We start from the raw sequence: 99,916 nt of genomic DNA, 5'->3' as shown, positions 1-99,916 counted from the left end.
AAGCATCGCCCCGATCGGCGATGATCCCCTCGTCAGCCTGCCAACCCTCGCAGTCTGATCTGCCCGGCCCAAGCCGGCAACCGTGGTGGCCCTTCGCGAGCTACACCACGCCAAGGGACACGACCTTCGGGTGTCACGCGACGTAGATGATATCGCGCGGTCTCGAAGCTGCCGGGAATGCGATAGATCATGTCCATTGTCATCTGATTGCGCGAGATCAAGCCTTTTGCAATGCGACTTCTCAAACGATCGATTTCAACTCAAGATCGTTATGAACATCTTCGAAGGGCTGGACCGTTCCGGGTCTGTATCCGGACTCGTACTGCGCTCGTGCCAAGCGAGGACGAGACGGAGGAGAGGGTGGCATCAGGGATGGGGGCGACCGCATCTGGGGCGCCCCCGCCTTTGCAGCTACGTCGTCACGCCCGCTTCATCCGCGCCACCTCCGCCTGCGCGTCCGGCAGCCCCTGCACCAGTTCCAGCGCCTGGCGCTCGAAGAGGTTGCGGTAGATGCCGCCGGGCTTGGCGACGAGGGTGGCGTGGGTGCCTTCTTCCGCGATGCGGCTGCGGTCGAAGACGAGGAGCCGGTCGAGTGCCCGAACGGTGGACAGGCGGTGCGCGACGACGATGGCCGTGCGCCCCTCCATCAGCGCCGCCATGGAGCGCTGGATCACCGTTTCCGATTCCGAATCGAGGCTCGACGTCGCCTCGTCCAGGATCAGGATCGGCGCGTCCGCCAGGAACGCTCGCGCGATCGCCACGCGCTGGCGCTCGCCCCCCGAGAGCTTCACGCCCCGTTCGCCGACGAGCGTGCCATAGCCCCGCGGCAGGCGCGCGATGAACTCGTGCGCCCCGGCCCGCTCGGCCGCCCGCTCGATCTCGGCCATCGATGCACCGGGCCGCGCATAGGCGATGTTCTCGGCGAGCGAGCGGTGGAACAGGATCGGCTCCTGCTGCACGATCGCGATCTGCGAGCGGAGCGACGCCTGGGTGACGCCGGCGATGTCCTGCCCGTCGATCAGGATGCGCCCGCCCGTCACGTCGTAGAGCCGCTGGATGAGCTTGACGAAGGTCGTCTTGCCCGAGCCGGAATGGCCGACGAGCCCGACGCGCTCGCCCGCCGGGATCTCCAGCGACAGGTCGTGGTAGAGCGGCGTCGCGTGCCGCCCGTACTGGAACGACACCCGGTCGAAGACGATGCCGCCGCGAGCGATCGCGATCGGCTTCGCGCCCGGCCGATCCTCGACGCCGACCGGCGCCGCCTCCATCTCGACCAGCTCCTCCATGTCGTTGATCGAGCGCTGGAGGTTGCGCAGGTGCATGCCCATCTCGCGCAGGTAGCCCTGCAGGACGAAGAAGGTGGTCAGCACGAAGGCGACGTCGCCCGCGCTCGCCTGTCCCTCCAGCCAGAGGTGCAGCGCCAGCGCCAGGATGGCGACGCGGAGCGCCAGCAGCATCAGCCCCTGCGTCGTGCCGTTGACGTTGCCGCGCTGCCAGGTGCGAAGCGTGCGCGCGCGCCACTTGTCCATCACGCGGTCGAGCCGTGCCTCCTCGCGCGTTTCCGCGCCGAAGGCCTTCACGACGGCGTTGCACGAGACGGCATCGGCCAGCGAGCCGCCGAGCTTCGTGTCCCAGCCGTTGGCGAGGCTCGCCGCCGGCGCGACGTAGCGCAGCGACAGGACAGCCACGACGCCGAGATAGGCGAGCGAGCCCACCGCGATCAGCAGGCCCATCGAGGGCCAGTACCAGCCGAGCAGCAGCGTCGAGCCGATGAGCATGACCGCCGAGAGCAGGAGCGCGACCAGCAGCGTGTCGTTGAGGAGGTCGAGCGCCCACATGCCGCGCGTGACCTTGCGCACCGTCGAGCCGGCGAAGCTGTTGGCGTGCCAGTCCGTCGAGAAGCGCTGGACGCGCCCGAAGGCGCTGCGCACCACCTCGCCCATCATGCGAAGCGTGAAGTAGATGACGCCGGTGAAGACGGCATGGCGTAGGATCACCGCGATGAGCGCCAGCCCCGCCATCGCCGCGAAGGCGGTGAAGGCTTGGGCTTTCGCCGCCTCGTCGATCACGCCGGCGCTCGCCGCAGAAGCGACGGCGTCGACGAGCCGGCCGGCGAAGAGCGGCGTCAGCACTTCGGCCAGCGTCGCGAGCACCATGCCGCCGGCGATGCCGGAGGCGAGCAGCGCCTGCCGCCGCCAGAGGCCGAAGGAATAGCGGAGCACGGCGCGGAAGGCGCCGGCCTTGTGGGAACGTTGGGTCATTAACGACATGAACGCCGCGGCTTTCCTGCGGCGCATCTCCGAACGGCACGCCGCGAGCCACGCGACGAGTCGCGGGCAATCAGGCGGACGGTGCGATCACGAAAGGGAGCGAACGATGCCGGGCCAAGACGGCGCGGCGCATCGATGGGGTGATGTCAGGCCCCGACGCCGGCCCGCGGGGAGTCGGCAAAGAACATCGCAGCGACGAACATGGATGTCATGTGCCCTCCCGAGTCCGGAGTATCGTAGAGGTTGCCTTGGTAAACGAAGAAGAACGGCCTGCCAAGAGCGCATGCGGCATTTTCGCGCGCGATGAACGCGAAAGTTGCGCGGCGGGGACGGTGGCGGGTCGGTTCCCTTCTCCCGCTGGCGGGAGAAGGTCCCGGCAGGGGGATGAGGGTGGCTCATCACGCCAGCGTCGCGAGTCGTTTGCTGGCCGCTTGCGCGGCCGACACCCTCACCTGCCTCGCTGCGCTCGGCACCCTCTCCCGCAAGCGGGCGAGGGGAACAGCGCCTCTTTCGGCATCGTAGCGATGCAGCAGCCTACCCGTCGAACTTGCCGGACTTCGGGAAGCCCTTCGGCACCAGCCGACCCGCCTCCGCGCGGTTGCCGCGCCATTCGGTCAGTTCGTCCGCGCCGCGCGTGAACGCGCGCCCGGCGGTGTCGCGCCACGTCAGGCCGTCGCTCATCGCGAAGACGCGGGCGTCGGAAACGCCGCCGTCCTTGTAGCGCTGGAGGCGCACGCCCTTGCCCCGCGCCATCTCGGCGACCTGAGCGAGCGGGAAGACAAGCATCTTGCGGTTCTCGCCGACCGTCGCGATCGAGTCGGCCCCCATCGGCGCGGGCACCGCGAGAACCAGCCGAACGGGATCGGCGACGTTCATCATCTGCTTGCCCTTGCGAGTGCCGGCCAGCATCTCGGCTTCCTTCACGAGGAAGCCCGAGCCGTCGCTGGCGACGAGCAGCCGCCGCCCCGCCGGATCGGCGACGAAGCCCGTCACGATGTCCTGGTTGTCCTCCAGCTCGAAGGCGAGGCGGATCGGCTCACCCTGCCCGCGCCCGCTCGGCAGCTTGTCGGCGCCGAGCGTATAGGCACGCCCGCCCGAGGACAGGAACAGGATCTTGTCCGTCGTCATGGCGTGGAAGGCGAGGCCGAGCGCGTCGCCCTCGCGGAAGGTCAGCCCCGCGAATTCGGCGAGGTGCCCCTTCATCGCGCGCAGGAATCCCTTCTTGGACAGCACCACCGTCACCGGCTCGCGCTCGATCAGCGCTTCGGCGATGTCGTCGAGGTTGCGCGCGGGCGCGTCGGAGAACAGCGTGCGTCGGCGCCCGAGCGCGGTCTTCTTCGAGAAGGCCTCGCGCACGCTGCGGATCTCGCCCGCGACAGCCTGCCACTGCCGCTCGTCGGAGCCGAGCAGCGCTTCCTTCTCCGCCTTCTCCGCCGTCAGCGCGTCGAACTCGCGCCGCAGCTCCATCTCCTCGAGCTTGCGCAGCGAGCGCAGGCGAAGGTTCAGGACGGCTTCGGCCTGGACGTCGGTGAGCGTGAAGACCCGCATCAGCTCGGCCTTCGGCTCGTCCTCCTCGCGGATGATCCGGATGACCTCGTCGATGTTGAGGAAGACGGTGATGTAGCCGGCCAGGATCTCCAGCCGCCGGTCGATGGCCGCCAGCCGATGCCGGGTGCGGCGCTGGAGCACCTCGCGCTGGTGCGCCAGCCATTCGACCAGCACCTCCTTCAGCGAGAGGACGTTCGGCACCTTGCCGCCGGAGAGCACGTTCATGTTCAGCGGCACGCGAGACTCGAGGTCGGTGGTGCGGAACATCGACTCCATCAGGAGTTCGGGGTCGACGGTGCGGCTCTTGGGCTCCAGGACGATGCGCACGTCCTCGGCCGATTCATCGCGGATGTCGGCGAGGAGCGGCAGCTTCTTGGCCGTCAGGAGCTCGGCGATCTTCTCGATCAGCTTCGACTTCTGCACCTGGTAGGGGATCTCGGTGACGACGACGACCCAGGTTCCCCGCCCTTGATCCTCCTTCTCCCATCGCGCGCGCACGCGGAACGAGCCGCGCCCCGTCGCGTAGGCCTCGCGGATGATCGCACGGCTGTCGACGACGACGCCCCCGGTCGGAAAGTCCGGCCCCTGGACGAAGCGGAGCAGCCCGTCGAGGTCGGTGTCCGGCGCCTCGATGAGCTTGAGCGCGGCGTCGCAGATCTCGGCCGCGTTGTGCGGCGGGATCGAGGTCGCCATGCCGACGGCGATGCCGGACGAGCCGTTGGCGAGAAGGTTCGGGAAGGCGCCGGGAAGGACGACCGGCTCCTCCTCCTCCTCGTTGTAGGTCGGCTTGAAGTCGACCGCGTCCTCGTCGATGCCGCGCAGCAGCAGCGTCGCCACGTCGGTCATGCGCGCTTCGGTGTAGCGCATGGCCGCGGCCGGATCGCCGTCGATATTGCCGAAATTCCCCTGCCCGTCGACGATCGGGTAGCGGATGGCGAAGTCCTGCGCGAGGCGCACCAGCGCGTCGTAGATCGAGGCGTCGCCGTGCGGGTGGAACTTGCCCATCACGTCGCCGACGATGCGGGCGCACTTCTTGTAGCCCTCGCCCGGGTCGAGCTTGAGCACCCGCATGGCGTGGACGATGCGCCGGTGGACCGGCTTCAGCCCGTCGCGCACGTCCGGCAGCGCGCGGCCCATGATGGTGGACAGCGCATAGGCGAGGTAGCGCTCCTCGAGCGCCGCCTTGAGGTCGATCTGTTCGATGTGGCCGCCGTCGGACGGCGGATCGCTGGTCTTTGACATGCCCTCCTTGTAAGCGCCGAAGCTTGCCGGAACAAGACCAGAACATGGCACTGGGCGCACCTGGGCTGGCCGCGACGTTGGGGAAGCGGCGCAAGACGTTCCAAGATCTGGAAGCTTGCGGAATTCGGATAACCATCGGGTGAGCCGCGGAACGGCCTGCCTTGAAGCGTCGGTTGAAGTCGCGTAAGCCGCGGGTCCTTCGTTGCGCCGGTGCAACACCGAGCGCTCCGTCGGACCGTGCAAGACACCATGCGCCGTGGCGCATCCCGAAAGGTTTTAGTTGATGCTTGCCAAGACGTCCTATGCCGCCCTCACCGGCTTCCTGCTCCTCGGCGCCTCGCCGGTCTGGGCCCAGAACATCGACAGCCAGGAGGAAGCCACCGCCTTCGCGGAGCGCTTGAAGGCCGTTGCAGCCGAGCAGGGAATTCCCATCGCCTTCGACGGCGCCACGATCTCGGGCGCCGACGTCACGCTGACGGGCTTCCGCTTCGACCAGCCCGCCGCCGACCCGGCCGCTGCGCAGCAGAAGATCGACGTGACGTTCAAGGAAGTCAGCGGCTCCACCGAGGAAGGCTGGCGCGCCGAGTCCGTGCCCTTCGCCGACATCGACGAGACCACCGACGGCACCCGTGGCCAGGTCAAGGGCATGGCGATCACCGGCCTCGAGCTCGCCGGCACGCAGCCGAGCGATCCGGTTCCCGAGGTCAAGAAGCTCTCGCCGCTCTTCTTCGAGTCCGCCGCGATCCAGAGCGTCAACATCGAGGAAGGCGGCAAGCCGGTCTTCTCGCTGAGCGACGCCAAGATCGACAACACGATCAACGACGACGGCAGCTTCTCCTCGGCCTTCAACTTCGGCACCTTCAACGCCGACTTCGCCTCCGCCCCGGCGGACGAGGAAGGCATCAAGACGCTGCGCGAGATCGGCTACGAGAAGCTCGCGGGGTCGATCTCCGGCCAGGCCGACTGGAACCCGCAGACAGGCGTCCTGTCGCTCGACCCGTTCGACATCAACGTCGCGGATGCCGGCAATCTCAGCTTCACCTACGCCATTTCCGGCTACACGCCGGCCTTCATCGAGTCGATGAAGCAGACCCAGGCGCAGATGGCCGCCAATCCGCAGGACAACTCGGCCGCGGGCATGGCGATGATGGGCCTCATCTCGCAGCTCTACCTCGACTCCGCTGTCCTCTCCTTCGAGGATGCGTCGCTCACGAATAAGCTCCTCGATTACTTCGCCAAGCAGAACGACGCCGATCGGGCGACCTTCGTCGCGCAGCTCGGCCAGATGGTTCCGGCCATGCTCGCCTCGCTGAACAATCCGGAGTTCCAGACCAAGGTGGAGACCGCCGTGTCCACCTTCCTCCAGGATCCGAAGAGCCTGCGGATCGCGATCGAGCCGGCGAACCCGGTTCCGGCGACGCAGATCATCGGCGCGGCCATGGGCGCTCCGCAGACGCTGCCGAACGTCCTGCAGCTCGACGTGACCGCCAACCAAGCCGGCGGCAACTGACGCAACGTTCGTCCCGAGCGAAAGATCTTGCGGCGGGCCGATCGGCCCGCCGTTTTCGTAACGGGCCAATAAGGTTCGTCTGCCTATCCTTCGAGCCGTCCCATCGTTGACGACGGCTATGCCTTCCGCCCGCTTCCGATTAACAGGTCCCGCTCTCGCGATCCTCGGCACGCTGCTGGCGGGCACCTGCGCCATGCCCTTCGTCGGCTCGGCGACGATCGACGCCGAGTCCGTGCGGCGCGAGGAACTGCTGGTGCGGCGGAACATCGTCCTGTGGATCGACGAGGTAGAGAACGGCCTGAAGCCCTATTCCATCTCCGACGAGGCGATCGAGCGGATCGACAACGCGTTCGACGCCGACTGGGTGAAGATGAACCTCGCCTCGTCGATCTTCGCGGGGACGCAGAACCGCCTGGTCGCCGTCCTCGACGGCGACGAGAGGCTCCTGGCCTACGAAGTCGCCGAGCGAAACGCCAACGACTCGCTGTTCCAGCGCCGCTCCGAGATGATCCTCAATCGGGCCCGCCTCCTTGTGCGCTCCGCCAGGATCTTCGAGCGATCCCGCCCGGCGACGATCGCGCCCGACAAGATCGCCGAAAGCACGATCATCATGGTGGACGGCATCGCCATCCTCCTGACCGCGACGATCATCCAGCCGGACTTTCGAGACAGCCTGCCAAAAGGGCCGCGCGCGCCGGTCCTGATCACCGGCCGGCCCATAGAGGGCGGCATCGTCGAAGCCTTCAGCACCCGCTTCCTTCTGCGCAACGCCGTTCTCCAATGGGTGTCCTCGGCCACCGACGAGGCGGTGACGGAGATGGAGACAAGCGGCCTCGCCCATGCCGAGATCGCCTCGGACGGCTTTTCCGAACTCCATATCGTCTGGGAGCCCTTCCAGCCCGGCCGCACCATGCTGGAAAAGGCGATGCCGCTGATGGTGGTCAGCATTCTGGCCTTCCTGCTCAGCGCCCTGTTTCTCCTGAACATCACCCGCCGCGCGACCGACGCGCTGCTGACGAGCGAGGCGCAGCTCCGCCACGCCGCCGCCCATGACGTCCTGACCGGCCTGAAGAACCGGCGCACCTTCGAGGAAACGCTCGCCCGCCTTGCCGCGCGCGGGCCACTCACGCTCGCCTGCTTCGACCTCGACGGCTTCAAGCCGATCAATGACCGCTACGGCCACGCGGCCGGTGACGCGGTGCTGCAGACCGTCGCCGAGCGCTTGCAGCGGGCTTGCCGCCCCGGCCTCGACGAGGCGTTCCGCCTCGGCGGCGACGAGTTCGCGCTGCTGCTGCCGGGACTTGTGACGATGGACGCCCGGAGCACCTGTCGCTCCATCTCGTCGGATCTCGCTGCCCCGATCACCCTGCCGGAAGGCACGGTTCAGGTCGGCGCATCGGTCGGCTTCGCGACGGTGGAGGGTCCAGAGAGCCTGCGCACGGCACTTCTGCGGGCCGATGCCGCCCTCTACCGCGCCAAGTCGCAGCGACGGGTGGCGATCGAAACGGCGGATGCCTGCGTCGAAGACGAGGCGACCGGCCGGCCGGACGTCGCGGCGTGACGCTGCCCGCCGAGCACCCGCTGATCCTCACGCTGCGCTTCGACGAGGCGAGCTTCGGGCGCTTCGACGCGATGCGCCGCCGGCACTTCCCGCCGGAGCGCAACCACATCCCCGCGCACCTGACGCTGTTCCACGCCCTGCCCGGCCATGCCGAGCCGGAGATCGTCCGGACGCTCGCCGAGATCACCGGGCGGACGGCAACCCTGCCCCTGGCGGTGCGCAAGCTGCGCTTCCTCGGCTACGGCTCGGCCTTCGTCGTCGACTCGGCCCCGCTCGCGACACTGCGCCGCGAGCTCGCGGACCGCTTCGCACCGATGCTCGGACGGCAGGACGCGGCCGGCTTCAACCCGCACGTCACGATCCAGAACAAGGCGCCGGCGAAGGAGGCGAAGACCCTCTTCGCCGAGCTTCAGGCCGGCTTCACGCCCTTCGAGGCGCAAGGCACCGGTCTTCTCCTCTGGCGCTATCTCGGCGGCCCGTGGGACGCGGCGGGCGAGTTCGCCTTCGCCGCCCCCTGATGGTCAGGCCTTGGGCGCCTGCGGCGCGACGCGGATGCCGAGGTCCTTCAGCTGCGCGGGCGTCGCCTCCGACGGCGCGTTCATCAGGAGGTCGGCGGCCTGCTGGTTCATCGGGAACATCGTGATCTCGCGCAGGTTCTTCACCCCGCACAGGAGCATCACGATGCGGTCGATGCCCGCCGCCATGCCGCCATGCGGCGGCGCGCCGTACTGGAAGGCGCGGTAGAGCCCGCCGAAGCGCTCCTCGACGTCGCTCGCTGCGTAGCCCGCGATCTCGAAGGCCTTGACCATGACTTCCGGCAGCTGGTTGCGGATGCCGCCGGACGCGATCTCGAAGCCGTTGCAGACGATGTCGTACTGGAACGCCTTGATCGTCAGGGGCTCCTTCCCCTCCAGCGACTCCATCCCGCCCTGCGGCATGGAGAAGGGGTTGTGGGCGAAGTCGACCTTCTTGTTGTCCTCGTCCCATTCGTAGAACGGGAAGTCGATGATCCAGGCCAGTTCGAAGCGCTCGCGATCGACGAGGTTCAGCTCCTCGCCGACGCGGGTGCGCGCGGCGCCCGCGAAGGCCGCGAACTTCTCCGGCTTGCCCGCCACGAAGAAGCAGGCGTCGCCGGCGGCAAGGCCGAGCTGCGTGCGCACGGCCTCGGTGCGCTCCTCGCCGATGTTCTTGGCGAGCGGGCCGGCACCTTCGATCTTGCCGCCCTCCTCGCGCCAGAAGATGTAGCCGAGGCCCGGCTGGCCCTCACCCTGCGCCCAGGAATTCATCCGGTCGCAGAAGGCGCGCGAGCCGCCCGTCTTGGCCGGGATCGCCCAGACCTCGACGCTCGGGTCGTTGGCGATCATGTTGGCGAAGACCTTGAAGCCCGAGCCCGCGAAGTGCTCGGTCACGGCCTGCATCTCGATCGGGTTGCGCAGGTCCGGCTTGTCGGAGCCGTACTTGCGGATCGCCTCGGCATAGGGAATGCGGCGGAAGCTCTGCGAGACCGGCTTGCCGTCGGCGAACTCCTCGAAGATGCCGCGGATTACCGGCTCCATCGTCTGGAACACGTCCTCCTGCTCGACGAAGCTCATCTCCAGGTCGAGCTGGTAGAACTCGCCGGGCAGGCGGTCGGCGCGCGGATCCTCGTCGCGGAAGCAGGGCGCGATCTGGAAGTAGCGGTCGAAGCCGCTCATCATGATCAGCTGCTTGTACTGCTGCGGCGCCTGCGGCAGCGCGTAGAACTTGCCCTGGTGGAGGCGGCTCGGCACGAGGAAGTCGCGGGCGCCCTCGGGCGACGACGCCGTCAGGATCGGGGTGGAAAACTCGGTGAAGCCCGACTCGCCCATGCGCCGGCGCATGGCCGCGATGATCTGGGTACGCTTGACGATGTTGCGGTGCAGCGTGTCGCGGCGAAGGTCCAGGAAGCGGTACTTGAGCCGCACGTCCTCGGGATAGTCCGGCTCGCCGAAGACCGGCAGCGGCAATTCCTTGGCCTTCGACAGCACCTCGATCTCGCGCGCGAAGAGCTCGATCTCGCCGGTCGGCAGCTTGGCGTTGACGGTCTCGGGCGCGCGCGCCTTCACCTCGCCGTCGACGCGGATCACCCACTCGCCGCGCACGGCCTCGGCGGTCGCGAAGGCCGGCGAATCCGGGTCCACCACGATCTGGGTGATGCCGTAATGGTCGCGCAGGTCGATGAAGAGCAGGCCGCCATGGTCGCGCACGCGATGGACCCAGCCCGAGAGGCGGACGTTCGCGCCGACGTCCTCCTTCCGGAGGGCCGCGCAGGTGTGGCTGCGATAGCGGTGCATGGGCAGAAACTTTCCGAGTCGTCGTTGGCTTGGTGCGGGGCGTGCGCGGGCGCCCGCGAGGGCCCCGGCGAGGCGGCGCGACAAGCGCATGGGGTGTCGGCCGTGTCAAGTTCGCGCGGCGGCGGCGTCCCGCTGCGGAAATGCGAGATGTCGCACATTGCGCCAAACGATGCCGGCCCTACACTGAACCGCCATGAACCTCGTCACGACCACGGACGCGCTCGCCTCCGCCTGCCAAACCTTCGCCCGGGCGCCCTTCGTCACGGTCGACACCGAATTCATCCGCGAGACGACCTTCTGGCCGGAGCTCTGCCTCGTCCAGGTCGCCTCGGACGACCTCGCCGTGCTCGTCGATCCGCTCGCTCCCGGCATCTCGCTGAAGCCCTTCTTCGACCTCATGGCCGATCCCGCCGTGATGAAGGTCTTCCACGCCGCGCGCCAGGACATCGAGATCGTCTACAAGCTCGGCGGCCTCATCCCGGCGCCGCTCTTCGACACGCAGGTCGCCGCCATGGTGTGCGGCTTCGGCGAGTCGATCGCCTACGACCAGCTCGTCGCGCGGACCACAGCCGGGCGCATCGACAAGACCAGCCGCTTCACCGACTGGCGCCGACGCCCGCTGTCGCCCGAACAGCTGGAATACGCCCTCGCCGACGTGACCTATCTGCGCGACGTCTACCGTGCGCTGACGAAGCAGATCGAACGCGAAGGGCGGCAGGACTGGCTGGCCGATGAGATGGCCGTCCTGTCCGACCCCGCGACCTACGATCTCCATCCCGACGACGCCTGGAAGCGGCTGAAGCTGAGGGTCCGCAAGCCCATCGAGCTGCAGATCCTCAAGGAGATCGCCGCGTGGCGCGAGCGCGAGGCGCGCGAGCGCGACCTGCCGCGCGGCCGCATCCTGAAGGACGACGCGCTCTACGAGATCGCCCAGCAGGCGCCGAAGGACGAGCAGGCGCTCGGTCGCCTCCGCACGATCCCGAAGGGCTTCGAGCGCTCGGCGACGGGGCGCGAAATCCTCGCGGCGGTCGCCCGGGCCAACGTCGTCCCGCGCGCCGACCTGCCGCCCGTGCCGCGATCGCCGCAGCTGCCGGAGGGCACGGCGGCGGCGGTCGAGTTCCTGCGCGTCCTTCTCAAGATCGTCGCGGAGGAGAAGGGCGTTGCCGCCCGGCTGATCGGCTCGGCGGACGACCTGGAGCAGCTTGCCTGGAAGGGCGAGAATGCCGAGGTGCAGCTCCTGTCCGGCTGGCGGCGCGAGATCTTCGGAGAGCGCGCGCTGGCGCTCCTGGCCGGACAGTCCGCCCTCGTCTTCCGCAACAACCGAGTGGAAGCCATCGAGCTTTAGTTCAACTTTACAATACATCGACGGCTTTAACGTTCCGGCAACCTTTTCGGGAACATCTCGCCCGCCTGGGTTAGTTTGGCGCCGAACGAGTTGAACGCCGGAGTGCCCATGCAGACCGCCATCGTGACGCCGAGCTACAGCGGCGACTTCGATCGATGCCGCTTGCTCTGCGAGAGCATCGACCGGCGCGTCGTCGGCTTCTCCACGCACTACGTCGTCGTGGAAAAGAAGGACCTCTCGCGCTTCGCGCCGCTCGCCGGTCCGCGGCGGCAGATCGTCGACGAGCGCTCCGTTCTCCCCTCCTGGCTCGTGGCGGTGCCCGATCCCTTGAGCTTGGGGCGCAGGCGCATCTGGCTCTCGGTCAAGGGCCCGCCCCTGCGCGGCTGGCACGTCCAGCAGATGCGCAAGATCGCGATGGCCGCGATGCTCTCCGACGACGGTGTCCTGTTCTGCGACTCGGACACGGTCTTCGTGCGGGAAACCGACCTCGCCGTCCTCTGGAGCAACGGCCGCTTCACCTTCTATCGCCAGGAGAACGGCATCGCGCCGGACAAGGCCGAGCATCTCGGCTGGTCGGCGCGTGCGGCGGGTCTGCTCGGCATCGGCTCGGCTCCGGTCTCGCGGGTCGACTACGTAGCCCAGGCCGTCGGCTGGCGCACCGACACGGCGCGCGACATGCTCGCCCGGATCGAGACCGTCGCGTCGCGCTCCTGGGCCGCGGCCCTCGCCTCGGACCGCCGCTTTTCCGAATATCTGATCTACGGTCGCTTCGTGGACGAGGTGGAGAACCGACCGGATCGCCACGCTCCGACCGAAACGTCGATCTGCAACAGCTGCTGGTCCGAGGACGCGCTGGCCCGCAGAGGTCTCGCCTCCTTCTTCGCCCAGGCGACGGCTCGCCAGCCGGCCGTCGGCATCCAGTCCTTCATCAACGCGGATCTCGGCCTGATCCGCGAGGCCGCCGGTCTGGCGTGACGCCTCAGCCGGCTCGCCCGGCCCGGCAGCGAGCAAAGGCCCGCTCCGCCGCGCGGTTGGCGAGCAGGGCCGCGAAGGCGTCGCCCTGGATCTGTTGCAGCAGCTCGTAGCGTCGGCGCCCGGTTTCAAAGGCGTAGCGCTGGCAGGTGTCACCCTCTCGCACGGCCGGCGGGCGCGCGCGGAAGTCGAAGCCTTCGGGCGGGCGCTGCGCGGAGCAGGCCGACAGCGTGGCGGTCGCGAAAACGGCGAGGAACATCGGACGCATCATGGTCGTCGCGCAACGCACAACGGTGCCGTCGGTTTCGCGCCTATCGTCGGATCAGGCCTTCCGCCACGATCCCGGAATTTTATCCTTCTCGGCGAGCCGTCGTTCGGGGTATCCAGGCACGGTACTCCGCTTCTCTCGCGGAAGTGTTAGGACCTGCCCCAACGGATAAGTCCGCGTTGCAGACTCGGCGGTAAGATCGTCCACCATGAGCGTCATCCAACATCGGTTCCGTCTGCACGTCGTCCTGCCCATCGCCTTGTTGGTGGCCGGCCTGATCGTCGGGGTGATGCTGTTCCTGCTCGTGCTGGCGCATCGGCAGACCGACGACGCCGTCGCCAACCAGCGCGCGCTGGCCGACGGCATGCTTCGCATCCGCCTCGCCGAGCTGGAGAAGCTCGCTCAGGATTATTCCTACTGGGACGAGGCCTACGACAATCTCTTCGTGCGACCGAATGCGAACTGGGCCGCCGCCAACATCGGTCCCGGCCTGCGCCAGTCCTATGGCGTCGACATGAGCTTCGTCGTCGCGCCGAACGGTCGGTCGACCTATCGCATGGTGGACGGCGTGCCGTCCGATCTGGAACCGACCCAGATCTTGAAGGGCGGGCTCGAACAGCTTCTTGCGGATCGTGCAAAGGCCGGTCCGGACTCGGTGCGCTCCGGGCTCCTTGTCGCCGACGGGGCGCCGGTCCTCGTTTCCGTCGCGCCGCTGCGCCCCTTCACACGACCGGACGACGGCGATCCGGCGTCCCGGCACGTTCTGCTTCTCGCCGATCGACTGGACGACGCGCAGATCGCCCACTTCTCCGAGATCTACCGCCTGCCCGGCCTGCGGATCGCCTCGACGGCCGAGCAGGCCGGCCAGGCCTCGATCGAGATGCGGACCTTGGACGGCAAGGCCTCGGCCCATCTTGCCTGGATCGGCGACGATCCCGGCGGCAAGATGCTGCGCGACATCCTGCCCCTCGTCCTCGCCGTGCTCGTCGCCTTCGCGGTGTTCTCGATCATGGTGCTGCGCCAGGCCGAGCGATCGGCGCACAAGCTCGAAATCAGCGAGCGGCGCGCCTCGCACGACGGTCTCACCGGCCTTCGCAACCGCTCCGCCCTTCTCGATCAGCTCGAATCGGCAAAGACCTGGCCGGCCATCCGCCTGGGCTACGCCCTGCTCTACGTCGACCTCGACGGCTTCAAGCTGATCAACGATACCCACGGCCACGGCATGGGCGACGACGTTCTGCGGATCGCGGGGCGTCGTCTCGAAGCCGCCGTGCCGCCCGGCGGGCGGGCCTACCGGCTGGGTGGCGACGAGTTCGCGGTGATCGTTCCGGGACGCCCGAACCTGGCGGAGGTCCGATCCGCGGGCCTGAAGATGATCGAGGTTCTGTCCGCGCCCATGGACCTCGGAGGCGTCGAGGTGCAGATCGGCGCAACGGTCGGCGTCGCTCTCGCCACCTCGGCCGGAGCGGATGTTCTCGAGACCCTGCGCAACGCCGATCAGGCTCTTTACGTCGGCAAGCGCTCGATGAAGGGCACGGTCCGCTTCCACGTCGAGGTGGCCGACCGCCCCTCCAGCCTCGTCTCCTGAGCCGCGGCGGACAGGAAGCCTCCAGCCAACGACTTCGAAGCCGACGCGCCGACGGCGCGGCTTGAAGGCCGTTCGTAAGTCGGCCATATCTAGAGTGCTGCGGGCGATCGTGTTCCGTCGGCACCCGTCAGCTTCCCCTCGACGATCCCGGCTCTTCTGTTTGCGCGGGCCGATGCCGCTCTGCGACATGCCAGGGTCAGGGAAGCCCTTTATTCGTTTTCCGAGGAACCGCTTAGCACCGGGGAGGAGATTCGCTTCGACATGGGCAGCAAGACCTACAAGCAGTTCGGTGCCGTGCCGTACCGGCGAACCGAAACGGGCGAACTCGAGGTCTTGTTGATCACGTCGCGCGAGACCGGTCGGTGGGTGATCCCCAAGGGATGGCCGATGCGCGGGCGCGCGCCCCAGAAGGCCGCCGCCATCGAAGCCTATGAGGAGGCCGGCGCGCTCGGCAAGCCGTCCAAAGCGGCCCTGGGCACCTATTCCTACGGCAAGCGCACCAAGACGGAGACCAAGCCGTGCGAGGTCACGGTTTATCCGCTCTTCGTCGAGAAGCTCGTCGACCGCTGGCCGGAGAGCGACGAGCGCCGCCGCGAGTGGTTCGACCCGGCCGCGGCTGCGGAACGGGTCGACGAGCCGGAGCTGCGCTCGATCTTTCTCAACCTCGACAGCGCTCTTTGAGGCGCAGCGGCCGAGGGCCGCTCCTCAGCGGACGTAACCCCATCCGTTGAGGCGCATCTGGCCGGGCGAGGCGCCGGCCGCGGTCACGACGAGCCGCTCGCCGTCCCCGTTCACGAAGTTGAAGCGGCATGTGCCGAGCCCCGGCCCCGAGCACAGTTCGGTTTCCGGATAGATCGCGCATTCGTCGCGCCCGACGCAGCGCTGCGCGGCAGTCGCCGCCGGATAGGGCTGCCCCTCCCAGCCGCCGAATGCGAGCACGGCGCGCGCCTCCGAATAGGGCATGCCGCGCCGGAGGTTGTCGACCGCATAGGACGGGCTCGACGTGTCGGGGGCAGCATCGCTCCCGTCCGTCTGGCAGCCGCCGAGGGCCGCCAGCGCGGCAAGAAGAAGAAAACGCAGACGCATGGTTCGCTCGGACCTTTCGCAGTGCGGGGCGCGCCCCCGATCCCGGCCTGCGCGCAGATACCTACTTTGAGGCGGTTTTGCGCCGCGCCGGAGAGATGGTCCGGCCGGATCGCCGCGATGGGCGTCGACCTCAGTCCGTCAGGCCGGCCGCACGCCGAAGGGCGGCGTTGATCCGGTCCTGCCAGCCGGGGCCGTCCTCCTGGAAGTGATGAAGAACGTCCTGATCGATCTTCAGCTTCACTTCTTCCTTCGTGCCCGGAACCGAGACAGGCTTGGCTTCGGCGGGCTTCGCGGCAACGGGGGCGCGCGGCTTGAAGACGGCCTCGGCCGCGTCGAAGGGATTGATGGGTCGGCGGGCCATGTGTCCTCGTTCTGCCTGTCAGTTGCGGGTGGAGCGCGCAGCTTCGGCGGAGGCCTCGCGGATCGCGGCCGCTTCCTCTCCCGCCTCCCGGTCGATGGTCTCGACCAGCCCGAGCAGGATCTGCGCGGTGGCGCGCTTGCCGTAGAGCTCGACATGCCCGGCGAGCCCTACCGCCAACAAGCTTTCGAAGACGTTCTTGGCTGGAGCGCCGGCGTCCATCAGGTCGCGGGCGGCTTTCTGCCAAGCTTCGGAAAGCTTCGCGCGAAGATCGGCGTCGTTCGGGTCCATTCCCCAGGCTCTATCCCATTGCGGATCGCTTGTCGCGGCTCGATCCAGGCCGCCGCCGGGTCCTTTCGCCCATCCGCGCGTCAGGCTTGCGCCGGCTCCTCCTCCGCCATGCGGCCGGCGAGGTCGTGGAGCGAGGCGCGCAGCTCCTGCAGCTCCTCCTTCGAAAGGCCTGCGCGGCAGCGCAGGGCATCGCGTCCGACGACCGCGGCCGCTTCCAGCGACCGCCCCTTCTCCGTCGCCGAAACGAGGATGAGGCGCCGGTCGCTCTCGTCCCGGCGGCGCGCGATCAGTCCGGCGCGCTCCAACTGGTCGGCCATCGGCGTCACCGCGCTCGGCCCCAGCTTCAAACGCTCGGCGATTCGGCGCGTCGGGACCTCCCCCTCCTGCCAAAGCACCATCATGACGAGATATTGAGGATAGGTGAGGTTCAACTCGCTCAAAAACGGCCGATAGGCCCGTGTCACGGCGTTGGTCGCTGCGTAAAGTGCGAAACACAGCTGGTCGTCGAGACGCACTGTCGCTTCTGAGTCGCTTGCCACCGGAGCCCTCGCCATGCTTTGGTTCACCCCTGAATGATCCATAATTGAAGCTTTGGATCAAGCGCCTCGAATTTCGGTGAGCAGTCTCTGCCGAGGCAAACGCGTTCGCGCACAGTGTTTGGAGTGCAGGAGTGGCGTTTCCAATTCACGACGGATCGGCGGCAGCGAGCGCGCTCCCTCCTCTCGACGCGGTTTCCCGTTCCATCCTACAGCTGCTGGCGAACGGCGAAAGCTATGACGAGGCCGCGTGCATCCTTGGACTCGAGCGCGACGCGGTCGACCATTCGATGTCCGCGCTGCGCCGCCGACTCTGCGCGACGACCGACGAGCACGCCGTTGCCATCGGCCTTCGCCTGAGGTTGATCGACTAAAGGTTGATCCGCCAAGGCGTCTCGACTGTGAGCTGCCGCCGTCCATCTTCGCCCCTGCAGCACGATAATCGGCGTGCCGATAAGACATCCTGCCTCACTCGGGCACGGGAAGTCACGCCAGCCTCCCGCGATCAGGTCACGCCCACAAAATTTATAGTAGTATGGTAGCCCGGCTTATGTAGGGTCAGCCGGGATGGAGGGCGATTCATGGCGCAGCCGCTTGAAAGTCCGGATGGGTCCCTGTCACCTCAGATGCGCCGTTGCTTCAGCCTTCTGGCGGAAGGCCGAACGATCGGTCAGATCGCCGCCGAGCTCTACTTGAGCGAGCGAGGCGTGATCGATCTCATCGAGGATGCACGCGCGACCCTGTCGGCCCGCAACCGGGTCCACGCCGTCAACATCGCGATCCGCAAGGGCCTGATCTGACGCCACCCTTCCCCGGCCGGCACGACGCCTTCAGCCTTCAGTACGTGCTGTCCTGAGCCGGACGGCTCGCCATCAGCTCCTCGGCCATGGCATGGCGCAGCGCTTCGCTGGTCGCCAGTTCGCTGCGCAGCCGGGTCACTTCGTCGCCGGCCAAGGGCTCGACGGAGATCGTATCGGACTGGAACGGCATCTCCACGGGCAGTGAGGCCAGCGCCTGCTCCCATGTCAGCCCGTTGCGCCGCAGGATCTCGCTGGCATGCGCTGCGGCGCTGGCACGCTCCCCGTCGCTGTCGGACGCGAGAAGGCCGGCGATCTTGATCAATCTGGCATGTTCGTCAGGGGTCACCCGCACCTCCGAGCCGCGCGTCGCTTCTCCCCGTAACCCAGGCCGCGTCGACCGGCAAACGCTATGGAATGAGCGAACGACGGACGATGCCGCGCCGACTGCGCTTTAACTCCTTGATTTCCCACGCGCTCATCGATGCCGCGCCGTCCCGCAAGGCGCGGAGGATCACCTTCCCGATGGCTGCGGCCCGGCTCATCCCCGCAAATACGGCGTCGTCCTCAACCACCTCAGCCAGATCTCGATCGCCGAGCAGTGCGCCCTGGCGCCCTGGCTGTTCATCCCGCTCGGCGCACTCCGTCCTCAGGCCCCCACCGATCAACGGGCCAAGAAGCGCGCGCCGCGCTTCCGCCATCGCTCACGCCGCGGCCAACCATTCGCCGAAGTGGCCGGGATCACGGCCCGTCGAATCGGAAGCTGGCATTTGCGACCGGGCCGCCGTCGCGGCTGGCGTCGACGCACTGGTAGAGGCTCCAGTAGAACAGCGTGTTGATCGTGTGCTCGGCATCGACGGACTCGATGCAGGCCGCCTGGACGGCCTCCGGGACGCTCGACCAATCCTGCCTCAAGGCGTCGTAGTAGTCCTGCGCGACGCTCACGCAGCGCCCGGCCTCGACGGCTTCGTCGAAGCTATAGGTCGCGGCGTCATAGGCCGCCTGACTGCGGCATTCCTCCGTCGGATCGCGCTGGGGAAGCTCCACCGCGTGCGCGGCCCCTCCGAGGCCGAGGAGCAAGGCGGCGGCGACGAGACGGGCGGCAAGCATCGGCGATCGATCCTCGAACGGACAAGGCGGGTCCCCGATACTAACCCCTGCCCTTCTTCGGCTTCCTTAAATCGAAGCCGCCGCCCGGCCAGCCAACAAGCTGCCGTCCAACTTTTCCGTGCCGCCCCCATTTTCCCGCTGGACAAGCCGCGATCGGGCCTCTAGAACCCCGCTTGTCGACGGGCGATGGCCAGCCGACGCAGCGCCGAAGGCGTTCCGGGTGATTAGCTCAGTTGGTAGAGCAGCTGACTCTTAATCAGCGGGTCGTAGGTTCGATCCCTACATCACCCACCATTCCAAACCGCTGAGACATACTACTCCCGGCTCCACCGACGTGCTGACGTGCCGTCCAGCGGTTTCCGATCCTACCCTGCGATTTTTAACTCCCGTTCTGTTCTGTCCGCGGCCCGCTCTCCATCCGGCGTCTCCCGGAGGCCTAGCTGACGGGACTCACCATTCCGCAAATCGAACTGCTGAGCGCCGCCGTCGGGGACGGTGTCGAGGTCAGCGGCCGGTCGCGCCCGACCTGCGATCTCATTCGCTGCGGCTGCGCCATCTGGTCAATTTACCCACCAGGACATGGCTTCCTTCAGCCCAGCGAGAAGGGCCGAGCTGAGATCGATCGTCTTGCGCGCGGCAAGTGGAGGGCTGGCTGAAGGCCAAGCTCACCAGGAAGCCGTTGAAGCAGCACGCCGAAGCCATTGACCTCCTGGAAAAGGCTGTGCCGACGGATGACGAGCGTCATTTCACCCTCGACAATTGGCCGGAGCGCGCTGAGCAGATCAACTCAGCGCCCGACGCCTTCTTTAGGCCGATAAGCTTCGCCGACAGCGTCGCGATCGCGGTGGGAACCGGGCGCATCATCGATCTGTGCGCCGGCATCGGGTCGCCCGAACTGGCCGTGCCGATGCACACCGCATGGTGGAGGGACAGGCTGGAAGACGAGTCCGCACCTTCGACGATTGATCGTAGATGGGACGGACTCGTTGCGTTCGAAGCTGCGCGTGGACTGAGAGACTATCTCACCTCAGGTGAATCATGCGGTCCGCCCGAAGTCCAAAGACATGCCGGAAACATCAGCCGCTCATGCGCTCGAAGCCGGCATCGTCGTTGCCGCTGTCGAGGTCGAGCGCGACGCCGCGGGCGGGCGCCGCCGGGCGGCGCGCCGGCTGGAAGCCGCTCACCCGCGCCTGAAGCGCGCGAACGTCCTGGCGGGCCGGGGCGGCAGAGGAAGCCGGAGCCGGCGCCGCGGCACGCGGCGTCTGCGGCCGGGTCGCAACCGCGGCCGGCGTCTCCGTGTCGATCCGGAAGAAGCCGGCGCGCTCGTTGAGGGCCTCGGCCTCGGCCGACAGCTCGCCCGCCGTCGCGGTCATCTCGTTGGCGGCGCCCGCGTTGGCTTGCGTCACCTGATCGAGCTGCTGGATGGCCTGGTTGATCTGCTCGATGCCGATCGACTGCTCGCGGCAGGCCGCCGAGATCTCGCCCACCAGCTCGGCCGTGCGGCGAATGTCGGGAACGAGCCGCTGCAGCATCTCGCCCGCTTCCTCCGACACCTGCAGCGTCGACACCGACAGCTCGCCGATCTCGGCCGCCGCCTGTTGGCTGCGCTCGGCGAGCTTCCTCACTTCCGAAGCGACCACCGCGAAGCCCTTGCCGTGAGAGCCGGCGCGGGCGGCCTCGATCGCGGCGTTCAGCGCCAGGAGATCGGTCTGGCGGGCGATCTCCTGCACCACGGTGATCTTCTCGGCGATAGTGCGCATGGCTTCCACCGACTGGGCGACGGCGGTGCCGGTCTTCTCGGCGTTGACGTTGGCCTGGGCGGCGATCTTCTCGGTCTGGGCGGCGTTGTCGGCGTTCTGGCGAACGTTCGCCGTCATCTCCTCGACGGCGGCCGAGGCCTGCTCGGAAGCCGCCGCCTGCTCGGTCGAGCCGGAGGAGAGCTGCTCGGCCGTCTGCGCCGACAGGGCCGAACCGGACGCCACTTGGCCAGCGGAGCCCAGGACGCCCCCCACGATCTCCGACAGCTTGGCGCTCATCCGGTTCATGGCGCGCTCCAAATCGCCCAGCTCGTCGCGGCCCCTGGCGTCCACCGTCCGCGTCAGGTCGCCCGAGCCGATGGTTTCGGCGAGGTCGAGCGAGCGCCGCAGGCCCCGGACCAGCGAGAACGCCATCCAAATCGCCGCCGCCGCGCCCAGGATCACCGCCGCGATGCCGAAGCCGATCAGCAGCGCGCGCGTGGACAGGAAGGCCTCGTTATTGCCCGTCGCGACGGTTTCCGCCGCGGCCTTCTCCGCCTCTGCGAAGCGGATCAGCTCGCCCTTGATGCTCGTGGAGAGCGGCATGATGTCGTTCTGGACGATCTGCGCGGCGCGGAACGTCGAATTGGCGAGTCCGTGATCGAGATACTGCTCCGCGGGCGGCTTGAGCTCGCTCCACAGGCGCTGGACACGGCCGAGGGCGGGCGGCTCCACTTTCGCGATCACGAGAGCTTTCGCCAGACGGTCGAGTTTGCCGTCGACGGAGGCGACTGCGCCCTTCGCGCGCTCGGCGAGCTGCTGAAGCTCCGCCTCGTCGGTCTCGTTCAGGGCGCGTGTCAGAATGCGTCGGTAGCCGGGGATGTCGGCCCGCAGCTGGCCGGCGATCGTGACCGTGGTCTCGGGCCCGCCGAGAAGCACGATCTCGTCGCGCAGGCTGCCGATCGAGAGTTCGAGGCGGTCGCCGATCGGCTGGATGGACTGCCTGTTCAGCTCGCCGGCCCGGGTTTCCTCGTTGCGCGCGGCGAGCTCGACGGCTTGGCGCGTCAGCGTGTCGAAGCGCTGGAGGTCCGCCTTGAGGGCGTCGATGTCGGCATGCGCCACGGGCGTGCCGCTGGCGCGGTAGGCGTCGATCCGCTCGATCACGGTGCCGAAGATGCGATCGTAGTTCTCGCGTTCCGACGCGATCCGACCGTCGTCAGACGACATGATGGCGTTGCTCGCCGCCTGCTGCGCTTCGGCGACGTTGCTGCGCAGGTCGGTGAGGACGGCGCTGCGGCCGAAGGGGCCGCCGATGAAGGCATTCATGCGCTCGTTGCCTTCGGACAGCTTCTGGATGCCGAGGTAACCGATGGCGGAGGTGAGGACGAGAACGGCTCCGAACGAGCCGATGAGACGGGTGCTGATGCGCATGGCTTGAGTCGCCGGTTCCTGCTGTGTCAGTTCTGGGCGCGCTTGGCGGCGAGGGCGGCCGCGTCGCCGGAGCGCACGAGGCTGAAGGGGATCCAATTGAGCGTGTCGACGCTCTTGCCGGCTGCCATCTGGCGCGCCAGCTCGAGGCCGAGGGCGCCCTGCGCCTTGCCGTCCTGGAGCACGGACAGGCTGAGGTCGCCGGCCACCATGGCGGCCAGCGCGTCGTCGGTCGCGTCGATGCCCGCGACGATCGGCTTGATGCCGGCTTCCTTCGCCGCCTGGATCGCACCGAGCGCCATCTCGTCGTTGTTGGCGATCACCGCGTCCGGCTTCAGCCCGCCGTCGAGGAAGGCCTCAAGAAGGGCCTTGCCCTCGGCGCGATCCCAGTTGGCGCTCTGTTCTTCCAGGATCTCGATGCCGCGGCAGTCCGGCCGCGAGAAGACCTCGTGAACGTCCAGCGTGCGCATCCGGGCCGCGGGATGGTTCAACTCGCCGATCATGATCACGGCCGTGCCGCGGCCGCCCATCAGGCGGCAGGTCTCCTCGGCCTGAAGCGTGCCGGATTCGACCTCGTTCGAGCCGACATAGACGACCTGGCCGCCGAGCACCTCGTCGCTTGGCATGTGGTTGACGAAGACGAGCGGAACGTCGGCGGCGCGAGCGAGGCGGGCGATCTCGACTTCGGCCTTGGAGTCGCCGCCCAGGACGACCAAGCTCGCCACCCCGTCCTTGATGAGCTGGCGCACGTTCTCGACCTGCAGGCCGGGATCGTTCTGCGCATCGGTCTTGGCGAGCTTCAGGCCGGCCGCGGCCGCCGCCGCCTCGACACTGCCGCCGATCACGGCGCGGAACGGATCGTCGGTTCTGGGCATGGCGAGCCCGATCGTCTGGGCGCTCGCATGGGTCATCAGGGCTGCTTGCAGAACAAGCACGGCGAGAAGGCGCGACACGGGAGCTCCGATCATCGTGGAGGCGGCGGCGAGCCGGTCTCGGCCGGGGCTTCGCCTTTAGGAAGGGAAAGTCGTTTGTCGAGCAACTTGTCGCGTTTGACTTGCGCAGAGCTTGTAACCGGAACTTATGAAACCCCGGTGCTTCGTGTGCGCCAGCGCCCCTTCGCGGCAGCCTCGGTCACCACTGTCCTGGACGCTTCGCCATGCGGATGATCAGCGTTGATCTCCACTGCCGATGTCGGAGCCGATCGGCCGTTCCGGATCCTGTGCGATCATCGACTGCCGTACGAGAGAAGCTCTCGCGATCTGTGCGAGGACAAACTTCCGAGTGTTGCAGGTCACCGAAGAGCACGATCGGCTCGTTGCCCTTCGCGGCAATCCGCATTGCGTCGTTTGCAGGCGCAGCCGAACCAATGCGTATGCGGCTAGCGATCAGGCGCCGAAGCGGGCCCAGGGCGCGGCGCGGCGGAGGGCGAGCGGCAGGATCTCGGGCTCGATGCGACGGATCTGGCCGGGCGGGAGGGCCGCGGCGGGAAAGGCTGAGGACTGGGCGACGTGCTCCGCGGCGGCCGGGCGGACATGCGCCTCCTCGGCCGGCGCGCTCGCATCCGCGTCGAGGAAGTGGATGCCGGCGAACATGCCGCGGCGGTAGACCAGCTTGGCGAAGTGGACGGTCTTCTCCTCGCCGATCCGGATGTTGAACTCGCGCGGCAGATGCACGGCCTCGTCCAGCGTCAGGAGCGCGCCCGTCGCCGAAATGTTTCGCACGATGCAGTCGAAGGTGGAGAAGTTGTTGTTGAACAGGATCTTGGCGCGCTTGAGCGTGCGGAAACGCTGCGCCACGCGGCGCTCGGAATCGTCGGCGGCGTCTGAGCCTTCGGGAGAATGCAGAGTCTGAGCCGACATGGCCCGGCCCTCCGTTGTCAGTTCCGGCTCGCCGATTAGATGCGGAGGACATTAAAAGGGCGTGAATCCTGTCGCAGCAACGAAACGGGGCGCCGCAAGGGCGCCCCGTCGTTCGTCGCGATCTGCCGTCAGGCTTAGTTGCGGGCCTTGTCGACCAACGCGTTCGACTTGATCCAGGGCATCATGCCGCGCAGCTTCTCGCCGACCTGTTCGATCTGGTGGGCGTCGTTGTTGCGGCGGATGCCCTTGAAGCGGGCCATGCCGGAGCGGTACTCCTGCATCCACTCCGAGGTGAACTTGCCGGTCTGGATGTCCTTGAGGACGCGGCGCATCTCGGCCTTGGTCTCGTCCGTGATGATGCGCGGGCCGGTGACGTACTCGCCCCATTCGGCCGTGTTCGAGATCGAGTAGTTCATGTTGGCGATGCCGCCCTCGTAGATGAGGTCGACGATCAGCTTCACCTCGTGGAGGCACTCGAAATAGGCCATCTCCGGGGCGTAGCCGGCCTCGACCAGCGTCTCGAAGCCGGCGCGGATCAGCTCGACCAGGCCGCCGCAGAGCACGACCTGCTCGCCGAAGAGGTCGGTCTCGCACTCTTCCTTGAAGTTCGTCTCGATGATGCCCGAGCGGCCGCCGCCGACGCCGCAGGCGTAGGAGAGCGCCAGCTCCAGCGCGTTGCCGGAGGCGTCGCGATGGACGGCCACGAGGCAGGGCACGCCGCCGCCCTTCTGGTACTCGCCGCGCACCGTGTGGCCCGGGCCCTTCGGCGCGATCATGACGACGTCCACCGTGTCCTTCGGCTCGATCAGGCCGAAGTGGACGTTGAGGCCGTGGGCGAAGGCGATGGCCGCGCCGTCGCGAATGTTGGGCGCGATCTCTTGCTTGTAGATGTCGGCCTGGAGCTCGTCCGGCGTCGCCATCATCAGGAGGTCGGATTCCTTCGCCGCGTCGGCGACGGAGAGCACCTTGAAGCCGTCGGCCTCGGCCTTCTTGATCGTCGGCGAGCCCGCGCGCAGCGCGATCACGACGTTGGCGGCGCCGGAGTCCTTGAGGTTCAGCGCGTGGGCGCGGCCCTGGCTGCCGTAGCCGACGATGGCGACCTTCTTGGACTTGATGAGGTTCAGATCGGCGTCGCGATCGTAGTAAACACGCATGGATTTCCTCCGTTGGTTTAACTGTCACCGCCGGCCGGGCGGTCTTGCCCGGCGGCGAAGAGGGTGAAGAACTGTCGAGTCGCGCGGCCCGCATCCCGCTCGATCTCGGTCGGGCTCAGCGAGAGCGGATCGCCGAGCAGGAGGCGGATCTGCACGTCGCGCACCACGAGGCCGAAGAAGGAGCGCGCCGCCGTGTCCGCATCGCCGGCGTCGAAATCGAGGATGCCCGCCACGCGGCCTGCTTCCAGCATCGGCACCAGCCGCGCTTCCATGGCGAGCGGACCGTTGTTGAGGACGATCGCGCCGAGGTCGGCCGCGCGGTCCGTGCCGGCATGGGCGACGGCCAGGCGGTTCAACGCCACGGATGTCTGGCCGCCGAGAACGGTCAGCCATTCCACGGCGAAGCGGTGGAGGCTCGCCTCGAGCGCGTCGCGGGTGGCACGCCCCTCGGGAAGCGGCGTGCCTCGGACGCGCGAGGCCTGATGGCGCACCGTCGCGGTCAGCAGCCCGGCGCGGTCGCCGAACCACTTGTAGATCGTTTCCTTCGAGCAGCTCGCGGCGCTCGCGAGCGAGGTCATGGTCAGCGGGCGGCCTTCGACGATGAGACGCAACGCGGCGTCGAGCACGTCGCGCTGACGCTCCGTCCACTCCCCTGCGCCGCTTTCCACCGCCGACATCCAGCCCCCGGAACAACCGTACCGTACGTTACGGTACGGCTCTCTAGCCGGCTTCGCCGCCGCTCGCAAGCCCCCTGTCGAAGCGACCTATGCCCGTGCGTGGCCGAGGGCGCGCCGGAAGCGACGCACCGTTTCCGCCATGCCGTATTCCAGCGCGTCGGCGGTCAGCCCGTGGCCGATCGACACCTCGGCGAGACCGGGAATATGCCGGACGAGCAGCGGCAGGTTGGCGACCGTCAGATCGTGCCCGGCATTGACGCCGAGGCCGAGCCCGGCCGCAGCGGCGGCCGTTTCGCCAAGCCACGCGGCCTCGCGCTCTGCCCCCGCCGGATCGTCGAAGAAGCCGGCATAGGGACCGGTGTAGAGCTCGATGCGGTCGGCACCCGTCGCTGCTGCCGCCGGCATCGTCTCGGGAAGGGCGTCGGCGAAGAGGCTGACGCGCACGCCCTCTCCCTTCAGCCGCGCGACCACGGGCTTCAGGAGGTCGCCATGCGCGGCAAAGTCCCACCCGTGGTCGGAGGTCGCCTGCGCCGGGTCGTCCGGCACCAGCGTCACCTGTTCCGGCCTCACGGACAAAGCGAGGTCGATGAAGTCGTCGCTCGGATAGCCTTCGATGTTGAACTCGGCCTGCGGGAATTCCGAGTCGATCAGCGCGCGGATCTCCGGCAGGTCGGAGAAGCGGATATGCCGCTGGTCGGGCCGCGGATGGACCGTCAGCCCGTGCGCGCCGGCCGCGAGCGCTTGGCGACCGAGGTCGGTGACGCTCGGCCAGGGCAGATCCCGGCGGTTGCGCAGCATGGCGATGGCGTTGAGATTGACGGACAGTTCGGCGGGCATGGTGGCTCGGCTCCTTTCCGCGTCGGGACCCGATTCGGGACCGCGGCGCCCTTTTAGGCCGATCCGGTCGCCCCGTCAGCGCCCAACTCGCGGCCTCGGCCTTTGGGCGTGTTGACGGAGCCGGTTCCAAGTGTTCCCCTCCCTCCCGATTGGCGGGCACCGATCACGGATCTCGGGAGGATCTTCGTTTATGGGTGGTTCCAAGTTCATTCCGCTCGTCGTGGCGGGCTTCGTCGGCCTGCTGATCGGCTGGCTCATGGGGCCGGACATCGACGACGCGCAGGAGGAGCTGAGCCAGCGCATCGACGCGCTGCAGGGCCCGATCGGCGACGTGTCGACGCGCGTCCAGGCGGTTGAAGGCCAGGTGGCGCAGCTCGCCGCGTCCCCGCCAACCGATCCCGCGGCCGCCGTCCAGCCGCTCGTCGCGCAGGCCACCACCGACCTCGTCGCGCGTCTCGACGCTTTGAACGCCAAGGTCGACGCACAGGCCGGCGCGATGGCGCAGGGGCTCGCCCCGCTCCAGCAATCGGTGGCTGAGCTCGTCACTCGTCCGGCCTCCGCCGGCGGCGCCTTCGAGAGCCTGGCCGGCACCATCGGACCGGGCGGCGCGATCCTTCTCGCCGGCCAGGGGGCCGTGTTCGGCTCGGCTCGCATCCAGCTCGACTCCGTCGAGGGGTCCGGCGCCACGGTGTCGGTCTCGGGCGGCCAGCCGAGCCCGCTGGCCTCCGGCGCGTCCGTCGAGGTCGGCCCGGGCTGCTCGGTGACCCTCGCCGGCGTCGCGGGCCCGGCGGCCTTCCTGAAGCCGGAGGGTTGCGGCGCGTCCGATTCGGCTGCCGCACCGGCGCCCGCCGCCCCGGCCGCTCCGGCGCCTCAGCAGCAGGCGGCGGCTCCGGCCGCTCCAGCCGCTGCCGCGCCCCCCACGGCGGGCGGCGCGACCGCCAGCCTGTCGACCGGTCAGAGCGCGACCTTCGGCTCGACGAGCGTCTTCCTGTCGGGCGTGCGCGACGGCACCGCGACGTTGTTCACGCAGGACGGCGGCCGCAAGCCCGTCGCCGTCGGCCAGTCGCTGGACGTCGGCAACGGCTGCACGGTGACCGTCCAGAGCATCGAGGGCAGCACGGCGACGCTCGCCGCGTCCGGCTGCGACGGCGCCGCGCCCGCCGGCGGATCTGAACAGGCCGCTCCGGCTCCGGCGCCTGCTGCCGCTGCCCCGGCCCCCGCCCCGGCCGCTCCGGCAATCTCTCCCGCCCCTGCTGCGGCGGCGGCTCCCGCGGCCAGCGGCGAAGGCCAGACCGTTCCCGTCGGCGGGACCGCACGGTTCGGCGAATCCAGCGTGTTCCTGTCCGGCCTCATCGACGGCGGCGCCACGCTGTTCTTGCCCGGCGGCAGCCGCCAGTCCGTCCAGACCGGCGGCACGATCGACGCCAACGGATGCACCGTCACGCTCGTCGCCGTCGGCGAAGGCACGGCGACCCTGCAGGGCTGCGGCGACACCGCCGCAGCGTCCGCGGCTCCGGCTCCGGCGCCCGCTCCGGCAGCGGCAGCGGTCGCGGCGCCTGCAGCCGCTCCGGCGCCTGCACCGGCCCCGGCCCCGGCCCCTGCCCCGGCCGCCGCCCCGCAACCGGCCGCGGCGCCTGCTGCCGGTGCTCCCGCCGCGCCTGCCGGCGGCGGCGACACGGCGCAGCTCACCACGGGCCAGACCGCCACCTTCGGTGCCGCGCGGATCTTCGTGTCCGCCATCACCGACAGCGGCGCGACGCTCTACGTGGTGGGGCAAGGTCCGCAGACGGTCCAGCCCGGCGCTTCGGTGGATGCCGGCAACGGCTGCACCGTCACCCTGTCGAGCGTCGAGAACCGCACGGCGACGCTTCAGGCGAGCGGCTGCGCCGCCTGACCAAACGCAACATCCTCCCGGATGAACAGCGAGCGGCGGGGCCTTTCGTCCCGCCGCTTCCGCGTCGCCTCAGCGCACCACAGTCAGCCGCTCGGCGGCGCGGGTGATCGCCGTGTAGAGCCAGCGCTCCCGGCTGTCCTTGAAGGCGAAGCTCTCGTCGAAGAGCACGACGTCGTTCCACTGCGATCCCTGCGCCTTGTGGACGGTCAGGGCGTAGCCGTAGTCGAAGTCGTCGTAGCGCCGCTTCGTCGCCCAGGGCACTTCGGCGTCCGGATCCTCGAAGGCGGATTTGAGGAGCTTGATCTTCGCCGCGCCCTGATCGACGTCGTCCTCGTCGGGCTTCACGATGAGGTTGATCCCCGGCTTCACCGTTTCCGGCGAGGCCGTCATCGCCTTCCACAGGGAGCCGTTGAGGAGCCCCTTCGTCGGATCGTTGCGCAGGCACACCAGCTTGTCGCCGCTCTGCGGCAGCGCGCCCTGGAAGCCCTTCAGCTCGCGCAGGCGCGCATTGTAGCGCCGCCGCGTGCGGTTGGTGCCGACCAGCACCTGGTCGGCCGCCAGCACGCGCTCCGAGTCGATCTCGCGCCGGTCGATGACGTTCGCCTGTCCCCAGTCGCCGCGCTCCAGCGCCCTGCCCTCGCGCGCCTTCATCGCGAGTTCGAGGATCGGGTTGTCGCGCGCCTGCCGGTGGATCTCGGTCAAGAGGAAATCTGGCTCGGCCTCGGTGAAGAAGCCGCCGCCCGAGACCGGCGGCAGCTGGCCGGGATCGCCCAGAACGAGGATCGGCGTGCCGAAGGACAAGAGGTCGCGCCCCAGCGCCTCGTCCACCATCGAGCACTCGTCGACGACGACGAGCTTGGCCTTTGCGATCGGGCTCTGGCGGTTCAGCGAGAAGGTCGGCGACACGCGCGTCGTGCCGCCCGCCTCGTCCTCGACGGTCTCCTCGCCGCGCGGCCGGTAGATCAGCGAGTGGAGCGTGCGCGCGGTTTTCGCGCCTTTCGTGCGCAGCACCTGCGCCGCCTTGCCGGTGAAGGCGGCGAACTGCACGGCCCCGTCGATTCCTTCCGCGAAGTGCTTCGCCAGCGTCGTCTTGCCCGTGCCGGCATAGCCGAACAAGCGGAAGATCGGCTGATCGTCGCGCTTCAGCCACTCGGCCACGGCCAAGAGCGCGTCATCCTGCTGGGGCGAGAACTTCATCGGTCAGGCTATGTCCGTCTGGGCGAAATCGTCGCCCTTGTAGAGGAGGGGCAGGCCGTTCTGCTTGGCCAGCGCGTAGGAATAGCAATCGCCCATGTTCAGTCTCGCCGGATGCCCAGAGCCCTTGCCATAGGCGGCGTGCGCGGCGGCAAGCCCCGGCAGGAGCCCGCCATCGACCGCCAGCACCTCGACTTCGGCGAAGGATACGAAGCGTTCGACGATGCGGCGGGCCTCGTCGACTTGCATCATGCGGGACAAGCCCGAAACCGCCTCGAACAGGCTGACGACGGAACTCGTCCGTCGCGGCGCCGCTTCGATCCTGGCCGCCAGATCCTCGGCGTCCGGCTCACCGGCCAGGATCGCCACGATGGCGGAAGCGTCGATGAACATCAGCCGTCCGCCTGCCCCCAGAGCTCGTCGTAGAAGGCCTTGTCCGGCATCCCTTCGGCCTTGCGCGCTCGCGCAACTTCGTCGACCAGCGGCTTCAACCGCTCCCGCAGCGATAGTCTTTTCCGCTCGCGCGCCAACTCGTTCTCCACTGCGACACGCACCGCCTCGGTCAAGCCAATCCCGCGCCTCGACGCCAATTCGCGAACCAGAGCATCCGTTTCTTCATCACGGATGTGCAAGGCCATGACGCGTCTCCGTGTAGACACTAGGAGCATAGCATCTACACGGATGGAACACAACGGGAACGAATATCACCCGAGCAGCGGCACGATCGAGGCGACCAGCAGCAGCCCCATGACCACGTTGAAAATCCGCAGCCGGGTCTGGTCGGCTAGGAAGCGGCGGAGCGCGATGCCGAAGCCGGTCCAGACGGACACGCTCGGCAGGTTCACCGCCGTGAACACCAGCGCCACGATCACCACCGACAGCATCGGCTGCGCTGCCGAGACGTAGGCACCCATCGCAACGAGCGCCATGGCCCAGGCCTTCGGGTTCACCCACTGGAACGCCGCGGCTTGGAGGAAGGTCATCGGATGGCCGTTCCCCTCGCTCGTCCCGATCCCGCGCGCCGTCGCGACCTTCCAGGCGAGGTAAAGGAGATAGGCGCCGCTCGCGACCTTGAGGGCGAGCGACAGCGCGGGAAAGGCGTGCAGCAACGCTCCGAGCCCAAAGCCGACGGCGAGCAGCAGCACGCAGAAGCCGCCCGCGATGCCCAGCATGTGCGGGATCGTCCGGCGGAAGCCGAAGTTCACGCCCGAGGCCATCAGCATCAGGTTGTTCGGTCCCGGCGTCACCGACGAAGCGAAGGCGAAGCCGACGAGCGCGAGAAAGACGTCGAGGCTCAGCATGGCGCCCGTCCCTCCGTTCTCACATCGGCGCAGCGCCGCGCGCGAGTGCGGCGACGCCCGTCCGGCAGATTTCGACGAGGCCGAGCGGCGTCATGATCGACACGAACTTGTCGATCTTCGACGGCCGGCCGGTCAGCTCGAAGACGAAATGGTCCGTCGAGGAGTCGATGACCTTGGCCCGGAAGACGTCGGCGATGCGCAGCGCCTCGACGCGCTTCTCGCCCTCGCCCGCCACCTTGACGATGGCGAGCTCGCGCTCGATCGGACCCGTCTCGCCGTCGTCGCCGGCCTGCCGCGTCAGGTCCACCACGCGGTGCACGGGCACGATCCGGTCGAGCTGGCTCTTGAGCTGCTCCAGGACGTGGTGCGTGCCGCGGGTCACGACGGTGATGCGCGACAGGTGCTTCTCGTGCTCGGTTTCCGAGACCGTCAGGCTCTCGATGTTGTAGCCGCGCCCCGAGAACATGCCGATGACGCGGGCGAGCACGCCCGGCTCGTTGTCCACGAGGATCGAGAGCGTGCGCGCCTCGCTGCGGTCCTTCTCGGGCGCGATGAAGTAGGCGGAGGCCGGGGGCTGGATGGGCTTGTTCATGGTTTCCGGGAGGCTGACTGGATAGGCGAGCGGTCTGCCCGCGACGGGGATGCGGATCGAAGAGCTTGTTCCGAAAGCGCGAGAGCGCGGCGACGGGATGTCGCCGCGCTCTTCGCTCGCGTCACACCAGCGCCTTGCCCTTGGCGTCGATGGCGGTGGCGACCGCCTCGTCCGTCGCCTCGTCGGGCAGCAGGATCTCGTTGTGCGCCTTGCCGCTCGGGATCATCGGGAAGCAGTTGGCGAGGTTCGCGACGCGGCAATCGAAGAGCACCGGGCGGCGGACCGCGATCATCTCCTCGATGGCGCCGTCGAGATCGCCCGGCTTCTCGCAGCGGATGCCGACGCCGCCATAGGCCTCGGCGAGCTTGACGAAGTCCGGCAGCGCCTCGGTGTAGGAGTGCGACAGGCGGTTGCCGTGCAGCAGCTGCTGCCACTGGCGCACCATGCCCATGTACTGGTTGTTCAGGATGAAGATCTTCACCGGCGCGTCGTGCTGCACCGCCGTCGACATCTCCTGCATGTTCATCAGCACCGAGGCGTCGCCGGCGATGCAGACGCAGAGCGCGTCCGGATGGGCGATCTGCGCGCCGATCGTCGCCGGCAGGCCGTAGCCCATGGTGCCGAGGCCGCCGGAGGTCAGCCAGCGGTTCGGCGCCTCGAAGCCGTAGAACTGCGCCGCCCACATCTGGTGCTGGCCGACTTCGGTCGAGACGTAGGTCTCGCGGCCCTTGGTCAGCTCGTAGAGCCGCTGCACCGCATATTGCGGCATGATCACGTCCTGGCTCGGCCGGTAGGCGAGACAGTCGCGCGCGCGCCAGCCGTCGATCGTGCGCCACCAATCCGTCAGCGCGGCCTTGTCGACGAAGGCGTCGCTCTCGCGCCACGCCTTGACCATGTCCGCCAGCACCCGCCCGACATCGCCGACGATGCCGAGGTCGACGCGCACGTTCTTGTTGATCGAGGACGGGTCGATGTCGATGTGGATCTTCTTCGAGCCCGGCGAGAAGGCGTCGAGCCGGCCCGTGATGCGGTCGTCGAAGCGGGCGCCGACGCACAGCATGACATCGCAGCCGTGCATGGCGAGGTTCGCCTCGTAGGTCCCGTGCATGCCGAGCATGCCGAGCCAGTTGTCGCCGCTCGCGGGGTATGCGCCGAGGCCCATCAGGGTCGAGGTGATCGGCGCGCCGGTGAGCGCGACGAGCTCGCGCAGGAGCTGCACCGCCTCAGGCCCCGAATTGATGACGCCGCCGCCGGAATAGATGACCGGCCGCTTGGCCGAGGCGAGCAGTTCCACCGCCGCGCGGATGCGGCCGGGGTCGCCGTCGAGCTTCGGGCGGTAGCTCTCGTGCGTCTGGTTGGGCGGGGGCGGCGAATAGATGCCGGTCGCGAACTGGATGTCCTTGGGCACATCGACGAGCACCGGGCCGGGCCGGCCGGTGGTGGCGACGTGGAAGGCCTCGTGCAGGATGCGGGCGAGGTCGTTGACGTCCTTCACCAGCCAGTTGTGCTTGGTGCAGGGCCGCGTGATGCCGACCGTGTCGCATTCCTGGAACGCGTCGGAGCCGATCAGCGTCGAGGGCACCTGGCCGGAGATGCAGACGAGCGGGATGGAGTCCATCAGCGCGTCCTGCAGCGGCGTGACGGCGTTCGTCGCGCCGGGTCCGGAGGTGACGAGCATGACGCCGACCTTGCCCGTCGAGCGGGCGTAGCCTTCGGCGGCGTGGCCCGCGCCCTGCTCGTGGCGCACCAGGATGTGGCGCACGGCGTCCTGCTGGAACAGCTCGTCGTAGATCGGCAGCACCGCGCCGCCAGGATAGCCGAAGATGTCCGTGACGCCGTTGTCCTTCAGCGCCTGGACGACCATCTCGGCGCCCGTCATTTCCCGCAATCCGGCGTCGATGCCCATGGTGATCTCCCGTTCCAATCTCGTTCTCGGTCTTCTTGTGAGGGCCCTCGGGATCGGTTCGTGACGGTCGCGGGGGCGGTGCGGGCAACAAAAAAGGGCCTCGTCGGGCCCTTCGGTTCTAGCGCACACGTGGCATCGGCCGGACGGTCCTCAGACCGTCTCGCGTGTGCGCCCCGCTACTACAATAAGCTTCGTCGTCATCATGCCCGCACCTCTACGCCGGCAAAATCCGCGCGTCAACAAGGGTGCGCGTCAGGCGTTTTCGACGTCGATGCGCCGATAGCGCGCCTGGGCGAGGCCGAAGACGCCGAAGGCGACAAGCCCGATCCCCATCAAGGCGAGCAGAACGTGCCCGTAGGGCCAGCCGAGGACGGCGGAGAGCGCGTCCTCCGTTCCCGGCGTCGCGTCGGCGGACAGGCTCGACGCCCCGCCGTAGAGCAGCCAGGCGAGAACGGCGAAGACGAGCCCGCGGGCGACGAGGCCCGCCTGGCAGGTCCAGCGAAGCCAGGGCAGCGTCGACGCCGGCAACACCATGTACTTGTCGAAGCTCGCCCCGAACCCGCGCACGGCGTAGACGATGCCGACGACGAGAAGCAGCGCGGCCACCGCATAGGTCAGCCACAGGCCGAAGCCGGCCTCGAAGGCCATCTTGACCAGGCTTTCATGCGGCTTCTCGCCGGTCGAAGCGGCAAGGCCAAGGGCGAGGCGCCCGGTCGACAGGGCGAGCGCGGCATAGATCGCGGCGCTGAGGATCGAGGCGATGCGAATGACCCAGCCCTTCGCCCCCGAGCCGCGCCGATCGGGATCCATGACGCCGTAGACGATGCGCCAGATGGCGAACCCCGCGAGCGAGGCCGTCAGCGCCCACAGGAGAACGACGCCGAACTGCGCGCCGACAACCGTGCGGATCGCGCCCTCCGTGCCGATCGGCTCGCCGCTCGCCACGGCCGCCCGCAGCGCGAAGCCGCCGATGATGAAGTAGACGACCGCGCGGCCGAGATAGCCGAGACGCGCCAGCGCCTCGATGCGGCTTCCATGCGCCCGCACCATGTCCTTGCCGGCTTCCGTCGTGCTCGTCGCCATGGCCGGTTCGGCTCCCCAGCTGTCGTCCCGCGGAGCAATATGCGTCGCGCGTCGAGCACGGCAACGCTCGGCCGGTCGGCTCGCCCGAGCCGGCTCACGCGCAGACGCGGTCGCGCCCCTGCGTCTTCGCCCGGTAGAGCATCACGTCGGCGCGCTTGAGCACGCCCTCGGCCTCCTCCTGCGCGCCCGCCAGCGCGACCCCGACCGAGGCGGTCACCCTCAAGCGGATGTTGCCCTTGTGGACGACGATCCGTCCGATCGCCGCGCGGATGCGGTCGGCGAAGAGATAAAGAGAGGCCTCCGGCATGTTGGGGACGACGATCGCGAACTCCTCGCCGCCGAGCCTGGCGACCACGTCGTGCTCGCGCGTCCACTCCGCGAGGCACCGGCCCACGCTGCGCAGGACCTCGTCGCCCATGTCGTGGCCGTGGGTGTCGTTGATCGCCTTGAAGTGGTCGAGGTCGAGGACGAGCAGGCCGATCGGACGGCGGATCTGACGGAACTCGATCAGGAACTGCTTGAGCGCCTCGTCGAAATAGCGCCGGTTCTTCAGGCCGGTGAGCGGATCGGTATGGGCAGCCTCTTCGAAGAGGCGCGAGCGCTGGCTCAGCTCGCCGGTCAAGGAATGCAGCCGCCCGCGCTCCCGGCGAATCCGGCGCACCCTCGGCAGCACGACCGTGAGGCCGACGAGGATCGCCGCCCCTTGCACGGCGGCCGCGCAAGCGAAGAGAACGTCCGACCAGGGATGGTCCACATCGACAGCCCAGCCACCCAGCTGGGCCCAGGCCGCGAGCGCGAGCGCGGTCGACACCGCGCAAGCGCCAAGGCAGCCCACCAGCGTGGATTCGGCGATGCTGAACTTCATATCGGACCACGCGGTGCTGGGGACGGCCGGACCACGGGTAGGTGATAGGCCTTACTTCCCTATGGACACAATCTGTCGAATTCAGCTTAAAATTGAGCAACTGAAATAAGTGCGGATGAGTCGTCGACGCGGCGCCATTGCGCGTCGAACTGGTTCCTGAACCACGTTTCCTGGCGCTTGGCGTATGCGCGGCTGCGGGTCTTGGCCGCCTGCGACGCCGCGGCCAGGCTCGTCTCGCCGCGAAGCGCGGCGGCGAGCTCCGAAACACCGATGGCCTTGCCCGCCGTACCTGTCGTCGCGCCCGGCCGTCGAAGAAAAGCCTCCACTTCGCCGAGGGCGCCCTCCTCGATCATCGCGTCGAAGCGCCGGCCAATGGCCTCGCGCAGAGCCTCGCGCGGCGGGGCGATGACGAAGCGCTCGACGCTCGCCCCGTCGAGGAGCGATGGTCCCCGGCGCCGCTGCAGGCGCGACAAGGGAACGCCCGCCGCCTCGCCGATTTCCAGCGCACGCACGATGCGCTGCCCGTCGGTCGGCTGGATGCGCGCCGCGCTGTCCGGATCGCTGGCGGCGAGGCGGGCGTGGAGCGATGCGGCCCCCTCGGCCGTCAGGGCCTCCCGCCAGCGCGCCCGGACCTCGTCCGGCACGGCCGGCATCTCGTCGAGGCCACCGAGAATCGCGCTGAAGTAGAGGCCGGTGCCGCCGACCACGATCGGCAGGCGCTCCTCGCTCCAGGCGGCGGCGAGAACCGGCTCGACCGCTCGCAGCCACATGCCGGACGAGTAGGTCTGCGCGGGGTCGACGTGCCCGTAGAGGCGGTGGGGAGCGCACACCTCGTCCTCGGCGGACGGCCGCGCGGTGACGATGCGCAGGCCGTCATAGACCTGCATGGAGTCGGCGTTGACGACGACGCCGTTGCGGGCTTCGGCCAGGGCGAGCGCCGCGCCCGACTTGCCGCTCGCGGTCGGCCCCGCTATCAGGATCGCCCGCCGCCTGCCCGTCATTCCAGACCTCTCCTCGCCAAGGTGCACGCCATGTTCGTCGCAACGCTGATCGCCTCGCCGCGCGGCGACGGGCTCCCGCCGGATGCGCCGCGCGCGGCCGCCAAGATCCTCGGCGCCGATGCCTCCGCCGACTGGCTCGATCCGGGCTTCGCCTGCGACCTGTTCCTCGACGCCGAACCCGGTCCCGAGGCCCGTGCGACGCTGGCCGCCCTCGCCGCCGACGGGCGCTTCGACGCCGTGGTGCAGGAGCGGGCCGGCCGGCGCAAGAGGCTGCTCCTCGCCGACATGGATTCCACCATGATCGAGCAGGAATGCATCGACGAGCTCGCCGCCGAGCTCGGCCTGAAGGAAGCGGTCGCCGCGATCACCGCGCGCGCCATGAACGGCGAGATCGCCTTCGAGCCGGCGCTGCGCGAGCGCGTCGCGCTCCTCAAGGATCTGCCGATCGACACGATCGACCGCGTCATCGAGACCCGCATCACTCACGCCTCGGGCGGCGCCGCGCTCGTCGCCACCATGTCGGCGGCCGGCGCGCGCTGCGCCCTCGTGTCCGGCGGGTTCACGCTCTTCACCGGGCCGGTCGCCGCCGCCCTCGGATTTCACGAGAACCGCGCCAACACGCTTTTGTCCGAGAACGGCCTCCTGATCGGCCGCGTCGCCGAGCCGATTCTCGGTGCCGAGGCCAAGGTCGAGGCCCTTCTCGACATCTCCGCCGGCCTCGGGCTCACGCCCGCCGACGCGATCGCCGTCGGCGACGGCGCCAACGACCTGCCGATGATCCTGAAGGCGGGCACCGGCATCGCCCTTCACGCCAAGCCCGCCGTCGCGGCCAAGGCGCCGCACCGCATCGACCACGGCGACCTCACCGCGCTGCTCTTCGTGCAGGGCTACAAGCGCGACGCGTTCGCGGCGGGCTGATCCTCGGGAAAACCGGGGACAGCCCCGCCGCGGCCGAGGTGCCCCTACTCCAGCGGCAGCACCACGAAGCGCAGATCGCCGGTCGCCGAGGACAGGAGCAGCAGCGCGTTCTTGCGGCCGGCCGCCTTCAGCTCGTCGATCTTTTCGCGAACCTCCTGCGCGCTCGACACCGGCTCCTGCGCGACCTCGGTCAGGCGGGTTCCCGCCTCGATGCCCTTCTCCGCTGCGGCCGAGGCCGGGGCGACTTCCGTCACCACCACCCCTTCCGCGTTCTCGGCGAGCGAGAAGCGCGTGCGCAGAGCGTCGGAGATGTCCTCGATGCTCATGCCGAGGAGGCGCACGCCCTCCTCCTCGCTCGGCGCGCCCGGCTCCGGCGTCGCGGCGGCGCCGGCTTCCGCCGTCTGCTTCTCGCCGTCCTCCAGGCGCCCGAGGGTGATCTCCACCGTCACTTCGACCGGCGGCGCGTCGTCCGCCGATTCCTTGCGCAGGATGGTGATCGGCACGCGCTTGCCGACCGGCGTTTCCGCGACGATCAGCGGCAGGTCGCGCGAGGTCGCCACCTCGCGCCCGTCGAAGCTCGTGATGACGTCGCCGACCTTGATCTCGCCCGTGTCCGCCGGGCCGCCCTCGATGACGCCCATGACCACGGCGCCCTTCGTGTCGGGCAGGCGCAGGCCGCGGGCGATGTCGTCCGTCACCGCCTGCAGGCGGATGCCGAGCCAGCCGCGCCGTGTCTCGCCGAATTCGCGCAGCTGATCGACGACGTTCTTGGCGAGCAGCGCGGGGATCGAGAAGCCGATGCCGATCGAGCCGCCCGTCGGCGAGACGATCGCCGTGTTGATGCCGATGACCTTGCCGTCCATGTTGAACAGCGGTCCGCCGGAATTGCCGCGGTTGATGGCGGCGTCGGTCTGGATGAAGTTGTCGTAGGGGCCCGCATTGATGTTGCGGTCCCGCGCCGAGACGATGCCGAGCGACACCGAGCCCCCGAAGCCGAACGGGTTGCCGATCGCCATCACCCAGTCGCCGATGCGGATGTTCTCCGAGTCGCCGAACTCGACGAAGTCCAGCGGCTTTTCCGGCTCGACCTTGAGAACCGCGACGTCGGTCTTCGGATCGACGCCGACCAGCGTCGCCTCGAGGCTCGATCCGTCCGAGAAGTTGACGGTGATCTCGTCGGCGTCGGCGATGACGTGGTTGTTGGTGACGATGATGCCGGCGGGGTCGATCACGAAGCCGGAGCCCATGCCGTCGAGCCGGCGGCCCTGGGCACCGTTCTCGCCGCTGAAGAGGTCGTCGAAATAATCCTGCAGCGGCGACTCGTCGGGCGAGCGCTCGCCCGGCTCGGCCCGCTGCTCGGGCTCGGCGCCCGGCTCGGCCGGGCCGCCCTCCGGCGCGGGCGACGCCTGCGGCGCGTCGTCCTCGTCCGTGGTGCCTTCGTCCTGATCCTGCGCGCGCGGGCCGCGGCCGGCGGCCTCGACGTCCTGCGACGTCGAGATGTTGACCACGGCCGGCAGAAGGTCCTCGGCGAGATCGGCCACCGAGCCCGGCCCGCGCATGCGCTTGATCTCCTGCGCCACCGGATTGACCGGATCGGCCGCGGGCGCCGCGGCATTGGGCAGGGCGTCGGGCACCGGTCCGGGCGGCGGCGTCTCGGGGGTCGCCTCGCCGCCGGGGACGGCGGGCGCCGGCAGCATCGGAGGGGCCTCGGCCGGCGGCGTGCCGCCCGGCGCCACGTCGGCCTGCGGCGGAGCGCCCGGCGGGCTCGGCGCTTGCGCGAAGGCCGGCAGGGAACTGCCGAGCGCCGCCGAGCACAGGAGAACGGCAGCGAGGCGGCGCGCGGGACGGAACTGGATCATCGCGGAACCTTCCGATTGGAACGGGGTCTCAGGGGCGCGCGGGCCGGCGGCTTGGATCCCTCAGGGGTCGAGCCGAGCGCAAAAACCGCGCCGAATCAAGATGAAACGAGGACGCGCCGCGCGCCAATCTAGCGCGCGCCGGCGGTCCGTCAGCCGCGCACGAGCCAGACGATGCCCACGCCCGCCACCGCCGCAAAGAGCCCGGAGCGGCGCAGCTGCGTGTCCGGCACCTCCTGGATCAAACGGCCGAGCCGGCGCGACGCCTCGGGAAACAGCGCATAAAAGACGCCCTCGATCACCAGAAGGAGACCGAGGGCGCAGAGGAAGTCCGTCACGGAGCCGAAGACGCCGGGGCGGTCACTGGGCGACCGCGCCGGTGGTCTCGCCCGGCTGCGGCGCCCCGTCCTGCGCGACGCTGGTGCCGGGCGTGGCCGGCAATGCCGGGGCGGCGTTCTGCGCCTCGCCGCTCGGCGGCGCGGCAGGCGCCGGCGGCTGTGCCGCTGCGGCCGGCCCCGGAGCGGGAATCGACGGCTGCGCCCCCTCGACCGACGGCGCGCCGTTGGCGACCGCGCCCGAGGAGAAGTAGCGGAAGAACTCCGAGTCCGGCGTCAGCACCATCGTCGTGCCCGTATTCTCCAGGGCCTGACGATAAGCGCTCATCGAGCGGTAGAAGTCGAAGAAGCCGGGGTCGCGGCCGTAGGCGGCCGCGAAGGTCGCGTTGGCCTGGGCGTCGCCCTGACCGCGCTGGATCTCCGACTCGCGCTGCGCCGCCGCCACGGTTTCCGACACCTCGCGGTCGGCGCGGGCGCGGATCTCGCGCGCCGCCACCTGGCCGCGGGCACGAAGGCGCTCGGCTTCGGCGAGGCGCTCGGCCCGCATGCGCTCGTAGGTCTGCTCGGACACTTCGGCCGTGAGGTCGGTGCGGCGGATGCGCACGTCGGTCAGCTCGAGGCCGAGCGACTCCGCGTCGGTCCGCAGTTCGTCGCGAACCTGGCGCATCATCTCGCCGCGCTCGTTGGACAGCGCCGCCTCGAAGCCGCGCAGGCCGTAGACCCGGCGCAGCGCCGCGTCGAGACGGGTGCGCAGGCGCTGCTCGGCCAGCGGGATCGAGCCCGAGACCGCCTGCCGGAAGCGGGCGGCGTCGTTGATGTTGTAGACCAGGAAGGCGTCGACCTCGTAGAAGCGGCCGCCCGAGACCTGGACGCGGATGTCGTCGAGGTCGAAGCGCAGCAGCCGGTCCGGCAGGACCTGGATGTTGTCGGCGCCCGCGAAGCCGAAGGGCAGCTTGAAGTAGAGGCCCGGCTGATCGACGACGCGCTGGATCTCGCCGAAGCGCAGGACGATCGCCTGCTCCTTCTCGTTGACGATGAAGATCGAGTTCCAGGCGACGAGGACGATCAGGCCGAGGACGACGAGGCCGGCATAGAAACGGTTGGCCATCAGTTCGCCCCCTGCGTGGAGATGCTGCTGTTGGTCGCGCTCGGCGAATTGGGCAGGCGCGGCGCGCCGGTCGTGCCCTGCGGAGCCTGGTTCGGCGCCTGGCGGTTGCCCTGCGGAAGCTCGTTCAGCGGCAGGTACGGCACGATGCCGCTGGCGCCCGCCGCGCCGTTCTCGACGATGACCTTGGCGGAGTTGCCGAGGACGTTCTCCATCGTTTCCAGGAAGATGCGCTTGCGGGTGATCTCCGGCGCCTTCTCGTATTCGGCCAGGATCTGGCTGAAGCGCTCCGCCTCACCTTCCGCGAGCTGGATGACGCGGTTCCGGTAGGCGGCGGCGTCTTCGCGGATCTGCGCCGCCTCGCCCTGCGCGCGGCCGAGCTGCTGGTTGCGGTAGAGGTTGGCCTCCTCGATGAACTGGTCCTCGTTCTGCTCGGCGCGCTGCACCTCGTCGAACGCGTCGGCCACCTGGTCGGGGGGCGAGGCGTCCTCGATGGAGATGGCGTTGATGCGGATGCCCGTGCCGTACTGGTTCAGCGTGTCCTGCGTGATGGCGCGGACCTCTTCGGCGATTCCAGCGCGGTCGTCGCGGAAGACGTCCTGCACCGGGCGCCGGCCGACCACCTCGCGCATGGCGCTCTCGGAGACCTGCTGCACCATGGCGGTCGGATCTTCGACGTTGAAGAGGAAGTTCTGCGGGTTGTCGACCTGGTAGAGCACGGCGAACTGCACGTCGACGATGTTCTGGTCGCCAGAGAGCATCAGGCCGGCGGTCTGGTTGGCGCTGTTGCCGGAGGTGCCGCGCCCGCCGATCTGGATCTGGTTCTCGGTGACGGGAACCGTGTCCACCGTCTCGAGCGGCCAGAAGGCGAAGTGCAGGCCGGGCTGGGAGAGCTCTTCCTTCGGCTTGCCGAACAGCATCTCGACGCCCACCTCGTCCGGCTGGACGGTGTAGATGGACTGGAAACCCCAGAGCACGAGGAGGCCGGCGACCACGAGGCCGCCGAGCGCGAGGCCACCGCCCTGCCCGCTCGGGCCGCCGCGTCCGCCGCCGCCGGGCATGGCGCGACGCAGGCGGTCTTGGCCCCGGCGCAGGATGTCCTCCAGGTCGGGCGAGCCGTTATTGTTGCCGGGGCGCGGGGGCTGGGGGCCCTGCCCCCAAGGTCCGCCACCGCCGCCTTTCCAGCCGCCGTTCCCGGTCTGATTGCTCCAGGGCATCCTCTTCCTTCCGAACGATGGGTATCGCCATCGCGGACGCGTGCCCGGGATGTCGACGAAAACCTGTGTTCGAACTTATAGGAATTGCCCCAACCATCTTCAACGCGGCGCGACGCCATTCGGATGCGCTGCGTACGGCATGATGAACGCGGCGTGGATCCGCTTACCGGTCGCCGCCGGCCCGCGCGAAGGCGAGATGGCGCGTATCGGCGCTGTCGCGAGGCCCCCGCGGCGCCGCTTCGTCCGACAGGCGGCGGAAGCGTGCGGGGTCGATCGCCGGCAAGCGCGCGTCGCCCTCGACTTCCATCTCGACCCGCGTCAGTTCGATGCGGTCGATCCGGTCCCAGAACAGCGCGTAGACCTCGCCTCCGCCGGCGATCACGATTTCGTCGGAACCGCGTGCACGGGCCGCTTCCGCCGCCTTTTCCAGCGCTTCGTCCGGCGAGCGCGCGAGAATCACGCCGTCGAAGGGCAGCGCCTGCGATCGCGTCAGGACGATCGTGTCCCGCCCGTCGAGAACGCGCCCGATCGACTCCAGCGTCTTGCGGCCCATGATCATCGGCTTGTTCATGGTTAGCCGCCGATAATGCTTCAGGTCGCTCGGCAGGCTCCAGGGCATCGCCCCGTCCCGCCCGATCACCCCGTTCCGGCTCGCCGCCACGACCGCGACGAGGGCGAGGCGCGCGGCGCTCAAACCGCCACCCTCGCCGCGATGTGCGCGTCGGGCTCGTAGCCTTCGATGGCGATGTCCTCGTAGCGGAAGTCGAAGAGGTCGCGCACCTCGGGGTTCAGCGTCAGCCGCGGCAGCGGGTGCGGCGTTCGCGCGAGCTGCGTCCGGGCCTGCTCGAAATGGTCGGCGTAAAGATGCGCGTCGCCGAAGGTGTGGACGAAGTCGCCGGGCTTCAGCCCCGTCACCTGCGCCACCATCGCCGTCAGGAGCGCGTAAGACGCGATGTTGAAGGGCACGCCGAGGAACACGTCGCCCGAGCGCTGGTAGAGCTGGCAGGAAAGCCGCCCCTCGGCCACGTAGAACTGGAACAGGCAATGGCAGGGCGGCAGCGCCATGGCGTCGACCTCCGCCGGGTTCCAGGCGGACACGACGAGCCGGCGCGAGTTCGGGTTGGCGCGGATCTGCTCGACCACCTTGGCGATCTGGTCGATCGTGCCCCCGCGCCCGTCCGGCCAGGAGCGCCACTGCGCCCCGTAGACGGGTCCGAGATCGCCGTTCTCGTCGGCCCACTCGTCCCAGATCCGGACGCCGTTCTCCTTGAGATAGCGGATGTTGGTCTCGCCCTTCAGGAACCAGAGCAGCTCGTGGATCACGGAGCGCAGATGGATCTTCTTCGTCGTGACGAGCGGAAAGCCCTCCGACAGGTCGAATCGCATCTGGTGGCCGAAGATCGAGCGCGTTCCCGTGCCCGTCCGGTCGCCCCGGTCGACGCCCGTTTCCAGCACGCGGGCGAGAAGGTCGAGATATTGGCGCATGGGAGAACTCCGGGCTCGAACCCGAGAATGGAAGCGGCTGCACCGCTTTAAGCATCGATAAGCTATGCCGGCCGGCGCCGACTCATGCTTGACCGCAGCTTAACACGAGAGCGGCGGGTCTCGCATCGGCTTGACCGGACCGCCCCATTAGGCAACGATTAACCCTCGCTGCTCCAAGATTTCGGGCATCGACGCCGAGCTTCGCCGATTTCGGCTGCAGCAGAAATCCACGGCCTTCTTCGGATCGGCCAAGATCAAAGCACGTGAACGTGCCTGATCCCGACGACACGAGAGGACGAACCCATTTCCATGATCGAAGCCTTCGAAGAGGGTTATCTTGCGCGGCAGCGCGCCGAGCCGACCTCATCTTGCGAACACGCCTCGGGATCCACGCATCAGCGCGCATGGGTGCGCGGCTGGACCGAAGCCCAGGTCGTCGAGCGCACCGCGCTCGACGGGGACGGCGAGGCGAATCCCGACTGACACGGCGCTACAGTGCGACGTCACGTCCCCTCGCCCGAGACTTCCCGCCGGCGCGTTTCGAGTTCCTCGCTGTAGCGCCGCAGGACGTGGCTCTCGGTCAGGAGGCCGATGACGCGGGCGGCCTCCCCGCCGTCGACGACCGCCAGCGCCTCGCTCTCGGCCGCATCGAAGACGGTCATCGCATCGCGCGCCGTCATCGCCGGCCTCAGCACCGCGTCCGTGAAGCGAAGAAGCGTCGAGACCGGCGCTTCGAGGTCCTCGATCCCGTCGGCATAGGCGTCCGGCACGAGGACGATGCCGGCATAGGCGCCGCTCGCCGGGTCGATCGCGACGACGCGCTGGGCCGAGCCGAGCGGGTAGTTGCGGCGGAAGGTCTTGAGCGGCGTGTCGGCGGGAACGGTGCGCACGTCGCGCCGCATCATCCGCCCGACCGTCAGGTTCCGGATCCAGCCGACGTCGTGGGCGCTGCGGATGCTTTCGCCGCGCAGATGGAAGCGCCAAGTCGCGAAGGAGTAGCCGAAGGTCCGGCGCACGGTCAGCGAGCTCGTCACCACCGCTGCCAGCACGAGCGCCGTGATCGGGAAGTCGCCCGTCATCTCCAGCGCCAGGAAGGTCATGGTCAGCGGCCCGCCGATGATCGAGGCCGCGAGCGCGCTCATGCCGACGACGGCGAAGACGATGGGCGCGAGCGCCGTATCGGGAAAGAGCACGGGCACCACTTCGGCGAAGAGCTTGCCGAGCAGCGCGCCCAGAAACAGCGAGGCGAAGAACAGGCCGCCGCGAAAGCCGCTGCCGATCGAGATCGCCGAGGCCACCGCCTTCAGGATGAGGAGCGTCGCGATGGCGAGGATGCCGGTGGGGTGATCGAGCTGGACGTGCAGCGCACCGTGGCCGGAGGACAGGACCTGCGGCGTCACCAGGGCCAGGCCGCCGAGCAGAAGGCCGCCGACGAGCGGGCGGAGCGGGGCCGGCAGGCGCGAGCGGCGGAAACCCGCCTCGACGCTCGTCACGCCCTTCATGACCAGGATGCCGAGGCCTGCCGCCAGGATCGCGAGCACCAGCGCCGGGGCGTAGTCGAGCGTCGACACGACGCCCGGCTGATCGATCTCGATGAGATAAGCGCTGCCGACGAAGAGCCGGGCCACGAAGACGCCCGACAGCGCCGCCGCGACCACCGGCGCGAGCGTCGCGATGGAATAGGTCCCGATGATCAGCTCGAAGGCGTAGAAGGCACCCGTCAGCGGCGCGTTGAAGGCGGCGGCGATGGCCCCCGCCGCGCCGCAGCCGACGAGGGTGCGCAGGTCGCCGCGCCGCAGCTCGAAGGACAGGCCGATGCGCGAGGCGAGCCCGGCCGAGATCTGCGTATAGGCCGCCTCCAGTCCGACCGAGGCGCCGAAGCCGTTGGACACGAGGTTCTGCAGGACGACGATCAGGCTGTCGCGGATCGACATGCGCCCGCCATGCAGCGCGTTCGCCTCGATCGGGTCGACGAGGGGACGCGTCTTGCGCCGCGAGAACCAGAAGAGGATCAGCCCGAGAACAGCCCCGCCCGCCGCCGGCATGAGCGCCAGCCAGGGCGAGGCGAGCCGGTCGAGGCCGCTCAACCGCTCCTCTGTCGACATGAGAAAGAAGACGACGTGCAGCATCTGCGCCGTCCAGGCGATGGCGGTGACGAGAAGCCCGGCCAGCGCCCCTGCCACCCAGCCCACGGCGACGAGGCCGATCTCGCCCCCGCGCACCAGCGCGCGGAAGCGGCTCGGCGCCTGGATGCTCGCCGCCGGCGCCGTCGCCGTGGCCTCAGCGGGGGAAGCGGCGATGTCGGCGGCGATCTGGTCCATCGGGTCGCGAATGAGGCGTCAACGTTGCCGCCGCATCTAAGGCGCGGGCCCCGCTTGTCGCGCCTTCGGGCCGCGAGAAGCGCGCGAAGCTGGAGTCGTCCGTCGCACACCGTCTTTTCAGGCGGATGACGACCGCCTATATAGGGGATCGCCGGCTCACGCTGGCTATGGCGATAAACGGCCGATGCAATAAACCTTTCGGACCCGGGGGCGGTACCCGGCGCCTCCACCTGATCCCATCCGGACGCGATGGGATGCGGCGGGGGCGAAATAGGATCGACGAGGGTGTAAAGATCGGACTTTCGCTCGGCATGGTACCACCGTCATCGGGCCGAAAAAGTAGTTGCCAACGACAACTATGCGGAAGCCCGTCTCGCCGCGTAAGCGGTGCGATAGCTTCGAATCAAGCCCTGGGGGTTCGCACTTCTAGGCGGGGCTCGGAGGTGCCTGGCAACAGAAACCTCCACTCATTTCACGGCCCGCCCGCCAGAGGGGGTGCGCGGCAGACAAGACGAGTATTAGGGCACGCAATGGGTCAGGATCTCATTCGCTACGACGTTCTTGCCCAGGACGCCCTGCGCGGCGTGATCCGCAAGGTGCTGACCGAGATCGCCAAGACCGGTCTCCCCGGCGACCACCACTTCTTCATCACCTTCCTCACCACGGCGTCGGGCGTGCGCCTGTCCTCGCGTCTTCGCGAAAAGTATCCGGAGCTGATGACGATCGTCATCCAGCACCAGTACTGGGACCTTCAGGTGACCGAGACCGCCTTCGAGGTCGGCCTCTCCTTCTCCGACATTCCCGAGCGCCTGCTGATCCCCTTCTCGGCGATCCGCGGCTTCTACGACCCGGCCGTCAACTTCGAGCTCGAATTCGAGGTCAAGGAAGGCGAGACCGCGTCCGCTCCCTCGGCCGAGACCAAGGCGCCGACGGCTCCCGCGCTCGCCGCGCCCGCTCCGGCGCCCGCCAAGCTCCAGCCGAAGACCGCGGCCAAGTCCGAGTCGCCGCCCGCCAAGCTGCCCGCCGCCAAGGACAAGGCGGAGGCCGGAGAGGCCAAGGACGAGAAGGCCGGCGAGAAGAAGGCCGAGGTCGTATCCCTCGACGCCTTCCGCAAGAAGACCTGATTTCGGGGCTGCCGCCGATGGGCGAGGTCGTCAACCTGCGCATCGCGCGCAAGCGCGCCGCCCGCGCGGCCGACGAGAGGGCGGCCGAAGCCAATCGCGCCCGCCACGGCGTGAGCGGGGCCGAGAAGAAGCGTCTGGCGAGCGAGGACGCGCGCGCCGCCGCGCACCTCGACGGGCATCGGCTTTCCCCGGACACCGACGGACCAACGGAGCGTTGAGCGGCAAGCGCTCGGTGTCCATCCGCGGCCACCGAACCTCGTTCAGCGTCGAGGACCGGTTCTTCGCCGAGCTGAGCCGCATCGCCCGCGAGCGCTCGCTGTCGCTCGCCGAGCTCGTCGCGCATGTCGACGAGCACAGGCCCGCCGGGGCCAACCTGTCCAGCGCCATCCGCCTCTTCGTCGTCGACACGCTGATCGCCGAGCGCGACGTTGCTCGCGCGACCGCTCCGAGCGATCAGGACTGACGCTTCAAAAATCCAACGGGTTCTCGACTCCCGGCAGGGACGGAAAATCGCTCGGCGCCGCGGGCGGGATCGCTGGCGCGCGCGGGGCCGCAGCGTCGAAATCGAGAGCCGGCGGCGCGGCGGGCGCGGGCGTGCGCGCCGGAGCGGCCGGCGCCGTCCGGCGCCGCGTCGCAGGCGGCGAAGTCGATGGCCGCGATGCCGCGGCCGGCGGCTGCGGCCGCTCGTCCGGCGTCGGAACGTTTCCGATGGCCGGAACCGCCGCCTCAGCCGGCTCGGCTTGTGGAGACAGCGGCAACGGCGCGGGCTCCGGAACCGGCGCGGCCTGCGGCGGCAGCGCCGCCTCCTCGCTCGCGGCGGGCGGCGGGGCTTCCGCCGGCGCGGCCTCGACGGCCGCGGCCGGGGCCGCGGGCACGGCACGGCGGGACTCGTCGTATTCCCGCTGCGCCCGCACGCGCGCCTCGGTGTCGGCGCGAACCGCGTCGATCCGGCGCTGCTGCGCCGCCGCGGCAGCGCTGCGTCGCTCCGCCTCCGCCCGCTCGGCCTCGGCCACGCGCCAGCGGAAGAGGCGCACCTCCCGCCGCAGCCGCGCGCTCTCCCGCGCCCGCTCGACGAGGGCGGCGACCTCCGCCTCCTCGCGCTGCAGGGCGCGCACCGACAGGTAGTTGGTGAGCGACTGCAGATCGGCCGAAACCATCGGCTCGGCCAGCGTGCCTCCCACCGCGTAGGAGATCTCCGGGCTCGCTCCCTCGATGGCGTCGAGCCCTGCTTCGAAGGCGAGGCGAGCGCTCGCGCCGAGCGACAGGTCGGCGAGGCCGAGGCGCCCGTCGACCCCGAGCATCGCGCCCGGCCCCGCGATCGTCAGCGGCGACAGGCGCAGGACACCACCGTCGACGGAGACTTGGCTGCTGACCGCGCCGAGCGGGAAGCCCGGACCGGCCTGACTGCTGACGAAGTCCGCGACCGCCGCCTCGTCGAGCCGGAAGCCCTCCGTGTCGGCCGCTTCCAGGATCGGCCGGAGCCCGCCGGCCGGCACGCCTGCGAGCCGGGCGCCCGAAAGGTCGATCCGCCCGGCACCCGTCGCCCCGCGCACGAGAGCGGAGATCGAACTGCCGCTCGCCTCGATGCCGAGGGTGCCACCAAGCACCGCGTCGGGCCCGAGCCTTTCGCCGAGACCGAGCGCCGTCGCGCGCAGCCCCTGCCCTTCCACCGTCAGCGTCAAACCGCCGAGCCCCGCCGCGCGGCGCATCTCGACGTCGCCCGCCAGAGTTCCGCCGGCGAAGCGTCCGCGCGCTCCGACGAGCCCGAGCGAGCCGTCCCCTCCGTCGAGACGCCCGTTCACCTCCTCCACCACCGCGGCCGGATCGAGCGCGAGCCGCGCCACTTGGAAGTCCACCGAGAAGCGGCCGAGCCCGGCGAGTGCCGAAGGCGCTCCGGCCGGAAAGGGCGCTTCCGACCAGAAGCCGCCGCTCCCGTCGACCGTCCGCGGCTCACTGCCGTAGACGAGCCAGGAGGCCCAGGGCAGCGACAGGTCGGACACGGTGAGGCGGCCGCCGAGCAGAGCGTCCCCGCCGCCCTCGCGGTGCAGCTCGCCCGACAGGGCCGTGCCGGCAAGCGTCCCCTCGACGTCGGCGAGGCGCCAGCCCGCGTCCGTCCAGCTCGCCGTTCCCGCGAGATCCGCCGGCAGCAGCGACACGGGCGGGGCCAGGGCCACCGCGCCGGTGCGCAGCCAGGGACCGAGGTCGTTGCTGCCGAGCGTCAGCCCGAGCTCGCCGCCCGCGATGCCGCTCGGCGACAGCGTCAGCTCGCCGTCGGCCGAGAGCTCGTTGTCCGGCGCGCGCAGGCTGCCGCTCGCCAGAACCGGCCCGTCCGCCGAAGCGGAGAGCGAAAGCTCAAGCTCCAGCGGCCCCGGCGCGCCCGCGTCGATCGCCTCGATGCCGATCTGGCGGAGCAGCACGGCGGGCGAGTCGTTGTCCACGGTCAACTCGGCGCCGAAGCGGCCGCCCGTCAGCCGCGCCTGCAGCCCCTTCTCCAGCGCTGCCGACAGGTCGAAACGCGAGCCGCCGGCGGAGCCATCGAGCCGCACCACCAGCGAGGGCGAGGCGCCGTCGGCGTCGCGGGCGGTGCTGAGCGAGCCCGCGACGTCCAGCGGTCCGAGCTGTCCCGCCCGCCGGTCGAGGGCCTCCACGAGCGGCGACGCCGGCAGCCGCTCGCGGAGCAGCGCGAGGAAGCCCGCCGGCCGTTCCGCCTTCAGCGACAGCTCGATCGAGCCCGCAGCCTCCGGCCCTGGATCGTCGACGGAGCCGTTGAGCCGGAGGTCGGCCCCGGCAAGGTCGGCGATGGCGAGGCTCGACAGGTCGAGCCGCTTGCCGTCGTAGCGCAGGCGTCCGTCGATGCGCCCCGCAGTCACGCCGCGCAGCGTCACCGGCCCAGCAGCGAGGTCGAGATCGACGCGGTCGAGCCGCTCGAGCCCGGCCTTCTCGCCCTCGAACAGGGCCGAGAGCGCCAGCAGCGCGTCGGCGTCGACCCGTCCGCCGGCGATCTCGGCGGCGACGAGCGCTCCCGCCGCGCCGCTCGCCCGCTCCAGCCGCCCGCGAACCGTGTCGCCGCCGATGTTCAGCTCCAGGTCGTCGAAGCGCTGGCTGCGCTCGTCGAGATGGACCCGCGCGTCGAAGCCCGCGACGGGCAGGCGGCGGATCGCCGGATCGACCTCCCCCGCGATCCAGTCGGCGAAGCCGGTCGGCTGGCGCGAGGCGAGAAGCACGTGGCCGTCGAAGGAGAAGCCCTCCTCGACGCTCACCGCGCCCTCGGCTTCGAGCACCGTGCGGCCCGGCAGTTCGGCGGACAGGTTGGTGATCGCCCAACCGCCCGCCACGGGCGCCGCGTCCAGGGTGACGTTGCGGATCGCCTGCTCTCCGGCGGAGACGACCGGCAGCGACAGCGCCACCTGCCCCGGAATCGTCGGCTGCGGCACGGTTTCGAGGATCGAGCGCAGCACCGCCATGCGCCCGGCGAAGGAGGGCGGGTCCACCGGCGCGTCCGGCGCTCCCGGCGCCGATGCGCCCTCCGCCTCCAGGATCAGCGGCTCGCCCTGAAGCGTCAGCGAGAAGCTCGGCACGGCGCGCACGTTCAAGGAGCCGCCGCCGGCGAGGACGTAGGGGCGCTCGGCGCCCCCCGCCTCGATCCGCAGGTCCGTCACGACGGCCGAGGCCGGCGTGGCGTCGAGACGGCCGGCGGCGCGAAGGCTCGGCCCCTCCTCGGTCCGGGGCTCCGGCGCGGCGACCGGCGCAGCTTCCGGCTCGTCGCGCCACAGGATGCGGTCGACCATGCGCTGCCAGAGGGAGCGCTCGTCGGCCGGCGCTCGGGCGACCTCCGGCTGCGCCGCCGGCATCGGACGGCGCAGGTCCGCGGTTCCCGCGAGGCGCGGCACCCCGGCCTCGAGCCGCAGGCTGCCGTCGAAGCCGAGCCGCGCGTCGAGGCTCGGCGCATCGAAGGCGAGCTGCACCGAGGCGCCGTTCTTCGCCTCGTTGACCTGCCCCCGCAGATCGAAGCGGGCCCGTTCGCCCGCGCCGTCGAGCGAGCCCTCGCCCGAAAAGGTCCCGGTGCCGGAGGCAGCCGCGAACGTCCCCTCGATGCCCGCGAGCGTGATCGCCCCGCGCGCGGGATCCTCGATCACCACGCGACCGTCACTGACCGTCACCGCTTCCAGCGTCACCGCGCCGACACGCTGCGGCAGCACCGGCTCCGAGACGGGGAGCGTGACGGTTCCGTCGCCGCCGAGCGGCAGCAACAGCACCGGCCGGTCGAGCCGCACCGAGAAGGCGCGGACCTCGCCGCCAGCGAGCGGGGCCACCTCGACGTCCATGGCGAAGCGGTCGATCGTCGCCAGCACCCGGCCGTCCGGCCCGAGCACCGAGACGTCGGCGAGTTCCAGGGTCGGATAGGGCAGGAAGCGCGCCGCGATGGGTCCGCCGATCGCGACGGGCCGGCCGACGATCCGGCTCGCCTCCGCCTCGAAGGCGGCGCGCTGGGCGTTCCAGTCGATGAAGGGGGGCACGACGAGCAGGGCGAGGAGCGCCAGAACAAGAAGCCCGCCGAGCGCGACGAATGCCTTTGCCAGTTGCCTTGGCTCCCTGCCCCTGAGTCTTTCCGCGCCGAGGCTAACCTCTGGATGCCGACATGCCTATGGCGGATCGGCGCGTCACGGCAGGATCTTGCCGGGATTGAGGATGTTCTGCGGATCGAACGCCGTCTTGATCGTCCGCATCACGGACACGGCCTCGCCGAGCTCGGCCTGGAGGAAGGAGCGCTTGCCCTGGCCGATGCCGTGCTCGCCGGTGCAGGTGCCGTCCATTGCGAGCGCCCGCCCGTTCAGCCGCGCGATGAAGGCCTCGGCCATCTCGATCTCCGCCGGCGATTCGACGTCGACCATCATCTGGACGTGGAAGTTGCCGTCGCCGACATGGCCGACGATCGGCGCGATCATGCCGCAGCGGCCGATGTCGTCGAGCGTGTCTGCGATGCAGTCCGACAAGCGGGAGACGGGAACGCAGACGTCCGTCGCCACCGCCCGCGCGCCCGGACGCAGCAGCATGCCGGCCCAGTAGAAGCTGTGGCGCGCCTTCCACAGCCGCGCCCGCTCCTCCGTCAGCGTCGAGCCCTCGAAGGCGCCGCCGCCGTTCTCGGCCGTGATGGCGGCGAAGAACTCCGCCTGCTCGGCGACCGAGCCGGCCGAGCCGTGCAGCTCGACGAAGAGGTGCGGCGCCTCCGGCAATCCCAGCGCCGAGTGCATGTTCGCCGCGCGGATCGCCAGCGGATCGAGGAGCTCGATGCGCGCGACGGGGATGCCCGCCTGCACGGTCTGGATCACGGCGTCGCAGGCGCCCTTCACCGTTTCGAAGGCGCAGACGCCCGACAGCACCGTTTCGGGAATGCCGTAGAGCTTGAGGTTCAGGCTCGTGATGATGCCGAGGGTGCCCTCGGCCCCCACCAGCAGCCGCGTGAGGTCGTAGCCGGCACTGGTCTTCTTCGCCCGCCGCGCCGTGCGCACGAGGCTCCCGTCGGCCATGACAGCCGTCAGCCCGATCACGTTGTCGCGCATCGTGCCGTAGCGAACGGCATTGGTGCCGCTCGCCCGCGTCGCCGCCATGCCGCCGAGGCTGGCATTGGCGCCGGGATCGATCGGAAAGAACAGGCCAGTGTCGCGCAGGTGCGCGTTCAGCGCCTCGCGCGTCACCCCCGGCTCCACCACGCAGTCGAGGTCCTCCGGATGCACCGCGAGCACCCGGTCCATGCGGCTGAGATCGAGCGAGACGCCGCCCTCCGGCGCGTTCACCTGCCCCTCCAGCGAGGAGCCCGTGCCGAAGGGCACGATGGGCACGTCGTGCGCGGCGCAGAGCCGCACCAGCGTCTGCACGTCCGCCTCGGTCTCCGCGAAGACCACGGCGTCCGGCATCTGGTTGGGAAGGTAGGTGGTGGTGTGCCCGTGCGCCCGCCGCACGTCCTCGCCCGTGGCGAGCCGCTCGCCGAACCGCTCGCGCAAGGCCGCCAGAACCGCCGCGCCCGCGCGCCTCTCGCTCGTTCCCCTGATCGCGTCCGCCAGCGCCATGCCCTGTTTCCTTCCTACAGTTCGCCTTCCTTATGACGAAGCGCCGGCCTCCAGCCAAGGCCATGTTCCACTAGTGTTCCCCGGAGGATCGATTAGATAGGGATGATGACGGATCCCGAGTCGAACCCTTCCCGCGCCCCCACCGAGGGCGCCCCCGCGCCGCGCCCCGGCGGTCTCGGCATCGCCGCGCGCGCCATGGCCGCCCGCGGCGGCCCGGTGGCGCAGGGCGGGCCGCACTACCTCGCCGGTCTCAATGCCGAGCAGAGGGCCGCCGTCGAAACGACCGAAGGCCCGGTTCTCGTCCTCGCGGGCGCCGGCACCGGCAAGACGCGGGTGCTCACCACCCGCATCGCCCACATCCTCTCGCTCGGCCTCGCCTTTCCCTCCCAGATCCTCGCCGTCACCTTCACCAACAAGGCGGCGCGCGAGATGCGCCAGCGCATCGGCCTCCTCGTCGGCGAGCAGGTCGAGGGCATGCCCTGGCTCGGCACCTTCCACTCCATCGGCGTGAAGATCCTGCGCCGCCACGCCGAGCTGGTGGGCCTGAAGTCCAACTTCACCATCCTCGACACCGACGACCAGCTCCGCCTCGTCAAGCAGCTGATCCAGGCCGAGAACCTCGACGACAAGCGCTGGCCGGCCCGAACCTTCGCCCAGATGATGGACGGCTGGAAGAACAAGGGGCTGACGCCCGACACGATCCCCGAAGGCGACGCGCGCGCCTTCGGCAACGGCAAGGGCCGCGAGCTCTTCCGCGCCTACCAGGACCGCCTCCTGCAGCTCAACGCCGCCGACTTCGGCGACCTCCTCCTCCACCCGATCCGCATCTTCCGCGAGAACTCGGACGTCCTCGCCGACTACCACCGTCGCTTCCGCTACATCCTCGTCGACGAGTATCAGGACACCAACGTCGCCCAGTACCTCTGGCTGCGCCTCCTCGCCCAGCGGCCGAAGACGGGGGATGCCCCGTCACCCCCGCCCAACGTCTGCTGCGTCGGCGACGACGACCAGTCGATCTATGGCTGGCGCGGCGCGGAGGTCGACAACATCCTGCGCTTCGAAAAGGATTTTCCCGGCGCCACCGTGATCCGCCTGGAGCGCAACTACCGCTCCACCGCCCACATCCTGGGCGCTGCCGCCCACCTCATCGCCCACAATGAGGACCGCCTCGGCAAGACGCTGTTCACCGACACCTCCTCGCCCGAGGACGAGCGCGTGGCCGTGAACGCCGGCTGGGATTCGGAGGAGGAGGCGCGCGCCGTCGGCGAGGAGATCGAGCAGCTCCAGCGGCGCGGCCACAAGCTCAACGACATGGCGATCCTCGTGCGCGCTTCCTTCCAGATGCGCGAGTTCGAGGACCGCTTCGTGACCCTCGGCCTCAACTACCGCGTCGTCGGCGGCCCGCGCTTCTACGAGCGGCAGGAAATCCGTGACGCGATGGCGTATCTGCGCTGCGTCTGCCAGCCCGCCGACGACCTCGCCTTCGAGCGCATCGTCAACGTGCCGAAGCGCGGCCTCGGCGACGCGACCGTGCGCCAGATCCACGACCACGCGCGCGGCAACGGCACGCCGATGATCGCCGCCGCCCTCGAAATGGTCGAGACGGAGGAGCTGAAGCCCAAGCCGAGGAACGCTTTGCGCTCGCTCGTCTTCAACCTGCGCCGCTGGTCCGAGCTTCTTCCCACCACCCGCCACACGGATCTCGCCGAGATGATCCTGGAGGAGTCCGGCTATACCGAGATGTGGCAGAACGACCGCTCCGCCGAGGCTCCCGGACGCCTGGAGAACCTGAAAGAACTCGTGCGCTCCATGGAGGAGTACGAGTCCCTCCCCGGCTTCCTGGAGCACGTCGCGCTGGTCATGGACACGGAGCAGAACGCCGAGTCCGACGCCGTCTCGCTGATGACGCTCCACTCCGCCAAGGGCCTGGAGTTCGAGACCGTCTTCCTGCCCGGCTGGGAGGAAGGCCTCTTTCCCCACCAGCGCGCCCTCGACGAGGGCGGCCGCTCGGGCCTCGAGGAAGAGCGGCGCCTGGCCTATGTCGGCATCACCCGCGGCAAGAAGCGGGTGAAGATCTGGTTCGTCTCGAACCGTCGCATCCACGGCCTCTGGCAATCCACGATCCCCTCGCGCTTCCTCGACGAGCTGCCCGAGGCCCATGTCGAGGTCATGGAGGCCAACACCTCCTACGGCGGATATGGCGGCTACGGCGCCTCGCGCTGGGACGGCGGCGCGTCCTTCGCGAGCGGCGGCTATCGCACGCCCGGCGCCCGCCGGGCCGCGGCCGCCGCATCGGGCGGCTCCTACGGCGACGGCTGGGGCGGCGGGCGCACCCGCGAGATTTCCTACGAGGAGGACGGCGTGAAGGCCAAGGCCGACCGCTACGCGCAGGCCGCCGGCCTCGGCGACTTCTCGTCGTCCGAGAATTCGGGCTTCGCCGGCCGCATGACGCCCGACCGCGGCCCGGCCCTCGGCCGCCAGGCCGCCCGCGGCTCCAACCAGCCCCCCAGCCGCGGCGCCGGCCTCTACTCCTCGGCGAGACAAGGCGGCCCGCGCGAGATCGCAGGCGAGCTCATCGCGAAATCCGTCGTTCCCCCGGAGGAAAGCCGCTACGCCGTCGGCACTCGCGTCTTCCACCAGAAGTTCGGCCCCGGCACCGTCGCCTCCGTCGAAGGCAACAAGCTCACCGTCGACTTCGACAAGGCCGGCCAGAAGCGCGTCCTCGACGGCTTCGTCACGCCGATCTGACGCCGCAACTCAGCGCGCCGCCGCGTCCCGCTCGTCCTGACGCACCCGCACCCAGCGCCAGAGCGGATCCGCCGAGTCCTCCGCTAGGCCGTCCGGCACTTCGCCGAGGATCTCGGCGGCCGTCGCCGGCACCGATACGCCGAAGCGCGCCGACAGCCAGTCGCGATAGGCCGCGTTCCGCCCCGGTGTGTCCGGCGGCAGGTGGGGCCCGGCGAGGCAGTCGCCGCCGATCTCGTCGTAGCCGATGGCGAGCAGCCGCAGGAAGTCGAGCGGCGTGCCCCCGAGAAGGCAGGTCACGCCGTCCGATCCGAGATGCACGATCCGCTGCTCGCCGGCATCGTCGATCCAGAAGGCCGCGTAGGACCCGTCCCCGCCAGTGCGCGCGAAGGGCACGAGCCGCCTTTCGATGTCCGGCACGACGTCGCCGAACCAGTCCCGCCCGAAATCTCGCGCTTCGCTCTCCGGCGCCCCCCGGAACAGAACTGTCGTGACGACGCCGTCCTGCAACTCGGCCTCGCTTCCGAGAAGCCCGAGCCGGTCGCCCGGATGGCGCTCGCTCGGCATCGTCCAGCCTCTCGCCTCGATCTCCTGGAGCAGCGCCGCAAACTCGCCCGGCATGCCCATTCCCGCCGGCAGGCGCTTATCCATCTCTTGCGCAAAATCCATAGACTCGGCTCCGTCCGGCATCCGTATCCTCCAACACAAGCCTCAACGACCGCCGCGCAAGCCGATGCCGACCTCGTGAGTTGAACCCGGCGGAGGCTCGCGACGTAGCTGCGCCGGCGGCGCAGCCTTCGTTCGCCCGGTTACGGCCCGGCGCCTCAGTTCACCGGCCCCTCCGCTTTGAGGTGGCTCATCGAGCCGCCCGGATGCTCGCCGCGCGATCGCATGAAGGCGACCGTCAGCGCCCAGAGGGCGACGCCGATGGCGAGAAGGACCGCGGCGATGAGGTACTGGATGGGATCGCGGCCGGTCCAGGGTCCGACGAGGAAGCCGCAGGACAGGGCGCCGATCACGGGCAGGAAGGTCGGCGTGCGGAAGTGCTTGTGGGACACCGTGTCCTTGCGCAGCACGAGAACCGCGACGTTGACCACGGTGAAGACGCCGAGGAGGAGCAGCGCCGTGGTTCCGCCGAGCGCCGGCACCTCGCCCACGAAGGTGATGAGGCCGAAGGCGAGCAGCGTCGTGAAGAGGATCGCGATGTGGGGCGTGCGGCGGGCGCGGTTCACCTTGCCGAGCACGCCCGGCAGCACCCGCTCGCGGCTCATGCCGTAGACGAGGCGGCTGGCCATCAGCATGTTGATCAGCGCCGAGTTGGCGACGGCGAACATGGTGATGACGCCGAAGACGCCGATGGGAAAGCCGGGCGCGCCGGCCTCCACGACCTTGAGGAGCGGCGTGTCGCCCTCGCCGAGCTCGGCCGCCGGCACGAGCGTGATGGCGGAGATCGAGACGAGAACGTAGATCAGGCCGGTGATCAGCAGGCCGCCGAGCAGCACCTTCGGGAAGATGCGCACCGGATCCTTGGTTTCCTCGGCCATGTTCACCGAGTCCTCGAAGCCGACCATGGCGAAGAAGGCGAGCGTCGTCGCGGCGATGACGCTCCAGAACATGCCCTTGTCGCCGGCCGGCTCGAAGGTCCAGACGCGGCTGACGTCGCCCTGCCCGCCCATGATCGCCCAGAGCCCGATCCCGATGATGATCAGGAGGCCGGTCAGCTCGACGAGGGTGAGAAGGACGTTGGCCTTCACGCTCTCGCCGACGCCGCGGAAATTGACGATCGCCACCAGCGCCATGAAGCCGAGCGCGGCGAGCGTGACGCCCCAGCCGGCAAGGCCGAGATCGAAGGCGACCGACATGTTGGAGGCGAAGGCGCGGCTCGCGGTGGACGCCGAGGTGATGCCCGAGGCCATCACCGCGAAGGCGATCAGGAAGGTGACGAAGTGGATGCCGAACGCCTTGTGCGTGTAGAGCGCCGCGCCCGCCGCCTTGGGGTACTTGGTGACGAGCTCGAGATAGGAGAAGGCCGTCACCAGCGCGACGGCGAAGGCGACGAGGAAGGGCAGCCAGACGACGCCGCCGACCTCCGCCGCGACCTGTCCCGTCAGCGCGTAGACGCCGGTCCCCAGGATGTCGCCGACGATGAACAGAAGCAGCAGCTTCGGCCCCATCACCCGGTGGAGGTCGCCCTCCTGCGTCCCGCCCGCGGCGGCCCCCGGCCGGCCGGCTTCGTCAACGCTCGCAACCATGCTCGTCCCCTTGCTCGATCGTGGCGAAAACATGTCGCACTTGCCGGAGAAGGGAAGGTTGCTTCGCATCGCCACCGGAGGCTGCAAGCTCACGGCAATGTTCAGGAACTGTTCAGGTGGGGCGCGGTTAGGATGCGTATCCTCGAACTCGTCCGGGAGGACCCCTCATGCGCATCTTGAAGGCATTCGGCGCCAAGAGCCTCGCCGTCGCGCTGGCGCTGTCCATGGCGCCGGTTGCCGTGCCCGCCGGCACGCCGCTGGTCGGCGCGTCCCAAGCCCAGGCTCAGGACTTCTTCGTCGGCGGCCCTCGGCATTGGCGCGGCGATCGCGGCCACTGGCGCGGGGATCGCGGCCGCTGGCGCGACTGGGATCGCCCGCGCTACCATCATCGCGACCGCGGCGACGCGGCGGCGGCGGCGATCGTGGGCGGCATCGTCGGCCTCGGCATCGGGGCGGCCATCGCGAGCCAGCCGCGCTACTACGAGCCGGCCCCCCGCTACTACGAGCGCGCACCGCGCTATTACGAGCGCCGAGTCCACCGGCCGGCCCCGGTCTACCGGGCCGCGCCGCGCTACTACTCCTCGAACGTCCTGCGCCCCTGGTCGCGCGAGTGGTACGACTACTGCTCGGCCCGATACCGCTCCTTCGATCCGCGCTCGGGCACGTTCCAGCCCTATCACGGCCCGCGGCAGTTCTGCCGCTGAGCCGCCTGACGCCGGGCCTCGCCGAAGCCGCTCAGCTCCCGCCGAGCGGCTTCGTCGTCTCCGCCAGCCACGCCGCCGCATCGGGCGCGAGAAGCGGACCGATCTCGTCGCGCACTCGCGCGTGATAGGCGTCGAGCCAGGCGATGTCCTCCGGCGCCATCAGCGAGAGGTCCATGAGGGCGCGGTCGATCGGCGCGAGCGTCAGCGTCTCGAAGGCGTGCATCGGAAGGTCGCCGCCGGGAACCGGCGCGGCCTCCTCCACGAGAACGAGGTTCTCGATCCGGATGCCGTAGGCGCCCTGCCGGTAGTAGCCGGGCTCGTTCGAGCAGATCATGCCGGCTTCCAGAACCGCCATCCCCCGGCGCGAAATCGACTGCGGCCCCTCGTGAACCGCGAGATAGGCGCCGACGCCGTGCCCCGTTCCGTGGGCGTAGTCGCAGCCCGCCTGCCACAGCGCAACCCGTGCGAAGGCGTCGATGTCGATGCCGCGCGTGCCCTTGGGAAAGCGCAGCCGCGTGATCGCGATCATGCCCTTGAGAACGAGCGTGAAGCGCTGGCGCATCTCGGCCGTCGGCTCGCCCACCGCCACGGTCCGGGTGATGTCGGTGGTGCCGTCCTCGTACTGCCCGCCGGAATCCACGAGAAACAGTTCGCCAGCCGCGACCGTCCGGTTGGTGGTCCGGTTGACGCGGTAATGGATGATCGCGCCGTTCGGTCCGGCCCCGGCGATGGTGTCGAAGCTCACGTCCTTGAGCGGCATCTGGGCCGCCTCGCCCGTCTCCACGCGGAAGCGCTCCAGCCTCTCGGCCGCGTCGATCTCCGTGAAAGACCCGGGCGCTTGGATCGACAGCCAGTGGAGAAAGGCCGTGACGGCCGCGCCGTCGCGCCGGTGCGCGGCCCGCGAGCCGGCGATCTCGGCGGCGTTCTTGCGCGCTCGCGGCAGGCGGGCCGGATCGGCGAAGGCAACGACCGTGCCGCCCGCGGCCTCGACCGTCATCCGCAGCCGCTCGGCCGCCAGCGCCGAATCGAGCCCGACGCGGCGGCCCTGCGAAAGCTCGGCGAGTGCCGGCAGAAGGTCGGCGGGCGGCCGGATCTCGGCGAGCTCGTGCAGGACCGCGGCCACCTCGTCGGAGAGCTTGGCGGCGTCGATGAAGAGGCTCGGCCGCCCCTCGGCGGGCAGGATCGCGAAGCCGAGCGGCAGCGGCGTGTGGGCGACGTCCGAGCCGCGGATGTTGAAGGTCCAGGCGATCGAGGACGGGTCGGTCAGCACCGTGAGGTCGATCCGATCCCCGCCTAGCGCGGTGCGAAGCCGCTCGAGCTTGGCCGCGGCCTCCTCGCCCGCGAGGCGGATCGGATGCAGTCGCACCGGCCCGAGGGGCGCCGCCGGCCGGTCCGTCCAGATCGCGTCGACGGGATTGCTCGCGAGCGGAACCAGCCGGCCGCCAGCCGCTTCCAGCGCTTCGGACAGCGCGCGGACCTCGCCCACCGTGTGCAGCCAGGGATCGAAGCCGATCGCGAGCGGCGCGCGGCGCTCGCGCAGGAAGGCCGGGAGCGGCGTCTCGACCGAGCCGACCGGCTCGAAGACGGCGGTGTCGACCTGATCGCGCACCTGAAGCGTGTAGCGGCCGTCGACGAAGATGAAGGCGGCGTCGCTCAGCACCAGCGCCGTCCCGGCCGAGCCGGTGAAGCCCGTCAGCCAGCCGAGACGCGCGGCGCTGTCGGCGATGTACTCGCCCTGGTGCTCGTCGGCGCGCGGCACGATGAAGCCATCGATGCTGGCAGAAGCGAACCCGGCGCGCAACCGGGCGACGCGAGCTGCGCTCTCGGCGTAGTTAGCCGTCACGTCGAAGGTCTGGAACATCGTCGCTTCACTCCTGGCTGTTCGCGGCGGGCACCATAGAGCCGACGACCCTGCCCTGAAAGATGAACGCTTGATGAAGCGAGGGGCGATATTGCATTGCAACATACGGGACGGTTCCATGCGTGTCCCGCATTGGTACAAGGCGGATCGATCAACCATATTGGCTGGCAGGGAGGGTAACTTCGTTTGCCCGGAGCAGCCACAATGACCGACATCGCGATGGCCACCGTGCCCATCCGCAGCCACAGCGTCCTTCGCAGCGCCATGACGCGCGTGATGACCGTGCGCGAGCGCGAAGCTCGCGATTATCTCGCGCGCAGGTTCCCCTCGCTGGAGCGCGATCCCTTCGCCCAGACCCGCGTGCGCCGCGAGTCCTTGTTCGAGGTCGACGCGCCGGCCCGTCCGTAAGGCGCGTCAGCGCGACAGACGAATGGTGACCCAGTCTCCGCGGGTGATGGTCTGCCGGTGCGCGAAGCCGGCATCGACGAAGCTGGCGATGACGGGGCGGCGCTGGCCGACCAGGATTCCTGACAGGATCGCCTCGCCGCCGGAAACGATGTGGCGCGCGAACTGGGGTGCCAGCGCCTGCAGCGGGCGCGCCAGGATATTGGCGACCACGAGATCGAAGGGTGCGGCCTGGCGGATCGCCGGCGCGCCGAAGCCGGCCGCAACGGCCGTGTAGACCAGCCCGCCGACGCCGTTGCGCGCGGCGTTCTCCTGCGCGACGCGCACGGCGACGGGATCGATGTCGGTCGCGAGAACGGGAATGCGGGCGAGCTTGGCGAGGCCGATGGCGAGCACCGCGCTGCCGGTGCCGAGGTCGAGCGCCCGATGCACGCGCCGCCGCCGCACCACCCGCTCGATCATCTCCAAACAGCCCGCCGTCGTCCCGTGATGGCCGGTGCCGAAGGCCTGGCCGGCATCGATCTCGATGGCGAGGTCGTTGGCCAGCACCTTGTCGCGGTCGTGGCTGCCATGGACCAGGAAGCGCCCGGCGCGCACGGGCTTGAGGTCCGCCAGCACCTGCGCCATCCAGTCGACGTCCGTCGGCAGGTCCTCGCGCCAGACCTCCACCGGCTCGCCGCCGGCCTCGCTCGCAGCCCTCGCGAACGCCTCTCGCCGATCCTCGCCCTCCGCCGTTTCCAGATAGGCCGAGACCTCGAAGATCGCGGCAGGCTCGTCGATCTCGACGATGGCGATCGGCGCGCCTTCCTCCTCGTAGACCGCCTCAAGAGCCGCGAAGACCCGCTCCGCCAGGGCGCGCGAGCCCGAGAAGCCGTATCGAACCTGAACCATGCTTTGTCTCCGCCCGCTCAGACGCCGGTCAGCTTGTTGAGCTTGGCCTGCGCCGTTTCCGGGTTCTCGCCGTAGGCGATGGTTCCGGCAAGCGCGCCCTCGGCGTCGAGGAGAAGGGTTGTCGCGGTATGGTCCATGGCGTAGTCCGGCCCCTCGCCGACCTTGGCCGCGTAGATGCCCCAGCCCTTGAGCATCGAGGCTACGGCGGCCGGATCGCCGGTCAGCGCCGTGGCGTCCGGAGCGACGGGCGCGACGTAGGATTTCAGCACCTCCGGCGTGTCGCGCTCGGGATCGACGGTGACCAGAACGATGCGGAAGTCGCCGCCCTTGCCGCGCACGGCCTTCTGGTAGGCGTTGAGCTCGTAGAGCGTCGTCGGGCAGACGTCGGGGCAGTGGGTGAAGCCGAAGAACACGGCGGATGGCTTGCCGCGCAGCGAGGCTTCCGTGACCGTCGCGCCGTTCTGGTCGACGAGCTGGAACGGCGAGCCGAAGCGCGACACGGACGCGCCGTCGTCCGCCGGGCGCAGCAGCCAGAGCGCCGCGGCCGCGCCCGCGAACAGCGCGACCACGACCCAGAGGCCGATGCGGAAGAGCCGCGCGCCGCTCATCGCCTGGCCCCGCAGGCGAGCGGGTTCGGTCGGTCGAGCGGGCGGTGTCGGGTCATCGGAGAGGGCCGGTCGTGCGAGAGGGGGCGCGTCAGAAGCAGGTCGCCCAGGCGCCGCTCGCCAGCGACACCAGGATCGACTCGCCGTAGTGCATCCAGCCGGCCGTCGCCGCCCCGGCGCCGAGCGCGAGGAGCGCGCCGGCGGCGAGACCGAGCAGGGCCGGACGAAAGATTGCCGCGCGGATCATGGCAGCCTTTATAGGAAGGGCGACGAGCGAGCGAAAGGCCCGAAGGCGAGCGGCATGGCAGGGAACGATCACGACGAGGCGACGAGCGCGGCGAAGCCCCGCCGCAGCGCGGACGACGCGCCGGAGCACCTTCGCTACCGCCCCTCGGAGCCCCGCATCCACCCGTCCGCCGAGTGCAAGGAGACGCGGCTCGGCCGCCACTGCGACGTCGGACCGCGCGTGGTGCTGCGCTCCGTCACGGTCGGCGATTATTCGTATTTCGAGCGCGGCGGCGAGGCGACCTATTGCGACGTCGGCCGCTTCTGCTCGATCGCCTCCAACGTGCGCCTCAACGCCCTCGCCCACCCCGTCGAGCGGCTGACGACCCATAAGATCACCTACCGGCCGAACGAGTTCTTCCGCTTCCTCGGCGTCGATGCCGGCTGGCGCGAAGCGCGCATGGCCGCGCGCGTCACGATCGGTCACGACGTCTGGATCGGGCACGGCGCCGTGGTGATGCCGGGCGTCAGCGTCGGCAACGGCGCGGTGATCGGCGCCAACGCTGTGGTGACCAAGGACGTCGCGCCCTACACGGTCGTCGCGGGCGTGCCGGCGCGGCCGTTGCGCCGGCGCTTTTCCGAGGAGACCGCCGCCCGCATCGAGCGGCTCGCCTGGTGGAACTGGCCGCCGGAGGTCCTGTTCGAGGCGGTGCCCGACATGCAGGCGCTCGCCATCGACGACTTCCTCGACCGCTGGGAAGCGCGGGCGCCTCAGTCGTAGGCGTCGAACGCCGCTCGGATCGTCGCGCCGTTGGCACCCTGCGCGACGAGAACCGACAGGAGAAGGCGCGCCTTGTGCGGCGACAGGAGCCCCGCCGGCACGAGGCCGCGGCCGAGGAGGTCGATCTCCGAGCCGGGCGCCCCGTAGGTGCGGCGGAACACCCGCCCCGCAGCGACGCGCGTCGCCAGCACCACGGGAATCCTCTTCGCCGCCTCGCCCAGAGCCTCGGCAAAGGCCGCGGGAACGTGGCCCGCGCCCATGCCCTCGACCACCAGGCCGCCGGCGCCGAGCGCGACAAGCGCCTCCACCGCCGCTCCGTCCTCGCCGATCCCTGGCTTCAGGATCGGCACGCGCGGCATCTCGGCCGGCAGCGGACCGGCGCGCCAGCCGGGCGCCGCCGGCCGCAGCACGATGCGCGCCTCGCCCTCGACCACGTGCCCGAGCGGCCCGAAGCCGGGCGAAACGAAGGCGGAGGCGAGCGCCGTGTGGCCCTTCTCGACGAGGCGCGCGGCATGGATCTCGTCGTTGAGGACGACGAGCGCGCCGAGCCCTTCCGTGCGCGGCGAGGCCGCCGCGGTGACGGCGGCGAGCAGGCTCGCATTGCCGTCGGCCCCCGGCGCCTTGGCGCCGCGCATCGCGCCGGTGACGACGATGGGCCGCGGGTGATCGCCGGCGAGGTCGAAGAGGAAGCTCGTCTCGTCGATCGTGTCGGTGCCCTGCACCACGACGACGCCTGCCGCCCCCTCCTTCAGCGCAGCGTTCGCCATGCCCGACACGCGAGCGAGATCGGCGTAGGAGAGCGTCGAGCCCGGCTTCAGGAAGGGCGTCTCGACCTCGATCCCGGCGATCTCGGCGAGTTCGGGCACCGCGGCCACGAGATCCTCGCCCGTCAGATTCGGCGTGATGCCGGCCCCCGGCGCGCTCGGCGCCATGGTGATCGTGCCTCCCAGAACGATGATCCGCACTCTCGACTTCGCCATTCCGCTCCCCCATCCGCGATGTTGCGACCGGCCCGGCAATAGCGGCGGATGGGCCGCCTCGCAAAGTTGTTAACGCTGAAGCTTCGGTCGCCTGCGAATTTTCTCGCATCCGGCGGTGGCAAACCCCATATGCGATGCGACGCATCCGGGAGAGAGACACCCTTATGAAAACCCGCTCGCGCCTCGCCGCGACCCTCGCCAGCCTGACCCTGGTCTTCAGCCTCGCTGCCGTCGATTACGCCGACGCGCGCCGCGGCGGTGGATTCGGCAGCCGCGGCGGCCGCACCTTCGATGCGCCGCCGGTGACGCGCACGGCCCCGACCGACGCCGCGCCCATCAACCGTTCCGTGACGCAGCCGACCACGGCCGCTCGCCCGGGCGCCACCGGCGCGGCCGCGCAGGCCGGTCAGCGCGGCGGCCTCTTCAACGGTCGCGGCCTCATCGGCGGCCTGATGCTGGGCGGCCTCTTCGGCCTGCTGCTCGGCCAGGGCTTCGGCGGTCTCGGTGGCATGCTGGCGCTCCTGTTCCAGGGTCTCCTCATCGCGCTCGCCGTCTGGCTGCTGCTGCGCTTCTTCCGCAGCCGCTCCGGCGCGGCGCAGGGGCCGCAGCGCGGCGCGCCGGCCTATGCCCATGCGGGCGCCGGTGCGGGCGCGGGCCTCGGCGGCATGCGCATGAACCGGCAGGCCGAGCCGGCGCCCCAGCCGGCGCGCACGGGGCCGATCGGTGGCGGGGCCGGTGCCGCCATGCCGAAGGCGCGCCGCGCGCCGAGCGACGCGGTCGGCATCACCCCTGCCGACTACGACGCCTTCGAGCAGAACCTCCACGCCGTCCAGGCCGCCTTCACCCGCGAGGACTACGACGCGCTGCGCCGGCTGGCGACGCCCGAGGTCATGTCGCACCTCGCCGAGGAGCTTTCGGTGAACGCCACGCGCGGCGTGCGCAACGAGGTCTCGGACGTGCGTCTCCTGCAGGGCGACCTCGCCGAGGCTTGGCGCGAGGGCACGACCGACTACGCGACGGTGGCCATGCGCTACAGTTCGGTGGACGTGCTTCGCGACCGCCAGACCGGCGCGATCGTCGAGGGCACGGAGAGCCCGACCGAAACCGTCGAGATCTGGACCTTCCTGCGCGAGCGCGGCGGCGACTGGAAGCTGTCGGCCATCCAGGACGCCTGATCGCCGACACGCCTCGACGTGATCTGATACGCCGTCCGTCCCGACCGGGGCGGACGGTTTTTTTCGTGGGTCAGAAGCCCTGGCTGCGCGCCACCGCCACGAAGGCGGTGCCCAGAAGCACGACGACGATTCCCGGCAGCCAGAGGCACAGAAGGCCGCAGGCAAGGATCGACAGGCGCTCGGCCCAGGTGCCGGACACGACCACCGGCGCGACGATCGTGGTGATGACAGCCGCTGGGACGGCGTTCAGCGCCGCCTCCAGCCGCGGCGGCAAGGCGCCGATCCGCGCGATTAGGAGGTGGCCGCCGATGCGGGTCAGGTAGGTCAGGAGCCCGCCGCCGAGGATGATCAGCCAGAGGTCGAGGTCAGACACGCTCGCCCTCCCCCGCGATCCCGGCCTCGGACGGCGCGTCCGGCGCCCGGAGCGCGGCGTAGAGGATGCCCCCGAAGGCGCCGATCGTGACGTGCCAGGGCGAGCCGACCGTCACGTAGACGAGCCCGGAGGTGGCGAGGCTCCATAGCACCACCGGCCAGAATTGCGGCCGCGCGCGGAAGCTCATCAGGAAGGTCAGGAAATAGGCCGGCAGGATGAAGTCGAGTGCCAATGCCCGCGTGTCGCCGAGCGCCGAGCCGAACACGGCGCCGGCCAGCGTCGCCACCAGCCAGAAGACGTAGAGCAGCAGGCCGTAGACGAAGTAGTAGCTGCGCGTGAGGACACCCCCGTTCGCCCGCGCCTCCGCCGCGCCGAAGGTCGGATCGGCGAGCAGGAAGAAGGCGGCCGCCTTCTGCGTCGCCGTGAACCGGCTGAGATGGCGCCCGACCGACGCGGAATACAGGACGTGTCGGAAGTTGAGCGCGAAGACCACGAGGACGATCGACCAGACGGGAGCCGACAGGCCGATCATCTGCAGTGCGACGAGCTGCGAGGCGCCGGCATAGACGATGCCGGACAGGCCCAGCGTCTGCGCCATGGTGAGCCCCGAATCGATCGCCACGGTGCCGTAGACGGCGCCGAAGGGCATGATCGCGAGGATGACGGGCACGACGTCGCGCAGGGCGGCGCGCGCTTCAAGCGGATCGATTTTCGGCAAGGGCGCGTCCCGCGCAGAACGGATGGAAGGCTTTGCCTCTAGCCGATCTCGGCGAGCGGGAACACCCGGATTTCCGCAGCCCCCTCGGGTCTGTTCTCGGCGACGACCGCGCGGAAGTCGCCGGCCATGAGCGCGGCGGCGTGCTTGCAGACGGGGCGGAAACGGGCGCTCATGCAGGTGCAGCGCGACCGCCAGCCGGTGGGCTCGCGCGTGAGCACCACGTCGTAGGCCGTGCCGGCGCTGCCCGACACCGTGAAGCGGCGTCGCTCGCCGGGTGCGGCGGGCTTCGGGGTGGCCGCAGCGACGGGCCGCGCGGACGCCGGCCGCAGCTCGGGCCGAAGACCGCCGAGAGCCCGCTCGGCGATGCCCCCGGCGCGCAGCGCAACGACGCCGGTGCGGGCACGGGCGAGCCCGGTTCGCGCGGCGAGGTCGCGGACGCTCGACGCGCCCTCCTCCGCCATGCCCGTCAGCGCGATCGTCGCGCAGGCGAAGGCGTCCTCGCCCGCATGGTGGTGGCGGAAGCTGACGCCGCAGCGGTGCGCCAGCGTCGAGAGCTTGTGGTTGGTCGCGTCCGGCCACAGCCGGCGGCCGAGCGCGACGGTGCAGAGGCTCGCATGCCGCGGCAGCGCCATGCGATAGGCCCGCGCGCTCGCTTCGAGGACGCGCATGTCGAAGGACGCGTTGTGCGCGACGAGGAGCGCGTCGCCCATCGCGGCCACGAAGTCGGCCATGACCGCGTCGAACTCCGGCGCGTCCTCGACATGCTCGGGATGGATGCCGTGGACCCGGATGTTGCCGGCGTCGAAGCGCATCTCGCGCGGGCGGATCAGGTGGTGCTCGCGTCGCACGATGCGGTCGCCCTCGATCCAGGCGAAGCCGACCGCGCAGGCGCTGTCGGGCCGGGCGTTCGCCGTCTCGAAGTCGATCGCGACCGTCCGCATCCGTTCCGTTCCCGTTTTCCGTGCCAGGACCGAGCCTTAGCCGATGGCGGGGCGGAAGGGAATCCGCACCTCAGTTGCCCGGGTTCGGCTTGCGCGGGATCGAGAACGGCGATCGCTGCGGCGCGGCGCCTTCCGCCGGCGTCGCGGCGGACGTGGGCTCCGATGGCTCGGCGGGCGCAGCTGGCGTGGCCGGCGTCGCGGCCGGAGCCGGCTCGCTCGGCTGCGCGGGCGCCGCCTCGGCGGCGGGAGCCGGCGTGGTCGCTGCCGGCGTCTCCGGAACCGGCGACGCCTCGCCCTCGCCCTCCTCCTGCGAAGCGTTGCCGACGTCGATCACGTTGGCCTTGAAGTCGGCCATGATGATCCGCCACCAGTCGATGTCGCCTTCCATGTTCTCGTAGGTGACCGAGCCCGCCAGGTTGATGTCGGTCTCCACGATGGCGTTGCCCTCGTCGTCGACATAGGCGCGGCCGAAGCGCTTGTCGGCGTTCCAGGCATTGACCTGATCGAGGGTCGTCGCGCCGGCCATGTCCCAGGACGCCGTCAGGTTGATAGACTGGCAGGCCTCGTGCTGGTCGTTGCAGCCGTAGAAATAGACCGAGAAGGCGTTGCCCTCGATCCGGCCGCGGATCGCCGGGGTCTCGTCGGCGGCCTTGTCCATGCGGGCGGACCCGAAGCCGCGGATGATCTCCGCGAGCTTCTCTGGGTTGGTCGCGTCGATCAGATCGTCGTCCGCCCGAGCCGCTCCCGACATCGCCAGCGCGACGCCGAGAATCGCTGTTCCTGCAAGCGCCTTGAGGAGCATCGTCGTGGTCCATCCGAGGTTGCCGTCGCGCCGGATCTAGCAGAGGCGGCGGCGCGAGTCATCGAAGCGCCGCAACCATCCCGGTTCAGGCGCCGGCGCGCTCCAGCCAGGTCGCCTCGTCGATGACCTCGACGCCGTACTGCTTGGCCTTGTCGAGCTTGGAGCCCGCGCCGGGGCCGGCGACCACGAGGTTCGTCGAGCGCGACACCGAGCCCGCGACCTTGGCGCCCAGCGCCTCGGCCATGGCCTTCGCCTCGTCCCGCGTCATGCGCTCCAGCGAGCCGGTGAAGACGACGGTCTGGTCCGAGAGCGGCCCGTCGCCCGCCGGCGCCTCGGCCTTCTCGGTCCCGACCTCCGCCAGAAGCGCGTCGACGGCGGCGTTGTTCTTCTCCTCGGCGAAGAAGTCGATCAGCGACTGCGTCGCCGCGGGGCCGATGCCGGCCTCCTTGGCGATCGAATCGAAGGCCGCCCCGCCCGGATGCCGGGCCGCCTCGCGCAGGCGGCGGCCGAGCGCGCCGGGCTCGGAATAGGCCTCCGCGAGAGCCTCGCGCTGGCGGGTGTTGAGCTTGATCGCGGGGTCGGCGAGCGGATCCCAAGCGTCGTCGCCGGCATGGTCGAAGGCGCCTTCGCGCAAGGCCGAGACTGTCGTTTCGCCGATGAAGGAGACGCCCTGAAGCTCGTTCCAGAAGGAGCGCTGCTCCTCGGCCGCCGCGCCCGAGACGGCCTCGCGGAGCGCCGGCATGTCGGGGAAGCGCCGGGCGAGATCCTTGGCTGCCACCTCGCCGACCTGGGGAATGCCGAGGGCGAAGAGGAGGCGGGCGAAGGCGATCTTGCGCCGCGCCTCGATCGCGTCGAGGACGTTCTGCGTCGCCTTGGTGTAGTCGTAGGCCTTGCGCTTGCCGCGCGCCTTGGGCGGCTCGCCGCGGGCGGCGAGGTCCTCGTCCTCCTTGCGCTCGCGCTCCAGGCGCAGCGCCAGCTGGCGCTCCTCGACCACGGGCTTCAGGGTATCGAGGGTCAGGCGGAAGATGTCGGCCGGCTGCTGGATCACGCCGCCGTCGAACAGCGCCTCGACCATGACCTCGCCGAGGCCCTCGATGTCGAAGGCGTTGCGCGACACGAAGTGCTTCAAGCCTTCCTTCGCCTGCGCCGGACAGGTGAGCGCCGCCGTGCAGCGGCGCATGGAATCGGTGCGGCCGGTGCGCGGATTGATGTCGCGAACGGCAAGCGAGCCGCAGACGGGACAGCTGTGCGGGAAGGCGTAGGGCTCGGCCTGCGCCGGGCGCTTGTCGAGGACGACGTCCACCACCTGCGGGATGACGTCGCCGGCGCGCTGGATGACGACGGTGTCGCCGATGCGGATGTCGCAGCCCTCGCGGATCGGCCCTCCATCGGCGTCGCGCCCGGCGATGTAGTCTTCGTTGTGGAGCGTGACGTTCGACACCACGACGCCGCCGACGGTGACCGGCTTCAGCTTGGCGAGCGGGGCGAGCTTGCCGGTGCGCCCGACATTGATCTCGATCGCCTCGACGGTCGTCATCGCCTTCTCGGCCGAGAACTTGTGAGCGATGGCCCAGCGCGGCGAGCGCGACACGAAGCCGAGATCGGCCTGGTAGGAGAGGTCGTCGACCTTGTAGACGACGCCGTCGATGTCGTAGCCGAGGCTGGCACGGCGATCCTCGATGGCGTGGTAGCGCTCGATCAGGCCTTCGACCGTGTCGAAGCGGCCCATCCAGTCGTTGACGGGAAAGCCGAAGCGGCCGATCGCCGCGACGACCTCCGTCTGCGTGTCGCCCGGCAGGTCGCTGGCTCCTCCCCAGGCATAGGCGAAGAAGCGCAAGGGGCGCTTGGCCGTGATCTCCGGGTCCTTCTGGCGCAGCGAGCCGGCGGCGGCGTTGCGCGGATTGGCGAAGACGGGCTTGCCCTCCGCCGCCTGCCGCTCGTTGAGCGCCGCGAAATCGGCATGGGCCATGTAGACCTCGCCGCGCACCTCGAAGATGTCGGGCGCCTCGCCTTTCAGCCGCTCGGGAATGTCGTCGAGGGTCAGCGCGTTGCGCGTCACGTCCTCGCCCACGGTGCCGTCTCCGCGCGTCGCGGCGGTGACGAGCCTCCCCTTCTCGTAGCGCAGCGAGAGCGACAAGCCGTCGATCTTGGGCTCGGCGGTGATCGCCAGCGGATCGGCCTCGCCGAGCTTCAGCATGCGCCGCACGCGCTTCGCCCAGTCCGCGACGTCCTCGTCGGAGAAGGCGTTGTCGAGGGAGAGCATCGGCACGGCGTGCCGCACCTTGGCGAACTTCGCGGACGGGGCGGCGCCAACCTTGGCCGAGGGCGAATCGCTGCGGGCCAGCTCGGGAAAGCGCGCCTCGATCGCCGCGTTGCGCTGGCGAAGCGCATCGTACTCGGCATCGGAAACCGTCGGCGCGTCGTCCTCGTAGTAGCGCTTGTCGTGCCCGGCCATCTCGTCGGCGAGACGGGCGAGCTCCGCCGCCGCCTCGTCCAGGGTCAGATCCTCGATCGCCTTCGAACCGTCCATGGCCCCTGCCCCGTCTGGTGAGATCGACGACCTAGCGCGCCTGGATTAACCGGTCCTTGAGCATCAGCCCGCGCGGATGAGGCGAGCGGCCGCGGCCCGGGCCTCGTCGGTGACGCTCTCGCCGGCCAGCATGCGCGCGATCTCCTCGCGTCGCAGCTCCTCGCCGATGGTGACGACGCGCGTCGACAGGCGCTCGTCGGCGACATCCGCCTGCGCCTTGGAGATCAGGAGGTGCGTCGTCGCGCGGGCCGCCACCTGGGGCGCGTGCGTAACCGAGAGTACCTGGACGCGGGCGGCGAGGCGCGCGAGGCGGCGGCCGATCGCGTCGGCCACGGCGCCGCCGACGCCGGTGTCGATCTCGTCGAAGACGAGGGTCGGCGCCGAGCCCTTGTCGGCGAGCGCGACCTTCAGCGCCAGGAGGAAGCGCGACAGCTCGCCGCCGGAGGCCACCTTCATCATCGGCCCGGCGCGCGTGCCGGGATTGGTGCGGACGTGGAATTCGACCTCGTCGATGCCGCTCGCGGCGCGGCTGTCCGGATCGCTCTCGAAGTTGACGATGAAGGCGGCGCGCTCGAGCTTCATGTCGGGAAGCTCGGCCATGACGGCGGCCTCCAGGTGCTCGGCGGCGTTGCGGCGGCGCTCCGAAAGATCCGCCGCCAGCCTGTCGAAGAGGGCCTGCCGCTCGCCGACGGCCGCCTCGAGCTGGCCGAGGCGCTCGGCGCCGGCATCGAGCTCGGCGAGGTCGCCGATCATCTTGGCGGCGAGCTCCGGCAGCTTGTCGACGGGAACGCCGAACTTGCGGCCCGCTCCGCGCAGGGCGAAGAGCCGCTCCTCGGTCTGCTCCAGCGCGCGCGGATCGAACTCCAGCGTGCGCAGCGCCGCCTGGAGGCCCATCTGCGCATCGGACAGCGCGTCGAGCGCCGCGTCCAGGCGCTCGATCGGCTCGTCCAGGAGGCCCGGCAGCTCGTCCTTCTTGCGCGAGAGGCGCTTGAGGAGGCCCGCGAGCGCCGGGATCGGCGACGCGTTGCCGGCCAATTCCTCGTGCGCGTCGTTGACGTCGGTCGCGATCTTCTCCGAGCGCATCATCACCTGGCGCTTCTCGGCGAGCTCGTCCTCCTCGCCCTCGACGGCCGCGAGCTCGGACAGCTCCTCGACGGAAGCGCGCAGCCAGTCGGCCTCGCGCGCGGCGGCCTCGACCTTGGCGCGGTGGCGCTTCAGCTCGGTTTCGGCCTCGCGCCAGGCGGCGTGGGCGCTCGCGACAGAAGCGGCGAGCCCGGTCAGCCCGGCATACTGGTCGAGCAGCGTCCGGTGGGCGCCCGCGTCGACGAGCGCGCGGTCGTCGTGCTGGCCGTGGATCTCCACCAGCCCGGCACCGACGGCGCGCATCAGGTTCACGCTGGAGGGGCGATCGTTGATGAAGACGCGGGTGCGCCCGTCCGCGCTCTGGATGCGGCGCAGCACGATGTCGCCGTCCTCGTCGAAGCCGTTCTCGGCCAGGATCGCGCGGGCGGGATGGTCGGTGGCGACGTCGAAGACGGCCGTCACCTCGCCTTGGCGTGCGCCGTGGCGCACGAGGTCGCCGTCGCCGCGCCCGCCGAGGGCGAGCGTCAGCGAGTCGAGAAGGATCGACTTGCCCGCGCCCGTCTCGCCGGTCAGCACCGACAGGCCGCCTTCGAGGGCCAGGTCGAGCCGCTCGATGAGGACGATGTCGCGGATCGATAGGTGGATCAGCATCGGTCGGAGGAATGCCTGACTGCAGCGAGAAAGGGAACCGCCATCAGATAAGGCGCCGGGCTCGTCGAATCGACGGGCCGGGCGAACAAGAAGCGGGGTCCCGATCGCCCGGAACCCCGCATATCAAAGCTCTTCGGCGCGGCGCCTCAGGCGCCGGTGATGGCGCGCGAGGCGGAGGCGAACCAGGAGCCGGGTCCGGCCTCGCGCGGGGCGAGGCCCTTGGACTGCAGCAGCGCATAGGAGTCGTGGTACCAGGGCGAATCGGGGAAGTTCTGGCCGAGCACCGAGGCCGAGGCCTGCGCCTCCTGGGTCAGGCCCATGGCGTAGTAGGCCTCCGTCAGGCGGGCGAGCGCCTCCTCGACGTGGCGGGTGTTGGAATACTGGTCGACGACGTTCTTGAAGCGGTTGATCGCGGCGACGTATTCGCGGCGCTCCAGGTAGTAGCGCCCGACCTGCATCTCCTTGCCGGCCAGCTGGTCGCGCGCCATGCGGATCTTGGTGCGCGCGTCCTCGGCATATTCCGACTCGGGATAGCGGTCGATCACCTCCTGCATGGCGGCGGCGGCGCGCGAGGCGGCGCGCTGGTCGCGCGTCACGTCCGGGATCTGGCGCCAGTAGGACAGGCCGATGATGTACTGCGCGTAGGCCGCGTCCTCGGAGCCGGGATAGAGCGACAGGTAGCGCTTGGCCGAGTTCTCGGCGTCCTCGTACTCGCCGGCGCGGTAGCTCGTGAAGGCGCGCATCACCAGCGCCTTGCGGGCCCATTCCGAGTAGGGATGCTGCCGGTCGATCGCCTCGAACTTCTTCGAGGCCTCGCTCAGGCGCCCGCCCTCCAGGTTGGCGAGGCCCTGATTGTAGAGGACGTCGGCCGGCTCGGTCTCGGCGGCGAGGGCCAGCGCGTCGATGTCGTCCCCCGACGACATGCAGCCCGACAGGCCCGCGACCGAGGCGAAGAGGGCGACGGCGACCGCGGCGCGCGCCCCCGCGCGCTTGGCGGCCCGCCCCTTGGCGGTGGTGTGAATCATCTGACGGTTCCCCAAAACCTGTCTTGCCGGCGCGGCGCGGTTTTATCGCGCTCTCCCCTGTCCGCTTCAAGCGGGGGCAACTGGCCTTTTTTATGACTGATTAACCCGCACGTGCCGACTCGGCGGCGGACGCGGGAGGATCAAACGAAAAGCCCGGCATTTCGAGGAAATGCCGGGCTCGATGCTTCGATTTCGGATCAGAGCGTCTGCGGGCTGAAGGCCGGCGCCGCGGCCGCGGCGAGCGGCGCGTGGCGAAGGCCGGCCCGGCGGCGCGGCGCCGGCAGCTCCATCAGCTCGTAGGCGCGCGAGTCGCTCAGGAGCTCGCCGAGCGCCATGGCGTTGATGCGGTGGCCGCCGCGATAGGAGCGATAGCAGCCGATGATGCGGGCCCCGGCCAGGCTCTGGTCGCCCACGGCGTCGAGCGCCTTGTGGCGGACGAACTCGTTCTCGTAGCGCAGGCCGCCCGGATTGATCACGGTCTCGTCGTCGCCGACGACGACCGAGTTCTCGAGCGAGGAGCCGAGCGCGAGGCCGGCGGCCCAGAGGCGCTCGACGTCCTTCATGAAGCCGAAGGTGCGGGCGCGCGACAGCTCGCGGCGGAACAGGTCGGCGTCGAGGTCGAACTCGATGCGCTGGCGGCCGATGGCCTCGGCCTTGAAGTCGATGTCGATCTCGAAGCGGTGTCCCTGGTGCGGCACGTACTCGGCCGAGCCGCCGTTGTGATCGACGCGCACCGACTTCAGGACGCGGATGTAGCGGCGCTTGGTGCCCTGCTCCACGAGGCCGACGGAATCGATGCCGGCGACGAAGGCCGCCGAGCAGCCGTCCATGATCGGGATCTCGCGGCCCTCGATTGAGACGATCGCGTTGTCGACGCCGAGCGCGTAGAGCGCGGCCATCAGGTGCTCGATCGTGGCGACGTGGACGCCGGCGGGATCGCCGATGACGGTGGACAGGTCGGTCGCCGCGACGTTGGCGGACACGGCGCGGATCTCGTGGGCGCGCCCCTGGCCGTCGACGGCGTGGAAGACGATGCCGGTATCGGCGTCGGCGGGATGGATCGAGAGACGCACGGGGACGCCGCTGTGAACGCCGATTCCGTCGAACGAGACGCAGCCGGCCAGCGTGTGCTGATAGATCTTCAAGCTTGGCATTCCTTTCCCGCCAACCCTCACGGACGCAGCGTCACAGCGCGCATCCGCCGGAAAGGACTTCCGAACACGACCTGCAGCCCCCTCCCCAGGAAGACCACGCCTTCGAAAACCCCATAGCAACCATGATCGATCTAACGCGCGAGTGGCCGAAAGGCCAAATCACTCTGTGTTACCCGTTGTTACCGGGACACAGCCGCATTTTACTTAAATTTTTCAACGGTTAAGAACCCGTAACGAAAAGGCCCGCCGCGGTTCGCGACGGGCCTTCGTGTCATTTTTGCAACGGCTGGAGGTCAGTTGGCCTGACGGCGCAGGAAGGCCGGGATCTCGAGCTGATCGTCCTCGCCGACGCGGGTGCCGGAGACCGGACGGGCGGCCGAGTCGGCCTGGGTCCGGCGCGGCGCGTAGGGGTTCGGGTCGACGCCCGTCGCCTTGCCGCGGGGAGCCTCCGGCGCGCGGGGTGCGGTGCGGGCGGCTTCGGCGGCCAGCAGGGACTCTTCTTCCTCGCGGCGCGAGAGGCCGCGGGTCAACCGGCTGAGGAGGCCCATCGGGCCGCGATCCTCGCTGGCCGCCGGGTCGAGAGCGGCGCCGCGGCGCTCGATCTCGGCCTGGACCTGCGGCGGGAAGTCCTCGACGCGCGGCATGCGGGCCTGCGGACGGGCGGGCGCGGCCGCCTTGCCGAAGTCGGCGCTGGCGATCTCGACCTCGAGCGCGGCCGAGAAGTCGTCGTCCATCTGCGGCATGTCGAAGGCGGCCTCGGCAGGCGACTGGCGCATGGCCGGAGCGGGCTGGGTCGCCGGCATGGTCATGCGCGGAGCCTCGACGGCCTCGCGGGCGACGTGCTGCATCGGCGCGGGGGCCGGCTGCGGCGCGTGGCGGACCGGCTGCTGGACCGGCGCCTCGACGCGGGCGTGGACCGGTGCCGAGACTTCGCCGAACATCTTGTCGATGCCGGTGGCGACGACCGACACGCGGATGACGCCTTCGAGGTTCTCGTCGAAGGTCGCGCCCAGGATGATGTTGGCGTCCTGGTCGACCTCCTCGCGGATGCGGGTCGCCGCCTCGTCAACCTCGAAGAGGGTGAGATCGCGCCCGCCGGTGATCGAGATGAGGAGGCCCTTGGCGCCCTTCATCGAGGTCTCGTCGAGGAGCGGGTTGGCGATGGCGGCCTCGGCGGCGGCCATGGCGCGGCCCTCGCCGGACGCCTCGCCCGTGCCCATCATGGCCTTGCCCATCTCGCGCATCACCGACCGGACGTCGGCGAAGTCGAGGTTGATCAGGCCTTCCTTGACCATGAGGTCGGTGATGCAGGCGACGCCCGAATAGAGCACCTGGTCGGCCATGCCGAAGGCGTCTGCGAAGGTCGTCTTGTCGTTCGCGATCCGGAACAGGTTCTGGTTCGGGATGACGATCAGCGTGTCGACGTTCTTCTGCAGCTCCTCGATGCCCTGCTCGGCGATACGCAGGCGACGCTGACCCTCGAAGTGGAAGGGCTTCGTCACGACGCCGACGGTCAGGATGCCCTTTTCGCGCGCCGCGCGGGCGACGACGGGGGCCGCGCCCGTGCCGGTGCCGCCGCCCATGCCGGCGGTGACGAAGCACATGTGCGAGCCGAGGAGGTGATCGCAGATCTCGTCGATCGACTCCTCGGCGGCCGCGCGGCCGACCTCGGGCTGCGAGCCGGCGCCGAGACCCTCGGTGACGGCGACGCCCATCTGGATGATGCGCTCGGCGCGCGAGGAGCGAAGCGCCTGCGCGTCGGTGTTGGCGATCACGAACTCGACGCCTTCGAGACCGGCGTTGATCATGTTGTTGACGGCGTTGCAGCCGCCGCCGCCGACGCCGAACACGGTGATCCGGGGCTTGAGTTCGGTGATGTCCGGCCTGCGAAGGGAGATGCTCATGCCATTGTCCTTTTCATGTCTCGGGCCGTCTCGCCGCGCCGGCCTTGTCCTTTGGTCTCGTCGAAAAGGCGCGCGGCGCGCACCGGAACTCCTCGGATCGCGGCGCTCCTCGCGCCGCTTCGTGTCAGAAACTTCGCTTCAGCCATGCGCCGAACCGCCCAGCCCGCGTCGACTCGTCGAAGGCGAACGACATGGCGCCGCCGCCCGCGACGTATTCCTCGGCCGCCACCTGCGGGTAGATCAGCAGGCCGACGGCCGTGGCGAAGGCCGGGCTCTTGTTCGAGGCCTTGAGCCCCGAGACGCCGAGCGGCCGGCCGAGCCGGACGTTTCGCTGCATGATCGCGCGCGCCGTTTCCGGCAGGCCCGCGAGCTGGCTGGCACCGCCCGTCAGAACGACGCGCTTGCCGATGACGTGGCCGAGGCCGGAGGCCGCGAGGCGGTCGCGGATGACCTCGAAGGTCTCCTCGACGCGCGGCTTGATGATCTTGGCGACGAGCGAGCGTGCGACCGCCACCGTGCCGCCGCTGGTTTCCTCGCCGAGGGGCGCGACGGATACGCTCTCGCCGTCCTCCAGGAGCTCGGCGAGCGTCGAGCCGTGCATGACCTTGAGGCGCTCGGCGTGCTCGGTGCCGATCGACAGGCCGCGGGCGAGGTCCATGGTGATGTGCGAACCGCCGATGGCGATCTGGTCGGCGTAGACGAAGCGGCCGTTCTGGAAGATCGCGATCGTGGTCGAGCCGGCGCCCATGTCGATGCAGGCCGAGCCCATCGCCGCCTCGTCCTCGACCAGCGTCGCGAGGGCGCTGGCGTAAGGGGTGGCGACGAAGCCCTCGACGATGAGGTGCGCGCGGTTGATCGCGGCTTCGAGGTTGCGAAGCGGCGTTTCCTCGGCGCTGAGGATGTGGAGGTCGGCGGTCAGAACGTCGCCGACCATGCCGCGCGGATTCTCCAATCCCCCTTCCCCGTCGAGGGCGAGGTCGTTGGGGATCGAGTGCAGGGCGATGCGGCTCGGCTCCAGCGGCGCGCGGGCGGCGAGCGACTGGGCGAAGCGGACGTTCGCGTCGGTGACGGCCTGGCGGTTCAGCTCCACGGCGCCGCGGCCGCGGGTCGAGCGCAGGCGCCCGGCGGTGACGGAGACGATCAGCGTCTCGACGGTGAGGCCGGCCATGCGCTCGGCGGCCTCGACGGCCGAGCGGATGGAGCGCTCGGCGGCCTCGAGGTCGACGACGACGCCCGACTTGATGCCGCGCGAGCGGTGATGGCCGACGCCGAGCACCTCGACGGTGTGCGTGCGGCCGGGCAGGATCTCGCTGGCGAGCCGCGGGCGCAGCCGCCCGATGATGCAGGCGATCTTGTCCGACCCGACGTCGAGAACGGAGATCACGCGCGAGCGGCGAATGGATAGGCCCTTCATGCGGGGAAGACCGTCGGTGTTGCGGGAGAACAGGCTCATACGGGCTTGTCCTTCGCGATGCGCTTGAGAAGCTTCTCGCGCTCCTTCAGCGCTGCGGTGCGGCGCTCGAGGGCTCCCGAGGTGAGCTGTACGGTGACGCGGTCGGGCAGGCGCATGTCGACGGCCGCGATGTCGCGCGAGAGCAGTCCCGCTTCGGCATCCATCCGCACCACATCCGCCATCGCTTCCAACGGTTTTTCCTCCGGAAGGCGTACCGTCACGCCGTTGTCGAGGCGAAGGTCCCATCGACGATCACCGACCCGAATGTAGGCCTGTACCCTTGCGCGAAGCTCGGGCAGCAGTTCGATCGGGCCGAGAATCTCGCTGGCGTTCTCGGCGCTGCCGCCGCCGACGACCAGCGGCAGGCCCATGAACCGCTCAGGGGGCGAGGGCGTGATGCGGTGGCCGGCGGGATCGATGATGAAGAGGTCGCCGCCGGTCTGCCAAAGCGCGTAGGGCTCGTATTCCTGGAGGTCGATCTTCACCCGGTCGGGATAGATCTTCGAGACCGTGGCGCTGCGGATCCACGGCATCTTCTGGAGCGCGTCGCGGGCGGCGGCCGGGTCGAGCGAGGGCAGCGTCTGCGAGCCGGTGCCCCAGAGAACCTGGAGAACGTCGATCTCCGTCGTTTCGCGATTGCCCGACACGTCGATCGTCTCGATCGAGAAGCCGAGCGGCGCGGCGACGGCGTCGATCGCGGCGCCCGTGTGACCGCCGAGGATCATGCCGTACAGGCCGGCCGCGCCGAGGAGCCCGAAGGCGATGGAGCGGAAGCGCGGCAGCGAGGCGGGATCGACGGCCTCGGCTCGGGCGATGAGCTTTCGCGAGGCAAGGCTGGCGCGAAGGATCAGCCGGCCGGGAACGCGCCGGACGTCGTCCCCGTCGAAACGGTCGGTCAGCGCGCGCACGAGGCGTCCTCCACCATCCAGGTGAGAAGGTCGGCGAAGGAGATGCCGGCCGCCTTCGCGATGTCGGGCACGAGCGAGGTCGCGGTCATGCCGGGCTGCGTGTTGATCTCCAGCCAGGCAAGGCCGGCCTCGGGCCCCTTGGCGTCGTCGTAGCGGAAGTCGGAGCGCGACACGCCGCGGCAGCCCATCGCCTTGTGCGCGGCCACCGCCGCCGCCTCGACGCGGGCATAGACGTCCGCCGGCAGGTCGGCCGGCACGATGTGCGTCGAACCGCCGGGGGCATACTTCGAGTCGTAGTCGTAGAATTCGTTGGCGTTGGACTTGATCTCGCACACGCCGATGGAGCGGTCGCCCATCACGGCGCAGGTCAGCTCCCGGCCCGCCACGTAGCGCTCGGCGAGCAGCGTTTCGCCGAAGCGCCAGTCATGCGCGTTCAGCTCCTGCGGCGGGTGGGCGTGATCCTCGCGCACGATGAAGACGCCGAAGCTCGACCCTTCCGCGACGGGCTTGAGGACGTAAGGAGTCTCGAAGACGTGGGCCTTGGCGGCCTCCAGCCGGTCGACGAGCTTGGATTCGGCAAGCGGCACGCCGGCCGCGCCCGCGAGGATCTTGGCCCGCGCCTTGTCCATGGAGAGGGCGGAGGCGCGAACGCCCGAATGGGTGTAGGGTATCGAGAGGAACTCCAGGATCCCCTGGATCGTGCCGTCCTCGCCATAGGGCCCGTGCAGCGCATTGAACGCGACGTCGGGCTTCAGCTCGGCGAGCCGAGCGGCGATGTCCCGGTCGACATCGACGCGGGTCACGCGGAAGCCAGCGCCCTCAAGCGTCTCGGCGCACGCCGCGCCGGACTTGAGGCTCACTGGCCGCTCGGACGAGAACCCGCCCATCAGAACCGCGACATGCCTCGTCATGAGCCGTCGATCGCCCCTTCATCGATTTCAAACCATAGATGACAGAGCGATGGTTAAGCGAAGGTTAACCCCCTTGCTCGAGTTCAAGAAAATCGAAAGGCCGATCACCGGCGGCAACGTCGGGGCGATTGACGAACGGCTCGATCGACGTTCCACACCGACGCAAGACGGGGCGCGCACCCGGTCGTGCGCGCCCCGTCTTGCGGATGCCGGCGAGATTTGGAAAGCGCGCTCAGAGCGCCAGGGCAAGCGCCGGCCGGGCGGCCGGCTCCTTTGCCCCGCGCGGCGCACGGCCAAGGCGGGCGGCCATGATCTCGCGCGGCTCGGGGCGGCCGATGAAGTAGCCCTGGATCTCCGAACAGCCCTCCTCCACGAGCCGCTTCAGCTGCGCCTGCGTTTCCACGCCCTCGGCCGTCACGGACAGGCCGAGGTTGCGCGCGAGGCCGGCGACGTCTCGCACGATCGCCGCCGCCTTGCGGCTGGTCTCGAGCGCGGACACGAAGCTCCGGTCGATCTTGATCCGCGTCAGCGGAAAATCCTGGAGGAAGCTCAGCGACGAATAGCCCGTGCCGAAATCGTCGAGCGCGATGAGGACGCCCATCTCGCGCAGGCGCTGCAGGGTGGCGAGCGTGCGGGCGCGATCCTCGATCATCGCCGTCTCGGTGATCTCGAGCTCGAGCCGGTGCGCATCGAGGCCCGTCGCGCCCAGCACGGCGCGGACCTGCTCGACGAAGTTCGCCTCGCGCAGCTGCGTCGGCGACACGTTGACCGAGACCGTCAACGGGCGCGGCCAGGTGGAGGCTTCCCGGCAGGCCGTTTCGAGAATCCAGCCGCCGAGCACGGGCATGATCCCCATGTCCTCGGCGATGGGGATGAACTCGTCCGGACGCATCGTCGCGCCGTTCGGCGGCGACCAGCGAAGCAGCACCTCGAAGCCCGCCAGCGCCCCGGTCAGCCCGCCGACGATCGCCTGGTAATGGAGTTCGAACTCCCGCTCCTCCAGGGCCCGGCTGAGCTGGACCTCGACGCTGCGGCGGCGCCACGCGCTTCGGCCGAGCGAGTCGCCGTAAAGGCGGCTGCACCCGCGGCCGTCGCGCTTGGCCTGATACAGCGCCATGCCGGCCTTGCGGGCGATATCGGACGCGGTGACGCCCATGTCCGGCGCGATCGCGATGCCGATGCTCGCGCCGATCCGGCCGATCTCGACGCCGAAGACGAAAGGGCGCCCGATCGCCTCGCTCAGCTGCGCCGCCCGTTCGAGGGCGGGCTCGATGCCGTCGCGCATCGGCATCACCACGGCGAACTCGTCGACGCCGATGCGGAAGGCCGCCTCGCCGGACTCCAGGGCGCCGCCGATGCGGGCGGCGACCTCGCGCAGCAGCGCGTCGCCGGTCGCGTGCCCGTAGACGTCGTTCACCGCCTTGAAGCGGTCGAGATCGAGGTGGAGCAGCGCGCAGCGCTCGGCTATGGGAAGGACGGAGAGCACCTTCTCCAGGTGCCGGTTGAAGCTGTCGCGATTCGGCAGCCGCGTCAGCGCGTCGTTGGCGGCCATGAAGCGCACGGCGGCTTCAGTGTATCGGCGCTCGGTCACGTCCTCGAAGGTCACGACCCAGCCGCCGGCCTCGATCCCCCGCATGACGACCGACAAGGTCCTGCCGCCAAGATCGGCATCGAGACACGCGGGCACGACCGAGCGACCCGCCAGATCCAGGCAGCGTCCGATATCGAGCGAGGGATGCGCCGCCCGCACCAGCGCCTGAAAATCGGCGCCCTCGGCAACGTCCTCCGCCTGGAGGTCGAGAAGCTCGCGCAGCCGTTCATTGGTCAGCAGGACGCGCTGGTTCGCGTCGAGGAGGCAGAGCCCCTGCGCCAGGTTGACGACGGCGAGGTCCAGTCGGTCCTTGACCGCGGCAAGCGCCGTGGCATGGCGCCGCTCGGTGCAGTCTCGGGTGATCTTGGCGAAACCGACGTGCTGTCCGTTCGCATCGTGGACCGATTGCAGGACGACCTCGGCCCAGAAGGCGGTGCCGTCCTTGCGAACCCGCCAGCCTTCGTCCTGGAACCGTCCCGCTTCCAGCGTCAGGCACAGGTTGCGCTCGGGGATGCCGGCGAGCCGGTCCGGCTCCGTGTAGAACCGCGCATAGTGCTGGCCGACGATCTCCTCGGCGCGATAACCCTTGGCGCGCTCGGCCCCGACGTTCCAATTCATCACGCGACCGTCGGGGCCGAGCATGTAGATCGCGCAGTCGGTCACGGACTCGACGAGGAGGCGATACATCAGATCGCGTTGGCGCTGCGCGGAAGTCGTCATGTCGTGCTCCGAGGTCGACGGGATCGACGATCGGAACACTGCATCGTAAGTTCTTAAATTTGATTGCTCGCGAAACTACCTCGGGCGACCAAGATCAACCTCAGTCACTAAGGCGTACCTGCTTTCGGAGCGAGGCAAACATAAGCGTTACTTACATTAACCGCCGAACGTTTGTACTTCCTGCCCCGGCTGGAACTCTCCGAACCGCTTGATCTCCCAGTCCAGCGTGACGCCCGAATGCTCGTGGACGCGACGCCGGACCGTCTCGCCGAGGGTTTCGAGATCGTGGCCGGTGGCAGCCCCGGTGTTGATCATGAAGTTGCAATGCATGGTCGACATCTGGGCGCCGCCGACCGAGAAGCCGCGAAGGCCCGCCGCGTCGATGGTCTTCCACGCGGAGTTGCCCGGCGGGTTCTTGAAGGTCGAGCCGCCGGTCTTCTCGCGGATCGGCTGCACCGTCTCGCGGTGGTGCTGGACCTCGTCCATCTTCGCGCGGATCTCGTCCTGCGGTGTCATGTCGCCCTCGAACAGCGCCGAGGTGAAGACGAGATCGGCCGGCGCCGCGGAGTGGCGGTAGGCGTACCCCATGTCGGCGTTCGACAGGACGTGCAGCTCGCCCCGGCGGTCGATCGCGCGGACCTCGACGACGCGCTCGCGCGTCTCGACGCGGTTGGCGCCGGCATTCATGCGCAGCGCGCCGCCGATCGAGCCGGGAATGCCGTGATAGAAGTGGAAGCCGCCGAGGCCGCTCTCCAGCGCGACGGCCGCGAGGCGCTTGTCCGGGCAGGCCGCGCCCGCGCGGATCGTCGTTTCGCCGACGCGTTCGGCCGTACCGAAGCCCTTCGCCGACAAGCGGACCACGACGCCGGGAATGCCGCCGTCGCGCACGAGAAGATTCGAGCCGATGCCGACGAGCGTCACCGGCACCTCTTCGGGAAGCGCCCGCAGGAAAACGGAAAGGTCCTCCTCGTCGGCCGGCTGGAACAGGATCTCGGCCGGCCCGCCGACGCGGAACCAGGTCACCTTGTCCATCCCGGCCTGCGGCGTCAGACGGCCGCGCACGCCGTCGAGGCGCGAGCCGAGGCTCTTCAGAAGCGCTTCGCCGTCCATTCAAGCGCTCCGCGCGGCACGGTCGTGGAGATCGTCGAGCTCGCGCGGCAGCGCGTAGGCCCACTGGGTGATCGAGCCGGCACCCAGGCAGATCACCATGTCGCCCGGCTCCGCGACGCGCGCGATCAGCGGCGCCAGCTCGGCCGGCCCGTCGATGAGCCGGGCGTCGCGATGGCCGCCGAGCTTCAGGCGCTCGACCAGCATCTCGGAATTGACGAACTCGATCGGCTCCTCGCCCGCCGAATAGACCGGCGCCAGGATCACCGTGTCGGCGTCGTTGAAGCAGGCCGCGAATTCGGGGAACAGCGACTGGAGGCGCGTGTAGCGGTGCGGCTGCACCACGGCGACGACGCGGCCCTTGGCCGAGGAGCGAGCCGCCGCGAGCACCGCGCGGATCTCGACCGGATGGTGGCCGTAGTCGTCGTAGACGTCGACGCCGTTGGAGGAGCCGGTGAAGGTGAAGCGCCGCTTCACGCCCCCGAACGCGGCGAGCCCCTTGCGGATCGCGTCCGCCCCGATGCCGATGCGGTGCGCGACGGCGATGGCGGCTGTCGCGTTCGACACGTTGTGGCGGCCCGGCATCGGCAGGACGAGGTCGTCGATCTCGGTCGTCTCGCCCGTCACGCGGTCGCGGATCGTCACCTTGAAGTGGGAGCGCGGGCCGTCGACCCGCACGTCGGTGAAGCGGGCGTCTGCCTGGATGGTCTCGCCATAGGTGATGATGCGGCGGTCCTCGATCTGCGCGACGAGCTGCTGCACCTCCGGGTGGTCGAGGCACATCACGGCGAAGCCGTAGAACGGCACGTTCTCGACGAAGGCGCGGAAGGCCGCCTTCACCTTGTCGAAGGTGCCGTAGTGATCGAGGTGCTCGGGATCGATGTTGGTGACGATGGCGACGTCGGCCGGCAGCTTCAGGAAGGTGCCGTCGGACTCGTCGGCCTCCACCACCATCCAGTCGCCCGCGCCCATGCGGGCGTTCGTGCCGTAGGCGTTGATGATGCCGCCGTTGACGACGGTCGGGTCCTTGCCGCCCGCGTCGAGGAGCGTCGCGACGAGCGAGGTCGTGGTCGTCTTCCCGTGCGTGCCGCCGATGGCGATGGCCTGGCGGAAGCGCATCAGCTCGGCCAGCATCTCGGCGCGCCGCACGATCGGCAGCAGGCGCTCGCGCGCCGCCGCGAGCTCGGGGTTCGAGCGCTTGATCGCGGTGGAGACGACCACCACCTCGGCGCGGCCGAGATTCTCGGCGGCGTGGCCGATGTGGACGGTGACGCCCTTCTCCCGCAAACGCTGGACGTTGGCGTTCTCGGACGCGTCCGATCCTTGGACGGTATAGCCGAGATTGACGAGGACCTCGGCGATGCCGCTCATGCCGATGCCGCCGATGCCGATGAAGTGCACCGGGCCGATCGTGTGGGGCATCTTCATCGGGAAACCTCATGCGCGGGCTTGGATTTGCCGGCCGACATAGACTCAACGAGGTCGGCGAGCAACCGCGCGGCATCGGGGATGCCAGCCCCCCTGGCGGCGCCGGCCATGCGCGAGAGGCGCGCCGGATCGGCGCCGAGTTCGGCGAGAAGCTCGGCCAGACGGTCGGGCGAAAGCTCCTGCTGGCGCGTGACCAGGACGGCGCCGGAGGCTTCGAGCTTGGCGGCGTTGGCGGCCTGGTCGTGGTCGAGGGCGTAGGGATAGGGCACGAAGATCGCCGGCCGGCCGATCACCGCGATCTCGGACACGGTCGAGGCGCCGGACCGGCTGAGGACGAGATGCGCCTTGCCGATGCGCGCGGCCATGTCACCGAAGAAGGGCGAGACCTCGGCCTGGACGCCGAGCCGGGCATAGGCTTCGCGCACGCGCGCCTCGTCGGTGGACCGGGCCTGCTGGGTGACGACGAGGCGCGCGCGAAGGTCGGCGCCGAGGCGCTCGACCGCCGTCGGCACGGCGTCGGAGAAGAACTGCGCGCCCTGGCTTCCGCCGAAGACCACGAGGCGGAAAGGCTCGCCGGGCGCGGGCGGCGCGTAAGGAATCGCCGCCGCCTCGATCACGGCGGGGCGCACGGGATTGCCGGTCACGACGATCTTGCGGCCGAGGGCGGCGTCGGCCTTTTCCAGCGGGATGCCGCAAGCGACGACGTCGACGCGGCCGGCGAGGAACTTGTTCGCCCGGCCCATCACCGCGTTTTGCTCGTGGACGGCGGTCGGGATCTTGGCGCGCGCCGCGGCCATCAGCGGCGGCACGGTCGGGTAGCCGCCGAAGCCGATGACGGCCGAGGGCTTGAGGCGGCGCACCAGCGTGCCTGCCTCACGAAAGCCGCGCCAGAGCGTCCAGCCCGAGCGCATCAGCGCCGGCGGGCTCTTCGAGCCGAAGGTCGCCGAGCGGACGATGTGGACGGCCGATCCGGGGAAGCGGCCCGCGAAGCGATCGGCGCGCTCGTCGGTGACGAGCTGCACGTCGTGCCCGCGCGCGATCAGCTCGTGCGCCAGCGCTTCCGCCGGAAACAAGTGTCCGCCGGTGCCCCCGGCGGAAAGGAGGATGGGTCCGGTCATGGGACCTTTCGACTTCGGTTCGATCGGCGGGACCCGGCCCGCCGGGCCCCGCGCTGGGGGATGCGCGTCAGGCGGACTGCGCCTGGAGCGCGTAGGTTCGGGCCAGGAGCCGGTCCGTCTGCGACCGGTTCTGCGGCTCGCGGCGGGTCAGCGCCAGGACGAAGCCGGCGGTGAGCGCGACGGCGAGCATGGAGGAGCCGCCATAGGAGATGAAGGGCAGCGTCATGCCCTTGGCCGGCATCAGCTGAAGGTTCACCGCCATGTTGATGATCGACTGGAAGCCGAACAGGAAGACGAGGCCGGAGATCGCGAGGCGCGAGAAGACGTCGCGCCGCGAGAGCGCCACGGACAGGCCGCGCGTGACGATGAAGCAGAACACCGCCGCCAGCGCCATGCAGGTGACGACGCCGAATTCCTCGGCGATGACCGAGAAGGCGAAGTCGGTGTGGCTGTCGGGAAGCAGGCGCTTGACGGTGCCCTCGCCCGGTCCCTGCCCGAGCCAGCCGCCGTGGATGATCGCCTGATAGGCGGTTTCGGTCTGGTAGTTGTCGCCCTCGCCCGTAAGGAAGCGGTCGAGGCGGCTCGCGACGTGCGGAAACACGGTGTAGGCGACCACGAAGCCGCTGACCGCGAGGCCGGCGAGCCCGCCGACCCAGATCCAGGGCATGCCGGACATGAAGAACAGGCCGCCCCAGGCCGCGACGGTCAGGATCGTCTGGCCGAGATCGGGCTGCGCGACGAGAAGGCCCATCACCATCAGGAGGAGGATGATCGCGAAGAGGTTGCCGGGGATTTCCGGCCGGCGCGCCTTCTCGGCGAAGAGCCAGGCGCAGATCACCACGAAGGACGGCTTCATGAACTCCGACGGCTGGAGGCCGATCGGGCCGAAGTCGATCCAGCGTCGCGAGCCCTTGATCTCGGTGCCGATGAACAGCGTCAGCATCATCAGGACGATGGCCGCGCCCAGCGTCACGAGCGCCACGCGCCGCACCCCGCGCGGGCTGAGCAGCGAGGCGCCGAACATCACGAGGATCGAGGGCACGAGGAACATCGCGTGCCGCTTGACGAAGTGGAAGGGCTCGACGCCGATGCGGTCGGCGACAGGCGGGCTGGCCGCGAAGGACAGGACCAGCCCGCCGACGAGCAGCGTCAGGAAGGCGGCCAGGAACCACCGGTCGACGCCCCACCACCAGTCGGCAACGATCCCACGTTTCGTGCGGCCCGCCATGTCCCCTTACTCCTTGCCGATGGGCATCGCCCCGTCGAGGCTCCGGACGGCATCCCGGAACGCCTCGCCGCGCTTCTCGAAATTGCGGAACTGGTCGAAGCTCGCGCAGGCCGGCGACAGGAGGACGACCTCGTCCTCGCCCGTCGCGCCGGCGTCGCGAGCCGCGTGGCTCACCGCGACGTCGAGACTACCCGAAATCTCGTAAGGAATTCGTTCACCAAGAGTCGCGGCGAAGGCTGGTGCCGCCTCGCCGATCAGGTATGCCTTGGCGATGCGTCCGAAGAAGGGCTCGAGCGAGGCGATGCCGCCCTCCTTTGGAAGCCCTCCGGCGATCCAGTGGATGCGCTCGAAGCTTGCCAGAGCCGGCGCCGCGGCTTCGGCATTTGTCGCCTTGGAGTCGTTGACGAACAGGACCCGGCCTGCGGTCGCGACCTGCTCCATCCGGTGAGCCAGTCCCGGAAAGGTGTTGAGCCCGTTCTGGATTTCGGCGTCGCTTAAACCAACGCTTTCGAGCGCAGCCACCGCGGCGGCCGCGTTCTGCCCGTTGTGGCGACCGCGCAGCGAGCCGATCCCTTCCAGGCTGAACAGGCGGTCGGCGCAGCCCGGCTGGCGCCGGATCAGCATGCGGCCGTCGAGAAACACGCCGTCGGAGACCGGCTCGTTCTGCGAGATGCGCAGGATGCGGTGGTTGTCGACGGTCAGCCAGTCGGCGATCGCGCGGGAATGGTCGTCGTCGACGCCGACGATGGCCGTCCGGCTGCCGCGCACGAGCCGGGCCTTGATCGCGGCGTAATCCTCCATCGTGCCGTGCCGGTCGAGATGGTCGGGCGACAGGTTGAGGAGGATGCCGACCGTCGGCCGGAGCGTCGGGGCGAGGTCGATCTGGTAGGAGGAGCACTCGACGACGTAGTGGCGGTGCTCGGCGGGCGGATCGAGCGTCATCACCGCGACACCGATGTTGCCGCCGAGCTGCGTGTCGCGACCCGCGGACGTCAGGCAGTGGGCGATCAGCGCCGTGGTGGTCGACTTGCCGTTCGTGCCGGTGATGGCGATGAAGGGTGCGAGCGGCGCGTGGCGCTCGCGCTCGCGGCTGAACAGCTCGACGTCGCCGATCACCGGGATGCCCGCGGCGTGGGCGAGGTCCACCGTCCAATGCGGCTTGGGATGCGTGAGCGGCACGCCGGGTGAGAGCACCAGCGCGTCGAAGCCGCTCCAGTCGGCCTCGCGCAGCGAGCCGGTCGTCACCCCTTCGCTGTCCGCCCTGGCGACGCTGTCGGGATTGTCGTCGAAGGCGAGAACCGACGCCCCGCCCTCCTGGAGGGCCTTGGCGGTGGCCAGTCCAGAGCCGCCGAGCCCGAACAGCGCGAGCGTGCGGCCGGCAAAGACGGTGGCGGGAATCAAGGCGTCACCTCAGCTTCAGGGTGGACAGGCCGACGAAGGCCAACATGAAGGCGATGATCCAGAAGCGCACGACGACCTGGCTCTCGGTCCAGCCGAGCTTCTCGAAATGGTGGTGGATGGGCGCCATCAGGAAGACCCGCTTGCCCGTCAGCTTGAACGACACGACCTGGATGATCACCGACAGCGCCTCGATCACGAAGAGGCCGCCGATGATGGCGAGGACGATCTCGTGCTTGGTGGCGACGGCGATCGCCCCGGTCATGCCGCCGAGCGCGAGCGATCCGGTGTCGCCCATGAAGATCGCGGCCGGCGGCGCGTTGAACCAGAGGAAGCCGAGGCCGGCGCCGATGACGGCGCCGCAGAGCGGGGCGAGCTCGCCGGTGCCGAGCACGTAGTGGATCTGGAGATAGTTCGAGAAGTTCACGTTGCCCGCGAGGTAGGCGATGAGGCCGAAGGCGGCGGCGGCGATCATGATCGGCACGATCGCGAGCCCGTCGAGGCCGTCGGTCAGGTTCACCGCGTTGCCCGCGCCGACGATCACGAAGGCGCCGACGGCGATGTAGAACCAGCCGAGATCGAGAAGGAACGACTTCACGAAGGGGAAGGCGAGCGAGGTCGCGAAGGAGCCTTCCTGCGCGTAGACGATGAGGCCGCAGGCGAGCGCCGCGATGACGAATTCGATGGCGAGCCGCGCCTTGCCCGAGAAGCCGAGATGGCTCTGCTTCGTGACCTTCAGGTAGTCGTCGTAGAACCCGATCGCGCCGAAGCCGACGGTCACCATCATCACCGTCCAGACGTAGATGTTGGTGAGGTCCGCCCAGAGCAGGGTGGCGACCAGGAAGCCGGTGATGATCATCAGGCCGCCCATGGTGGGCGTTCCGGCCTTCTTGAAGTGCGTCTGCGGGCCGTCGGCGCGGATCGGCTGCCCCTTGCCCTGGCGCACGCGCAGGTTCGAGATGATCAGCGGCCCGAACAGGAACACCACGATGAAGCCCGTGATCATCGAGGCGCCGGTGCGGAAGGTGATGTAGCGGAAGACGTTCAGAATCGGGAGGTGATCGCCGAACTGGGCGAGGTAGCTGAGCATCAGCGTCCACCCTCGGCGGAGGAACCGCCGGGACGCGCCGTCTCGTTCGCAAAGGCTTCGACGAGGTGCTCGACGAGCCCCGCGAAGCCGATGCTCTTGGATGCTTTCACCATGACCGCGTCGCCTGCCTTCATCTCACTGACGAGCACGGCTTGCGCCTCGTCCACCGTCTCGAACCACGTGCAATGCGCGGGACCGCCGGCCACCACGTCGTCGAGCGCCTTCATTTCCGGACCGACCAGGATCAGCCGGTCGACCCGCGCCGCCGCGATCGGCTCGGCGAGAGCCGCGTGGAGCGCGGGCGAATGATCGCCGAGTTCCAGCATGTCGCCGAGAACCGCGATGCGCCGCGCGGTCGACTTACCCATCGGCACCGCGCCCAGTCCTTCGAGCGCCGCGCGCATGGAGGCGGGATTGGCGTTGTAGCTCTCGTCGATGAGCAGCATGCGCCCGCCCTTGGGCGCGCGCAGCGTCGTGCGCTCGCCGCGGCCCTTGCCGGCGCGCCAGGTGGCGAGCGCTTCGACGGCGGCGCCGAGATCGGCGCCGAGGATCTGGGCGACGAGCAGCACGGCGAGGATGTTCTGGACAAGGTGGCGACCCGGCGAGGACAGGCCGAAGACGACGATGCGCCCGTCGATCGCGACCTCGACCAGAGGTCCGTCGGGCGAGGTCTGGTAGCGCACCAGCCGGGCATCCGCTCCTTCGGCCTCGCCGAAGGTCGCGATGTGCGAGACGCCCGCCTCGCGCGCCATGCGCACGAGGTTCGGCAGTTGCGGATCGTCGGCGTTGAGGATCGCGGTGCCGCCCGGCACCAGCCCCTCGAAGATCTCGGCCTTGGCGGCGGCGATCTCGTCGAGATCGCGGAAGAATCCGAGATGAGCCGGGGCGATCAGCGTGATCATCGCCGCGTCGGGCTTCACCAGCTTGACCAGCGGCCGGATCTCGCCGGGATGGTTCATGCCGATCTCGAAGACGCCGAAGCGCGCCTCGGCCGGCATGCGGGCGAGGCTCAGCGGCACGCCCCAGTGATTGTTGAACGAGGCGGCGGAGGCGTGGACGAGGCCGCTGGGCGCCAGCGCATGGCGCAGCGCCTCCTTCGTCGTGGTCTTGCCGACGCTGCCGGTGACCGCGACGATGCGCGCCTGCGAGCGGGCGCGCGCGGCCTCGGCGATGCGGCCGAGGCTCGCCAGCACGTCGTCGACGACGATCAGCGGCGTCGTCATGCGGCCGAGCGCCGGCAGCTTCTTCTCGGACACGATGTGGAGCGCCGCCCCCGCCTTGGTCGCGGCGGTCAGGAAGTTATGGCCGTCGAAGCGCTCGCCCTTGATGGCGAGGAAAGCATCGCCCGGCGTGATCGAGCGGGAGTCGATGGACAGGCCGGAGACGGAGGCGGGCAGAGCGCCGACCGGCCGCCCGCCGGTGGCGGCGACCAGGGCGGCCGTATCCCACAAAGCTTCTTGGTTGGTCATCAAGCCTCGCGCGCGATCGCCTCGCGCACCTCCTCGTGATCGCTGAAGTGCAGCGTCTCAGTACCGATGGTTTGGCCGATTTCGTGACCTTTTCCAGCGACAACGATCGTGTCTCCAGCTTCGCCCAAGCTCACGGCGGCGCGGATCGCCTCGCGGCGGTCGCCGATCTCGCGTGCGCCCGGTGCGGCGTCCAGGATCGCAGCGCGGATCGAGGCGGGCTCCTCCGAGCGGGGATTATCGTCGGTGACGATCACGACGTCAGCGAGGCGGGTGGCGATCTCGCCCATGATCGGGCGCTTCAAGCGGTCGCGGTCGCCGCCGCAGCCGAAGACGACGACGACGCGGCCGGTGGTGAAGGGGCGCACGGAGGCGAGGACGTTCTCCAGCGCCTCGGGCTTGTGGGCGTAGTCGACGAAGACGGGCGCGCCGGCGCGCGTCGTGCCGGCGAGCTCCAGGCGGCCGGAAGCGCCCTTCAAATGCTCGGTCGCGACGAGCGCGGCCTCCACCGGCGTGCCGGTCGCGATGGCGAGCCCCGCCGCGACGAGGGCGTTCGACATCTGGAATTCGCCCGCGAGCGGCAGGACGATGCGGTAGATATGCCCCTCGGCCTCGATCTCGGCGATCTGGCGATGGCGCTCGTGCTCGAGCCGCTTGAGGCGCAGGAGCGAGCCCGTTCGCCCGACGGTATGAACAAGGGCGCCGGCACGGGTCGCCACCTCGACCGCGCGGGCCGACCAGGCGTCGTCGCCGAAGATCACGGCCGGCGCGCCCTTGGGAAGCAGCGTGTCGAAGAGGCGCATCTTGGCGGCGAAGTAGTCCTCGACGTCGACGTGGTAGTCCATGTGGTCGCGGCCGAGATTGATGAAGGCGGCCGCCGCGAGGCTGACCCCGTCGAGCCGGCGCTGCACGAGGCCGTGGCTCGACGCCTCCATGGCGGCGTGCGTCACCCCTTCCGCCTTCAGCTCGGACAGGAGCCGGGCGAGGTCCACCGGGTCGGGCGTGGTCAGCGTGCCGTAATCGTTGCGCTTCGACGACGCGACGCCGGTGGTGCCGATGGAGGCGGATTCCAGGCCGTTGCCCGCCCAGATCTGGCGCGTGAAGGCGGCGATCGACGTCTTGCCGCTGGTGCCGGTGACCGCGACGATCGTTTCCGGCTGGGGGCCGAAGAAGCGGGCCGCGATCTGCGCGATGGCGCGGCGCGGATCGGCCGACCGCAGGACCGGGACGGCGACGTCCAGCTCGGCGTCCTCCCCCGCGAGGATGGCGGAGGCGCCCCGCGAGATAGCGTCGGCGGCGAAGCGGGCGCCGTCGGCCTTGGTGCCGGACAGCGCGGCGAAGAGCGTGCCGGGACCGACCTTGCGGCTGTCGGTGGCGAGATCCGCCACCTCCGCGTCGCCGCCGTCCGCGCGCACTGCAAGTCCCTGGCAAAGTTCGGAAAGTCGCATCGCCGCCGTCACTCGCAAAAAGGGCCGACCGCGCGAACGGTCGGCCCCGAACCTCATGCTTGACGAAACGCTTTAACGTTTTGCCCGAATCGCTGCCAGTGTCAGTAGGACACGAGCAAGGCCTTTCCTTCCGGCCCGAAGTCCGGCTTCACGTGGAGAAGCGTACCGGCGCGGCGGATGATCGCGCCCACGGTCGGGGCGGCGTTGGAGGCGGCGGTCGCGCCGGTGCCCTTGCCCTCTTCCGGCTGCGGCTCGTCGACGACGACCAGCACGACGTATTGCGGGTTCTCAATCGGAAAGGCGGCGAGATAGGCGTTGAAGCGCTTGTTGCCAACATAGTGGCCGTTGACGACCTTTTCGGCCGTGCCCGTCTTGCCGCCGACGCGGAAGCCCGGAACCGCGGCGCCCTTGCCCGAGCCTTCCTTGCCGTTCAGCTCGTAGAGATAGCGCATGTCGTCGCTGGTCTTGGCCGACACGACCTGGACGGCGAGCTGGTCGGCCTCCTCCCGCGTGCGCGGCAGGAAGGTCGGCGGGATCAGCTTGCCGCCGTTCATCAGCGCGGCGGCCGCGACCGCCGTCTGCAGCGGCGTCGTCGACACGCCGTGGCCGTAGGAGATCGTCATCGAGTTGATCTTCTTCCAGGCCCGGGGCTGGGTCGGCATGGCGACCTCGGGAAGCTCCGTGTGGAGCTTCGACAGGAGGCCCATGCGGGTCAGGAACTCCTTGTGGCCGTCGACCCCGACGAGGTCGGCCTCGTGCGCCGAGCCGACGTTGGAGGAGTACTTGAAGATCTCCGGCACCGAGAGCGGCCGGTGCTTGGAGTGGAACTCCTTGATCGTGAAGCCCGCCACGCGGAAGGGGCTCGTGTCGAAGACCGAGTTCAGCGTCGCCTTGCCGCTGTCGAGGGCCATGGCGGTCGTGAAGGACTTGAAGGTCGAGCCCATCTCGAAGACGCCCGCCGACATGCGGTTCATCCGATCCTTCTCCAGCGCCTGGGCGGGCTGGTTGGGGTCGTAGTCGGGCAGCGACGACATGGCGAGGATCTCGCCGGTATGGACGTCCATGATGACGCCGCCGGCCGCGATCGCGTGGTAGCGCTTCATCGCGGCCGCCAGCTCGTCGCGCACGATGTGCTGGACGCGCAGGTCGATCGAGAGGCGCACCGGCTCCAGTTCGGTGCCCACCGCCAGGCCCGAATTCTGGAGCGCCAGGTAGCCCTGACCGTCGATGTACTTCTCCATTCCCGCGATGCCCTGGTTGTCGACGTTGACGTGGCCGACGACGTGGGAGGCGGTCTCGAAGCCCGGATAGAAGCGGCGCTTTTCCGTGCGGAAGGCGATGCCGGGCAGGCCGAGGTCGAGGATCTGCTGCTGCTGGGCGGGCGTCAGCTCGCGCTTCAGCCAGACGAAGCCGGCCTTGGAGGACAGCTTGCGGCGCACGTCGCGCGCGTCGAGCTCCGGCAGGACCGTGAGGAGCGCCTCGGTGGCCTCGTCGGGATCCGCGATGTTCTTGGGCTCGGCGAAGAGCGAGGCGGTCTTGATGTCGGTCGCCAGAACCGTGCCGTAGCGGTCGGTGATGTCGGGCCGCGCCGCCTGGATCTGGTCGCGGAAGCCGGCATAGGCCGAAGCGCTGGCGTCGGCCGCGCCCCACATGACGAGCCGGCCGCCGATGACGCCGTAGACCACGCAGAAGACGCCGATCGCGATGCCGTAGCGGCTGCGGTTGCGATCGATCTCCGGCCGGCCGGTGGCGGCCGACTTTCGGGCCGGCGCTGGCTTGGCGAGGAAGGGCACGGCCGCGCGCAGGGACGCGGCGCCGGCGGACAGGCGACGGGCGAGCGGAGCGATCATCGGGCCGCCCTTTCGGCCTGCGCGACGCGCTGGGCGACCGGCTTGGCGGCCGGCGCTTCGCCGTCCTCGTCCTCTTCGGTGGCCTCAGGGGGCGGCGGGGGAGCGGGCAGGCCGTCGAGGTCGACGACCTGGTCGGGCCGCGGCGGCTCCAGCTTCAGCGTCTCCTTGTAGGACTCGGCCACGCGCTGCAGGCGCTCGGGCTGATCGAGGAGGCTCCAATCGGCCTCCAGCAGCGTGATCGTCTCCTTCTCGAGGTCGATCTGGCGCTCGACCTTGGCGAGCTCGTCCTCGATGAGGCCGGCATCGTGCTTGATCTTGTAGGTCCAGCTCGCGGCGCCGAGAACGGCGCAGATGAGCGCGATGTTGATCGTCTTCAGCATGGACGGATCAGGCCCCGACTTGGCTAAGGGAAACGAGGGAGGGCAGGTCGGCGAAGGCGAGTGGGTCGGCGTCGCCCAGGGGCGCAGCATCTGTGCGGATGGCGGAGCGGAGCTTGGCCGAGCGGGCGCGCGGGTTCTCCGCGGCCTCGGACTCGCTCGCCTCGATCGCCTTGTTGCGGGAGGCGAAGCTCAGCGGCCGGGTGGCGACGTCGGGCAGATGGCGCGAGCCGGAGGGCGGCGTGGAGCGCTCGCGCAGGAAGCGCTTGACGATCCGGTCCTCCAGCGAATGGAAGGTGACGACCACCAGCCGCCCACCGGGCTTCAGCACCCGCTCCGCGGCGATCAGCGCGCGGGCCAGCTCGCCGAGCTCGTCGTTGACGTAGATGCGCAGCGCCTGAAAGGTGCGCGTCGCCGGATCGATGCGGTCGCCGGGCTTGCGGCCGACGACGCGGCCGACGGCGGCCGCCAGATCCAGCGTCGTTTCGAAGGGCTTCTCCGCCCGGCGCGCCTCGATGGCGCGCGCGATCCGCCCGGCCTGACGCTCCTCGCCCAGGAAGGACAGGACGCGGGCGAGGTCGCCGGCCTTCAGCCGGTTGACGGCATCGGCCGCGCTCGGCCCCTGCCCGCCCATGCGCATGTCGAGCGGACCGTCCTTCTGGAAGGAGAACCCCCGGTCCGCCTCGTCGATCTGCATGGAGGACACGCCGATGTCGAGGACGACGCCGTCGAGCGGCGCGAAGCCCTCCTCCTCCGCCACGGCGTCGAGCGCCGAGAAGCGGGACGAGACGAGGCGCAGGCGCTCGCCGTACTCGGCCTGCATCGCGGCGCCGCCGGCGATGGCCGTCGGGTCGCGGTCGAGCGCGATGACGCTCGCGCCGGCATCGAGGATCGCACGGGTGTAGCCGCCGGCCCCGAAGGTGCCGTCGAGGTGGCGCTCGCCGGGTGCCGGCTTCAGCTCGGCAAGAACGGGAGCAAGGAGCACCGGAATGTGGCGAGCCGGTCCGCCAACGGAGCCGCTCGCACGGCCGCCGTGGCCCGCCATCATTCCGGTGATCGCTGCGTGGGAGACGCGCCCATGCGGCCGGCCAGCAGCCGCTCGCGCGCTTCTCCCCGATAGGTCTCGAAGCGGGCGGGCTCCCAGAGCTGGAAGTGATCCCGGGCACCGACGAACACGACCTGATCCGTGATCCCAGTATGGGAGCGAATGAAGTCGTTCACGCCGATCCGCCCTTCCGCATCGTATTTCAGAAACTTGCCGTCGCCGAAGGCGAACAGCGCGAGGTCCTGGTAGGCCTGGCTGAACGGGTCGACCTCTTCCATGCGCTTCTCGTACCGCTCCAGGAGGTCCGGTCCGCCGACGTCGATCGCCGGCCGCCCGATCGCCTGGATGGCGAAGAGCTCGTTCACGCCGCGCGCAGCCAGCACCTGCCGAAAGGAAGCCGGAACGGAGACCCGTCCCTTGGCGTCCACGCCGTTCGTCCAGTTCGACAGGAACCGGTGCATCAAGCGCTTCGACCCACCCCTTCGGCTCGCACGCCGTCAACGCCCCCGCTTCACCGGCCGGAAGCCGGGCAAAGAACGGGCGCTGAGTCGAAGCCGGAAGGCCTCGTCCCGTGGCTTTGCGAGATGCAAAACTCCGCTCGTGTGCTGGAAAAATCGGCCCCGTTCGGCCGTCGTCCGATGAGCCGTGAAGTAGCATGGGACACCATGGGCGTCAATGGGAACGGGCTCCACCGGGGCTCCGCGAAAGGCTTCAGCCATGCTGACGAAAGATGCTTAAACTGCCGTTAAGATTGATGTTTTCCAAACGCGCCGAAAACGGTTGCAATGCAGCAACCGGCGCGCGGACGCCTCCCTGCCCGGGCGGGAAAAACATCGCTGCGCCGGGCGCTTGGCCGATTTCGGACAATGGATTCGAAGCGCCTGGCCGGGCGATTCTTTTGCCGCGCAATCGCTCAGGGACTGTGGCTGGAGAGCAACAAAGATGCACGGACGGCACAGGATCGGGCGGCGAGCCTGCTCGAACCCAAGCCCTGAAAGGCCGCGCTGCAAGGTGTGGGGCGGAGCCCCACGACGCGGTGGGAGATCGGCCCAGCGGGCCGGTCGGCGGGCGAAGGGTCGAAGTGCCAGCCGGCCTGTAAGCCGGGTTCTGTGAGCGACTTTCGCCGCCCGGCGACCATTCCTCTGGGACGCCGCTCGCGCGACGCCTCTAGCAACCCACCCGGACGACGACGATCCCCGGAGAAGGGCGGCGTTGCCGCCGCGTCGTCCCTATTCGGTCTTGCTCCCGGTGGGGTTTGCCCTGCCGCCCGCGTTGCCGAAGGCGCGGTGGGCTCTTACCCCACCGTTTCACCCTTACCCCGCGACGATGCCGGCGCTTGTGGGCCGGCGGGCGGGGCGGTCTGTTCTCTGTGGCACTTTCCCTAGGGTCGCCCCCGCCGGACGTTATCCGGCACCGTTTCTCCGTGGAGCCCGGACTTTCCTCCCGCGCGGCCTTTCGGCACTTGCGCGAGCGGCCGCCCAGCCGACTGGCGGGTGGGTGGTGCACGCCGCCGTCCACGCTGTCAAGGCGCGGCGGTCAGGTCGCCGGCTTCGTCGCGGCGTCCGCCAGCTTCGCCTTGCGCGTCCTGGGCTTCAGGGCCCTCAGCGCCTTGTCGACGCGCGCCAGCGGCTTCGTCACCGACACGAGCCGGTCCACCGCCATGTTCGTGCCCTCGAGCCGCTCGCCAAGCACCTCCGCCGCGACCAGCGCCACCGTCTCGCGAGACACGGCGGGAAACCGCTCGCAGAGCGCGTCGAAGGGCGAGCGCTCGCCCCGGCCAGGCTCCATCGCGATGAGGCCGCTGCGCGCCAGCGCCCGCATCGCCACCTGCTCGAAGGTCCAGTCGTGGTCGTGGAAGAGCTTCCAGGCCTCGCTGCGCCGCGCCGTGAAGCCGGCGAGCACCACTCGGCCCGGCCCGAAACGCTCGGCCAGCGCCAGGGCCAGCGCGAAGCCGCTCGTCGGCACGTGGGTCGACGGATAGAAGCCGGCAAACATCGGCTGGAGATCGAGGTGGGCGACGGTGGCGCCCTCGAAGTCCGCGGCCGGGCTGAAGCGCTCCTGCGCCCCGACGCGCAGGTTGACGATCCCGCGGAACTTCGGACCGGAAACGAGCCGCAGGACGTCCGCCACCTCGCGGCGGTAGACGATGTTGGCCCCGGCCGGACCGGAGCGGGCGACGAGCACGGCGTCGCCGGCGAAGGGCCGACCAAGGACCTTGTAGACCTTGTTGAAGAAGACGAAGAGCGCGCCGGCGTGGCGGGCCTGGAGGTCGGCGATGTCGACGGCGTCGCTGTTGGCGACGAGGATCACCCGTTCGAAGCCGTCGAAACGCGAGAGCGCCTCGCCCTCGCCGAAAGCGGCCCCCTCGCCCGCCCCGGACATGACCTCAGCCGCCTTCGTTCTGCTGCTGCTCCTTGAGGAGCCGGTCGCGCGTCCGGGCCTTGCGCGAGCGCGGGCGGATGCGGCGGAAGAAGTCGCGGATGGCGAGCTGGACCTTCAGCGAGGAATAGATGTGGTCGATCACCCGGTTGGTGCCGCCGAGCCGGTGCGACAGGGCCTCGGCGGACGCGACGTGGAAGTCGTCATAGGTGATGTCGCCGAAATAGCCGAGAAGCTCGCGCACCGGCCAGTCGCCGACCGTGCGCCCGACGCCGGCGTCCCGCAGCATGTCCTTCTTGAACATGATGTGGAGGACGACCTGCTCCCAGCTCCAGTCATGCGCGTCGAAGACGCGCCACTGCGCCTCGCGAACACCCGTGAAGCCGGCGAGATAGATCGGCCGCTCGATCTTCTGCTGCGCGAGCCAGGCGGCCACGGCGAAGCCCGAGGACGGCATGCGCCGTCCCTTCGGATAGATCGCCTTCGCCCAGTCGGCGAGGTCGAGGAAGGCGACCGGGCGCCCCTGGAAATCCTCGGCCGGGCTCAGCCGCTCCTTGTCGCGGGCGCGCACGTTGATGATGCCGCGAAAGCCCTTGCCCTCGACGAGCGAGAGCACGTCCGGCAGTTCCTTGCGGTAGACGAGGCTGGAGCCGACCGGCGAGGAGCGCGAGATCAGCATGCAGTCGCCGTCGTAGCGCTGCGACAGGATGCGGTAGACGCGGTTGAAGAAGATGAAGAGCGGGCGCTCGCCCAGCTCCTGCGACTCCAGGATGCCGACGGCGTCGCGGCTGTTGGCGACGAGGACCACCGAGGAATAGGGCGCGAAGAAGCCCTTGGGGTCGGTGGTCAGCGTCGAGATGTCGGCCAACGCCGCGATGCCGGTCTCGGCCATGATCGTTCGCCCCGCCTGCGGCTCAGCTCAGCTCCGCTGCGTCACGGCGAGCGTGCGCTCGCGCGCGGCGAACCATTCGTCGGCGTAGTCGTCTTCTTTGTACTCGTCGAAGTACGGGCCGCCGTCGGTGAAATGGACGTTCTTGGCGTTCGGGTCGTAGTCGTATTCGTTGACCAGCCAGTTCCAGGACGCCGGCAGCTCGCCGATCAGGTCGTCGTTCTCCAGCCACTTGAACTGGTGGAGCTGGAGGCCGGTCGCGGTGTTGACGTAGTCCGTCGTCAGCGCCGTGCACTTGGCGTTGTTGAACAGGATGACGCTCGACCAGTTCTTCTTCTCGTACTTGGTCTGCACCTGTCCGAGGAACTTCGTCTCGACCTTCGGCTGGTAGTCGTGCTTGACGCACATCGCCGCGTACCTGTCGTCGCGCAGCGCCCAGAGTTCGGCGATGTCGGCGCGCATCAGCATGTCGCAGTCCATGAACAGGCTCCAGCCCTGGAAGTCGCTGAGAGCCGGCACGAGGAAGCGCGAGAAGGAGAACTCGGTGGTCTGGAGCGCGTTGCGCTCGCGGGTGAAGATGCCGCCGAGCTGGCTGAGGACGATCGGCACGAACTCGACGGGAATGCTCGACTTCTCGAGGATGCTCTGAGCGAGGACGTGGGTTGCGACGACCTCCTTCGAATCGAAGCCGATGAAGACGCGCGCACGTTCGATCATGGGTCCCGCCCTTGTGTATCCGGAGGAGGTGCGGGCGGCGCCCGGAGATGGGGCGCCCGCCCGAATCGAAACGGCGCGGGAGATGATCCCGCGCCGCCTGATGCTAAGTCGTCTTACTCGACGATGGAGGCGACGATGCCGGCGCCGACGGTGCGGCCGCCTTCGCGGATGGCGAAGCGCAGCTTCTCCTCCATCGCGATCGGAACGATCAGCTTGACGTCCATCGTCACGTTGTCGC

91 protein-coding genes, 1 tRNA gene, 2 other RNA genes and 1 pseudogene are annotated in these 99,916 nt (G+C 69.7%); 23 read left to right on the top strand and 72 right to left on the bottom strand.

Annotation, left to right across the window (positions count from 1 at the left end; all coding sequences use genetic code 11):
* Positions 1-419: 419 nt before the first annotated feature.
* Both FZN60_RS23950 and parC read right to left on the bottom strand, forming a co-directional pair.
* Positions 420-2,261, bottom strand: coding sequence for an ABC transporter ATP-binding protein (locus tag FZN60_RS23950; protein ID WP_158876034.1), 1,842 nt, complete (start codon positions 2,259-2,261; stop codon positions 420-422).
* Positions 2,262-2,804: 543 nt separating this feature from the next.
* Positions 2,805-5,060, bottom strand: coding sequence for a DNA topoisomerase IV subunit A (parC, locus tag FZN60_RS23945; RefSeq protein ID WP_158876033.1), 2,256 nt, complete (start codon positions 5,058-5,060; stop codon positions 2,805-2,807).
* Between the two features lie 283 nt (positions 5,061-5,343).
* Between parC and FZN60_RS23940 the strand changes: the two genes are divergently transcribed.
* From FZN60_RS23940 to FZN60_RS23930, 3 genes are all read left to right on the top strand, one after another.
* Positions 5,344-6,570 (top strand): aq_1923 C-terminal domain, encoded by a 1,227-nt coding sequence (locus tag FZN60_RS23940; protein ID WP_158876032.1) that lies wholly within the window; start codon positions 5,344-5,346, stop codon positions 6,568-6,570.
* Between the two features lie 106 nt (positions 6,571-6,676).
* Positions 6,677-8,131, top strand: a complete 1,455-nt coding sequence (locus FZN60_RS23935; protein WP_158876031.1) for a GGDEF domain-containing protein — start codon at positions 6,677-6,679, stop codon at positions 8,129-8,131.
* The gene (locus FZN60_RS23930) at positions 8,128-8,649 is read left to right on the top strand and encodes a 2'-5' RNA ligase family protein (RefSeq protein WP_246727121.1); all 522 of its coding nucleotides are present in this window, start codon (positions 8,128-8,130) and stop codon (positions 8,647-8,649) included. Before FZN60_RS23935 ends, FZN60_RS23930 begins: the two co-directional genes overlap by 4 nt.
* 3 nt (positions 8,650-8,652) lie before the next feature.
* On the opposite strand, the gene aspS is transcribed toward FZN60_RS23930, so the two are convergent.
* Complete coding sequence (aspS, locus tag FZN60_RS23925) at positions 8,653-10,443, bottom strand: aspartate--tRNA ligase (RefSeq protein WP_158876030.1); 1,791 nt, start codon at positions 10,441-10,443, stop codon at positions 8,653-8,655.
* Positions 10,444-10,636: 193 nt separating this feature from the next.
* On the opposite strand from aspS, the gene rnd reads away from it, so the two are divergent.
* Positions 10,637-11,788: a ribonuclease D gene (gene rnd, locus FZN60_RS23920; RefSeq protein WP_158876029.1), complete on the top strand. Its 1,152-nt coding sequence runs from the start codon at positions 10,637-10,639 to the stop codon at positions 11,786-11,788.
* A gap of 108 nt (positions 11,789-11,896) precedes the next feature.
* Positions 11,897-12,763 (top strand): DUF6492 family protein, encoded by an 867-nt coding sequence (locus FZN60_RS23915; protein WP_246727119.1) that lies wholly within the window; start codon positions 11,897-11,899, stop codon positions 12,761-12,763.
* 4 nt (positions 12,764-12,767) lie between these two features.
* Here the strand turns inward: FZN60_RS23915 and FZN60_RS23910 are convergent, their stop codons facing one another.
* A complete protein-coding gene (locus tag FZN60_RS23910; RefSeq protein ID WP_158876027.1) occupies positions 12,768-13,019 on the bottom strand; it encodes a hypothetical protein in 252 nt (83 codons plus the stop codon).
* 217 nt (positions 13,020-13,236) lie between these two features.
* Between FZN60_RS23910 and FZN60_RS23905 the strand changes: the two genes are divergently transcribed.
* Entirely contained in the window at positions 13,237-14,616 is a 1,380-nt protein-coding gene (locus FZN60_RS23905) for a diguanylate cyclase domain-containing protein (protein ID WP_158876026.1), read from the top strand.
* A 261-nt stretch (positions 14,617-14,877) separates the two neighbouring features.
* A complete protein-coding gene (locus FZN60_RS23900) occupies positions 14,878-15,297 on the top strand; it encodes an NUDIX hydrolase (RefSeq protein WP_158876025.1) in 420 nt (139 codons plus the stop codon).
* Positions 15,298-15,321: 24 nt separating this feature from the next.
* Here FZN60_RS23900 and FZN60_RS23895 read toward each other — a convergent pair whose 3' ends face one another.
* From FZN60_RS23895 to FZN60_RS23880, 4 genes are all read right to left on the bottom strand, one after another.
* Entirely contained in the window at positions 15,322-15,702 is a 381-nt protein-coding gene (locus FZN60_RS23895; RefSeq protein WP_158876024.1) for a hypothetical protein, read from the bottom strand.
* 130 nt (positions 15,703-15,832) lie between these two features.
* Positions 15,833-16,063 (bottom strand): BrnA antitoxin family protein, encoded by a 231-nt coding sequence (locus tag FZN60_RS23890; RefSeq protein WP_158876023.1) that lies wholly within the window; start codon positions 16,061-16,063, stop codon positions 15,833-15,835.
* Positions 16,064-16,081: 18 nt separating this feature from the next.
* On the bottom strand, positions 16,082-16,351 hold the full coding sequence (locus FZN60_RS23885) for a hypothetical protein (RefSeq protein WP_158876022.1): 270 nt from the start codon (positions 16,349-16,351) through the stop codon (positions 16,082-16,084).
* Between the two features lie 80 nt (positions 16,352-16,431).
* The gene (locus FZN60_RS23880; protein WP_158876021.1) at positions 16,432-16,815 is read right to left on the bottom strand and encodes a MarR family winged helix-turn-helix transcriptional regulator; all 384 of its coding nucleotides are present in this window, start codon (positions 16,813-16,815) and stop codon (positions 16,432-16,434) included.
* 206 nt (positions 16,816-17,021) lie between these two features.
* Here FZN60_RS23880 and FZN60_RS23875 point away from each other — a divergent pair, with 206 nt between their 5' ends.
* Together FZN60_RS23875 and FZN60_RS23870 are read left to right on the top strand one after the other, a co-directional pair.
* Positions 17,022-17,261, top strand: coding sequence for a helix-turn-helix domain-containing protein (locus tag FZN60_RS23875; protein ID WP_158876020.1), 240 nt, complete (start codon positions 17,022-17,024; stop codon positions 17,259-17,261).
* A 207-nt stretch (positions 17,262-17,468) separates the two neighbouring features.
* Positions 17,469-17,687, top strand: a complete 219-nt coding sequence (locus FZN60_RS23870) for a response regulator transcription factor (RefSeq protein ID WP_158876019.1) — start codon at positions 17,469-17,471, stop codon at positions 17,685-17,687.
* A 37-nt stretch (positions 17,688-17,724) separates the two neighbouring features.
* On the opposite strand, the gene FZN60_RS23865 is transcribed toward FZN60_RS23870, so the two are convergent.
* The 3 genes from FZN60_RS23865 to FZN60_RS23855 all read right to left on the bottom strand — a co-directional run bounded on the left by FZN60_RS23865 (position 17,725) and on the right by FZN60_RS23855 (position 18,794).
* On the bottom strand, positions 17,725-18,033 hold the full coding sequence (locus FZN60_RS23865) for a hypothetical protein (protein ID WP_158876018.1): 309 nt from the start codon (positions 18,031-18,033) through the stop codon (positions 17,725-17,727).
* 61 nt (positions 18,034-18,094) lie between these two features.
* On the bottom strand, positions 18,095-18,385 hold the full coding sequence (locus FZN60_RS23860) for a hypothetical protein (RefSeq protein WP_158876017.1): 291 nt from the start codon (positions 18,383-18,385) through the stop codon (positions 18,095-18,097).
* Positions 18,386-18,425: 40 nt separating this feature from the next.
* Positions 18,426-18,794 carry a hypothetical protein gene (locus FZN60_RS23855; RefSeq protein ID WP_158876016.1) on the bottom strand — a complete coding sequence of 123 codons (369 nt, stop codon included), beginning with the start codon at positions 18,792-18,794 and terminating at the stop codon, positions 18,426-18,428.
* 218 nt (positions 18,795-19,012) lie between these two features.
* Between FZN60_RS23855 and FZN60_RS23850 the strand changes: the two genes are divergently transcribed.
* A tRNA-Lys gene (locus tag FZN60_RS23850) sits at positions 19,013-19,088 on the top strand.
* A 782-nt stretch (positions 19,089-19,870) separates the two neighbouring features.
* On the opposite strand, the gene FZN60_RS23845 is transcribed toward FZN60_RS23850, so the two are convergent.
* The gene (locus tag FZN60_RS23845) at positions 19,871-21,961 is read right to left on the bottom strand and encodes a HAMP domain-containing methyl-accepting chemotaxis protein (RefSeq protein ID WP_158876015.1); all 2,091 of its coding nucleotides are present in this window, start codon (positions 21,959-21,961) and stop codon (positions 19,871-19,873) included.
* Between the two features lie 26 nt (positions 21,962-21,987).
* On the bottom strand, positions 21,988-22,911 hold the full coding sequence (locus FZN60_RS23840; protein WP_158876014.1) for a substrate-binding domain-containing protein: 924 nt from the start codon (positions 22,909-22,911) through the stop codon (positions 21,988-21,990).
* Between the two features lie 249 nt (positions 22,912-23,160).
* On the opposite strand from FZN60_RS23840, the pseudogene FZN60_RS29455 reads away from it, so the two are divergent.
* A pseudogene (locus tag FZN60_RS29455) lies at positions 23,161-23,293 on the top strand (IS3 family transposase); the annotation flags it as partial.
* 50 nt (positions 23,294-23,343) lie between these two features.
* Here FZN60_RS29455 and FZN60_RS23835 read toward each other — a convergent pair.
* The 4 genes from FZN60_RS23835 to FZN60_RS23820 all read right to left on the bottom strand — a co-directional run bounded on the left by FZN60_RS23835 (position 23,344) and on the right by FZN60_RS23820 (position 26,485).
* On the bottom strand, positions 23,344-23,817 hold the full coding sequence (locus FZN60_RS23835) for a PilZ domain-containing protein (protein ID WP_158876013.1): 474 nt from the start codon (positions 23,815-23,817) through the stop codon (positions 23,344-23,346).
* A 134-nt stretch (positions 23,818-23,951) separates the two neighbouring features.
* The gene (gene ilvC, locus FZN60_RS23830; RefSeq protein WP_158876012.1) at positions 23,952-24,971 is read right to left on the bottom strand and encodes a ketol-acid reductoisomerase; all 1,020 of its coding nucleotides are present in this window, start codon (positions 24,969-24,971) and stop codon (positions 23,952-23,954) included.
* A gap of 17 nt (positions 24,972-24,988) precedes the next feature.
* Entirely contained in the window at positions 24,989-25,648 is a 660-nt protein-coding gene (locus FZN60_RS23825) for a TetR/AcrR family transcriptional regulator C-terminal domain-containing protein (protein WP_158876011.1), read from the bottom strand.
* Positions 25,649-25,735: 87 nt separating this feature from the next.
* Positions 25,736-26,485, bottom strand: a complete 750-nt coding sequence (locus FZN60_RS23820; protein ID WP_158876010.1) for a pyridoxine 5'-phosphate synthase — start codon at positions 26,483-26,485, stop codon at positions 25,736-25,738.
* Between the two features lie 190 nt (positions 26,486-26,675).
* Between FZN60_RS23820 and FZN60_RS23815 the strand changes: the two genes are divergently transcribed.
* Entirely contained in the window at positions 26,676-28,379 is a 1,704-nt protein-coding gene (locus FZN60_RS23815) for a hypothetical protein (protein WP_158876009.1), read from the top strand.
* A gap of 69 nt (positions 28,380-28,448) precedes the next feature.
* Here FZN60_RS23815 and FZN60_RS23810 read toward each other — a convergent pair whose 3' ends face one another.
* The 9 genes from FZN60_RS23810 to miaA form a co-directional block, all read right to left on the bottom strand.
* Complete coding sequence (locus tag FZN60_RS23810; RefSeq protein ID WP_158876008.1) at positions 28,449-29,576, bottom strand: ATP-dependent DNA helicase; 1,128 nt, start codon at positions 29,574-29,576, stop codon at positions 28,449-28,451.
* A gap of 3 nt (positions 29,577-29,579) precedes the next feature.
* Positions 29,580-29,966 carry a type II toxin-antitoxin system VapC family toxin gene (locus FZN60_RS23805; RefSeq protein WP_158876007.1) on the bottom strand — a complete coding sequence of 129 codons (387 nt, stop codon included), beginning with the start codon at positions 29,964-29,966 and terminating at the stop codon, positions 29,580-29,582.
* Positions 29,966-30,211 carry a type II toxin-antitoxin system VapB family antitoxin gene (locus FZN60_RS23800; protein WP_158876006.1) on the bottom strand — a complete coding sequence of 82 codons (246 nt, stop codon included), beginning with the start codon at positions 30,209-30,211 and terminating at the stop codon, positions 29,966-29,968. The genes FZN60_RS23805 and FZN60_RS23800 overlap by 1 nt, the downstream gene beginning before the upstream one ends.
* A 66-nt stretch (positions 30,212-30,277) precedes the next feature.
* Complete coding sequence (locus FZN60_RS23795) at positions 30,278-30,871, bottom strand: LysE family translocator (RefSeq protein WP_158876041.1); 594 nt, start codon at positions 30,869-30,871, stop codon at positions 30,278-30,280.
* Between the two features lie 22 nt (positions 30,872-30,893).
* On the bottom strand, positions 30,894-31,466 hold the full coding sequence (gene ilvN, locus FZN60_RS23790; RefSeq protein ID WP_158876005.1) for an acetolactate synthase small subunit: 573 nt from the start codon (positions 31,464-31,466) through the stop codon (positions 30,894-30,896).
* A 121-nt stretch (positions 31,467-31,587) separates the two neighbouring features.
* A complete protein-coding gene (locus FZN60_RS23785; RefSeq protein WP_369413072.1) occupies positions 31,588-33,372 on the bottom strand; it encodes an acetolactate synthase 3 large subunit in 1,785 nt (594 codons plus the stop codon).
* A gap of 252 nt (positions 33,373-33,624) precedes the next feature.
* Positions 33,625-34,455 carry a DUF1206 domain-containing protein gene (locus tag FZN60_RS23780; protein ID WP_158876004.1) on the bottom strand — a complete coding sequence of 277 codons (831 nt, stop codon included), beginning with the start codon at positions 34,453-34,455 and terminating at the stop codon, positions 33,625-33,627.
* 94 nt (positions 34,456-34,549) lie between these two features.
* Complete coding sequence (locus FZN60_RS23775) at positions 34,550-35,320, bottom strand: GGDEF domain-containing protein (RefSeq protein WP_158876003.1); 771 nt, start codon at positions 35,318-35,320, stop codon at positions 34,550-34,552.
* A gap of 86 nt (positions 35,321-35,406) precedes the next feature.
* Complete coding sequence (gene miaA / locus FZN60_RS23770; RefSeq protein ID WP_158876002.1) at positions 35,407-36,321, bottom strand: tRNA (adenosine(37)-N6)-dimethylallyltransferase MiaA; 915 nt, start codon at positions 36,319-36,321, stop codon at positions 35,407-35,409.
* A gap of 30 nt (positions 36,322-36,351) precedes the next feature.
* Here miaA and serB point away from each other — a divergent pair, with 30 nt between their 5' ends.
* On the top strand, positions 36,352-37,239 hold the full coding sequence (gene serB / locus FZN60_RS23765) for a phosphoserine phosphatase SerB (RefSeq protein WP_158876001.1): 888 nt from the start codon (positions 36,352-36,354) through the stop codon (positions 37,237-37,239).
* 44 nt (positions 37,240-37,283) lie between these two features.
* Here serB and FZN60_RS23760 read toward each other — a convergent pair whose 3' ends face one another.
* From FZN60_RS23760 to FZN60_RS23735, 6 genes are all read right to left on the bottom strand, one after another.
* On the bottom strand, positions 37,284-38,936 hold the full coding sequence (locus FZN60_RS23760; RefSeq protein WP_422570302.1) for a Do family serine endopeptidase: 1,653 nt from the start codon (positions 38,934-38,936) through the stop codon (positions 37,284-37,286).
* 311 nt (positions 38,937-39,247) lie between these two features.
* The gene (locus FZN60_RS23755; protein WP_158876000.1) at positions 39,248-39,433 is read right to left on the bottom strand and encodes a DUF2065 domain-containing protein; all 186 of its coding nucleotides are present in this window, start codon (positions 39,431-39,433) and stop codon (positions 39,248-39,250) included.
* 22 nt (positions 39,434-39,455) lie between these two features.
* Positions 39,456-40,538, bottom strand: a complete 1,083-nt coding sequence (hflC, locus tag FZN60_RS23750; RefSeq protein WP_158875999.1) for a protease modulator HflC — start codon at positions 40,536-40,538, stop codon at positions 39,456-39,458.
* Entirely contained in the window at positions 40,538-41,752 is a 1,215-nt protein-coding gene (gene hflK, locus FZN60_RS23745; protein ID WP_158875998.1) for an FtsH protease activity modulator HflK, read from the bottom strand. The genes hflC and hflK overlap by 1 nt, the downstream gene beginning before the upstream one ends.
* Before the next feature lie 163 nt (positions 41,753-41,915).
* Positions 41,916-42,446: a dihydrofolate reductase gene (locus FZN60_RS23740; RefSeq protein WP_158875997.1), complete on the bottom strand. Its 531-nt coding sequence runs from the start codon at positions 42,444-42,446 to the stop codon at positions 41,916-41,918.
* Positions 42,443-43,237 (bottom strand): thymidylate synthase, encoded by a 795-nt coding sequence (locus tag FZN60_RS23735; RefSeq protein ID WP_158875996.1) that lies wholly within the window; start codon positions 43,235-43,237, stop codon positions 42,443-42,445. The genes FZN60_RS23740 and FZN60_RS23735 overlap by 4 nt, the downstream gene beginning before the upstream one ends.
* A 309-nt stretch (positions 43,238-43,546) precedes the next feature.
* Between FZN60_RS23735 and FZN60_RS23730 the strand changes: the two genes are divergently transcribed.
* The gene (locus FZN60_RS23730) at positions 43,547-43,720 is read left to right on the top strand and encodes a ribosome modulation factor (RefSeq protein ID WP_158875995.1); all 174 of its coding nucleotides are present in this window, start codon (positions 43,547-43,549) and stop codon (positions 43,718-43,720) included.
* 20 nt (positions 43,721-43,740) lie between these two features.
* On the opposite strand, the gene FZN60_RS23725 is transcribed toward FZN60_RS23730, so the two are convergent.
* Entirely contained in the window at positions 43,741-45,558 is a 1,818-nt protein-coding gene (locus FZN60_RS23725; protein ID WP_158875994.1) for a chloride channel protein, read from the bottom strand.
* 110 nt (positions 45,559-45,668) lie between these two features.
* Between FZN60_RS23725 and ssrA the strand changes: the two genes are divergently transcribed.
* From ssrA to FZN60_RS23705, 4 genes are all read left to right on the top strand, one after another.
* Positions 45,669-46,026: a transfer-messenger RNA gene (ssrA, locus tag FZN60_RS23720) on the top strand.
* A gap of 62 nt (positions 46,027-46,088) precedes the next feature.
* Positions 46,089-46,682: an SspB family protein gene (locus FZN60_RS23715; RefSeq protein WP_158875993.1), complete on the top strand. Its 594-nt coding sequence runs from the start codon at positions 46,089-46,091 to the stop codon at positions 46,680-46,682.
* 17 nt (positions 46,683-46,699) lie between these two features.
* Entirely contained in the window at positions 46,700-46,900 is a 201-nt protein-coding gene (locus FZN60_RS23710; RefSeq protein WP_158875992.1) for a DUF4169 family protein, read from the top strand.
* Complete coding sequence (locus FZN60_RS23705; protein ID WP_158875991.1) at positions 46,897-47,145, top strand: ribbon-helix-helix domain-containing protein; 249 nt, start codon at positions 46,897-46,899, stop codon at positions 47,143-47,145. Before FZN60_RS23710 ends, FZN60_RS23705 begins: the two co-directional genes overlap by 4 nt.
* A 4-nt stretch (positions 47,146-47,149) precedes the next feature.
* Here FZN60_RS23705 and FZN60_RS23700 read toward each other — a convergent pair whose 3' ends face one another.
* Positions 47,150-51,262 carry an AsmA family protein gene (locus FZN60_RS23700; protein ID WP_255476100.1) on the bottom strand — a complete coding sequence of 1,371 codons (4,113 nt, stop codon included), beginning with the start codon at positions 51,260-51,262 and terminating at the stop codon, positions 47,150-47,152.
* An 81-nt stretch (positions 51,263-51,343) separates the two neighbouring features.
* A complete protein-coding gene (locus FZN60_RS23695) occupies positions 51,344-52,750 on the bottom strand; it encodes an FAD-binding oxidoreductase (protein ID WP_158875989.1) in 1,407 nt (468 codons plus the stop codon).
* A 105-nt stretch (positions 52,751-52,855) separates the two neighbouring features.
* On the opposite strand from FZN60_RS23695, the gene FZN60_RS23690 reads away from it, so the two are divergent.
* Entirely contained in the window at positions 52,856-55,498 is a 2,643-nt protein-coding gene (locus FZN60_RS23690) for an ATP-dependent helicase (RefSeq protein WP_158876038.1), read from the top strand.
* Positions 55,499-55,507: 9 nt separating this feature from the next.
* On the opposite strand, the gene FZN60_RS23685 is transcribed toward FZN60_RS23690, so the two are convergent.
* Together FZN60_RS23685 and FZN60_RS23680 are read right to left on the bottom strand one after the other, a co-directional pair.
* Positions 55,508-56,164 (bottom strand): hypothetical protein, encoded by a 657-nt coding sequence (locus FZN60_RS23685; protein ID WP_158875988.1) that lies wholly within the window; start codon positions 56,162-56,164, stop codon positions 55,508-55,510.
* Positions 56,165-56,319: 155 nt separating this feature from the next.
* Positions 56,320-57,747 carry an APC family permease gene (locus FZN60_RS23680; protein ID WP_246727117.1) on the bottom strand — a complete coding sequence of 476 codons (1,428 nt, stop codon included), beginning with the start codon at positions 57,745-57,747 and terminating at the stop codon, positions 56,320-56,322.
* 167 nt (positions 57,748-57,914) lie between these two features.
* Between FZN60_RS23680 and FZN60_RS23675 the strand changes: the two genes are divergently transcribed.
* Positions 57,915-58,451: a BA14K family protein gene (locus tag FZN60_RS23675; RefSeq protein WP_246727116.1), complete on the top strand. Its 537-nt coding sequence runs from the start codon at positions 57,915-57,917 to the stop codon at positions 58,449-58,451.
* Between the two features lie 31 nt (positions 58,452-58,482).
* Here FZN60_RS23675 and FZN60_RS23670 read toward each other — a convergent pair whose 3' ends face one another.
* Positions 58,483-60,312 (bottom strand): aminopeptidase P family protein, encoded by a 1,830-nt coding sequence (locus FZN60_RS23670; RefSeq protein WP_158875987.1) that lies wholly within the window; start codon positions 60,310-60,312, stop codon positions 58,483-58,485.
* A gap of 204 nt (positions 60,313-60,516) precedes the next feature.
* On the opposite strand from FZN60_RS23670, the gene FZN60_RS23665 reads away from it, so the two are divergent.
* On the top strand, positions 60,517-60,720 hold the full coding sequence (locus FZN60_RS23665; RefSeq protein ID WP_158875986.1) for a hypothetical protein: 204 nt from the start codon (positions 60,517-60,519) through the stop codon (positions 60,718-60,720).
* Positions 60,721-60,726: 6 nt separating this feature from the next.
* Here FZN60_RS23665 and FZN60_RS23660 read toward each other — a convergent pair whose 3' ends face one another.
* The 3 genes from FZN60_RS23660 to FZN60_RS23650 all read right to left on the bottom strand — a co-directional run bounded on the left by FZN60_RS23660 (position 60,727) and on the right by FZN60_RS23650 (position 62,460).
* Complete coding sequence (locus tag FZN60_RS23660) at positions 60,727-61,608, bottom strand: 50S ribosomal protein L11 methyltransferase (RefSeq protein WP_158875985.1); 882 nt, start codon at positions 61,606-61,608, stop codon at positions 60,727-60,729.
* 17 nt (positions 61,609-61,625) lie between these two features.
* Positions 61,626-62,216, bottom strand: a complete 591-nt coding sequence (locus FZN60_RS23655; protein ID WP_158875984.1) for an SCO family protein — start codon at positions 62,214-62,216, stop codon at positions 61,626-61,628.
* 88 nt (positions 62,217-62,304) lie between these two features.
* On the bottom strand, positions 62,305-62,460 hold the full coding sequence (locus FZN60_RS23650; RefSeq protein ID WP_158875983.1) for a hypothetical protein: 156 nt from the start codon (positions 62,458-62,460) through the stop codon (positions 62,305-62,307).
* 54 nt (positions 62,461-62,514) lie between these two features.
* Between FZN60_RS23650 and FZN60_RS23645 the strand changes: the two genes are divergently transcribed.
* Positions 62,515-63,219, top strand: coding sequence for a DapH/DapD/GlmU-related protein (locus tag FZN60_RS23645; RefSeq protein WP_158875982.1), 705 nt, complete (start codon positions 62,515-62,517; stop codon positions 63,217-63,219).
* Here FZN60_RS23645 and FZN60_RS23640 read toward each other — a convergent pair.
* Positions 63,210-64,199, bottom strand: coding sequence for an asparaginase (locus FZN60_RS23640; protein WP_158875981.1), 990 nt, complete (start codon positions 64,197-64,199; stop codon positions 63,210-63,212). The genes FZN60_RS23645 and FZN60_RS23640 overlap by 10 nt on opposite strands.
* A gap of 164 nt (positions 64,200-64,363) precedes the next feature.
* On the opposite strand from FZN60_RS23640, the gene FZN60_RS23635 reads away from it, so the two are divergent.
* Positions 64,364-65,374, top strand: a complete 1,011-nt coding sequence (locus FZN60_RS23635; protein WP_158875980.1) for a Tim44 domain-containing protein — start codon at positions 64,364-64,366, stop codon at positions 65,372-65,374.
* Positions 65,375-65,444: 70 nt separating this feature from the next.
* Here the strand turns inward: FZN60_RS23635 and FZN60_RS23630 are convergent, their stop codons facing one another.
* From FZN60_RS23630 to FZN60_RS23485, 30 genes are all read right to left on the bottom strand, one after another.
* Entirely contained in the window at positions 65,445-65,747 is a 303-nt protein-coding gene (locus tag FZN60_RS23630; protein WP_158875979.1) for an AzlD family protein, read from the bottom strand.
* On the bottom strand, positions 65,740-66,465 hold the full coding sequence (locus FZN60_RS23625; protein ID WP_246727115.1) for an AzlC family ABC transporter permease: 726 nt from the start codon (positions 66,463-66,465) through the stop codon (positions 65,740-65,742). The genes FZN60_RS23630 and FZN60_RS23625 overlap by 8 nt, the downstream gene beginning before the upstream one ends.
* Positions 66,466-66,503: 38 nt before the next feature.
* Positions 66,504-67,406 carry a 3'-5' exonuclease gene (locus FZN60_RS23620; protein WP_158875978.1) on the bottom strand — a complete coding sequence of 301 codons (903 nt, stop codon included), beginning with the start codon at positions 67,404-67,406 and terminating at the stop codon, positions 66,504-66,506.
* A 70-nt stretch (positions 67,407-67,476) separates the two neighbouring features.
* Positions 67,477-68,208, bottom strand: coding sequence for a YbjN domain-containing protein (locus FZN60_RS23615; RefSeq protein ID WP_158875977.1), 732 nt, complete (start codon positions 68,206-68,208; stop codon positions 67,477-67,479).
* An 85-nt stretch (positions 68,209-68,293) separates the two neighbouring features.
* Entirely contained in the window at positions 68,294-70,738 is a 2,445-nt protein-coding gene (gene ligA / locus FZN60_RS23610) for an NAD-dependent DNA ligase LigA (protein ID WP_158875976.1), read from the bottom strand.
* Positions 70,739-70,801: 63 nt separating this feature from the next.
* Positions 70,802-72,472, bottom strand: a complete 1,671-nt coding sequence (gene recN / locus FZN60_RS23605; protein WP_158875975.1) for a DNA repair protein RecN — start codon at positions 72,470-72,472, stop codon at positions 70,802-70,804.
* Positions 72,473-72,618: 146 nt separating this feature from the next.
* Complete coding sequence (locus tag FZN60_RS23600; protein ID WP_158875974.1) at positions 72,619-73,497, bottom strand: outer membrane protein assembly factor BamD; 879 nt, start codon at positions 73,495-73,497, stop codon at positions 72,619-72,621.
* 197 nt (positions 73,498-73,694) lie between these two features.
* Positions 73,695-74,651: a UDP-3-O-acyl-N-acetylglucosamine deacetylase gene (gene lpxC / locus FZN60_RS23595; RefSeq protein ID WP_158875973.1), complete on the bottom strand. Its 957-nt coding sequence runs from the start codon at positions 74,649-74,651 to the stop codon at positions 73,695-73,697.
* Positions 74,652-74,944: 293 nt separating this feature from the next.
* Entirely contained in the window at positions 74,945-76,555 is a 1,611-nt protein-coding gene (gene ftsZ / locus FZN60_RS23590) for a cell division protein FtsZ (RefSeq protein ID WP_158875972.1), read from the bottom strand.
* 124 nt (positions 76,556-76,679) lie between these two features.
* On the bottom strand, positions 76,680-78,008 hold the full coding sequence (gene ftsA, locus FZN60_RS23585) for a cell division protein FtsA (RefSeq protein WP_158875971.1): 1,329 nt from the start codon (positions 78,006-78,008) through the stop codon (positions 76,680-76,682).
* The gene (locus FZN60_RS23580) at positions 78,005-78,916 is read right to left on the bottom strand and encodes a cell division protein FtsQ/DivIB (protein WP_246727113.1); all 912 of its coding nucleotides are present in this window, start codon (positions 78,914-78,916) and stop codon (positions 78,005-78,007) included. Before FZN60_RS23580 ends, ftsA begins: the two co-directional genes overlap by 4 nt.
* On the bottom strand, positions 78,904-79,827 hold the full coding sequence (locus FZN60_RS23575; RefSeq protein ID WP_158875970.1) for a D-alanine--D-alanine ligase: 924 nt from the start codon (positions 79,825-79,827) through the stop codon (positions 78,904-78,906). The genes FZN60_RS23580 and FZN60_RS23575 overlap by 13 nt, the downstream gene beginning before the upstream one ends.
* 232 nt (positions 79,828-80,059) lie before the next feature.
* Positions 80,060-82,138 carry a putative bifunctional diguanylate cyclase/phosphodiesterase gene (locus tag FZN60_RS23570; RefSeq protein ID WP_158875969.1) on the bottom strand — a complete coding sequence of 693 codons (2,079 nt, stop codon included), beginning with the start codon at positions 82,136-82,138 and terminating at the stop codon, positions 80,060-80,062.
* A gap of 156 nt (positions 82,139-82,294) precedes the next feature.
* Positions 82,295-83,248, bottom strand: a complete 954-nt coding sequence (gene murB, locus FZN60_RS23565; protein WP_158875968.1) for a UDP-N-acetylmuramate dehydrogenase — start codon at positions 83,246-83,248, stop codon at positions 82,295-82,297.
* On the bottom strand, positions 83,249-84,673 hold the full coding sequence (gene murC / locus FZN60_RS23560; protein WP_158875967.1) for a UDP-N-acetylmuramate--L-alanine ligase: 1,425 nt from the start codon (positions 84,671-84,673) through the stop codon (positions 83,249-83,251). It lies immediately after the preceding gene.
* Positions 84,670-85,791, bottom strand: a complete 1,122-nt coding sequence (murG, locus tag FZN60_RS23555) for an undecaprenyldiphospho-muramoylpentapeptide beta-N-acetylglucosaminyltransferase (protein ID WP_158875966.1) — start codon at positions 85,789-85,791, stop codon at positions 84,670-84,672. Before murG ends, murC begins: the two co-directional genes overlap by 4 nt.
* A gap of 67 nt (positions 85,792-85,858) precedes the next feature.
* Positions 85,859-87,019: a putative lipid II flippase FtsW gene (gene ftsW / locus FZN60_RS23550; RefSeq protein WP_158875965.1), complete on the bottom strand. Its 1,161-nt coding sequence runs from the start codon at positions 87,017-87,019 to the stop codon at positions 85,859-85,861.
* A gap of 6 nt (positions 87,020-87,025) precedes the next feature.
* The gene (gene murD / locus FZN60_RS23545) at positions 87,026-88,420 is read right to left on the bottom strand and encodes a UDP-N-acetylmuramoyl-L-alanine--D-glutamate ligase (RefSeq protein WP_158875964.1); all 1,395 of its coding nucleotides are present in this window, start codon (positions 88,418-88,420) and stop codon (positions 87,026-87,028) included.
* A gap of 4 nt (positions 88,421-88,424) precedes the next feature.
* Positions 88,425-89,507, bottom strand: coding sequence for a phospho-N-acetylmuramoyl-pentapeptide-transferase (gene mraY / locus FZN60_RS23540; protein ID WP_158875963.1), 1,083 nt, complete (start codon positions 89,505-89,507; stop codon positions 88,425-88,427).
* Positions 89,507-90,976, bottom strand: coding sequence for a UDP-N-acetylmuramoylalanyl-D-glutamyl-2,6-diaminopimelate--D-alanyl-D-alanine ligase (locus tag FZN60_RS23535; RefSeq protein ID WP_158875962.1), 1,470 nt, complete (start codon positions 90,974-90,976; stop codon positions 89,507-89,509). Before FZN60_RS23535 ends, mraY begins: the two co-directional genes overlap by 1 nt.
* The gene (locus tag FZN60_RS23530) at positions 90,976-92,421 is read right to left on the bottom strand and encodes a UDP-N-acetylmuramoyl-L-alanyl-D-glutamate--2,6-diaminopimelate ligase (protein ID WP_158875961.1); all 1,446 of its coding nucleotides are present in this window, start codon (positions 92,419-92,421) and stop codon (positions 90,976-90,978) included. The genes FZN60_RS23535 and FZN60_RS23530 overlap by 1 nt, the downstream gene beginning before the upstream one ends.
* Before the next feature lie 101 nt (positions 92,422-92,522).
* A complete protein-coding gene (locus FZN60_RS23525; protein ID WP_158875960.1) occupies positions 92,523-94,271 on the bottom strand; it encodes a peptidoglycan D,D-transpeptidase FtsI family protein in 1,749 nt (582 codons plus the stop codon).
* Positions 94,268-94,651, bottom strand: coding sequence for a cell division protein FtsL (ftsL, locus tag FZN60_RS23520; RefSeq protein ID WP_199266639.1), 384 nt, complete (start codon positions 94,649-94,651; stop codon positions 94,268-94,270). The genes FZN60_RS23525 and ftsL overlap by 4 nt, the downstream gene beginning before the upstream one ends.
* 7 nt (positions 94,652-94,658) lie before the next feature.
* A complete protein-coding gene (rsmH, locus tag FZN60_RS23515; RefSeq protein WP_158875959.1) occupies positions 94,659-95,696 on the bottom strand; it encodes a 16S rRNA (cytosine(1402)-N(4))-methyltransferase RsmH in 1,038 nt (345 codons plus the stop codon).
* Positions 95,693-96,154 (bottom strand): division/cell wall cluster transcriptional repressor MraZ, encoded by a 462-nt coding sequence (mraZ, locus tag FZN60_RS23510; RefSeq protein WP_158875958.1) that lies wholly within the window; start codon positions 96,152-96,154, stop codon positions 95,693-95,695. Before mraZ ends, rsmH begins: the two co-directional genes overlap by 4 nt.
* 619 nt (positions 96,155-96,773) lie before the next feature.
* An RNA gene (gene rnpB, locus FZN60_RS23505) (RNase P RNA component class A) lies at positions 96,774-97,183 on the bottom strand.
* Positions 97,184-97,229: 46 nt separating this feature from the next.
* A complete protein-coding gene (locus FZN60_RS23500) occupies positions 97,230-98,075 on the bottom strand; it encodes a 3-deoxy-manno-octulosonate cytidylyltransferase (RefSeq protein ID WP_158875957.1) in 846 nt (281 codons plus the stop codon).
* Positions 98,076-98,079: 4 nt separating this feature from the next.
* Positions 98,080-98,964: a 3-deoxy-manno-octulosonate cytidylyltransferase gene (locus tag FZN60_RS23495; protein ID WP_158875956.1), complete on the bottom strand. Its 885-nt coding sequence runs from the start codon at positions 98,962-98,964 to the stop codon at positions 98,080-98,082.
* Between the two features lie 27 nt (positions 98,965-98,991).
* Complete coding sequence (locus tag FZN60_RS23490; protein WP_158875955.1) at positions 98,992-99,678, bottom strand: glycosyltransferase family protein; 687 nt, start codon at positions 99,676-99,678, stop codon at positions 98,992-98,994.
* A gap of 113 nt (positions 99,679-99,791) precedes the next feature.
* Positions 99,792-99,916: EF-Tu C-terminal domain-related protein (locus tag FZN60_RS23485; protein ID WP_500786075.1), on the bottom strand; the 125-nt coding region annotated here is incomplete at its 5' end.

The sequence above is a fragment of the Antarcticirhabdus aurantiaca genome, from assembly GCF_009765365.1.
Lineage (GTDB): Bacteria > Pseudomonadota > Alphaproteobacteria > Rhizobiales > Rhizobiaceae > Antarcticirhabdus > Antarcticirhabdus aurantiaca.
Note: the sequence above shows the minus strand (reverse complement) of the source record. Positions and strands in the feature narration are given on the sequence as shown.

What these genes read in the sequence shown, in the direction of transcription:
- FZN60_RS23950 (WP_158876034.1), bottom strand. Translation starts at nt 2,261, where the DNA reads ATGACCCAACGTTCCCACAAGGCCGGCGCCTTCCGCGCCGTGCTCCGC.
- parC (WP_158876033.1), bottom strand. Translation starts at nt 5,060, where the DNA reads ATGTCAAAGACCAGCGATCCGCCGTCCGACGGCGGCCACATCGAACAG.
- FZN60_RS23940 (WP_158876032.1), top strand. Translation starts at nt 5,344, where the DNA reads ATGCTTGCCAAGACGTCCTATGCCGCCCTCACCGGCTTCCTGCTCCTC.
- aspS (WP_158876030.1), bottom strand. Translation starts at nt 10,443, where the DNA reads ATGCACCGCTATCGCAGCCACACCTGCGCGGCCCTCCGGAAGGAGGAC.
- rnd (WP_158876029.1), top strand. Translation starts at nt 10,637, where the DNA reads ATGAACCTCGTCACGACCACGGACGCGCTCGCCTCCGCCTGCCAAACC.
- FZN60_RS23915 (WP_246727119.1), top strand. Translation starts at nt 11,897, where the DNA reads ATGCAGACCGCCATCGTGACGCCGAGCTACAGCGGCGACTTCGATCGA.
- FZN60_RS23910 (WP_158876027.1), bottom strand. Translation starts at nt 13,019, where the DNA reads ATGTTCCTCGCCGTTTTCGCGACCGCCACGCTGTCGGCCTGCTCCGCG.
- FZN60_RS23905 (WP_158876026.1), top strand. Translation starts at nt 13,237, where the DNA reads ATGAGCGTCATCCAACATCGGTTCCGTCTGCACGTCGTCCTGCCCATC.
- FZN60_RS23900 (WP_158876025.1), top strand. Translation starts at nt 14,878, where the DNA reads ATGGGCAGCAAGACCTACAAGCAGTTCGGTGCCGTGCCGTACCGGCGA.
- FZN60_RS23895 (WP_158876024.1), bottom strand. Translation starts at nt 15,702, where the DNA reads ATGCGTCTGCGTTTTCTTCTTCTTGCCGCGCTGGCGGCCCTCGGCGGC.
- FZN60_RS23890 (WP_158876023.1), bottom strand. Translation starts at nt 16,063, where the DNA reads ATGGCCCGCCGACCCATCAATCCCTTCGACGCGGCCGAGGCCGTCTTC.
- FZN60_RS23885 (WP_158876022.1), bottom strand. Translation starts at nt 16,351, where the DNA reads ATGGACCCGAACGACGCCGATCTTCGCGCGAAGCTTTCCGAAGCTTGG.
- FZN60_RS23870 (WP_158876019.1), top strand. Translation starts at nt 17,469, where the DNA reads ATGGCGCAGCCGCTTGAAAGTCCGGATGGGTCCCTGTCACCTCAGATG.
- FZN60_RS23860 (WP_158876017.1), bottom strand. Translation starts at nt 18,385, where the DNA reads ATGGCGGAAGCGCGGCGCGCGCTTCTTGGCCCGTTGATCGGTGGGGGC.
- FZN60_RS23855 (WP_158876016.1), bottom strand. Translation starts at nt 18,794, where the DNA reads ATGCTTGCCGCCCGTCTCGTCGCCGCCGCCTTGCTCCTCGGCCTCGGA.
- FZN60_RS23845 (WP_158876015.1), bottom strand. Translation starts at nt 21,961, where the DNA reads ATGCGCATCAGCACCCGTCTCATCGGCTCGTTCGGAGCCGTTCTCGTC.
- FZN60_RS23835 (WP_158876013.1), bottom strand. Translation starts at nt 23,817, where the DNA reads ATGTCGGCTCAGACTCTGCATTCTCCCGAAGGCTCAGACGCCGCCGAC.
- ilvC (WP_158876012.1), bottom strand. Translation starts at nt 24,971, where the DNA reads ATGCGTGTTTACTACGATCGCGACGCCGATCTGAACCTCATCAAGTCC.
- FZN60_RS23825 (WP_158876011.1), bottom strand. Translation starts at nt 25,648, where the DNA reads ATGTCGGCGGTGGAAAGCGGCGCAGGGGAGTGGACGGAGCGTCAGCGC.
- FZN60_RS23820 (WP_158876010.1), bottom strand. Translation starts at nt 26,485, where the DNA reads ATGCCCGCCGAACTGTCCGTCAATCTCAACGCCATCGCCATGCTGCGC.
- FZN60_RS23815 (WP_158876009.1), top strand. Translation starts at nt 26,676, where the DNA reads ATGGGTGGTTCCAAGTTCATTCCGCTCGTCGTGGCGGGCTTCGTCGGC.
- FZN60_RS23810 (WP_158876008.1), bottom strand. Translation starts at nt 29,576, where the DNA reads ATGAAGTTCTCGCCCCAGCAGGATGACGCGCTCTTGGCCGTGGCCGAG.
- FZN60_RS23805 (WP_158876007.1), bottom strand. Translation starts at nt 29,966, where the DNA reads ATGTTCATCGACGCTTCCGCCATCGTGGCGATCCTGGCCGGTGAGCCG.
- FZN60_RS23800 (WP_158876006.1), bottom strand. Translation starts at nt 30,211, where the DNA reads ATGGCCTTGCACATCCGTGATGAAGAAACGGATGCTCTGGTTCGCGAA.
- ilvN (WP_158876005.1), bottom strand. Translation starts at nt 31,466, where the DNA reads ATGAACAAGCCCATCCAGCCCCCGGCCTCCGCCTACTTCATCGCGCCC.
- FZN60_RS23785 (WP_369413072.1), bottom strand. Translation starts at nt 33,372, where the DNA reads ATGGGCATCGACGCCGGATTGCGGGAAATGACGGGCGCCGAGATGGTC.
- FZN60_RS23780 (WP_158876004.1), bottom strand. Translation starts at nt 34,455, where the DNA reads ATGGCGACGAGCACGACGGAAGCCGGCAAGGACATGGTGCGGGCGCAT.
- FZN60_RS23775 (WP_158876003.1), bottom strand. Translation starts at nt 35,320, where the DNA reads ATGAAGTTCAGCATCGCCGAATCCACGCTGGTGGGCTGCCTTGGCGCT.
- miaA (WP_158876002.1), bottom strand. Translation starts at nt 36,321, where the DNA reads ATGACGGGCAGGCGGCGGGCGATCCTGATAGCGGGGCCGACCGCGAGC.
- serB (WP_158876001.1), top strand. Translation starts at nt 36,352, where the DNA reads ATGTTCGTCGCAACGCTGATCGCCTCGCCGCGCGGCGACGGGCTCCCG.
- FZN60_RS23760 (WP_422570302.1), bottom strand. Translation starts at nt 38,936, where the DNA reads ATGCTGCCGGCGCCCGCCGTCCCCGGCGGCGAGGCGACCCCCGAGACG.
- hflC (WP_158875999.1), bottom strand. Translation starts at nt 40,538, where the DNA reads ATGGCCAACCGTTTCTATGCCGGCCTCGTCGTCCTCGGCCTGATCGTC.
- hflK (WP_158875998.1), bottom strand. Translation starts at nt 41,752, where the DNA reads ATGCCCTGGAGCAATCAGACCGGGAACGGCGGCTGGAAAGGCGGCGGT.
- FZN60_RS23735 (WP_158875996.1), bottom strand. Translation starts at nt 43,237, where the DNA reads ATGCGCCAATATCTCGACCTTCTCGCCCGCGTGCTGGAAACGGGCGTC.
- FZN60_RS23730 (WP_158875995.1), top strand. Translation starts at nt 43,547, where the DNA reads ATGATCGAAGCCTTCGAAGAGGGTTATCTTGCGCGGCAGCGCGCCGAG.
- FZN60_RS23725 (WP_158875994.1), bottom strand. Translation starts at nt 45,558, where the DNA reads ATGGACCAGATCGCCGCCGACATCGCCGCTTCCCCCGCTGAGGCCACG.
- FZN60_RS23715 (WP_158875993.1), top strand. Translation starts at nt 46,089, where the DNA reads ATGGGTCAGGATCTCATTCGCTACGACGTTCTTGCCCAGGACGCCCTG.
- FZN60_RS23710 (WP_158875992.1), top strand. Translation starts at nt 46,700, where the DNA reads ATGGGCGAGGTCGTCAACCTGCGCATCGCGCGCAAGCGCGCCGCCCGC.
- FZN60_RS23695 (WP_158875989.1), bottom strand. Translation starts at nt 52,750, where the DNA reads ATGGCGCTGGCGGACGCGATCAGGGGAACGAGCGAGAGGCGCGCGGGC.
- FZN60_RS23690 (WP_158876038.1), top strand. Translation starts at nt 52,856, where the DNA reads ATGACGGATCCCGAGTCGAACCCTTCCCGCGCCCCCACCGAGGGCGCC.
- FZN60_RS23685 (WP_158875988.1), bottom strand. Translation starts at nt 56,164, where the DNA reads ATGGATTTTGCGCAAGAGATGGATAAGCGCCTGCCGGCGGGAATGGGC.
- FZN60_RS23680 (WP_246727117.1), bottom strand. Translation starts at nt 57,747, where the DNA reads ATGGTTGCGAGCGTTGACGAAGCCGGCCGGCCGGGGGCCGCCGCGGGC.
- FZN60_RS23675 (WP_246727116.1), top strand. Translation starts at nt 57,915, where the DNA reads ATGCGCATCTTGAAGGCATTCGGCGCCAAGAGCCTCGCCGTCGCGCTG.
- FZN60_RS23670 (WP_158875987.1), bottom strand. Translation starts at nt 60,312, where the DNA reads ATGTTCCAGACCTTCGACGTGACGGCTAACTACGCCGAGAGCGCAGCT.
- FZN60_RS23665 (WP_158875986.1), top strand. Translation starts at nt 60,517, where the DNA reads ATGACCGACATCGCGATGGCCACCGTGCCCATCCGCAGCCACAGCGTC.
- FZN60_RS23660 (WP_158875985.1), bottom strand. Translation starts at nt 61,608, where the DNA reads ATGGTTCAGGTTCGATACGGCTTCTCGGGCTCGCGCGCCCTGGCGGAG.
- FZN60_RS23655 (WP_158875984.1), bottom strand. Translation starts at nt 62,216, where the DNA reads ATGAGCGGCGCGCGGCTCTTCCGCATCGGCCTCTGGGTCGTGGTCGCG.
- FZN60_RS23650 (WP_158875983.1), bottom strand. Translation starts at nt 62,460, where the DNA reads ATGATCCGCGCGGCAATCTTTCGTCCGGCCCTGCTCGGTCTCGCCGCC.
- FZN60_RS23645 (WP_158875982.1), top strand. Translation starts at nt 62,515, where the DNA reads ATGGCAGGGAACGATCACGACGAGGCGACGAGCGCGGCGAAGCCCCGC.
- FZN60_RS23640 (WP_158875981.1), bottom strand. Translation starts at nt 64,199, where the DNA reads ATGGCGAAGTCGAGAGTGCGGATCATCGTTCTGGGAGGCACGATCACC.
- FZN60_RS23635 (WP_158875980.1), top strand. Translation starts at nt 64,364, where the DNA reads ATGAAAACCCGCTCGCGCCTCGCCGCGACCCTCGCCAGCCTGACCCTG.
- FZN60_RS23620 (WP_158875978.1), bottom strand. Translation starts at nt 67,406, where the DNA reads ATGCGGACGGTCGCGATCGACTTCGAGACGGCGAACGCCCGGCCCGAC.
- FZN60_RS23615 (WP_158875977.1), bottom strand. Translation starts at nt 68,208, where the DNA reads ATGCTCCTCAAGGCGCTTGCAGGAACAGCGATTCTCGGCGTCGCGCTG.
- ligA (WP_158875976.1), bottom strand. Translation starts at nt 70,738, where the DNA reads ATGGACGGTTCGAAGGCGATCGAGGATCTGACCCTGGACGAGGCGGCG.
- recN (WP_158875975.1), bottom strand. Translation starts at nt 72,472, where the DNA reads ATGCTGATCCACCTATCGATCCGCGACATCGTCCTCATCGAGCGGCTC.
- FZN60_RS23600 (WP_158875974.1), bottom strand. Translation starts at nt 73,497, where the DNA reads ATGATTCACACCACCGCCAAGGGGCGGGCCGCCAAGCGCGCGGGGGCG.
- lpxC (WP_158875973.1), bottom strand. Translation starts at nt 74,651, where the DNA reads ATGCCAAGCTTGAAGATCTATCAGCACACGCTGGCCGGCTGCGTCTCG.
- ftsZ (WP_158875972.1), bottom strand. Translation starts at nt 76,555, where the DNA reads ATGAGCATCTCCCTTCGCAGGCCGGACATCACCGAACTCAAGCCCCGG.
- ftsA (WP_158875971.1), bottom strand. Translation starts at nt 78,008, where the DNA reads ATGAGCCTGTTCTCCCGCAACACCGACGGTCTTCCCCGCATGAAGGGC.
- FZN60_RS23575 (WP_158875970.1), bottom strand. Translation starts at nt 79,827, where the DNA reads ATGACGAGGCATGTCGCGGTTCTGATGGGCGGGTTCTCGTCCGAGCGG.
- FZN60_RS23570 (WP_158875969.1), bottom strand. Translation starts at nt 82,138, where the DNA reads ATGACGACTTCCGCGCAGCGCCAACGCGATCTGATGTATCGCCTCCTC.
- murB (WP_158875968.1), bottom strand. Translation starts at nt 83,248, where the DNA reads ATGGACGGCGAAGCGCTTCTGAAGAGCCTCGGCTCGCGCCTCGACGGC.
- murC (WP_158875967.1), bottom strand. Translation starts at nt 84,673, where the DNA reads ATGAAGATGCCCCACACGATCGGCCCGGTGCACTTCATCGGCATCGGC.
- murG (WP_158875966.1), bottom strand. Translation starts at nt 85,791, where the DNA reads ATGACCGGACCCATCCTCCTTTCCGCCGGGGGCACCGGCGGACACTTG.
- ftsW (WP_158875965.1), bottom strand. Translation starts at nt 87,019, where the DNA reads ATGGCGGGCCGCACGAAACGTGGGATCGTTGCCGACTGGTGGTGGGGC.
- mraY (WP_158875963.1), bottom strand. Translation starts at nt 89,507, where the DNA reads ATGCTCAGCTACCTCGCCCAGTTCGGCGATCACCTCCCGATTCTGAAC.
- FZN60_RS23535 (WP_158875962.1), bottom strand. Translation starts at nt 90,976, where the DNA reads ATGACCAACCAAGAAGCTTTGTGGGATACGGCCGCCCTGGTCGCCGCC.
- FZN60_RS23530 (WP_158875961.1), bottom strand. Translation starts at nt 92,421, where the DNA reads ATGCGACTTTCCGAACTTTGCCAGGGACTTGCAGTGCGCGCGGACGGC.
- FZN60_RS23525 (WP_158875960.1), bottom strand. Translation starts at nt 94,271, where the DNA reads ATGATCGCTCCGCTCGCCCGTCGCCTGTCCGCCGGCGCCGCGTCCCTG.
- ftsL (WP_199266639.1), bottom strand. Translation starts at nt 94,651, where the DNA reads ATGCTGAAGACGATCAACATCGCGCTCATCTGCGCCGTTCTCGGCGCC.
- rsmH (WP_158875959.1), bottom strand. Translation starts at nt 95,696, where the DNA reads ATGATGGCGGGCCACGGCGGCCGTGCGAGCGGCTCCGTTGGCGGACCG.
- mraZ (WP_158875958.1), bottom strand. Translation starts at nt 96,154, where the DNA reads ATGCACCGGTTCCTGTCGAACTGGACGAACGGCGTGGACGCCAAGGGA.
- FZN60_RS23500 (WP_158875957.1), bottom strand. Translation starts at nt 98,075, where the DNA reads ATGTCCGGGGCGGGCGAGGGGGCCGCTTTCGGCGAGGGCGAGGCGCTC.
- FZN60_RS23495 (WP_158875956.1), bottom strand. Translation starts at nt 98,964, where the DNA reads ATGGCCGAGACCGGCATCGCGGCGTTGGCCGACATCTCGACGCTGACC.
- FZN60_RS23490 (WP_158875955.1), bottom strand. Translation starts at nt 99,678, where the DNA reads ATGATCGAACGTGCGCGCGTCTTCATCGGCTTCGATTCGAAGGAGGTC.